The sequence below is a fragment of the Bacillus sp. HSf4 genome (assembly GCF_029537375.1).
Taxonomy (GTDB): domain Bacteria; phylum Bacillota; class Bacilli; order Bacillales; family Bacillaceae; genus Bacillus; species Bacillus sonorensis_A.
In genome coordinates this window covers 4,126,372-4,241,714 of record NZ_CP120679.1, presented here as the reverse complement: position 1 = coordinate 4,241,714, position 115,343 = coordinate 4,126,372, and the positions used below count along the sequence as shown (strand labels likewise).

Annotated in this window: 104 protein-coding genes, 2 pseudogenes and 4 riboswitches (2 of these 110 only partly in view); of the genes and pseudogenes, 71 read left to right on the top strand and 35 right to left on the bottom strand. The window is 45.6% G+C overall.

Annotated elements, in window-relative coordinates:
• The 3 genes from P3X63_RS21835 to P3X63_RS21825 form a co-directional block, all read left to right on the top strand.
• Window positions 1-484, top strand: partial view of a hypothetical protein gene (locus tag P3X63_RS21835; protein ID WP_077735943.1) — the 3' end only. 635 nt of this gene lie to the left of the window's left edge; 484 of the gene's 1,119 nt are visible here — the last part of the coding sequence; its start codon lies beyond the left edge, outside the window; its stop codon occupies window positions 482-484.
• 150 nt (window positions 485-634) lie between these two features.
• Complete coding sequence (locus P3X63_RS21830) at window positions 635-1,624, top strand: choloylglycine hydrolase family protein (RefSeq protein WP_077735944.1); 990 nt, start codon at window positions 635-637, stop codon at window positions 1,622-1,624.
• A 17-nt stretch (window positions 1,625-1,641) separates the two neighbouring features.
• The gene (locus P3X63_RS21825; RefSeq protein WP_277692065.1) at window positions 1,642-2,178 is read left to right on the top strand and encodes a hypothetical protein; all 537 of its coding nucleotides are present in this window, start codon (window positions 1,642-1,644) and stop codon (window positions 2,176-2,178) included.
• A gap of 36 nt (window positions 2,179-2,214) precedes the next feature.
• On the opposite strand, the gene P3X63_RS21820 is transcribed toward P3X63_RS21825, so the two are convergent.
• Complete coding sequence (locus P3X63_RS21820) at window positions 2,215-3,471, bottom strand: MFS transporter (RefSeq protein ID WP_077735945.1); 1,257 nt, start codon at window positions 3,469-3,471, stop codon at window positions 2,215-2,217.
• Window positions 3,472-3,500: 29 nt separating this feature from the next.
• Window positions 3,501-4,538: a ThiF family adenylyltransferase gene (locus tag P3X63_RS21815; RefSeq protein WP_277692051.1), complete on the bottom strand. Its 1,038-nt coding sequence runs from the start codon at window positions 4,536-4,538 to the stop codon at window positions 3,501-3,503.
• A gap of 760 nt (window positions 4,539-5,298) precedes the next feature.
• Here P3X63_RS21815 and P3X63_RS21810 point away from each other — a divergent pair.
• The 6 genes and pseudogenes from P3X63_RS21810 (at window position 5,299) to P3X63_RS21785 (ending at window position 13,217) form a co-directional block, all read left to right on the top strand.
• Complete coding sequence (locus tag P3X63_RS21810) at window positions 5,299-7,143, top strand: beta-glucoside-specific PTS transporter subunit IIABC (protein WP_277692050.1); 1,845 nt, start codon at window positions 5,299-5,301, stop codon at window positions 7,141-7,143.
• 64 nt (window positions 7,144-7,207) lie between these two features.
• Complete coding sequence (gene bglH, locus P3X63_RS21805) at window positions 7,208-8,614, top strand: aryl-phospho-beta-d-glucosidase (protein ID WP_026589341.1); 1,407 nt, start codon at window positions 7,208-7,210, stop codon at window positions 8,612-8,614.
• 114 nt (window positions 8,615-8,728) lie between these two features.
• The gene (locus tag P3X63_RS21800; protein ID WP_026589340.1) at window positions 8,729-9,418 is read left to right on the top strand and encodes a response regulator transcription factor; all 690 of its coding nucleotides are present in this window, start codon (window positions 8,729-8,731) and stop codon (window positions 9,416-9,418) included.
• The gene (locus P3X63_RS21795; protein ID WP_026589339.1) at window positions 9,418-10,422 is read left to right on the top strand and encodes a sensor histidine kinase; all 1,005 of its coding nucleotides are present in this window, start codon (window positions 9,418-9,420) and stop codon (window positions 10,420-10,422) included. The genes P3X63_RS21800 and P3X63_RS21795 overlap by 1 nt, the downstream gene beginning before the upstream one ends.
• 102 nt (window positions 10,423-10,524) lie before the next feature.
• Window positions 10,525-11,284: pseudogene (locus P3X63_RS21790) on the top strand (ABC transporter ATP-binding protein); the annotation flags it as partial.
• Window positions 11,277-13,217 carry an FtsX-like permease family protein gene (locus P3X63_RS21785; RefSeq protein WP_026589337.1) on the top strand — a complete coding sequence of 647 codons (1,941 nt, stop codon included), beginning with the start codon at window positions 11,277-11,279 and terminating at the stop codon, window positions 13,215-13,217. The pseudogene P3X63_RS21790 and the gene P3X63_RS21785, both read left to right, overlap by 8 nt.
• A 44-nt stretch (window positions 13,218-13,261) precedes the next feature.
• On the opposite strand, the gene P3X63_RS21780 is transcribed toward P3X63_RS21785, so the two are convergent.
• Window positions 13,262-15,361, bottom strand: a complete 2,100-nt coding sequence (locus P3X63_RS21780; RefSeq protein WP_026589336.1) for an ArnT family glycosyltransferase — start codon at window positions 15,359-15,361, stop codon at window positions 13,262-13,264.
• A gap of 193 nt (window positions 15,362-15,554) precedes the next feature.
• On the opposite strand from P3X63_RS21780, the gene yhfH reads away from it, so the two are divergent.
• Genes yhfH through aceA form a run of 3 tightly spaced genes read left to right on the top strand, consistent with a single transcriptional unit; the run spans window position 15,555 to window position 18,624 of the window.
• Window positions 15,555-15,692: a protein YhfH gene (gene yhfH, locus P3X63_RS21775; RefSeq protein ID WP_077735948.1), complete on the top strand. Its 138-nt coding sequence runs from the start codon at window positions 15,555-15,557 to the stop codon at window positions 15,690-15,692.
• Between the two features lie 46 nt (window positions 15,693-15,738).
• Window positions 15,739-17,328, top strand: a complete 1,590-nt coding sequence (gene aceB, locus P3X63_RS21770; protein WP_077735949.1) for a malate synthase A — start codon at window positions 15,739-15,741, stop codon at window positions 17,326-17,328.
• A gap of 18 nt (window positions 17,329-17,346) precedes the next feature.
• Window positions 17,347-18,624, top strand: coding sequence for an isocitrate lyase (gene aceA, locus P3X63_RS21765; RefSeq protein ID WP_277692045.1), 1,278 nt, complete (start codon window positions 17,347-17,349; stop codon window positions 18,622-18,624).
• Between the two features lie 51 nt (window positions 18,625-18,675).
• Here aceA and P3X63_RS21760 read toward each other — a convergent pair whose 3' ends face one another.
• Window positions 18,676-18,837 (bottom strand): hypothetical protein, encoded by a 162-nt coding sequence (locus P3X63_RS21760; RefSeq protein ID WP_201278487.1) that lies wholly within the window; start codon window positions 18,835-18,837, stop codon window positions 18,676-18,678.
• Between the two features lie 181 nt (window positions 18,838-19,018).
• Window positions 19,019-19,123, top strand: a riboswitch (TPP riboswitch).
• 113 nt (window positions 19,124-19,236) lie between these two features.
• On the opposite strand from P3X63_RS21760, the gene tenA reads away from it, so the two are divergent.
• The 9 genes from tenA to P3X63_RS21715 all read left to right on the top strand — a co-directional run bounded on the left by tenA (window position 19,237) and on the right by P3X63_RS21715 (window position 30,272).
• A complete protein-coding gene (gene tenA, locus P3X63_RS21755) occupies window positions 19,237-19,923 on the top strand; it encodes a thiaminase II (protein WP_026589332.1) in 687 nt (228 codons plus the stop codon).
• Window positions 19,920-20,519, top strand: coding sequence for an ECF transporter S component (locus P3X63_RS21750; protein WP_026589331.1), 600 nt, complete (start codon window positions 19,920-19,922; stop codon window positions 20,517-20,519). The genes tenA and P3X63_RS21750 overlap by 4 nt, the downstream gene beginning before the upstream one ends.
• Window positions 20,494-22,083: an ABC transporter ATP-binding protein gene (locus tag P3X63_RS21745; protein WP_277692041.1), complete on the top strand. Its 1,590-nt coding sequence runs from the start codon at window positions 20,494-20,496 to the stop codon at window positions 22,081-22,083. Before P3X63_RS21750 ends, P3X63_RS21745 begins: the two co-directional genes overlap by 26 nt.
• A complete protein-coding gene (locus P3X63_RS21740) occupies window positions 22,080-22,814 on the top strand; it encodes an energy-coupling factor transporter transmembrane component T family protein (RefSeq protein WP_077735952.1) in 735 nt (244 codons plus the stop codon). The genes P3X63_RS21745 and P3X63_RS21740 overlap by 4 nt, the downstream gene beginning before the upstream one ends.
• Before the next feature lie 194 nt (window positions 22,815-23,008).
• Window positions 23,009-23,842, top strand: a complete 834-nt coding sequence (licT, locus tag P3X63_RS21735) for a BglG family transcription antiterminator LicT (RefSeq protein ID WP_026589328.1) — start codon at window positions 23,009-23,011, stop codon at window positions 23,840-23,842.
• 299 nt (window positions 23,843-24,141) lie between these two features.
• A complete protein-coding gene (locus tag P3X63_RS21730; protein ID WP_026589327.1) occupies window positions 24,142-25,950 on the top strand; it encodes a beta-glucoside-specific PTS transporter subunit IIABC in 1,809 nt (602 codons plus the stop codon).
• 18 nt (window positions 25,951-25,968) lie between these two features.
• Window positions 25,969-27,387, top strand: coding sequence for a glycoside hydrolase family 1 protein (locus P3X63_RS21725; protein ID WP_277692034.1), 1,419 nt, complete (start codon window positions 25,969-25,971; stop codon window positions 27,385-27,387).
• 148 nt (window positions 27,388-27,535) lie between these two features.
• Entirely contained in the window at window positions 27,536-27,988 is a 453-nt protein-coding gene (locus P3X63_RS21720) for an AraC family transcriptional regulator (protein ID WP_077735954.1), read from the top strand.
• Window positions 27,989-28,187: 199 nt separating this feature from the next.
• On the top strand, window positions 28,188-30,272 hold the full coding sequence (locus P3X63_RS21715) for a catalase (protein ID WP_277692031.1): 2,085 nt from the start codon (window positions 28,188-28,190) through the stop codon (window positions 30,270-30,272).
• A gap of 34 nt (window positions 30,273-30,306) precedes the next feature.
• On the opposite strand, the gene P3X63_RS21710 is transcribed toward P3X63_RS21715, so the two are convergent.
• The 3 genes from P3X63_RS21710 to P3X63_RS21700 form a co-directional block, all read right to left on the bottom strand.
• Window positions 30,307-30,681, bottom strand: coding sequence for a hypothetical protein (locus P3X63_RS21710; protein WP_277692029.1), 375 nt, complete (start codon window positions 30,679-30,681; stop codon window positions 30,307-30,309).
• A 20-nt stretch (window positions 30,682-30,701) separates the two neighbouring features.
• Window positions 30,702-30,899, bottom strand: coding sequence for a helix-turn-helix transcriptional regulator (locus tag P3X63_RS21705; protein WP_026589322.1), 198 nt, complete (start codon window positions 30,897-30,899; stop codon window positions 30,702-30,704).
• 116 nt (window positions 30,900-31,015) lie between these two features.
• A complete protein-coding gene (locus P3X63_RS21700; protein ID WP_026589321.1) occupies window positions 31,016-32,209 on the bottom strand; it encodes a NupC/NupG family nucleoside CNT transporter in 1,194 nt (397 codons plus the stop codon).
• Between the two features lie 134 nt (window positions 32,210-32,343).
• Window positions 32,344-32,445, bottom strand: a riboswitch (purine riboswitch).
• Window positions 32,446-32,967: 522 nt separating this feature from the next.
• Between P3X63_RS21700 and P3X63_RS21695 the strand changes: the two genes are divergently transcribed.
• The 4 genes from P3X63_RS21695 (at window position 32,968) to P3X63_RS21680 (ending at window position 35,826) form a co-directional block, all read left to right on the top strand.
• Entirely contained in the window at window positions 32,968-33,126 is a 159-nt protein-coding gene (locus tag P3X63_RS21695; RefSeq protein WP_277692026.1) for a DUF4176 domain-containing protein, read from the top strand.
• Entirely contained in the window at window positions 33,074-33,490 is a 417-nt protein-coding gene (locus tag P3X63_RS21690; RefSeq protein WP_256860267.1) for a hypothetical protein, read from the top strand. The genes P3X63_RS21695 and P3X63_RS21690 overlap by 53 nt, the downstream gene beginning before the upstream one ends.
• A 10-nt stretch (window positions 33,491-33,500) precedes the next feature.
• Window positions 33,501-34,619, top strand: coding sequence for a hypothetical protein (locus P3X63_RS21685; RefSeq protein ID WP_026589320.1), 1,119 nt, complete (start codon window positions 33,501-33,503; stop codon window positions 34,617-34,619).
• Between the two features lie 109 nt (window positions 34,620-34,728).
• Window positions 34,729-35,826 carry a hypothetical protein gene (locus P3X63_RS21680; protein WP_026589319.1) on the top strand — a complete coding sequence of 366 codons (1,098 nt, stop codon included), beginning with the start codon at window positions 34,729-34,731 and terminating at the stop codon, window positions 35,824-35,826.
• 105 nt (window positions 35,827-35,931) lie between these two features.
• Here P3X63_RS21680 and galE read toward each other — a convergent pair whose 3' ends face one another.
• The 4 genes from galE to P3X63_RS21660 all read right to left on the bottom strand — a co-directional run bounded on the left by galE (window position 35,932) and on the right by P3X63_RS21660 (window position 41,460).
• The gene (galE, locus tag P3X63_RS21675) at window positions 35,932-36,912 is read right to left on the bottom strand and encodes a UDP-glucose 4-epimerase GalE (RefSeq protein ID WP_277692024.1); all 981 of its coding nucleotides are present in this window, start codon (window positions 36,910-36,912) and stop codon (window positions 35,932-35,934) included.
• Between the two features lie 29 nt (window positions 36,913-36,941).
• Window positions 36,942-37,940 (bottom strand): glycosyltransferase family 2 protein, encoded by a 999-nt coding sequence (locus P3X63_RS21670; protein ID WP_481748566.1) that lies wholly within the window; start codon window positions 37,938-37,940, stop codon window positions 36,942-36,944.
• Window positions 37,940-40,159: a glycosyltransferase family 39 protein gene (locus P3X63_RS21665; protein WP_277692023.1), complete on the bottom strand. Its 2,220-nt coding sequence runs from the start codon at window positions 40,157-40,159 to the stop codon at window positions 37,940-37,942. The genes P3X63_RS21670 and P3X63_RS21665 overlap by 1 nt, the downstream gene beginning before the upstream one ends.
• 140 nt (window positions 40,160-40,299) lie before the next feature.
• Complete coding sequence (locus P3X63_RS21660; RefSeq protein WP_481748565.1) at window positions 40,300-41,460, bottom strand: 5-methyltetrahydropteroyltriglutamate--homocysteine S-methyltransferase; 1,161 nt, start codon at window positions 41,458-41,460, stop codon at window positions 40,300-40,302.
• 44 nt (window positions 41,461-41,504) lie between these two features.
• A riboswitch (SAM riboswitch) is annotated at window positions 41,505-41,614 on the bottom strand.
• Window positions 41,615-42,194: 580 nt separating this feature from the next.
• Between P3X63_RS21660 and P3X63_RS21655 the strand changes: the two genes are divergently transcribed.
• The 8 genes from P3X63_RS21655 to P3X63_RS21620 all read left to right on the top strand — a co-directional run bounded on the left by P3X63_RS21655 (window position 42,195) and on the right by P3X63_RS21620 (window position 48,962).
• Window positions 42,195-44,249: a BglG family transcription antiterminator gene (locus tag P3X63_RS21655; RefSeq protein WP_051290444.1), complete on the top strand. Its 2,055-nt coding sequence runs from the start codon at window positions 42,195-42,197 to the stop codon at window positions 44,247-44,249.
• Window positions 44,246-44,713 carry a PTS sugar transporter subunit IIA gene (locus P3X63_RS21650; protein ID WP_051290443.1) on the top strand — a complete coding sequence of 156 codons (468 nt, stop codon included), beginning with the start codon at window positions 44,246-44,248 and terminating at the stop codon, window positions 44,711-44,713. Before P3X63_RS21655 ends, P3X63_RS21650 begins: the two co-directional genes overlap by 4 nt.
• A gap of 5 nt (window positions 44,714-44,718) precedes the next feature.
• Window positions 44,719-44,994 carry a PTS sugar transporter subunit IIB gene (locus P3X63_RS21645; RefSeq protein WP_026589314.1) on the top strand — a complete coding sequence of 92 codons (276 nt, stop codon included), beginning with the start codon at window positions 44,719-44,721 and terminating at the stop codon, window positions 44,992-44,994.
• Window positions 44,995-45,009: 15 nt separating this feature from the next.
• Entirely contained in the window at window positions 45,010-46,371 is a 1,362-nt protein-coding gene (locus P3X63_RS21640; protein WP_277692017.1) for a PTS galactitol transporter subunit IIC, read from the top strand.
• 13 nt (window positions 46,372-46,384) lie between these two features.
• A complete protein-coding gene (locus P3X63_RS21635) occupies window positions 46,385-47,332 on the top strand; it encodes a 1-phosphofructokinase family hexose kinase (RefSeq protein ID WP_277692015.1) in 948 nt (315 codons plus the stop codon).
• Entirely contained in the window at window positions 47,319-47,966 is a 648-nt protein-coding gene (locus tag P3X63_RS21630) for a class II aldolase/adducin family protein (protein WP_026589311.1), read from the top strand. Before P3X63_RS21635 ends, P3X63_RS21630 begins: the two co-directional genes overlap by 14 nt.
• 1 nt (window position 47,967) lies before the next feature.
• Window positions 47,968-48,141 carry a hypothetical protein gene (locus P3X63_RS21625; protein ID WP_163170542.1) on the top strand — a complete coding sequence of 58 codons (174 nt, stop codon included), beginning with the start codon at window positions 47,968-47,970 and terminating at the stop codon, window positions 48,139-48,141.
• A 137-nt stretch (window positions 48,142-48,278) separates the two neighbouring features.
• Window positions 48,279-48,962: a DUF3298 and DUF4163 domain-containing protein gene (locus P3X63_RS21620; RefSeq protein ID WP_026589310.1), complete on the top strand. Its 684-nt coding sequence runs from the start codon at window positions 48,279-48,281 to the stop codon at window positions 48,960-48,962.
• A 78-nt stretch (window positions 48,963-49,040) separates the two neighbouring features.
• On the opposite strand, the gene P3X63_RS21615 is transcribed toward P3X63_RS21620, so the two are convergent.
• Window positions 49,041-49,571 (bottom strand): chorismate--pyruvate lyase family protein, encoded by a 531-nt coding sequence (locus P3X63_RS21615; protein ID WP_026589309.1) that lies wholly within the window; start codon window positions 49,569-49,571, stop codon window positions 49,041-49,043.
• A 196-nt stretch (window positions 49,572-49,767) separates the two neighbouring features.
• Window positions 49,768-50,742, bottom strand: a complete 975-nt coding sequence (locus tag P3X63_RS21610; RefSeq protein ID WP_026589308.1) for a LacI family DNA-binding transcriptional regulator — start codon at window positions 50,740-50,742, stop codon at window positions 49,768-49,770.
• A gap of 230 nt (window positions 50,743-50,972) precedes the next feature.
• Between P3X63_RS21610 and P3X63_RS21605 the strand changes: the two genes are divergently transcribed.
• The 5 genes from P3X63_RS21605 to P3X63_RS21585 are packed head-to-tail and all read left to right on the top strand — an operon-like array spanning window position 50,973 to window position 56,829.
• Window positions 50,973-52,271, top strand: coding sequence for an ABC transporter substrate-binding protein (locus P3X63_RS21605; protein WP_026589307.1), 1,299 nt, complete (start codon window positions 50,973-50,975; stop codon window positions 52,269-52,271).
• Window positions 52,272-52,282: 11 nt separating this feature from the next.
• Window positions 52,283-53,221, top strand: a complete 939-nt coding sequence (locus tag P3X63_RS21600) for a carbohydrate ABC transporter permease (RefSeq protein WP_035428566.1) — start codon at window positions 52,283-52,285, stop codon at window positions 53,219-53,221.
• On the top strand, window positions 53,218-54,066 hold the full coding sequence (locus P3X63_RS21595) for a carbohydrate ABC transporter permease (RefSeq protein WP_026589305.1): 849 nt from the start codon (window positions 53,218-53,220) through the stop codon (window positions 54,064-54,066). The genes P3X63_RS21600 and P3X63_RS21595 overlap by 4 nt, the downstream gene beginning before the upstream one ends.
• Before the next feature lie 34 nt (window positions 54,067-54,100).
• Window positions 54,101-55,336 carry an MFS transporter gene (locus tag P3X63_RS21590; RefSeq protein WP_277692009.1) on the top strand — a complete coding sequence of 412 codons (1,236 nt, stop codon included), beginning with the start codon at window positions 54,101-54,103 and terminating at the stop codon, window positions 55,334-55,336.
• A 14-nt stretch (window positions 55,337-55,350) separates the two neighbouring features.
• A complete protein-coding gene (locus P3X63_RS21585; RefSeq protein ID WP_277692007.1) occupies window positions 55,351-56,829 on the top strand; it encodes a glycoside hydrolase family 32 protein in 1,479 nt (492 codons plus the stop codon).
• 138 nt (window positions 56,830-56,967) lie between these two features.
• Here the strand turns inward: P3X63_RS21585 and pepT are convergent, their stop codons facing one another.
• Window positions 56,968-58,200 (bottom strand): peptidase T, encoded by a 1,233-nt coding sequence (pepT, locus tag P3X63_RS21580; RefSeq protein ID WP_277692006.1) that lies wholly within the window; start codon window positions 58,198-58,200, stop codon window positions 56,968-56,970.
• Between the two features lie 139 nt (window positions 58,201-58,339).
• Between pepT and P3X63_RS21575 the strand changes: the two genes are divergently transcribed.
• A complete protein-coding gene (locus P3X63_RS21575) occupies window positions 58,340-58,753 on the top strand; it encodes a hypothetical protein (RefSeq protein WP_277692004.1) in 414 nt (137 codons plus the stop codon).
• Window positions 58,754-58,884: 131 nt separating this feature from the next.
• Here P3X63_RS21575 and P3X63_RS21570 read toward each other — a convergent pair whose 3' ends face one another.
• The 4 genes from P3X63_RS21570 to P3X63_RS21555 form a co-directional block, all read right to left on the bottom strand.
• A complete protein-coding gene (locus tag P3X63_RS21570; protein WP_277692002.1) occupies window positions 58,885-59,109 on the bottom strand; it encodes a hypothetical protein in 225 nt (74 codons plus the stop codon).
• A 335-nt stretch (window positions 59,110-59,444) separates the two neighbouring features.
• Window positions 59,445-60,551, bottom strand: coding sequence for a nuclear transport factor 2 family protein (locus P3X63_RS21565; RefSeq protein WP_026589296.1), 1,107 nt, complete (start codon window positions 60,549-60,551; stop codon window positions 59,445-59,447).
• A 779-nt stretch (window positions 60,552-61,330) separates the two neighbouring features.
• A complete protein-coding gene (locus P3X63_RS21560; protein ID WP_277691999.1) occupies window positions 61,331-62,740 on the bottom strand; it encodes a sensor histidine kinase in 1,410 nt (469 codons plus the stop codon).
• On the bottom strand, window positions 62,737-63,459 hold the full coding sequence (locus P3X63_RS21555; protein ID WP_026589295.1) for a response regulator transcription factor: 723 nt from the start codon (window positions 63,457-63,459) through the stop codon (window positions 62,737-62,739). The genes P3X63_RS21560 and P3X63_RS21555 overlap by 4 nt, the downstream gene beginning before the upstream one ends.
• 367 nt (window positions 63,460-63,826) lie before the next feature.
• Between P3X63_RS21555 and P3X63_RS21550 the strand changes: the two genes are divergently transcribed.
• From P3X63_RS21550 to P3X63_RS21540, 3 genes are read left to right on the top strand one after another with little or no spacing between them, the layout of a single operon-like run.
• Window positions 63,827-64,741: an ABC transporter ATP-binding protein gene (locus P3X63_RS21550; protein WP_077735967.1), complete on the top strand. Its 915-nt coding sequence runs from the start codon at window positions 63,827-63,829 to the stop codon at window positions 64,739-64,741.
• Window positions 64,738-65,490 (top strand): ABC transporter permease, encoded by a 753-nt coding sequence (locus P3X63_RS21545; RefSeq protein ID WP_277691996.1) that lies wholly within the window; start codon window positions 64,738-64,740, stop codon window positions 65,488-65,490. Before P3X63_RS21550 ends, P3X63_RS21545 begins: the two co-directional genes overlap by 4 nt.
• Before the next feature lie 11 nt (window positions 65,491-65,501).
• Window positions 65,502-66,239, top strand: a complete 738-nt coding sequence (locus tag P3X63_RS21540; RefSeq protein WP_026589292.1) for an ABC transporter permease — start codon at window positions 65,502-65,504, stop codon at window positions 66,237-66,239.
• A 124-nt stretch (window positions 66,240-66,363) separates the two neighbouring features.
• Here P3X63_RS21540 and P3X63_RS21535 read toward each other — a convergent pair whose 3' ends face one another.
• From P3X63_RS21535 to argR, 6 genes are all read right to left on the bottom strand, one after another.
• Window positions 66,364-67,041: a Crp/Fnr family transcriptional regulator gene (locus tag P3X63_RS21535; RefSeq protein WP_026589291.1), complete on the bottom strand. Its 678-nt coding sequence runs from the start codon at window positions 67,039-67,041 to the stop codon at window positions 66,364-66,366.
• 117 nt (window positions 67,042-67,158) lie between these two features.
• The gene (arcC, locus tag P3X63_RS21530; protein ID WP_026589290.1) at window positions 67,159-68,109 is read right to left on the bottom strand and encodes a carbamate kinase; all 951 of its coding nucleotides are present in this window, start codon (window positions 68,107-68,109) and stop codon (window positions 67,159-67,161) included.
• Between the two features lie 18 nt (window positions 68,110-68,127).
• Entirely contained in the window at window positions 68,128-69,534 is a 1,407-nt protein-coding gene (gene arcD, locus P3X63_RS21525) for an arginine-ornithine antiporter (protein ID WP_277691993.1), read from the bottom strand.
• Between the two features lie 56 nt (window positions 69,535-69,590).
• The gene (argF, locus tag P3X63_RS21520; protein ID WP_026589288.1) at window positions 69,591-70,598 is read right to left on the bottom strand and encodes an ornithine carbamoyltransferase; all 1,008 of its coding nucleotides are present in this window, start codon (window positions 70,596-70,598) and stop codon (window positions 69,591-69,593) included.
• Between the two features lie 31 nt (window positions 70,599-70,629).
• Window positions 70,630-71,865 (bottom strand): arginine deiminase, encoded by a 1,236-nt coding sequence (gene arcA / locus P3X63_RS21515; protein ID WP_026589287.1) that lies wholly within the window; start codon window positions 71,863-71,865, stop codon window positions 70,630-70,632.
• Between the two features lie 286 nt (window positions 71,866-72,151).
• Window positions 72,152-72,592 carry an arginine repressor gene (argR, locus tag P3X63_RS21510; protein WP_277691988.1) on the bottom strand — a complete coding sequence of 147 codons (441 nt, stop codon included), beginning with the start codon at window positions 72,590-72,592 and terminating at the stop codon, window positions 72,152-72,154.
• A 173-nt stretch (window positions 72,593-72,765) separates the two neighbouring features.
• Window positions 72,766-72,871: riboswitch (guanidine-I (ykkC/yxkD leader) on the top strand.
• 90 nt (window positions 72,872-72,961) lie between these two features.
• On the opposite strand from argR, the gene P3X63_RS21505 reads away from it, so the two are divergent.
• From P3X63_RS21505 to P3X63_RS21445, 13 genes and pseudogenes are all read left to right on the top strand, one after another.
• Entirely contained in the window at window positions 72,962-73,798 is an 837-nt protein-coding gene (locus P3X63_RS21505; RefSeq protein ID WP_026589285.1) for a YitT family protein, read from the top strand.
• Between the two features lie 276 nt (window positions 73,799-74,074).
• Window positions 74,075-74,377, top strand: a complete 303-nt coding sequence (locus tag P3X63_RS21500; protein ID WP_026589284.1) for a WXG100 family type VII secretion target — start codon at window positions 74,075-74,077, stop codon at window positions 74,375-74,377.
• Between the two features lie 21 nt (window positions 74,378-74,398).
• On the top strand, window positions 74,399-75,622 hold the full coding sequence (locus tag P3X63_RS21495) for a tape measure protein (RefSeq protein WP_026589283.1): 1,224 nt from the start codon (window positions 74,399-74,401) through the stop codon (window positions 75,620-75,622).
• A gap of 11 nt (window positions 75,623-75,633) precedes the next feature.
• The gene (locus P3X63_RS21490; RefSeq protein WP_277691985.1) at window positions 75,634-76,416 is read left to right on the top strand and encodes a hypothetical protein; all 783 of its coding nucleotides are present in this window, start codon (window positions 75,634-75,636) and stop codon (window positions 76,414-76,416) included.
• A 43-nt stretch (window positions 76,417-76,459) separates the two neighbouring features.
• Window positions 76,460-76,974: pseudogene (locus P3X63_RS21485) on the top strand (YfjD family protein).
• Between the two features lie 15 nt (window positions 76,975-76,989).
• Entirely contained in the window at window positions 76,990-77,547 is a 558-nt protein-coding gene (locus P3X63_RS21480) for a YfjD family protein (RefSeq protein ID WP_035428559.1), read from the top strand.
• A gap of 329 nt (window positions 77,548-77,876) precedes the next feature.
• Window positions 77,877-79,796, top strand: coding sequence for a lipoteichoic acid synthase (gene ltaS, locus P3X63_RS21475; RefSeq protein ID WP_026589280.1), 1,920 nt, complete (start codon window positions 77,877-77,879; stop codon window positions 79,794-79,796).
• Between the two features lie 186 nt (window positions 79,797-79,982).
• Window positions 79,983-80,411 (top strand): YwqH-like family protein, encoded by a 429-nt coding sequence (locus P3X63_RS21470; protein ID WP_026589279.1) that lies wholly within the window; start codon window positions 79,983-79,985, stop codon window positions 80,409-80,411.
• A 50-nt stretch (window positions 80,412-80,461) separates the two neighbouring features.
• Window positions 80,462-82,318 carry a ribonuclease YeeF family protein gene (locus P3X63_RS21465; protein ID WP_277691982.1) on the top strand — a complete coding sequence of 619 codons (1,857 nt, stop codon included), beginning with the start codon at window positions 80,462-80,464 and terminating at the stop codon, window positions 82,316-82,318.
• A gap of 20 nt (window positions 82,319-82,338) precedes the next feature.
• Complete coding sequence (locus tag P3X63_RS21460; protein WP_077735972.1) at window positions 82,339-83,124, top strand: hypothetical protein; 786 nt, start codon at window positions 82,339-82,341, stop codon at window positions 83,122-83,124.
• Between the two features lie 106 nt (window positions 83,125-83,230).
• The gene (locus P3X63_RS21455) at window positions 83,231-83,878 is read left to right on the top strand and encodes a hypothetical protein (protein ID WP_256860320.1); all 648 of its coding nucleotides are present in this window, start codon (window positions 83,231-83,233) and stop codon (window positions 83,876-83,878) included.
• A 111-nt stretch (window positions 83,879-83,989) separates the two neighbouring features.
• A complete protein-coding gene (locus P3X63_RS21450) occupies window positions 83,990-84,259 on the top strand; it encodes an excalibur calcium-binding domain-containing protein (protein WP_026589275.1) in 270 nt (89 codons plus the stop codon).
• Window positions 84,260-84,386: 127 nt separating this feature from the next.
• Window positions 84,387-85,250 carry a glycerophosphodiester phosphodiesterase gene (locus P3X63_RS21445; RefSeq protein WP_077735974.1) on the top strand — a complete coding sequence of 288 codons (864 nt, stop codon included), beginning with the start codon at window positions 84,387-84,389 and terminating at the stop codon, window positions 85,248-85,250.
• 38 nt (window positions 85,251-85,288) lie between these two features.
• Here the strand turns inward: P3X63_RS21445 and cimH are convergent, their stop codons facing one another.
• Entirely contained in the window at window positions 85,289-86,641 is a 1,353-nt protein-coding gene (gene cimH / locus P3X63_RS21440) for a citrate/malate transporter CimH (protein ID WP_481748583.1), read from the bottom strand.
• Between the two features lie 650 nt (window positions 86,642-87,291).
• Between cimH and P3X63_RS21435 the strand changes: the two genes are divergently transcribed.
• Both P3X63_RS21435 and P3X63_RS21430 read left to right on the top strand, forming a co-directional pair.
• Window positions 87,292-89,226 (top strand): glycosyltransferase, encoded by a 1,935-nt coding sequence (locus P3X63_RS21435; RefSeq protein ID WP_277691975.1) that lies wholly within the window; start codon window positions 87,292-87,294, stop codon window positions 89,224-89,226.
• A complete protein-coding gene (locus P3X63_RS21430; protein WP_277691974.1) occupies window positions 89,226-89,516 on the top strand; it encodes a PilZ domain-containing protein in 291 nt (96 codons plus the stop codon). Before P3X63_RS21435 ends, P3X63_RS21430 begins: the two co-directional genes overlap by 1 nt.
• A gap of 71 nt (window positions 89,517-89,587) precedes the next feature.
• On the opposite strand, the gene P3X63_RS21425 is transcribed toward P3X63_RS21430, so the two are convergent.
• Window positions 89,588-90,136, bottom strand: a complete 549-nt coding sequence (locus tag P3X63_RS21425; RefSeq protein ID WP_026589271.1) for a pyridoxamine 5'-phosphate oxidase family protein — start codon at window positions 90,134-90,136, stop codon at window positions 89,588-89,590.
• A 94-nt stretch (window positions 90,137-90,230) separates the two neighbouring features.
• On the opposite strand from P3X63_RS21425, the gene pdxR reads away from it, so the two are divergent.
• Both pdxR and P3X63_RS21415 read left to right on the top strand, forming a co-directional pair.
• On the top strand, window positions 90,231-91,631 hold the full coding sequence (gene pdxR / locus P3X63_RS21420) for a MocR-like pyridoxine biosynthesis transcription factor PdxR (protein ID WP_347176584.1): 1,401 nt from the start codon (window positions 90,231-90,233) through the stop codon (window positions 91,629-91,631).
• A gap of 97 nt (window positions 91,632-91,728) precedes the next feature.
• Complete coding sequence (locus tag P3X63_RS21415; RefSeq protein WP_051290463.1) at window positions 91,729-92,556, top strand: polysaccharide deacetylase family protein; 828 nt, start codon at window positions 91,729-91,731, stop codon at window positions 92,554-92,556.
• Window positions 92,557-92,584: 28 nt separating this feature from the next.
• On the opposite strand, the gene P3X63_RS21410 is transcribed toward P3X63_RS21415, so the two are convergent.
• The gene (locus P3X63_RS21410) at window positions 92,585-92,836 is read right to left on the bottom strand and encodes a hypothetical protein (protein WP_026589268.1); all 252 of its coding nucleotides are present in this window, start codon (window positions 92,834-92,836) and stop codon (window positions 92,585-92,587) included.
• A 298-nt stretch (window positions 92,837-93,134) separates the two neighbouring features.
• On the bottom strand, window positions 93,135-93,308 hold the full coding sequence (locus tag P3X63_RS21405) for a hypothetical protein (protein WP_179115679.1): 174 nt from the start codon (window positions 93,306-93,308) through the stop codon (window positions 93,135-93,137).
• Between the two features lie 397 nt (window positions 93,309-93,705).
• On the opposite strand from P3X63_RS21405, the gene P3X63_RS21400 reads away from it, so the two are divergent.
• Entirely contained in the window at window positions 93,706-94,752 is a 1,047-nt protein-coding gene (locus tag P3X63_RS21400) for a lactonase family protein (protein ID WP_026589266.1), read from the top strand.
• Between the two features lie 53 nt (window positions 94,753-94,805).
• On the opposite strand, the gene P3X63_RS21395 is transcribed toward P3X63_RS21400, so the two are convergent.
• Window positions 94,806-95,162, bottom strand: coding sequence for a helix-turn-helix domain-containing protein (locus tag P3X63_RS21395; protein WP_026589265.1), 357 nt, complete (start codon window positions 95,160-95,162; stop codon window positions 94,806-94,808).
• Window positions 95,163-95,375: 213 nt separating this feature from the next.
• On the opposite strand from P3X63_RS21395, the gene P3X63_RS21390 reads away from it, so the two are divergent.
• The 4 genes from P3X63_RS21390 to P3X63_RS21375 all read left to right on the top strand — a co-directional run bounded on the left by P3X63_RS21390 (window position 95,376) and on the right by P3X63_RS21375 (window position 100,804).
• Complete coding sequence (locus tag P3X63_RS21390; RefSeq protein WP_026589264.1) at window positions 95,376-96,365, top strand: asparaginase; 990 nt, start codon at window positions 95,376-95,378, stop codon at window positions 96,363-96,365.
• 21 nt (window positions 96,366-96,386) lie between these two features.
• Window positions 96,387-97,814 carry an aspartate ammonia-lyase gene (gene aspA, locus P3X63_RS21385; protein ID WP_026589263.1) on the top strand — a complete coding sequence of 476 codons (1,428 nt, stop codon included), beginning with the start codon at window positions 96,387-96,389 and terminating at the stop codon, window positions 97,812-97,814.
• A gap of 225 nt (window positions 97,815-98,039) precedes the next feature.
• A complete protein-coding gene (gene nhaC, locus P3X63_RS21380) occupies window positions 98,040-99,437 on the top strand; it encodes a Na+/H+ antiporter NhaC (protein WP_026589262.1) in 1,398 nt (465 codons plus the stop codon).
• Window positions 99,438-99,472: 35 nt separating this feature from the next.
• A complete protein-coding gene (locus tag P3X63_RS21375) occupies window positions 99,473-100,804 on the top strand; it encodes an NAD-dependent malic enzyme (protein WP_026589261.1) in 1,332 nt (443 codons plus the stop codon).
• Window positions 100,805-100,825: 21 nt separating this feature from the next.
• On the opposite strand, the gene P3X63_RS21370 is transcribed toward P3X63_RS21375, so the two are convergent.
• Both P3X63_RS21370 and P3X63_RS21365 read right to left on the bottom strand, forming a co-directional pair.
• The gene (locus P3X63_RS21370) at window positions 100,826-101,215 is read right to left on the bottom strand and encodes a DUF1259 domain-containing protein (RefSeq protein WP_026589260.1); all 390 of its coding nucleotides are present in this window, start codon (window positions 101,213-101,215) and stop codon (window positions 100,826-100,828) included.
• 67 nt (window positions 101,216-101,282) lie between these two features.
• Window positions 101,283-102,086: a formate/nitrite transporter family protein gene (locus P3X63_RS21365; protein WP_026589259.1), complete on the bottom strand. Its 804-nt coding sequence runs from the start codon at window positions 102,084-102,086 to the stop codon at window positions 101,283-101,285.
• Between the two features lie 203 nt (window positions 102,087-102,289).
• On the opposite strand from P3X63_RS21365, the gene P3X63_RS21360 reads away from it, so the two are divergent.
• The 7 genes from P3X63_RS21360 (at window position 102,290) to P3X63_RS21330 (ending at window position 111,656) form a co-directional block, all read left to right on the top strand.
• On the top strand, window positions 102,290-103,159 hold the full coding sequence (locus P3X63_RS21360; protein ID WP_026589258.1) for a fructosamine kinase family protein: 870 nt from the start codon (window positions 102,290-102,292) through the stop codon (window positions 103,157-103,159).
• 380 nt (window positions 103,160-103,539) lie between these two features.
• Window positions 103,540-104,946, top strand: coding sequence for a cytochrome ubiquinol oxidase subunit I (locus P3X63_RS21355; RefSeq protein ID WP_026589257.1), 1,407 nt, complete (start codon window positions 103,540-103,542; stop codon window positions 104,944-104,946).
• On the top strand, window positions 104,933-105,949 hold the full coding sequence (gene cydB, locus P3X63_RS21350) for a cytochrome d ubiquinol oxidase subunit II (RefSeq protein WP_277691962.1): 1,017 nt from the start codon (window positions 104,933-104,935) through the stop codon (window positions 105,947-105,949). The genes P3X63_RS21355 and cydB overlap by 14 nt, the downstream gene beginning before the upstream one ends.
• Window positions 105,949-107,673, top strand: coding sequence for a thiol reductant ABC exporter subunit CydD (gene cydD, locus P3X63_RS21345; protein WP_277692957.1), 1,725 nt, complete (start codon window positions 105,949-105,951; stop codon window positions 107,671-107,673). Before cydB ends, cydD begins: the two co-directional genes overlap by 1 nt.
• Window positions 107,670-109,436 (top strand): thiol reductant ABC exporter subunit CydC, encoded by a 1,767-nt coding sequence (cydC, locus tag P3X63_RS21340; protein WP_277691961.1) that lies wholly within the window; start codon window positions 107,670-107,672, stop codon window positions 109,434-109,436. Before cydD ends, cydC begins: the two co-directional genes overlap by 4 nt.
• 109 nt (window positions 109,437-109,545) lie before the next feature.
• Window positions 109,546-110,760 (top strand): DUF418 domain-containing protein, encoded by a 1,215-nt coding sequence (locus P3X63_RS21335; protein WP_051290442.1) that lies wholly within the window; start codon window positions 109,546-109,548, stop codon window positions 110,758-110,760.
• A gap of 53 nt (window positions 110,761-110,813) precedes the next feature.
• Window positions 110,814-111,656: an NAD(P)H-hydrate dehydratase gene (locus tag P3X63_RS21330; RefSeq protein WP_277691959.1), complete on the top strand. Its 843-nt coding sequence runs from the start codon at window positions 110,814-110,816 to the stop codon at window positions 111,654-111,656.
• A gap of 44 nt (window positions 111,657-111,700) precedes the next feature.
• Here the strand turns inward: P3X63_RS21330 and P3X63_RS21325 are convergent, their stop codons facing one another.
• The 4 genes from P3X63_RS21325 to katA form a co-directional block, all read right to left on the bottom strand.
• Complete coding sequence (locus tag P3X63_RS21325; RefSeq protein ID WP_026589252.1) at window positions 111,701-112,717, bottom strand: pectate lyase family protein; 1,017 nt, start codon at window positions 112,715-112,717, stop codon at window positions 111,701-111,703.
• 334 nt (window positions 112,718-113,051) lie between these two features.
• On the bottom strand, window positions 113,052-114,002 hold the full coding sequence (gene hemH / locus P3X63_RS21320) for a ferrochelatase (RefSeq protein ID WP_026589251.1): 951 nt from the start codon (window positions 114,000-114,002) through the stop codon (window positions 113,052-113,054).
• Between the two features lie 8 nt (window positions 114,003-114,010).
• Window positions 114,011-114,424: a Fur family transcriptional regulator gene (locus P3X63_RS21315; protein WP_026589250.1), complete on the bottom strand. Its 414-nt coding sequence runs from the start codon at window positions 114,422-114,424 to the stop codon at window positions 114,011-114,013.
• Window positions 114,425-114,509: 85 nt separating this feature from the next.
• Window positions 114,510-115,343: the 3' portion of a catalase KatA gene (katA, locus tag P3X63_RS21310; RefSeq protein ID WP_026589249.1), read on the bottom strand. 630 nt of this gene lie beyond the right edge of the window; 834 of the gene's 1,464 nt are visible here — the last part of the coding sequence; its start codon lies off the right edge, out of view; the stop codon is at window positions 114,510-114,512.

The following is a 115,343-nucleotide window of genomic DNA, read 5'->3' as shown; positions in this document are numbered from 1 at the left end:
GTTACTTATATTTACCTTTCTATCATGTTGTTTGTTATTGATTTATATCCTTATATTCCAATCAACATTGAACTTAAAACAGTATCTCAATTATCTTAATATTGCAAGCTCAATTATAGTGATCTTTAATTTTTTAAACTTAGGGGTAAGTATGCTGAGCCACAATCATTTTATTTCTGGACAAGTATCTATATACATTGCTTTTATAAGCTTTCCTATTATATCAACAATACTGATAGCAAAACTAATATTAGAACATGTAAGCAAAAAGGTTGAAGAAAAGGCGATGAAGTATTTTTTAAAAGTTCAAAATTGTATATATGAAGATAATATGGTAACTGAATATGAAGATGACATTTTATTAAACATTAAAAAATCTTGTTTTTATGGAGGGGACTCTTATCGTATTTTATTTTACAACAATCAAAAAACTTATGACATAATTAGAAAGTTAGAATATAAAAAAGATAATACTTCTTTTTGACAGCTAGAGGAATATATTTAATTAACTAGCCGAGGTTTTTATCTCGGCTTTTTTCTATTACCCTTTCATTTTGACGAATCTTTTCCAATTCGGTAACATGAACATGAATTGTTCACTAAGTGTAATATCAAACAAAAAGGATGGAGCGCAATGTGTACAAGTATGACGCTGGCGACTGCCAGTCAGGAGCATTTGTTGGCCAGAACGATGGATTTTGCTTTTCAGCTAGATGGAGAAGTGCTGCTGCATCCGCGGCATTACAAATGGAAAAGCGAAGCGGACGGCAAGGAGCATGAGGGAGGCTATGCGTTTATCGGCATGGGCAGGAAGCTGAACAATGCTTTATTCGCCGATGGGGTGAATGAAAAAGGCTTGGCTTGTGCAGCACTTTATTTCCCGGGTTATGCCGTCTATGAAAAAGAGGCGCAGGATCAATATCATAACATCGCGCCGCATGAATTTGTGACATGGGTGCTGTCACAGTGCCGTGATGTGGAAGAAGTGAAAAAAGCTGCCGCTTCGCTTGCCATCGTGGAGAGAGAGGTTGCTTTGCTGAAGACGGTCACTCCGCTTCACTGGATATTATCGGACGGTTCCGGCCACAGTATCGTTGTTGAACCGACGGCAGCCGGCATCCAAATTCATGACAATCCGGTTGGCGTGCTGACGAACAGCCCGGAATTCCCATGGCATTTAACCAATTTGCGAAACTACATCGGGCTGCGCCCGGGCCAATTCACTGCGAAAAAAGTGGGAAAGCTGACATTGTCAGCTTTTGGCCAAGGTTCGGGATTAGCGGGTCTGCCGGGAGACTTCACACCGCCATCTCGGTTTGTAAGGGCCGCGTATTTGAAAGAACACATTAAACCGGTTTCCGGCGAGACAGAAGGCGTATCGGCGGCATTTCATATTCTCTCCAATATGAATATCCCGAAAGGAATTGTCATCACAGAGCAGGGTGAAGATGACTATACCCAATACACGGCGGTCATGTGCAGTGAAACGTGCAGCTATTATTATCACCACTACCAAAACAGGCAGATTCAAAAGGTTTGCTTATTAGACGAAGACTTGGATCAGCGCGAATTAAAATCGTTTCCGGCAAACCATGAAGAGGCGGTTCATTCTCTTCAATCATGACAGAAAGAAGGAACGACATGCAAAACAAAGCAGCAAACAGACTCACCTTATTAGGCATCAGCTTACATATCATTTATTGGTTTATCATTTTATTCGCTTTTTTTCATATCAAACATCAGTTTGATTCTTATGCTGTTTGGAATCCAAATGTCACAGACGGATATATGCAGGCTGCGACTTTCGTCGACATGCTGAAAATGATGGTTTACTCGGGCACTTTCTTTAATTTAGTCCTCCTTTTCATTTTGATCATGCTGATTGTGATATTAGCGCAGTCGCTTCTTTTTATTGCCCTGGAAATCACGGCCTATATAAAAATCAGAAACAACCCATTTTCTGGTTGGGGAGCTTTTATTTTAGCCATGGGGATTAAAAATATCTTCACAAATCTTTCAGGCATCCCTTTTTTAGTCGCGGGATTTATTCTTCAAAAGGAGAAGAAGCCGGAAGAGGATGAAACAAACGAGCAGCATTATAAAAAACGCCGGAGAACATTATATGCTCAAAGAGCGGTTGGTGTTCGGAAAAGATGGAAAAGAAGACATTATAGATAATTTTGAATAGGGGGGGACATGTGCCCCCTATTAGATTTAGTTGAAACTGTTTTCATGGTTAGCAGATAATTGAGGATGATCTTCAGAAACATCGCCTGGTGCAGGCAGTGCCCGTAATTTTGAAGTCAGCAGCCAATACGCTGCAATAAATAAGATTGCAAAACTCCCCAATCCATATATTAATTTAACTTCGATTTGAGTTGATAAAAAGCCTCCCAAAAGGGAACCTATCGGTAAAAACAATGCCGACAGGGAACCGACCAACGCAAATACCCTTCCTGTAAGCTCTTCAGGTACCAATGATTGAATCGTAGAAATTAATATAACGTTATGAATTCCAATGGGAATAAAAGCAAGTCCGAAATTGATTAAAATCATGAGAGGATGGCTTGATAAGTATGAGCAAAACCAAAAGAACGCTGAGAGAAAAAAGCAAGAAATGGTCGTATATCCTAAAGGTAATTTAGTTAGAATCTGGGATAATAGCGAACCCAGCAATAAAGAAATAGACATTGTACACAGAAAATAGCCGTAAAATGCTTCTCCTCCTATATGGCTTGAAAACTCAGGCATAATTGCTGTAATCATACCAAAAATGAAGTTTATAATTGTTAAAGGAATCAACATTTTAAGAATAATTGAGTTTTTAACGAAATCTTTTCCTTCTTTTAATTCACTGAAGTAAGATTTCTTGCTCTCTAATGATGAAGGGTTCGTGTCAGTTAGGGGAAATTTCATGAGCCCAAAGATGAGCGCAGCTAAAACAAATGTCAATACATCAATCAGATATATATTGATGACACCTATGTATACAATTAACATACCGGATAATCCAACCAAAACAATATCTGTTCCCTGATAAGCAAAAGTCATCAAAGAGTTGCCGGCTACAAGATCCTCTTTTTTCAATAGCTTCGGTAAAGCTGCTTGCTGTGCCGGATAGACGATTTGTTCAATAGAAGTAGCTATAAGCATGACAAAAATGACAAGCCATACATTTAAAAAACCGAGAAAGTATGAGAGGGGAACGGCCATGACAACAAAAGCCTGAATCCACTGAGTATAAATCAAGATTGATTTTAAACGCCATCTGTCAATTAAGGGCCCAACTAAAAACTCAAATATTCCCGGAAGCATGATCAGCATTCCCGCGAGACCGGTGTAAAAAGAGCTTCCGGTTAATTTAAATACAAGCCACATAGCCGCGACGCTATAGATGCTGTCCCCCAAATTCGTTAACAATCTGCCACTGAATAATAGAAAGAAATTTTTTATCTTTAGTACACTTATCATTCGAATACCCACCTATTTTTTAGGGTTCATTACAAAACAGTTTGATCGGTGAATCTGTGTTCATATTCTTCATGGATTTTGTATTCGTCCTCATTGCCGATAAAGTACCTGTTGTTGAGAAAGTCCGCTTTGGCAATTTGTGGGGAGTTTATGTTTAATACATGATCAAAAATGATTTTTGAAATCGAAATGGCTGAAAATAAGGAATCAAATATAACACCGCTATTTTCTACAATGACTTCATCCAGTTCATTTAGCGTGCTGACATTTTGCTTAATCTCTTTTAAAATGGAAGCGTTTGTTTCTCTATCGATTAAATAACAATGCTGCTGGAAAACTGCATAACCGCTAATAATGATTTTGATGTTGGGGAAATCCAAAAATATATTTTCCAAAACATCTATGATTAAAGTGTTGTTATCTGCGCATAATGCCAGATAATCAATTTCTTCAAGAGCGACTGCATGCTTAAGATCTTCATAGTTGCTCAATTGTCGAATAATTGCCGTAATGTTGCTTGTTTTAAACTCATTTTCGTATTTATGTTTTAGAACTTCGACTTTATATCTTCCGACATCCCGAAAAGAGAAATTCTGGGCATATAAATTATTTTCCTCTACTTTATCAGGATCAATCAAAGTGAATCTATTTAATCCTAGCTTAATTAAGCATTCGGGTATATAACTTCCCGCGGTACCGGTACCAATGATACATATATGCGTCTTTTCGATGGAAAGGCTGTAGTCGTTATATGAAACATTTGGGATGCTGTCTACAAAACTGCGGACTCGATTTTCAACTTTCTGAACGTCTCTTTCTTGAACGGCAATATATCCTTTTGATAATAAATAAGAAAGAGTGGCATCTAAATTTTCTTTTTTTTCAAATGGGGCTGCTTCAACCAATTCAGAGTATGTTTTTGGTTCTGATAATATTGTGAGAAGCTGGAACAGCTTTTCATTATCGGAAGAACGAATCCCTTTTCTTAAACTGGAATTTGTGTAATAAACGATGATTTCATTCTCTTTTTTAGTCCAAAACATTCCTTTTTTTAAGTAGTACTTCATTAATTTGGCTCCTTCTTTTCAATAAAAATGATCGACTACAAGAGCCGTACAAAATGTATGGCTCTTGTATATAGTGTCAGCTCCTTCAATCTTTAAGTATTCTCTCTATTACTTATAAATACTAATGACAACTTTTCCATTTAGCTGGATATTTGAAGCGCTAACTTTATATTCTTCAAAATTCATAGTATCACCGCCTTTCACAATAATAGTTGGAAAGATTTGAATTTGCTGACATTTCCATTGTATTACTGAAGAAACCCATTTTCAAGGATAATTTAATATTTTTTGAATAAATATCCTTATTTAACAAAATATCCGGGACTTTTTGATTCGATTATTCCTGATTCTTTCAATCTACCTTTAAGGAAATGCCAATACTTTGGGAACCCTTGAATCTAAGGGCAGGAAATAAACTGGAGAGCTGCCACACAGTGAGATCAAAGCAGTTAATTACACTTTTTATGAATCATACGTAATGAAAGCGTTGACATAAACAAACCCAGGTGCTAAAGTATAGTTACAAACTAATATCACCAAGTTCCTAAGGATTGTTACTGCTATGCAGGCAAAACCTAAGTTGCGCATCATTTTTGGGATATTGTCCCGAAAATGGCGGCGTAATTTAGGTTTTTTTTGTGCCTGAAATAAGGAGGTGAGGCGAAGCTATTAAAATCTTAAAAAAGAAATGCAATAAAAAAAGCCGGGTGAAGGCGGCCACCTTCAGTCCGGCAGATTCCCCCAAAGAGGAGGTACTCATATGGATTATAATAAAGTATCAAAAGACATTTTACAACTCGTCGGCGGTGAAGAGAACGTCCAGAGCGTGATTCACTGCATGACAAGACTGCGTTTCAACCTTTATGACAACACGAAGGCAGACCGGGCCCAACTGGAAAAAATGCCTGCCGTGATGGGCACGAACATCAGCGGTGAGCAATTTCAGATCATCATTGGAAATGATGTGCCGAACGTGTATAAAGCGATCATTGCCAACAGCGGGCTCAGCGATGAAAAAGCAAGCATGCAGCAAACCGGCAAAAAGAAAAATGTGCTGTCCGCCATCTTTGATGTGATCTCGGGCGTATTTACGCCGATTCTCCCGGCGATCGCCGGAGCGGGTATGATCAAGGGGATCATTGCGATCGCCGTCACGTTCGGCTGGATGAGCGAAAATAGTCAGGTCCACACCATTTTATCTGCCATCGGCGACGGAGCATTTTACTTCCTGCCGATTTTGCTGGCGGTCAGCGCCGCACGAAAATTCGGCAGCAACCCTTATGTTGCGGCCGCGATCGGGGCGGCGATTCTGCATCCCGATCTGACAGCGCTTCTCGGTTCAGGGAAAAGCATTTCCTTTGTCGGATTGCCTGTAACCGCTGCCACTTATTCGTCAACCGTCATTCCGATCCTGCTCGCGATTTGGATTGCATCTTACGTTGAGAAATGGATTGACAAAGTCACCCCGACTTCGTTGAAGATGATTTTTGTACCGACGCTGACGCTGCTGGTTGTCGTGCCTGTCACATTAATTACGGTCGGTCCGCTCGGTGCGATTGCAGGAAACTATCTGTCAATCGGTGTGAACGGTTTATTTGAAAATGCCGGTTTAATCACGATGATTCTTTTAGCCGGAACGTTTTCTTTGATCGTCATGACAGGAATGCACTATGCTTTCATTCCGGTTATGTTCAACAACATTACGCAAAACGGCTACGATTATTTGATACCTGCGATGTTTTTGGCGAATATGGGGCAGGCTGGCGCATCATTTGCCGTCTTCCTGCGGTCCAGAAATAAGAAATTCAAATCATTGTCGCTTACGACAAGCATCACGGCTTTGATGGGAATTACAGAGCCGGCGATGTACGGTGTCAATATGAGGCTGAAAAAGCCGTTTGTTTCCGCGCTTCTTGGCGCCGCTGTCGGTGGTGCTTTCTACGGCGTCACCGGTGTAGCCGCCTATATTATTGGCGGAAACGTCGGTTTGCCGGGAGTTACGACGTTTATCGGCCCGACTTTTATACAGGCGCTGATCGGTATCATCATCGCCTTCTTTGCGGCAACGGCAATCGCTTACTTATTGGGATTTGAAGACGTTCCGTCTGATGAAGCCGACGCTCCGGAAGCCGTTCCATCTGAAGCGGGCGCGGGAGAAATCATTCAAAGCCCGCTGAAAGGAGAAGTCAGAGCGTTAAGCGAAGTAGATGATGCGACATTTTCCGGAGAAGTGATGGGAAAAGGCGTAGCCATCGAGCCTGAAGAAGGCGAAGTCGTATCCCCGGTATCCGGCACGGTTACAACGGTTTTTCAAACAAAGCATGCGCTCGGTATCACGAGTGATCATGGAGCTGAGATTATTATCCATATCGGGATCGACACAGTGAAATTGAACGGTGAACATTTTACCGTACATGTGAATGCCGGAGATGTTGTCGCACCGGGCGACAGGCTTGCCTCATTTGACATGGAGGCGATCGAGAAAAAGGGCTTCCAGCTGATAACCCCCGTCATTGTCACAAATACGGACCGGTATCAATCAATCAAGCCGGTCAAAACAGCGGAAAGCGTGGATCCTTTGGAAGCGCTTATCGAGCTGTCGTAAATATAAAGATCACCCCTCTCCCCATCGGGAGGGGGACAAAAAAATCATTTTGAGGTGAAATCGTATGAGTGAAAATGCCAAAAGATTTCCTGATGGATTCCTATGGGGCGGTGCGGTTGCCGCAAACCAGGTGGAAGGTGCCTACAATGTCGGCGGGAAGGGGCTTTCTACGGCTGATGTGTCGCCGAACGGGGTGATGTATCCTTTTGATGAATCAATGGAGTCATTGAACTTGTATCACGAAGGCATTGATTTCTACCACCGCTACAAAGAAGACATCGCTTTATTCGCCGAAATGGGCTTTAAAGCGTTTCGGACATCGATTGCCTGGACGCGGATTTTTCCAAACGGTGATGAAAGCGAACCGAATGAGGAAGGTCTCAAATTTTACGATCAATTGTTTGATGAGCTGCTCAAATACAATATCGAGCCTGTCGTCACCATCTCCCACTACGAAATGCCGCTCGGTCTGATTAAAAACTACGGCGGCTGGAAAAACCGGAAAGTCATCGCGTTTTATGAGCGTTATGCGAGAACAGTCTTCAACCGCTACAAAGACAAAGTGAAATACTGGATGACCTTCAATGAAATCAACATGGTCCTGCACGCGCCGTTTACAGGCGGAGGCCTCGTGTTTGAAGAGGGTGAAAACAAATTAAATGCGATGTACCAAGCGGCGCATCATTTATTTGTCGCCAGCGCCCTTGCGGTAAAAGCGGGCAGAGAAATGATTCCGGACGCCAAAATCGGCTGCATGATCGCCGCCACGACGACATATCCGATGACACCGAATCCGGAAGATGTGCTTGCTGCAATGGAGAATGAGAGAAAAGCGCTGTTTTTCTCTGACGTTCAGGCGCGAGGGGCATATCCGGGTTATATGAAGCGCTTCTTGAAGGAAAACGGTATTACGATTGAAATGGCCGAAGGTGATGAAGACATTCTAAAAGAAAACACGGTCGATTACATTGGCTTCAGCTATTACATGTCAATGGTCGCCAGCACGGATGAGGAACTTGCCAAAACAGACGGCAACTTGCTCGGCGGCGTCAAAAATCCATACCTAGAGTCATCTGAATGGGGCTGGCAGATTGACCCCAAAGGGCTGCGGATTACCTTGAACACCCTGTATGACCGTTATCAAAAGCCGCTCTTCATTGTTGAAAATGGACTGGGCGCAGTCGATGTCGTCGAAGAGGATGGCTCGATCCAGGATGATTACAGAATCAATTATTTGCGCGATCATCTAAAAGAAGTAAGGGAAGCGATCGCAGACGGCGTCGACCTCATCGGCTACACATCATGGGGTCCGATCGACCTGGTCAGTGCCTCCACTGCGGAAATGAAAAAACGCTACGGCTATATTTATGTCGACCGGGACAATGAAGGAAAAGGGACGCTGAAGAGAACGAAGAAGAAGAGCTTTTACTGGTATAAGAATGTGATTGAAACGAATGGCGGGAGTTTATAAGATTGAGCTGTTCCCTTTGGGGGAGCAGCTTTTTTTGATTCTGTCCCTTCTCTGTAGCATGTGAAAACAATTTGCTATACACTTGACATAAAAAAGAAAAGCGCGGTGAGGTCCATGTTTAAACTGTTGCTGATTGAAGATGATGAATCGCTGTTTCAAGAAATAAAAGAACGCTTATCCGGCTGGTCCTATGATGTGTACGGCATCAGCGATTTCAGCGAAGTGACGCAGGAATTTGCGGCGGTCAAACCAGACTGCGTCATCATCGATATTCAGCTCCCTAAATTTGACGGGTTTCATTGGTGCCGGTTGATCCGTTCCCGTTCAAATGTTCCGATTCTTTTTTTATCCTCGCGCGACCATCCTGCTGATATGGTCATGTCCATGAAGCTGGGAGCGGATGATTTTATACAAAAACCGTTTCATTTTGATGTCCTGATCGCCAAAATCCAAGCGATTTTCCGTCGCGTGTATGACTATAATACAGAGCCTCACATCCTGAAAACGTGGTGTGGAGCGACCATTGACGTTGAACAAAATCGCGTCAGCAATGAAAAAGGAGCGATAGAACTGACGAAGAATGAAATGTTTATATTGAAGCAGCTGATAGACCAAAAAAATAAAATTGTCAGCCGGGAAGAGCTGATCAGAAGCTTGTGGAACGATGAGCGTTTTGTCAGCGATAATACGCTGACGGTCAATGTGAACCGGCTGAGAAAAAAACTGGATGCCTTGAACCTGGGACAATCTATCGAGACGAAAGTCGGCCAAGGCTATATGGCGAAAGAAGAAGGATCACGATGATGCTCAAAGCATTTTTAACTGAAAGGCGAAGCTGGATCGCCATATTTTTATGTCAGCAGCTTCTGATTGTGTTGATCGCTTTTGTCGATACGTCCATCCCATTGACGCCGATCCTTTACATCGTCTATTTATCGCTTTTGATATTGATGATTTTTATCTTTGTCCGCTTTCGGAAGGAAAGCAAATTTTACAAAAGCCTTGATGCATGGGAAAACAATCTTGATGTGACAAATATTCATGAAGCGGAAACACCGTTTGAAATGCTTGTTGAAAGAAATATTACCGGACAGACGGAGAAATTGAAGCAAGAGGCGAAGCGTCACCGCTTGGCGCTTGACAATGAAAAGGATGAACTGATGGCGTGGATCCACGAGGTCAAAACGCCGCTTTCCGCGATGCATTTGATCATTGAGACAATTGAAGACGAACCGCTAAAGTCGAGGCTCTCGTATGAATGGCTGCGCGTTCACCTGCTTCTCGACCGGCAGCTTCATCAAAAAAGGATATCCTTTATCGAAAATGACTTTTCACCGGAAGTCCTTGAACTGAAATCATTGATATTTAAAGAAATAAAAGATTTACAATCCTGGTGCATTCAAAAAGGGATCGGGTTTGAGATACAGCTTGAGGCGGGGGAAGTGCTCAGCGATTCGAAATGGCTGGCTTTTATCATTCGGCAGCTATTGACCAACGCAGTGAAATACAGTGAAGCGTCCGATATTATCGTGAAAAGCTATGAAGTGGACGGACGTGTGCATCTCGAAGTAAAAGACTTTGGGCGGGGCATTGATCCTAAAGATATACCGCGCGTGTTTGACAAAGGGTTTACATCAACAATGGAGCACCATGATCAAGCATCTACCGGAATGGGGCTTTATTTAGCAAAAAAAGCGGCCAAGTCGCTGCTGATCGATATTGAAATCGACTCAAAACCAGGAGCGGGTGCAACCTTTACATTAATTTTTCCGAAACGAAATGAATTTGTGCGTGTCATAGGCATGTGACAATAATGTCACATGCTTTTCTTTTTTGTTAGGTAAATCGAAGGAAAACGGCTGTCCGCCTTTTTATAATGAAAATGATCCAACAAAAAGGAGTTTTGCGACATGATGATATTAGAAGCGAATAAAATTCGAAAAAGCTACGGAAATAAATTCAATAAACAAGAAGTATTAAAGGGAATCGACCTCAATATCGAAAAGGGTGAATTTGTCGGCATTATGGGGCCTTCTGGTTCGGGTAAAACAACATTGCTGAATGTGCTGTCTTCCATTGATCAGGTAAGCGACGGAACGATTGCGATCAACCAGGTTGAGATGACCGGTATGAAGGAAAAACAGCTCGCTGAATTCCGGAAGCAGCATCTCGGATTTATCTTTCAAGAATACAACTTATTAGACACGCTGACGGTGAAAGAAAATATTCTGCTGCCGTTGTCGATTACGAAGATGTCTAAAAAAGAAGCCAATCAAAAGTTTGAGGAAGTGGCGAATGAACTGGGCATCTACGAGCTGAAAAATAAATATCCGAATGAAATTTCCGGCGGCCAAAAACAGCGGACTTCAGCCGCGAGGGCATTTATTCATGAACCGGACATTATTTTCGCAGATGAACCGACAGGTGCGCTTGATTCAAAATCCGCATCAGACTTATTAAACAAGCTGAGCCGATTAAATCAAAAGCGTCATGCTACGATCGTTATGGTCACCCACGACCCCGTCGCCGCCAGCTTCTGCAGCAGGGTTGTTTTTATAAAGGACGGCCAAATGTATTCGCAGCTCAATAAAGGCGGCCAGGACAGGCAGATGTTCTTCGAGGATATCATGAAGACGCAGGGTGTGTTAGGCGGGGTTTTAGCATGAGCATTCATCAGCTGATCTTTCGAAACTTAAGAAAAAACATCAGGAACTATTACCTCTATGTGTTTGCGCTAGTCTTCAGCGTGGCGCTTTATTTCTCATTTGTCACGCTTCAGTATGATCCTTCAATCAATGAAGTGAAATCTTCGATCAAAGGCGCGGCTGCATTAAAAACAGCCTCTATTTTGCTCGTGGCCGTTGTAGCGGTTTTTATTCTCTACGCCAATACGATTTTTATCAAGAGGCGGAGCCAAGAAATCGGCCTGTTTCAATTAATCGGCATGAGGAAGCAAAAAATCTTCCGCATCCTGAGCGCGGAAAATGTCATGCTGTATTTTGGCTCTTTAGTCATCGGTGTATTTGCCGGGTTTTCGATATCAAAACTCGTGCTGATGATTTTGTTCAAAATTGTCGATGTTCAAGCGAAAGCTAAACTGAATTTTTCCTGGGAAGCATTAATCCAAACCATCATTGTCTTCTGCGGAATCTACCTTTTGGTGATGATGATGAACTACGCGTTTATCAAAAAGCAAAGCATTTTATCTTTGTTTAAGGCAGCTTCATCTACAGAGGATCAAGTCAAACGAATATCCGTTTTCCAAATGATCATCGGTTTAATGGGGATCGTGTTCATTTTGTCGGGGTATTACATTTCCACCGAGCTGTTTGGCGGAAAATTCAAGACCATAAACGAATTGTTCTATGCGATGAGCTTGATTCTCGGGTCTGTCATGATCGGCACGTACCTGTTTTATAAAGGTTCAGTCAGCTTTGTCTCCAACATCATTCGCAAAAGCAAGGGAGGCTACTTAAATGTTTACGAAGTGTTATCCTTGTCGTCGATTATGTTTCGAATGAAATCAAACGCGCTGTTATTAACGATTATCACAGCTGTTTCGGCGCTGGCGATCAGTTTATTGTCCCTATGCTATATTGCGTACTATTCCGTAGAGAAAGTGGCTGAACAAAGTGTGGCGGCTGATTTTGCCATGACCAGTCAGAAGGATGCCAAGCGGTTTGCGGGGCTCTTAGACGAAAATGGCATTTCTTATAGCAAAGAAGAAATCCATGTTCTGCAAGCGTCCTTCAATCTGGAACAGGTTTTAGAGGGAGATCCTGAAGATATGGCTGGGGACCCGCGTAACCTCTCCCTTCCTGTTGTCAGCGATCAAGAGATTAACGGGATTGATATACCGAAGGGAGACGTGATTTTATCCGGATATAATGATCTTTTGCAAACCATGATGGTTTTTAAAGATTCCGGCACCATTCAAGTCAAGAGCAGACAGGAGACGGCATCGTTAAACTTTGTAGGGATAAGGAAGGAATTTCTCTTATCCTATGAGTTCACCAGTGGAGGATTGCCTGCTGTGGTTGTCGATGATGCGCTGTTTCAACGTCTAAACGATAATAAAGATCCAAACTTACAGCAAGAACCGAGTTTATTTATCGGGATCAATCTGAAAAATGAAGATCAGCTGCAGCAGGCAAATAAGCTGTTTGCAAAAGTGAATCAAAGCGATCGGCATTTGTCGCTCCTCGATGAACGCACGTCTCAAAAAGCGATTTACGGCCTTTTCATGTTTATCGTCGGCTTTTTAGGACTGACGTTCTTGATCACATCTGGATGCATCCTTTATTTTAAACAAATGGATGAAAGCGAAGATGAGAAACCGAATTACACGATACTGAGAAAACTCGGTTTTACAAGGGGGGACTTGCTGAAGGGCATACAGATCAAGCAAATCTACAACTTCGGCATTCCGTTGGTCATTGGTCTTTTTCACAGCTACTTTGCCGTCAAGTCCGGATGGTTCTTGTTCGGGGCAGAGCTGTGGACGCCGATGATTATCGTGATGGTGTTGTATACCGCTTTGTATTCTATTTTCGGTCTGTTGTCGGTACTTTATTATCGAAAGGTTATTAAGTCGGCGCTGTAGGATGTAAAACAAAAGCCCGCCGGATTCATCCGGCGGGCATTTTGTTATGTCGACAGCTCCACCTTATAGAGCGTCTGCTGCTGTCCGCCGCCCGGGCCGCCCCTCATGCCCTGTTGTGCGGTGCTGTCCGTGTTTGCGGTGCTGCTGTATTCGTCAGATGAAATGTTCGTGCCGTTTTCTTTGATCCAGGAGACAAGCTCACTGTTTCCTGAGTTGTCGCTTGTGATCAGGAAGTATTTCACTTTTCCTTCTTGGACGAGTTTTTTCAGCTCGCTGACCGAAAGGATCGGATCTGTGCCGTTGAAGCCGCCGAGCGCCATCACGTTTTCGTCGGCATTGATGATATACGGCGCTGCGGTCACTGTCGTCAAGGTAGCGAATAAATACTCTTCGCCCGTGTTATGTTCCCGAAGATATGAGAGCAGCCCTTCATCCACTTCTGAGCTGAACATTCCGCTTCCGCCCATTGAGCTTTGCAGCTGCGGTCCTGATTCAGGAAGGACGCTGTTGCCGCTGTATAGAAGCGGTGTCGCTGACCAATAGACAGGTGTCAGAAGAAGGATCAGCAAACTGATGATCGTCAGCTGCTTGCCGAATGGATGGCTTCGCTTGAGGATGAGAAGGGCGATGGTAAGGCCCAGTCCCAAGATCCCCAGGACATACATCCAGAGGGTGCCGATTTGCTCAGTATAGCCGCTTAAAATATAGACTTGGAATGCGGCCGTCGTCAGAACGGCTGCCGGCAGCAGATAGCTTGCCCAGTCCTTTTGACTTTTGTACAACCCGTACATCGCGTACCATCCGATTCCGGACAGTGCGGCGATCGGCGGTGCCAGCATGATCAAGTAGTAATGGTGGAAGAATCCTGCGATACTGAAAAATCCGGCGACAGGGAAGAGCCATGCTGCCCAGAAAAGGGTTTCCTTCATTTCACCCGCTTTTTCGCGGCGGTCGCGGAACCAGCTGATGAACGCTCCGAGCAGGCCGAACAGTGCGAATGGAAGCATCCAGCTGATCTGCCCGGATAGCGCCGACTGGAACAGTCTGAATGGGCCGGCTGATCCGATGCCGAACATGTTCATGCTCTGTCCTCCGCCATTGCCCCCTCCGGGACCTCCGTTTCCACCGCCAGGCCCGCCTTGTCCTCCGCCGTCGGGCTGCTGCCCGCCGCCCGGCATGTTGCCGTTTTGGCCATTAGAGCTGCCGTTTGCCGTATTTCCATCCTGTGCTTGGGAATTGTCGTCAGAAAAGCTTTTGCCGCCCGGCGGCTGCATGCCGCCATTTGGCCCGCCGTCAGATGAGTTATTTCCATTCTGTGTCGGCTGCTGCAAGCCGTTCATGTCTCCGCGCGCATTACCTGTCGTTTGCCCGAGCAGGCGCTCCGTACCGTTGTAGCCGAATGCCAGTTCAAGAACGGAATTGGTTTGGCTGCTTCCGACATACGGACGGCTGTCAGACGATGTGTAGTCGACGACAAGCGCCCATGAAAGCGAAATGCCTGTGAGCACAATGAGCGACAGTACAGCCGATACCATTTTTTTCTTCCATTTGGCCTTTGCCGCGATGAGATAAAACAATAGAAAGGCCGGGAGCACCATTAAGGCCTGAAGCATTTTCATATTGAATCCGAGACCGATGATTCCGAATGCGGTGAGAAGCCAGATGAGCTTCCCTTGTTTGACCGCCTTCATCAGGCAGCATGTGCCGAGAAGCAATGTGAATACAAGCATGCTGTCGATGTTGTTCGTCCGGCTGACCGCCACGGCGATCGGCGTCAGCGCCATCACAAGAGCTGAGATGCGGGCCGCGCCCTTGCCGAATCTCGGCTTGATGAGCCTGTAAAGCAGATAGACGGAGCCGGCCCCGGCCAGTGCCTGAGGAAGGATGACGCTCCAGGTGTGCACACCGAAAACTTTTGCAAAGATGGTCTGAATCCATAATACTACGGGCGGCTTATCAACTGATACAAAGCCGGAAGAGTCAAATGAAGCAAAGAAGAAATTGTGGAAGCTTTGCGTCATGCTTTTCACCGCCGCCAGGTAATACTGATTGGCGGCATCATCCTGCCAAATGTTATATGTATTCAGAATAAGTGCTGCAAGCAAAATGACTGTAAGTATCCAATCGGGTTTTTTCATTTTCATCATCATGTCACCTCTTTATGATCCCTATTCTAAAAGATAAATATGAACAAGTTATGAATAAAAAGAGAACATTCTTTTTTTATTTAGGCAAAAAAATTTTGGAAAAAGTGTGTACATTTTCATCTTTGCACTGTATACTGTACTACAACAGAAAATAAAAACATAAAACTGTTTTATAAAAGGAGGGAGGCAAATGAGTATGAAAAGTCCGCTGGAATTTTTCCGGACGCTTCCGAAAAAAACGTGTCCTGAATGCGGAGAGCAGGTAGAGGAGCAGGCTGAATCTTATTTCATGGAATGTGAACGCTGTCTTGCCAAAAAGGGCGAATAAACCGCGGCTGTTTTATAACAAATGGGGAAAGGGGTAGGATCAACAAATGAAAACCGAAGAGATCGGGCTTAAAGTGACGGGAACGATGAATCAGCAATACGAAGAATTGTTAACAAAGGAAGCGCTTCAATTTATCGGGCGGCTTGAACGCCATTTTGGCGGGAGAAGGCGGGATTTACTGCATTTGCGGAAAATCGTTCAGGCGGAAATTGATCAAGGAAAGAATCCCGATTTTTTAAAAGAGACGAAATACATCAGGGAAAAAAACTGGACGGTCGCACCGCTGCCGCCGGATTTGGAAGACCGTCGGGTTGAAATCACCGGGCCAGTCGATAGAAAAATGGTGATCAATGCCTTGAATTCCGGAGCTAAGGTGTTTATGGCCGATTTTGAAGATGCCAATTCACCGACTTGGAAAAATTGTATTGAAGGCCAAATCAATTTGAGAGACGCGGTCAGGGGGACGATTTCGTTTACGAATGATGCCGGAAAACACTATCGGCTGAAGGAGAATCCGGCTGTGATCATGGTCAGGCCGCGGGGGTGGCATTTGGAGGAGAAACACGTGTTGGCCGACGGCAAGCCTGTGTCAGCGAGCCTGTTCGATTTTGGCCTTTATTTCTTTCATAACGCCAAAGCTTTGATCAAAAAAGGAAGCGGCCCTTATTTCTACCTCCCGAAAATCGAAAACCATCTGGAAGCAAGGCTTTGGAACGACGTGTTTGTCTATGCGCAAAACGACTTGCGCATTCCGCAGGGGACGATTAAAGCGACGGTCTTAATCGAAACGATTTTGGCGGCTTTTGAAATGGATGAAATATTGTACGAATTAAAGGAACACTCGGCAGGTCTCAACTGCGGCCGCTGGGATTACATCTTCAGCTTCATTAAGAAATTCAAGAACCGTGATGAGGTCATTCTTCCGGATCGTTCGGCGGTGACGATGACCGTTCCCAACATGAGAGCCTACTCGCTGCTCGCCATCAAAACGTGCCATAAACGGCGGGTCCACGCCATCGGAGGGATGGCCGCACAGATTCCCGCGAAAGACCAGCCGGAAATCAATGAGGCCGCTTTCGCCAAAATCCGCGAAGACAAGGAGCGTGAAGCAAAAGACGGCCATGACGGTACATGGATCGCACACCCCGGCATGATTCAAACAGCCCTTGATGTATTTAATGAGCATATGCCGACAGCCAACCAGATTCATAGAGAACGGGATGATATCAAGATTAAAGCGACGGATTTGCTTGAAGTGCCGAAGGGTCGGATTACAGAGGAAGGTGTCCGCACCAATATCAGCGCCGGCATCCGCTACATCGCTTCCTGGCTGTCGGGAAGAGGCGCTGCACCGATTGACCACTTAATGGAGGATGCGGCAACAGCGGAAATCTCAAGAGCGCAGCTATGGCAATGGATTCGCCATCCAAAGGGGATTCTTGATGACGGCAGGAAAGTGACGGCTGAGATGGTGAAAGCGATGAAAGAGGAAGAAATGCAGAAAATCATCGGTGAAGTCGGGAAGGAACAATATCAGCGCGACCGCTTCGAAGAGGCCGGACAGGTGTTTGAACAACTGATTTTGGATGATGAATTTGCGGAATTTCTCACGATTCCCGCTTATGAAAAAATATAAATGGGGAGGAATATGAAGATGATGTCAGAAAAGGCAAGGCAAATGGAGGAAAGCTGGGAGAAGGATAAACGCTGGGACGGAATCAATAGGCCGTATAAGGCATCAGACGTAATCCGCCTGAGGGGCTCGCTTGAGGTGGAATATACAATCGCAAGGCGGGGCGCGGAAAAGCTGTGGAAGCTATTGCATACAGAAGACTTCGTCCCGGCGCTCGGGGCTCTAACCGGAAATCAGGCGATGCAGCAAGTAAGGGCTGGGTTGAAAGCGGTTTATTTAAGCGGCTGGCAGGTGGCCGCCGATGCCAATCTCTCTGGAAGCATGTATCCCGATCAAAGCCTGTACCCGGCCAACAGTGTTCCGGATGTCGTGAAAAGAATCAATCGCGCTCTTCAGCGTGCCGACCAGATTCATTATATGGAAGGGAAAGAAGATATCGATTGGTATGCGCCGATCGTAGCCGATGCCGAAGCCGGCTTCGGCGGACAGCTCAATGTGTTCGAACTGATGAAAAGCATGATTGAGGCGGGCGCCGCAGGGGTTCATTTTGAAGACCAGCTTTCCTCCGAAAAAAAATGCGGCCATTTGGGGGGCAAAGTTTTGCTGCCGACACAGACGGCGGTTCGCAATCTGATTGCCGCGCGCTTTGCCGCAGACGTCATGGGCGTGCCGACCATTCTGATCGCACGGACGGACGCCAATGCGGCCGATCTCATCACAAGTGATATTGATCCGTATGATGCGCCGTTTTTAACGGGTGAACGCACCTCAGAAGGGTTTTATAAGACGAAATCGGGCCTTGACCAGGCGATTGCCAGAGGCCTGGCCTATGCGCCATACGCCGACTTGATCTGGTGTGAGACATCTGAACCGAACATTGAGGAAGCGCGCAGGTTTAGGCAGGCGATTCATGAAAAATTCCCGGGGAAACTTCTCGCATATAACTGCTCTCCTTCGTTCAACTGGAAGGCCAAACTGGATGATGCCAGCATCTTGAATTTCCAAAAAGAACTCGGTGAAATGGGGTATAAGTTCCAATTTGTAACACTTGCCGGTTTCCATGCATTGAACCACGGCATGTTTGAGCTGGCCCGCCAGTATAAGAACCGCGGAATGGCGGCGTATTCCGAGCTGCAGCAGGCTGAGTTCGCCAGTGAAAAATACGGCTATACTGCGACACGGCACCAGCGTGAGGTCGGAACAAGCTATTTTGATGAGGTGGCACAGGTCGTCTCAGGCGGCACATCCTCTACAACAGCGCTGAAAGGGTCAACCGAAGCGGAGCAGTTTCAGCCGTAACACAACGAAACAGCCGCCTTGCGGGCGGCTGTTTTGATTATTCATGTTCAATTAACAGTTGGCATCATTGGAAGGGGCTGTCAAAGGACGTTCCCGAAGCACAGTCAGTTTAGGCTGCCGAGGTTTTTGTCTTCTTTTGGCCGGCCGGTTGTCTTTGCTGAAAGAGTAAAACAAATATCCGGTCATCGTCAAAATCAAGATCAACATCATCATCAATATCCCCTCCAAATGGTTTTGACTTCTATATATTAGACGGATGACCGCAAGAAAAAGTTTCAGAAAATTAATATTTTTCTATAAATGTTTTAAAATGGTGTTCATCATCTTTACAATTGACGCGGCGCAGGTTGACATCAAGGCCATTGATGTGTAGAGTAAAAGTTAATGTTAATAGGAAGTCCACTAGGGGAGCCACATGCTGGCTGAGACAAGAAGTGATCTTGGACCCTTTGAACCTGATCTAGTTCATACTAGCGTAGGGAAGTGGAGTCGGTTTCTTTTTGATGTGATTATGTCAAAGCCGCTCCATGTCGGGGCGGCTTTTTTGCATAACAGCCGCTCTTACATCCCCCTGTGCCTTCCTTTTAAAATCGATGAAGGAGGCTTTCTGTCATGAGTTTTTCAGCACAACTTCGCCGAGAGGCAGACCCCATTTTTGAAGCGATTTTTCAGCACCCGTTTGTTCAGGGACTGGCTGCAGGCCGCCTGGAAAAGGAACAGCTGATCCATTATGTGAAACAAGATGTCGAGTATTTGAATTCCTTTATCCAAATCTATGGAATCGCCATTTCCAAGTGTGATAACCGCCAAGATATGGAGATGTTTCATCAGCAGATTTCCTTTGTTTTAAACAGCGAAGTACACCCGCATCATAATCTGTGCCGGGCTGCGGGCGCAGACTATGAATCTCTGCAGGGCTATCCATTGGCCCCGTCCGCCCATCATTATATCCGCCACATGCTGACGGCGGCGCACGAAGGGACGCTTGGAGAGATTTTAGCTGTCTTGCTGCCTTGTCCATGGACATATTGGGAAATCGGCAAAAAGCTCCTTGAAGAAGTACAGCCTGATTCGTCACATCCGTTCTATGACTGGATCCATTTTTACGGGGGCAGAACCGTCTCCATCACCACGAAGTTCTGCGCCCGTTTGGATGAATGGGCGAAAGAAGCGGGCGCAGCAGAGAAGAAGAAAATGAAAGAGCTCTTTTTGCAAAGCTGCCAGCTGGAATACGGTTTTTGGGAAATGGCCTATACAGTGGAAGACTGGCCGGTTGAAATGGAGGCGGTGACTCGATGAATTGGAATATAAAAGAAGTCGTGATGATGGTGATTTTGTCCGTTGCGTGCGGTGTCATTTATTTGGGCTGGTCAACGCTGTGGCTGCCGATCTCGGCCATTGTCGGACCTGTCGGCGCCAACTTTATGTTCGGCATTTGGGTGATTGCAAGCCCGATTGTTGCCTATATCATCCGCAAGCCCGGGGCGGCGCTGATTGCCGAAACGGCCGCGGCCTCGGTTGAGCTGTTGACAGGCAGTCATTTCGGCTTGTCCGCATTGCTGATCGGCGTTTTTCAAGGGGCCGGTGCGGAAATCGCGTTTGCGATATTTCGCTATAAGCGCTACAACCTGTTTACCCTGATGCTGTCCGGTGCACTTGCAGCTGTCGGCAGCATGACCTACAGCCTGATCGCGAACGGATTTGCCTACTATACGACAGAAACCCTGATTCTGACTTTTGTCATTCAAGTCATAAGCGGCATGATTCTGGGCGGCTGGCTGGCCAAAGCCGTTGTCGGCGCCCTCGCGAAAACCGGCGTCCTTGACCAGTATGACATCATGAAGGAACACCGGAAAAAGGATGAATCAAATGACTTCATTTCTAGGCTGCAATAATCTTTCCGTGCGCTTTTACAACCGGTCTGACACGATTTTGGACCGTGTGACCTTATCGATTCACAGGGGTGAGAAGGTGTTGATCCTCGGTCCGAGCGGAAGCGGGAAATCGACGCTGATTTCCGCTCTTTCCGGCATCATCCCTCAACATATTGAAGCCGAAATCACAGGCGAGATCGACCGCAGAAGAAGCGCAGGGGTTATGTTTCAAGACCCTGATACACAATTTTGTATGCTTCGTGTTGATGAAGAGATCGCGTTCAGCCTTGAAAATCGCTCCGTTCCCCCGGAGCAGATGAATGAGATCATCGACAATGTCATGGAGCAAGTCGGACTGAATATTGACAGAAAGACGCCGATCGAAGCCCTGTCAGGCGGAATGAAGCAGCGTCTCGCATTAGCGTGTCTTTTGGCACTGGAGCCGGAAATGCTGTTTTTTGATGAACCGACGGCACAGCTTGATCCGGCGAGCAGGAAGGAAATATTTGCTTTACTGAAAGACCTTTCCGCAAAAAACGGCCAGACGATGGTGTTTGTCGAACATGTCTTGGATGGCTGCATCGAATGGATGGACCGCGTCGTCCTGTTGGACAATAACGGGCGGATTATAGCCGACGGGAAGCCGGAAGACATTCTCGTCCGCTATCGACAGCAAATGAAAGCTGCTGGGATTTGGCAGCCAAAGCTGTATCCGGCGGCATGGCATGAAGTCGTCGAAGACGAACAGCACCCGCTTGCCGTCAAGCTTTCCGCCAGGCTGAAAAGGAAGGAGCTTGCTGAAAAAAGCGACCCGAAGAAGAGCGATGCTTTGATCAGGATCGAAGATGCGGCGATCGGCTACCTGAAAAAAACGGTGGCCGACGGTATCAACCTCCGGATTCCAAAAGGAGGATGGGTATCGGTTATCGGTGCAAACGGCAGCGGAAAAAGCACCTTTTTAAAAAGTTTGATCAGGCTGGAAGCAGTCAAGAAAGGCCGGATTTATCTGGAGGATTGCGAGCTGAAAAAATGGCCTGACCGTCTATTGTACGAAAAAACCGGCTTTGTCTTTCAAAACCCGGAGCTCCAATTTATTCAGGATACGGTATTTGAGGAAATCGCTTTTGGCGCAAGACAGAGAGGTTGGTCAGAAGAACTTGTTCAGCGGAAGACGGCAGAATTGCTGGAGGAATTCGGACTCGTCTCACATGCGCAGGCCCATCCCTTTACACTGAGTCTGGGGCAGAAACGGCGCTTGAGCGTGGCGACGATGCTTTTGTTCGATCAGGATCTGCTGCTGCTTGATGAACCGACATTCGGCCAGGACGAAAAAACGGCGGGGGAACTGATCAGACGGTTAAAAGAGCGGCAGGAACGGGGAACGACGATCGTCATGGTAACTCATGACATGGATATCGTTGATGAGCATTCGGATCAAGTCATCGTCTTCCATCAAGGAAAAGCCGCTTTTCAAGGAACCCCGTCCCGGTTATTCTCCGATCAACGGTTGGTGCGGACATTTTCATTGCTGCCGCCGCTTCACTACCAGCTGCTGCACGCCAGAAAGGAGCAGGTGCCGGTATGAAAAGCAATCAATCGCTTCTGTCAACACTGAACCCCAGTGCAAAGCTCTTTTCCAATCTGCTTGTGATGTGCATCTTAATGGCTGTAACAAATCCGAAAGCAACATTTTTGATTTGGCTGCTCGCGTTATTGATCGGCATCTTTCTCGGCGGCTGGACATTGGCTTATTTGCTGAAACGTTTTTTGCCTTATCTCATGTTTTTCATTCTCGTCTTTTGGATGATGGCCGCTTTCGGAAAAGGCGAAGAAACGCTGTGGCAATGGGCCTGGTTTCATGTGACCAAGGAAAGCGCCAGCCATGGCCTGACGATTGCACTAAGGATGCTCGGGTTTGTTACATACGGCCTGCTGTTTACGTCGACAACCGATTTAACGCGGTTTATCATGAGCTTGATCCATCAATGCAGAATGCCGCCAAAATGGGCGTACGGTCTGTTGGCTGGTTTCCGGTTCATTCCGTTGTTTCAATCAGAGCTGGCGCAGATGAAAGCGGCCCATAAAATCAGGGGCTATAAGCAAAAAAACAGCTGGAAAGCTTTTATCCGCTATGCGCTGCCGCTGTTCTCGCAAGGTATCCGCAAATCTGAAAGAATCGCGGTGGCCATGGAAGCGCGCGGTTTTACGGGTACGAAAAACAGGACATATTATCAAACGACACGGCTTTACGCAAAAGATGCTGTTTATTTGGCAGGGCTGCTCTTGGCCGTGGCGGTCATTTTACGGATAACATAATGGGATAAAATAACATTTTCATGATGTCAGAGCCGAAAACGGCTCTTTTTTTATTAGAAATCAGAAACTTTCAGGGGACGATTGACTGAAAATCATTGACCCAATTTAAAAAGGTTGTACAATCAATGTGTAAAGATAAGAAAAAAGCAACATAAAAAATCCCCTTAGTTTATATGAGATGGGAGTGGCGCGATGTGAAAATTGCCAAAGTGATCAATAATAATGTGATCAGCGTTTGGAATGAACAAGGTCAGGAATTAGTGGTCATGGGCAGGGGAATCGCTTTTCAAAAAAAGCCCGGCGAGCCGGTCGATGAAACGAGGATCGAAAAGATTTTCAGGCTTGACAATAAAGATGTATCAGAACGGTTTAAGACGCTGTTGGACGAAATTCCGATCGAATTTATGGAAATATCGGAAGAGATCATCAGCTATGCGAAAATGAAGCTCGGCAAAAAACTGAATGACAGCATCTATGTATCGCTGACAGACCATATTCATTTTGCGGTCGAAAGGCAGCAAAAGGGTCTTGAGATTAAAAACGCCTTGCTCTGGGAGACAAAGCGGCTTTATAAAGACGAGTTTGCCATTGGCAGAGAGGCCTTGCAGATCATTGAAGATAAGACGGGGATCGCTCTTCCTGAAGACGAAGCCGCTTTTATCGCGCTCCATATTGTGAACGCCGAGCTGAATGAAGAAATGCCGAACATTGTCAACATCACAAAAGTGATGCAGGAAATATTAAGCATCGTCAAATATCATTTTCATATCGATTTTGATGAAGAATCGCTCCATTATTACCGATTCATCACCCATTTAAAGTTTTTTGCGCAGCGGCTGTTCAGCGGCACCTATATGAAAAGCAAAGACGACTTTTTGTTTGATACTGTGAAAAATAAATACCGTGATGCTTATGTATGCACCGAAAAAATCAGGCAGTACATTCAAAAGGAATACGGTCATGAACTAACAAGCGAAGAACTGTTGTATTTAACGATTCACATCGAGAGAGTCGTTCATCAAGGATAGAGGGATTATACGAAAAATGAAAGCGTTGACAACCTGTTGCAGGTATGCTAATTTGGACTTAAATCAAAAAATATCAATCTATTATTTAGGATTGTTACTGGTCATGCAGGCAAAACCTAAATTACTGTGATGCGGGACGTGTGCGCCTGTTTATCATGAGTAATTTAGGTTTTTTTATGTTTATCATACTTCAGCATAAGGATTGTTACTGTTCGGCAGGCAAAACCTAAGCAAAGCCTTTTTTGACGGGCTTTGTTTAGGTTTTTTATTTTTTAAAGATGCGGGAGGGATGGTCACGGATGGATGTGCAAACTTTAGCCAAGAATATTTTAAGACTTGTAGGGGGAGAAAAAAATGTCGCTTCTTTAGTTCATTGTGCAACAAGGCTGCGTTTTACATTAAAGGATCGCTCAAGGGCGGATCAAAAAGCGCTTGAAGAGACCGACGGAGTTGTGACGGTGGTGGAGAGCGGGGGCCAGTTTCAGGTCGTCATCGGCAACCATGTTCCCGAGGTCTACAAAGAGATCGGCCGGATATCGAATATCTTGGCAGAGCCGGCGGCTGATTCCGGTGAAAAAGGGAATCTTGCTGGAAGATTAGTAGATATCGTATCCAGCATCTTCACGCCCCTGCTTGGCGTCATGGCGGGAGCCGGGATTTTAAAAGGGCTGCTTTTGATTTGCACAAACGCCGGCTGGCTGACGGCCGAGGAGACGACTTACACGATTCTGTACGCGGCAGCCGACAGTTTATTTTACTTTCTGCCTCTTCTATTGGCCGTCACGGCAGCCAGAAAATTCGGCGCGAACATTTTTGTGGCGCTGACGATTGCGGGAGCTTTAATTTATCCATCCATCCTTGAATTGAAAAACAGCGGGGCAGATCCGGTGTTTTTCGGAATTCCCGTCGTTTTGATGAATTACACTTCGACGGTGATCCCGATCATTCTTGCCGTCTATGTGATGAGCTGGCTTGAAAAGTACTGCATGCATGTCATTCATGAAAGCGTTAAAAATTTTATCACCCCTTTAATCTGTCTGGTGGTGATGGTGCCGCTGACCTTAATCATTTTCGGACCGCTTGGCGTATATGCGGGAAATGGTATCGCAGCTGCGATTTTATCCGTTTTTGATGTCAGTCCGGTTCTGGCCGGGGCGATCATTGCGGCGCTGTGGCAAATCCTTGTCATCTTCGGGATTCACTGGGGCATCGTTCCGGTGATTCTCAATAACATTGCCGTCCATGGAAAGGATTATATCAAGCCTGCGACGGCCGCCGCCGTGTTTGCCCAAACAGGGGCGGCATTCGGGGTCATGCTCAAGACGAAAAACAAGAAGCTGAAGGCTTTGGCAGGATCAACCGCCATAACGGGGATGTTCGGCATCACTGAGCCGGCTGTCTACGGTGTCACTCTGAGGCTGAAAAAGCCGTTTGTATGCGGTGTCATCAGCGCCGCTGTCGGCGGAGCGATCATCGGCTATTCCCACAGCATTGCCATCGCTTCGGGTGCGCCGGGGTTGCTGACGATTCCGATTTTTTACGGACCGGGGTTTCTCGGCTTTATCACCGGAATATCAGTCTCTTTTGTTTTATCGATTGCACTCACATATATTGTCGGCTTTGATGATCCTGCAGAAGAGAAAAAGCAGCGGCATTCCGGTGAACAGATTTTCAGCCCTTTGCAGGGAGATGTGCTGCCGCTGGCGGAAGTATCCGACAACGTTTTTTCATCGGGAGCGATCGGGGAAGGCATTGCTGTGCTGCCGGCAAAGGGGATCGCTGCTGCCCCGGCGGACGGGGTTGTGACAACCGTTTTTCCGTCAGGGCATGCATACGGCATCACAACCGAACATCAAGCCGAAATCCTCATTCATATCGGTATCGATACTGTCAAACTGGAAGGGAAGCATTTTGATCCAAAAGTCGTTCAAGGGCAAAAAGTGAAACGGGGTGATATTCTCGCGGAATTCGATTTGGAAGCGCTAAAACAGGAGGGCTTTGATGTCACAACACCGGTTGTGGTGACAAATCCGCACCAATACAGTGATATTGAGAAAACCGGCCAAAACCGGGTCGAAACAGGAAAATGGATCATCACATTAAGGTAATCAGGGGAGGAACATAAGATGAAATACAGCAAATTAGCCAAATTTCCAGATCAATTTTTATGGGGAGCTTCAACATCGGCCTATCAGGTGGAAGGCGCTTGGAATGAAGACGGAAAAGGACCTTCTGTCATTGATACGCGCGACAGCTATCCTGAAGGCACGACCGATTTTAAAGTGGGCAGTGACCACTATCACCGCTATCAAGAAGATATCGCACTGTTTGCGGAAATGGGATTTAAAGCTTACCGTTTCTCAATCGCCTGGACGCGGATCATTCCCGACGGCGATGGAAGCGTCAATCCAAAAGGGATCGAGTTTTACAGCCGTTTGATCGACGAACTGCTGAAATATCAGATTGAACCGATTGTGACGATGTATCACTTTGACCTGCCGAACGCTTTGCAGGAAAAGGGGGGCTGGTCGAACAGAGCGACGATCGACGCCTTTGAAAAGTATGCGAACATCCTTTTTGAAAACTACGGAGACCGGGTCAAATACTGGCTGACCATCAATGAACAAAACATGATGATTCTCCACGGATCTGCCTTGGGGACCCTTGACCCGAATTTGGAAAACCCGAAAAAAGAGTTGTACCAGCAAAACCATCACATGCTTGTCGCACAGGCGAAAGCGATTCGCCTTTGCCATGATATGCTGCCGGAAGCAAAAATCGGGCCCGCACCAAATATCGCGCTCATCTATCCGGCTTCATCCAAACCCGAGGATGTCGTAGCGGCCTTTAACTATAACGCGATCAGAAACTGGCTTTACTTGGATATGGCCGTATACGGACGGTACAATACAACGGCATGGGCGTACATGAAAGAAAAAGGCTGCACACCTGCCATTGCTGAAGGGGATATGGACATTTTGAAGTCTGCCAAACCGGACTTCATCGCATTCAACTATTATACGTCGCAAACGGCCGAAGCAAGCAAAGATGACGGCAGCGATACATCCGCACGAGGCGGCGATCAGCATTTGCAAACAGGGGAGGAAGGCGTGTACAGAGGAAGCGGCAATCCTTATTTGCAGAAAAATGATTTCGGCTGGGAAATCGATCCTGTCGGCTTCCGTTCGACACTCCGTGAGATTTATGACCGCTACCAGCTGCCGCTTATCATTACGGAAAACGGCCTCGGGGCCTTTGATGAGCTTGAGGACGGAGATGTCGTCAATGATGATTACCGCATCGAGTATTTAAAACAGCATATCAAGCAAATTCAGCTGGCGATTACAGATGGCGTCGATGTGTACGGCTACTCGCCATGGTCAGCGATCGATTTGATTTCGACCCACCAAGGCTGTTCAAAACGCTACGGATTTATTTATGTGAATCGCGATGAATTTGACTTGAAAGACTTGCGCCGCATTCGCAAAAAAAGCTTTTACTGGTATAAAGACTTGATTGCTTCAAACGGCGAAACACTAGATTAAACAAAGAAAGAGGATGTTCAGATGATCTCTGAATATCCTCTTTTTTAAATAAATGACAGAAAATTTTAAAAATATAAATGTATATATTTTTAAACCGTGTTACATTCGAAACGGAACGAACAACAATGAGGAAAGGAAGAAAGAACCTATGACATTCAAAATCGAAACACTTCCAAACTATCGCATTGCTTATATGCGAAGAGTTGGTCCCTACGGTCCTGCCAATATTGATGTCATGGAGGCGTTAAAAAAATGGGCTAAGAAAAAAGGTCTTCTTGAGTCTGCCATTCTGTTTGCGATTCCACAGGATAACCCGGAAACAACACCTCCTGATCAGTGTAGATTTGATGCTTGTATCGTGATACCGCATGATTATCAAGTCGATGATTCAGTACTTGAAGGGGACATTTCTGGCGGAAAATACCTGATGTACGATGTTAAACATACAGCAGAGGATATTCAAAAAGCATATTCTGATATTTTTTCATCTCTGCAAAACAATGAATTTCAACCGGACAATAGACCAATGATGGAAAAATACATGGGTGATATGGTGAGCAACCCGTATTGCGAAATATGTGTACCTTTAAAATCGGTTTAATTCGTTTTCTTGTGTAGGTGTCACAGGGAGGAGAGGACAAGAAGTTATCAGCAGATCGCTTCTTGTCCAAACTTTGAATGTATTAAAATGACAATTCCCTTTAACGAGCGTTGCGTTTAACTCGCTGGCAGACAGGGTAAATCATAAAATAGCAATCCAGATCAACTACATAGGAAATAAGAATGGGGAGGGATGACAAGTGAATCACAATGATGGCCGCCGTAAAGTCAATGAACACAGCAAGGATCAACAACTTGAACAGTACCGGTCTGACAACCGGGGCAAAAAAATGACGACGAACCAAGGATTGCGCGTGTCTGAAGACGAACACTCCTTAAAAGCAGGCGTGCGCGGTCCGACGCTGATGGAGGATTTTCATTTCCGCGAAAAAATGACCCATTTTGACCATGAACGGATACCGGAACGCGTCGTCCATGCCCGGGGATTCGGCGCGCATGGCTACTTCCAGGTTTACGAACCGATGACAGAGTATACGAAAGCGAAGTTTCTTCAAGATCCGTCGGTGAAAACACCGGTGTTTGTCAGGTTTTCGACTGTAGCCGGTTCGAGGGGATCGGGTGATACGGTCCGGGATGTCAGAGGGTTTGCCACAAAGTTTTACACAGAGGAAGGGAACTATGATCTCGTCGGGAACAACATGCCTGTTTTCTTTATTCAGGATGCCATCAAGTTCCCCGATTTGGTGCACGCGTTTAAACCTGAGCCTCATCACGAGATGCCGCAAGCTTCCACGGCTCACGATACGTTCTGGGACTTTGTTGCCAATAACGAAGAAACAGCCCACATGATCATGTGGATTATGTCAGACAGGGCGATTCCGCGCAGCTACCGGATGATGGAAGGCTTCGGCGTGCATACGTTCAGGTTTGTTAATGAAGAAGGCAAGGCGCGTTTTGTTAAATTTCACTGGAAGCCCGTCCTCGGTGTCCATTCGCTCGTCTGGGACGAAGCGCAGACAATCGCCGGGAAAGACCCCGATTATCACCGCCGCGATCTCTGGGAAGCGATCGAAAGAGGCGATGAAGTGGAGTATGAGCTCGGCGTGCAAATGATTGAGGAAGAAGATGAGTTCAAATTTGATTTCGATATCCTCGACCCGACAAAGCTCTGGCCGGAAGAGGCGGTTCCTGTCAAAATTATCGGCAAAATGACGCTGAATCGAAACCAGGACAACGTGTTTGCGGAGACGGAACAGGCGGCCTTCCATCCGGGCAATGTCGTTCCGGGAATCGACTTTACGAACGATCCGCTACTCCAGGGACGTCTCTTTTCATATACGGATACACAGCTGATCCGGTTAGGCGGTCCGAACTTTCATGAAATTCCGATCAACCGGCCGGTCTGCCCGTTCCATAACAACCAGTATGACGGCTACCACCGGATGACGATCAATCAGGGGCCTGTCGCCTATCATCAAAACTCGCTGCAAAACAACGATCCGGCTCCCGCGTCAGCGGAAGAAGGCGGATATGTCCATTATCAGGAAAAAGTCGAGGGCAAAAAAATCCGCCAGCGCAGCGACAGCTTTCAAGACTTTTACTCACAGGCGAAGCTGTTTTGGAACAGCATGTCCCCGGTCGAAAAAGAACATATCATTGCCGCGTTTCACTTTGAAGTCGGGAAGGTGAAAAGCAAAGACGTCCGCCGCCAGGTCGTTGAAATGTTCAACCGTGTCGACGGTGATTTGGCCAAGCAAATCGCCGCCGGAGTAGGTGTTGAGCCGCCGGAAAAAGACGAAGGTTCTGACGTCACGCTCAAGTCGCCGGCCTTAAACCAGGAAAATACGGTGAAAACACCGCTGACAAGAACGGTCGCCATTATAGCCGAAGCCGGTTTCGATGAGTCCGAAGTCAGCCGGGCGGTAAAAGCCTTCAGAAAAGCGGGTGTCATCCCGGACATCATCAGCACCGCTTTAGGAGCGGTCAAAGGGGCCGGCGGCCGAGAATTAGAAGCGGTTCACTCATTGCGGACGGTTGATTCGGTTCTGTATGACGCCGTCTATATTCCAAGCGGACAAGAAAGCGTTGAGCGGTTGAAAAAGGAAAAAGCCGCTTTGGATTTTATTCGTGAAGCCTTCGGACATTATAAAACGATCGGAGCTTCAGGTGAGGCAGTCGATCTGCTATTGTCAGCCGCCGGAACAGATGCCGCTCAAGAGCCGGGCATTATCACGGCGTGCGGCGGCAAAACAATCGATGCATTCACGAAAGAGCTGCTTGAAGCAATCGCCCTGGACCGCCATTGGGATCGGACCGTTAAATAGCACCCTGTCTCAAGGGTGCTAATTTAATTGACCACTATAATTTCTTTGATAATACAATCCATGATGAAAATACTGTAATCACCTGTAAAGAAACCAAAATCCGAACAACATCAACTCCCGCTAATGTAATATAGCCGAGCTGCATTCCGAAAATGAGCACAAGCAAGTAAACGGATAAAGCGATCATGGAATACTGCATTCCTTTTTGTCTGATGTGCTGTGACCTTTCATCTTTTTGTTTGAATTGCGGATAGAGGTAGCCTGCTGCAAAACTTAAAAAAGCCAGACCGCCCCACATGAAAAGTTCGATTAAAGATAAAGAATCACTGGCTATGCCGAAGATCATTTTCACAAGAAATATAAAGACAAACAGTCCGCCAATGATATAGTATGCTTTTCGCAATGCCATAAAATCTCCTCCTTGCCAATCTATTCATCATCTAAAAAGAAGATGTTTTCCACCTGTGTATGAAATGTACGGGCAATTTGAAGCGCCAGGGGAAGAGACGGATTATACTTCCCTTTTTCGATTGAGATAATTGTCTGCCGGCTGACGCCAAGAATTTCGGCCAATTTATCCTGTGAATACTTCTTCTGTTTTCGAAATTCAGCTAATTTGTTTTTCAAGGATTCAAATCTCCTTCGCTGTTATTCATATCCATTATAAAGTAAAGTGAGCTTTACGTAAAGCTTACTTTACAAAATAAATAAAAAAGAGCTTGCCATTAATATGGCAAGCCGATTTACCAGACAAACAGTCCGACAATCCCCGCGCTCAGCAGTGAAACAGCCATACCGCTGACAAGGAGCTTCCAGACGTTTTTGCCGATGATCGCTGACTTTTCTCCATTGAATAAGGAGTTGTACGTTCCATAGATCATGCCGATCGTGCTGAAGTTTGCAAACGATGTTAAAAACGTCGTTGCAACGGCGGCAGTGTGGGGCGAAATCGTTTTTAACTGTGTTTTCAAATCCATCATCGCGACGAACTCATTTGTGGCGAGTTTCATACCCATCAGCTGTGCGACATACATCGTATCATGCGCGGGCAGTCCGAGCAGAAAGGCAAACGGACTGAAGATGTAAGAAAAGATTTTTTGGATGGTCAGCCCGTCCATGATCAGCCCCAGAAGGCCGTTTAAGCATGACGTTAGGGCAACATAGCCGATCACCATGGCCAGAATGACAATCACCATGTTCATTCCGACCAGCATGCTGTTGGAAATCGTTGAGAAAAAATCTTTCTTTTCTTCTTTGGGCGGTACATAAATGATGTCTTCGTCTTTTTTGACATCCACCGGATTTAAGATGCTTGCTAAAATGAGCGCGTTCAAGCAGTTTAACGGGATCGCTGTAAAGACATAGGTTGCGGGAACCATAGTTAAATAGGAGCCGAGGATCGAGCCGCTGATGCTGCTCATGCTCATGATGCCGAATGTCAGCAGGCGGTTGTCCTTTAAAACGGCCAGCTGCTGGCGAATGACAGCGAGCGCTTCTGTATTGCCCAAAAACATCATTTGAATGGAGAAGAAGCTTTCTAATTTGGGCAGACGCGACACTTTTGAAATCACCCAGCCGATCTTATCGATCAACCACGTTAAAATCCCAAAATAAGCAAGAATGTCAAAAAATGTGACGACAAAGATGATCGGCAATAGAGCGCTGAAGAAAAAGTCTACGGTCTCATTGCTCATAACGGAAGGAAATGCAAAGGCGATTCCATCGCTTGCACAGGCGATCAGCCAAGAAAAGAAAGCAGCGATCTGGTTGATGACCCATCCGCCTACTTTCGTGCCAAGCATGAACCATGTCACCAAAAGCTCAACGACAAAAAGCGAAAGAATCGGCCGCCATTTGATTGATTTCTTTTGCGGGGAACAGAGAAAAACGACGGCCATGACAATGAACAGGCCTAAAATATTAATGAGAAAATACATGATTTCAACTCCCGAATGTTTTTTGAAAATAAAAAAGCTCTTATTTTTCATGGGTTCCGATAAAGAAAGCATGAAAAATAAGAGCAAATGAAAAATAGATATATTGTTTGCGCAATACACTTTTTACATGATCAAATCTATTCAAACTTCCTTGTAGTCTGGCGATTTACGGTTGCCAGGTAGAAACAATCAGACCCTATTACTGATTATATACAAGAAGTGAGCTTCTATTATTTTGACTGTATTTTATCTCGAGATTGTTTAAAATTCAAGCTAAAAATATATTTTCACAATAATTTTTCATATGAAATCATGTCTAGGGAAGGGGCAGGGCGCTTGTTTCTTAGTCTTTGAAAGCCGGCTTTCAAGCGGGAAAAATGATAGAAGTGACGCTCCAGAACAAAAGACGAAAAGTGGAAGTTGAATCTGTAAGGTGGCGAAAATGGAGATTACTTCTTCAACTTGATCAAAGGTAAATCTTAAGTTGATTGCGCTTTATATCTTTTTCGAAATCCAAAGCAGCCTATATGGTGGTTTTTTGTCCCCGTAAGGTTGATGAATCTCTCCAGTGACAAACAACATACTAATGACACCGACAAACCCTTTGCAAAGAGCAAACATTAAATCAAAAGTCTCTGGGTATAATTTCACGGTACTTTAGTTTGTTGAATGAAATGAAACTTTTTTGCTATGATTTTCCTATGTTTTTACAACTTGTATATACGTCCAATTTCAGAGAAAAAGAGGGATAATGAATTATGCTGTTAAAAAAGAACTATCTTCCTGTCGGCAGTGTTGTCGGCTTACATAATGATTCAAGACGTGTGCTTGTCATTGGACGGCAAATGTTTTCTGAGACGAACCATGTCATCAGAGATTATGCAGCTGTCGACTATCCAAACTACGGACACGAGTGACTATTTAGATTTTAATGAAGAGAACAGAAACAATGATAATGGAAAAGATTACAGCAATGCTTACACAGATATGGACAGTGAGGCGATGACTGAAGACATTAATCATTTAAAATCCGCCAATCCTGAAGTCTATGAAAAGCTTCAGAAAATGGATATTACCGCTGCGGCAGGAGCAGGCCCTTACACTAAATATAGTGATGATATCGTTTCGGTAGAGAGTCAGAATGGAGAAATACTGGATGATCTCATTGATAATAAGCCTCAGTTTGAAATAGAGGAGTCTGGCCTTAAACATCTTTATGAAGCTGAAGATTCTGATTTTGTGGATTTGATACAAGATGTTAACAAAAAAGAAGCGGAATAGGAGCAGTTCAATGATGAAATATAGACTTTTAAGTTTAAGTGTATTAATAGTGCTTTTAGTTGTGATCACCGGATGCGGAAAAGATGATTATCAAGAAGTCGTCTATAAAAAAGGCTTACCAAAAGAAAACAGCCCTGCATTTAAAGAATTTATGAGACATGAACTTGATTTAGTGAGTGATGCGACATTGAATTATCAAAATCATACTTATACGATTATGCGCAGTGATGTAGATGGACTACGCTATTATCAATATACGAGTAAAGAGCTTGAGGACTTTTACAATCCTTTATTTTCTGAAAAATATCCCGGAGCAAAACTGTATGATTTACAAACAACTAACTTTCTAACGAAAGAAAAGCTTATTCGCAATAAAATAGAACATCATCTGCCGGAAATGACTTTAGATAAAAAGAATGTTCTCAAGGTGAAAACAAAATTCGGAGAAAAAAAGTATGAGTTACCATCAGCCAGAGGCAAGAAAGTAATTCTGGCTCTTGAAGCTGTTAGCGAAGACAACATGCAGATAAAAGTGGTGGTAAATGGAAAAAAGGGAGACGGACAAACATATTATTTGTTTTTAAAACAAGATCTTTCAAAACATCAGCTAGTGAAAGAAGAAGCATTACATACAACAGTTGAGTCTGGAAAGTTAAATGATTACCTTTCAGTATTTCAAAAAGTAACAGAGGATGGATCATATCTTAAGTTATTCGACAACTATATTTTCGAAAAAAAGACGAACAAAGTCAGAAAAATCAAAGACACTGATATTCTAAGCGAAGATGGTAAGTATGTCTATATTAACGGAGCAAAAGAAGAAGAAAACTTTGTAATTTCCGATGGTGTTCAACAGATACAAACAGTGGACAACTATTTAAAAGGAAATGAAAAATATGAAGCTCAATTTAAGATTGACTTCAAACAAATTGCAAAAGAGATGGATTTTAACGCGGGCGATGCAAGGATAGCCAATATTCATTATTTTAATAAAGATTATGTAGTTTTGTATATTTCCTATCATGGGAAGACAATTGGCACAGCAGGCTCTGTTAATGTACTGATTGACTTACAAAAAAACAAAAAACAGCCAACTGCTTACTTAGTTGATTTAGGAATTGAATCATAGAGGGACTGAAGAGTTTTTATTCATTTGACACAGGTCACAAAGCTGGGATAATCATATAGAATTTTTTGGAAGTTAAATAAATAGGAACATAAAGGATAGAAATATTTCAATGAAAAAAAGATGGTTTATATACTTAGGTATTTTCACAATATGTTTGTTGGCGATCACCAACTGTGGAAAAGACGATGATGCATTCACATATCAAAAAGGATATCCAAAAGAAGACAGTCCGGCATTTAAAGAGTATATACGAATTGAAAGTGGATTAGCGGGCGATGCGACGTTAAGGCATGAAAATCATAAGTATACGATTATGCGCGGTGATAAGGGTGGTCTTCGTTATTATCAATATACAGATAAAGAGCTTCAGGATTCATATGCGTCAATTTTTTCACCTGATCAAATGTTTTACTCTCACCACATAAACAATAGCAAGTTTTTGGATGCCAAAGGCCCCCTTAGCTATATAATAGAACGTCAGCTGCCTGAATTGCGGTTGGATCATAAAAATATGCTGCAAGTGAAAACGGAATTAGGTGAAAAGAAGATAAAACTGCCCATAAAGGCAACAGCTGATTCTGAAGATATTTATCTCTATCTTTATGCTATTGATAAAAAAAACATGCTGATCGGAGTAGAGGATTATACAGGCGATGGAGATACGAAGACATATTATATATTTTTAAAACAAAATCTTTTAAAATACCAGATTGTCAATAAAGATGAATTGCCCGCAACAATCGAGTCAGGAAAACTAAATGATTACCTGTCTGTTTTTCCAAAGGTGACGGAGGATGGATCCTATCTGCACTTATTTGACAAATACATTTTTGAAAAAAAGACAAACCTAGTCAGAAAAATCAGTGACGATGATTATTTAAGCGAAGACGGCAAATATGTATATCTCAACGGGGCTGAAGACAAGGATATCATATCTGAAGGTGTCCAGCGCATTCAAACTGTGGAAAATTATCTAAAAAGAAATCATAAGGATGAAGTGCAATTTAATTTGGATTTTGAAAAGGCTTTTGACGGAGCAGGTTTGAAAGTGAAAAAAGTCAATTCAGCTGAAATTAAATATTTTAATAAAAATTTTGTGGCTATCCAATTTTCATATGATTTCATCTGGTATGGCTCGGGATATATTGATATGCTGATTGATTTGCAGGACAAAAAACACCCGACTGCTTACTTGATAGATTATTAGGATGATTGGGTAGTCGACTAGATTTACAGTAGATATTCATCACGGAGAAAAAAACTGCACCTCCACCGTTAGACACTATCTAACTATAGGGGTGCAGTTCATTTTTCACCCTTCCCCCACCTTCTCCGATGCATATCCATTCGGATTCGCAGAATGCCAGTTCCAGGCGTCGCGGATGATGGCGATCAGGCTGTTGTGTTTCGGGATCCAGCCTAATTCCTTTCTGGCGCGGGAAGAGGAAGCGATCAAGGCATCCGGGGTGTCTGTACTGTCACCGGGTGTGACGGGAATGAGGCCGATGCCTGTGACATATTGGGCGGCCTGGATGACTTGTTCGGCTGAATAGCCTTCGCCATAGCCGAGATTGAATGTCCGGCTCCCCTTGCCTTGCCGTAAATGGTTGATGGCGAGAACGTGGGCTTCGGCGAGATCCTGTACGTGGACATAATCGCGAATTCCTGCTGTGCATGCGGTCCTGTCATGTTTCGTTCCGATAGCAGCACGCAAAACATTTGAAATCAGATGCGCATCATCCGTACGGTCTTCGCCGATCGCTGCGGATGGGTGGGCCCCGCCGACATTGAAGGAGCGGAGAATCACATAGTTGAGACCGCAGGCTTTTTCCGCTTCCATCAGCATATTCTCCATCAGCCATTTGACTTTTCCGTGGGGATGGACAGGCTGCGGTTTTGATTCCTCTGTAATCGGCACATCTTTTGTGCTGCCGTAGACGGCCGCGCTTGAGGCGAAGACGATCTGCTTAACGGCGAATTCTTTCATGACGTCAAGCAGTGTTTCCAATCCTGAGATGTTTTCATTGAAAGAAGAAAACACGCGATTTGACTCGGTTGAAATAGGAGAAGCTGCGAAATGCATCACCGTTTCGATGTCCTCGTTTTCGAATACCTGCCTGAGAAAATGCCGGTCCCGGATGTCTCCTTTGTAAAAAACGGCTTCAGGGTGAACGGCTTCAGCATGTCCGGTTGCCAGGGAGTCGACAACGACGGCTTTTTCATTTTTCTCAATTAATGTGTAAACGGCATGGGAACCGATATAACCGGCTCCCCCGACAACGAGTATACTCATCGAAATCTCTCCTTTTTGGTTCATTTTGGCTACATGATATGACGCTGCGGTGCGACAGCCCGCCTTTGTTCTTCAAATCCGTATTTTTCATCTACAATGTAGAGCGGCCGGTCCTTCACTTCATCATAAATGCGGCCGATATATTCGCCGATGGCTCCGAGGATGATCAGGATGAAGCCGCTGAACAGACATTGCAGAATAATCATCGATGACCAGCCGGTAATGGTGCTTGTCGTAAACAGCTTCAGGCAGACGACGATGAAAGCGTATATAAAGCCGATCGCTGACAGCGTGATTCCTGAGTAGCTTGCCAGCTTCAAAGGCTGAAAGGAAAATGAAGTGATGCCGTCGAGCGACAGCTTCAGCATTTTTTTGAGCGGATACTTCGTTTCCCCTGCAAGCCGTTCGTGGCGCTCGTAATAGACGGCCGTCTGCTTGAAGCCGAGCCAGCTGACAAGCCCGCGGACAAACGGGTTTTTCTCTTTCAGCTTGTTCATTTCATTGACGACTTTGCGGTCCATGAGCCGGAAATCTCCAGTATCGACCGGAATGTCGACATCTGTGAGACGTCTTAGCATGCGGTAAAACATGGAGGCCGTCTGCTTTTTGAAAAATGTCTCTCCCTCGCGCTTCGTTCGGACGGCGTAGACCACGTCAAAGCCTTGGCGCCATTTTTCAGCCATTTCCAAAATCAGTTCAGGAGGATCCTGAAGATCGGCGTCGATGACGACGATCGCCTTGCCGGCAGCATAGTCCGTGCCGGCGGTGATCGCAATCTGGTGGCCGAAGTTTCTTGAGAAATTGATGCATTTGACAGCCGGATCGGCCTGAGCCAGCGACTTCAGCATATGGATGCTGTTATCGCTGGAGCCGTCATTTACAAAAATCAGCTCATATGGTTCTCCGGTTGAATCCATGACGCTTTTCAGTCTTTCATAGGTGCTGTCGAGGACTTCCGCCTCGTTAAAGACGGGAACAACAATTGAAAATGTGACGGGTTCGTTCATATTGATCACCTTTCCTTTCATCAATCCAGCTCCACTTTATAGAGCGTCTGATTTCCACCAGGTCCGCCCGACTGAGAACTGTTATCTGAAGAAGAGCTGCTGTATTCGCTTTTGGAAACCTTCGTGCCGTTTTCTTTAATCCAGTTGGTGAGTTCCGAATGATCTCGGCCTCTGCCATCGCCAATCATGAAGTATTTGACTTCACCGTTTTTGACAAGCTTTTCGAGTTTTTCAACGGTCAAAATCGGGTCGCTTCCTGAGAATCCGCCCATCGCCATCACAGCTTTGCCTGTTTTGATGATGTAAGATTGAGCTGAAGTTGCGCTGGAGACTGCAAATAAATATTTTTCTCCAGTGTTGTTCTTTTCCAGGTAGCTCAACAGTTCTTCATCGACTGATTCGCCGCTTCCAGGTCCGCCGCTGCCCCGTCTGCCTTGCTGAAACTGGCCGGAGCTGTCAGGGCTCATGCCTGCTGGAGCTTCATTGGCGTTTTGGCTGTTTTGCTTGGAGTCGGAATCTGTTGACCCGTTATTATCGTTGTTTTCATTATTGTCTGTTTGGCCATTTTGGCTGCCGAATCCAGGAGGTCCGCCGCTGTTGTTCATCTTGCCGCCTCCCCCGCCGCCAAATGATTGTGCGGATGTAGGTCCGGCTTGCGGGATCATCCCGTTCACCCCGTCAGCGAGGGTCGCGGCAGTCCAGTAGAAAGGACCGATCAGCATGCCGAGAAGCGCTGCAACTGAAACGTAGTAGCTGAACGACTTTCCTTTTTTGACAAAGATGAGCAGACAGCTTGTGACGACTCCGAAAGCGCCGATCGCGATGCTCCAGCCGATTCCGATCTCGCTGAGATAAGGGCTGAAGATATACAATTCAAACGCGGTTGTCAGCAGAACACCGCTCGGAAGAAGCCATTTTTTCCAGCCGTTTTCATCCTGATAGAGGCGGACTAATTCCGTCCATCCCGCACCTGACAAGGCGGCAATCGGTGCTGCCAGCATGATCAGATAGTAGTGGTGGAAGAATCCGGCGACACTGAAGAATCCAGCGACCGGCAACAGCCACATTGTCCAGAAAATCGTTTCATTCGTTGTCTCATTGAATTTTCGTTGACCGCGAAGGCCTGTAATTAGTAAACCGATGATGCCGAAGAAGACGAACGGAATCAGCCAGCTTGCCTGTCCGGAAAGCTCAGATTGGAACAATCTCAGTGGCCCGGGTGTTCCTGTGCCGAAAGAACCTGCACCGTTTCCGCCGCCTCCGGGACCGCCGCCGTTTTGGACATCGCCCATTTGGCCGCCAGGTCCGCCTGAAGGCATCTCGCTTCCGCTTGGCGGAGTCATTTGTTCAGTTTCTGAGTCCGAACTGTTATCGGAACTATCGTTTTGTTGCTGTGGTGTTTCCTGCTGCTGGTTCTTTTGCTCTTGATCAGAAGCAGCTCCTCCGCCTGAACCGTTTTGTCCGGTAAGACGCTGGATTCCGTTGTAGCCAAAAGCGAGCTCCAGTACCGAGTTGGTTTGGCTGCTTCCGATATAAGGCCGCGAACTTTCCGGCTGGCTGTCGACGATGACCGCCCAGGAAACGGAAACACCTGCCAGAACGATAACTGCTGTGATAAGGGAAACGATTTTTTTGCGAATCGTCGTCTTTGCTGCCATCAGGTAAAATAGCATGAATGCAGGCAATACCATATAAGCTTGCAGCATTTTGACGTTAAAGCCGACGCCGACCATACAGAAGGCTCCGAGCAGCCATCCGATTTTTCCTTTGCGGACGGCTTTAAACAACATCCATGTTGCGATCATCAAACAAAGGACGAGAATGCTGTCAACGTTGTTTGTATGGCTGACGGCAACGGCAATCGGTGTACATGCCATCACGAGAGCCGCTATTCTTGCCGCCGTTTTTCCGAAGGTCGGTTTTACAATAAAGTACAAGAGTGATACAGAGATCACTTCAGCAATCGCTTCGGGCAGAACGACGCTCCAGCCGTGCACGCCGAATACGAGAGCGAACAGTGTTTGAATCCATAATGCGACAGGCGGTTTATCAACCGTTACAAAGCCTGCCGGGTCAAAAGATGCGTAAAAGAAATTATGAAAGCTTTGGGTCATACTCTCAACGGCCGCCGTATAGTAGGCGTTGTCTGTGTCGTTATTCCAGATGCCGTAAAGGTTTAAACATGCAGATAATGCGAGAATCAATACAAGAAAGATATCAATTTTCCTTTTCTTTTCCATTATTCGGTCACCTCACTTACATGCATTATAGAAGCCAAATATGATCAAACTATGAACAAATCAAGAAGGATTTTTAAATTGTAAAAACGCGGGCAAAAAAAAGAGACATACCGATTACGGTATGTCTCAAACGCGTGTTTTTATTTCCACACATCTTCTGCAATGTCAATTACATGGCGCAGTTTTTCCCACTGCTGTTCTTCCGTTAAAAGGTTTCCCTCTTCCGTTGAAGCGAAGCCGCACTGCGGACTCAGGCAGAGCTGGCTCAGATCAACATAGCGGGAAGCTTCTTCAATACGGCGCTTGACGGCTGCAGGGTCTTCAAGCTCTCCAAACTTAGAAGTAATTAAGCCGAGGACGATCTGTAAATCTTTCCGTTTGACGTAACGAAGCGGTTCAAACCCGCCGGAGCGTTCATCGTCAAATTCCAGGAAGAGTCCGTCAAGGTTCAGTCCGTCGAAAATCGTTTCCGCGGCCGCGTCGTAGCCGCCTGAGGCCACATATGTCGAACGGAAGTTTCCGCGGCAAATATGCATGGTGACGGTCAAATCATCAGGGCGTCCGTCAAGCGCTTCATTGATCGTTTTGGCGAAGGATTCACGCAGTTCATCAGGCTGGCGTCCGAACGCTTTGATTTGTTCGTGTCCCTTTTCAGAGAAAAATACGGACCAAGCTGTGTCGTCAAGCTGCAGATAGCGGCAGCCTGCATCATAAAACGCGTCGATCGCTTTTTTGTAAGCTTGGGCCACATCATGATGGAACTCATCCAGATCCGCGTACGGGCTTTCATCAAGCTTTCCTCTGAAAAACAGCATATTCGGGCTCGGAATTGTCATTTTCGCCGTATGGTCTCCGGCAATACGATGAAGAAAACGATAATCGTCAAGCATTGGATGATTCGTAAAATCGACTTTGCCGGTCACTTTTATGCCGCGCGGTTTTGTTACTACATTGTGAAATTGAATTCCCTTGTCCGCTGTATAACCCTCTACACCGTCAAGGCCCTCCAGAAAGTCGAAGTGCCACCATGAGCGGCGGAATTCGCCGTCTGTCACGGCTTGAAGCCCAATCTCTTTTTGTTTTTCAACGATGCGCTTGATCTCTTCGTTCTCGACTTCGCGCAATTGTTCAGTGGTGATTTCACCGGACGCTTTTTGAAGGCGCGCTCTTTTCACAGGTTCTGACCGCAAAAGGCTGCCCACTTGATCAGCCCGGTACGGCCCCTTTTTTTGATTTGGCGTTTGTGACAGTTCAGCTGCTGGATTTGTCATGATTGATCCCTCTTTCTGTTTTGGTAACATAAAAAAGCTCTTCCTGATAAGGAAGAGCTTGATAGACAATCTCCTCCTTATCTTCAAGAACGCGAATACGCTCTTAAGGATTTAGCACCATTCTGTCATAGACAGCGGTTGCCGGGTTTCACAGGGCCAGTCCCTCCACCACTCTTGATAAGGAAAACCTTTTTTATGCGATTTTTATAATAATTTTAATATTAATACTTTTTATGAAAATGTCAATGGTATTTGGCAAAAATCTCTCTGTTTAGGTATTTTTCCATACCGTTTGATATTTTTCATTTTCCTCTGCAGCCATTCGTTCCATTCGAGGTTTGCTTGATGTCTTCGGATTGGACAGCATCGTATAAATGTCTATGGCCTTGAATGATATTAAATCGACTCAAGGTGTGATTTTTTCTGAAAAGCAGTTGTGAGAACGTTCAACAAGGTGATGCATCAAAGGCTTCATATTGAAGTGTGTTATCTTTCAATTCCAGGTTTGCAAAATACGTATGAATCAAATGGTCCATTTTAAACATCTTTGATTTATAGATTGTGGGAAAAACACCGGATCAATGGGTTTTCGACAAACTGCCTTCAGGCGGTATTTCTTCAGATATTTATCATATCCCGGAAACAGAAAAAGATGATCACAATCGATATTTGAAAGCGTTTTCTAAATTGTGTTCAACTACCATATTTCCGGTCGCTTTAAAAATATAATAGAACTAAGGTCTCGGGATAGAAGGGGGGATTAGATGAAAAATAAATTAAAAGACGTTGTTCAGCATTTAGTGATGAATCGTTCTTCTACGGTCGATTGGATCGAAAAAGAGATCAGCCAAAATAAAAGTGCAATTTGCAGCCATATTAGACAGCTGAATGACTACATTGGCAAGCAGAAGCTGGATTTGATTCAAATTACCCGAGAAGACGGCCGCATTTTGATCTCTGACAAAACGCGGGAATACCTTTATATCATGCTGAAAAAGGCAACATTTGTTGAACTGGACTACATTCCGCCGGAACTGAGAACGGGCCTGATCGTCATTAAACTCTCCACAAATCCGGCCCGTGATTCTTTAAAAGAGCTGGCTGACTTTGCAGCGGTCAGCAAAAATACGATGCTCCATGATATGAAGGCCGTCAAGGAATCTTTGCGAAACGAATCGCTGGATTTGCAATATTCGAGAAAAGACGGTTATCAGTTGATCGGCTCTGAGTATCGCATTCGCAAAAAGCTGGTCATTGAGACGAAAAAACTGCTGACTCGCGATGCCGGCGCCGCCTTATTGGAGCGGAAAGGGCTGATCGATCAAAATGAGCTGTTCCTTTTAAAAGAACGCTTAATGAAAGCGGAAAAAGAATTGAAGATTTCGCTGACTGACGAACAAATTGAAGATTTACCGATCGTCCTCTACTTGCTGATCAGGCGGATCAAGGAATGCAGGCGGGAGTGGACGCTTGAATTTGAAGAGGCGGACCTCATCCATACAAAGGAATATCAGTGTCTTAAAAATATATTTTGGGGTATGACCGAGCTGAGTGAAAACGATAAATTGTATTTGTCTCTTCAGGTGCTGTCATCCAACAAGCTTGAATCTGCACTTGATCTTTCAAGCGGCGGGGATCTGGTGAATTGCGTCCATGAATTCCTCGATGTGCTTGAAGGACAGCTGGCGACAGATTTAATGAAGAAAGAAGAGCTTAAACATAGGCTGCTTCTCCATTTGCGGCCTGCGGTTTACAGAATAAAGATGGGGCTGAACATCGACAATCCATTAAAGGATCAATTTATCGGCGAATTTCCATCCGTCTATTCCATCGTCAGCAATTCCGTTTTTCCGATCGAAAAGGTTATCGGGCTGCCGCTCTCGCAGGAAGAGGTCGCTTATCTTGCGATGATTGTACAGGCCTGGATTCATCAGACAGAAGGAGAAGCGGATTTTGTCTTTAAAGCTTTGGTTGTATGCCGGAACGGAATTTCTGTATCAAAGCTTCTCCTTGAAACATTAAAAGGAATGTTTCCCCATTTTCAGTTCATTGGCGCATATGCGGAGCGGAATTTTAAAGAACACGAACAAAAGGTGGATTTTATTTTTTCAACCGTCCCTTTAAATACTGTGAAAAAAACGTTTTTAGTCGATCCGATTTTAAATGAGAAAGATCGCTTCTTATTAAAAAAAGAGATTCAAAAATATATAGAACAAGATAGTGAAAAAAAGGCGCGCGAATTATTATTTCATTTGAAAGATTATATCGATCAAAAGGATTATCCGGCTGTGCAAGAGAAACTCATGTCTTTCTTTAATCAATCATCTTCTTCTGCATGTGCAAACGACGATCGCATTAAAGGTGAAAAGCTGTTCCCATTTTCAGAAGACCATATCGGTTTTACTGAAAGGGACATGAGTTGGGAAGAAGCGCTTGAACAAGCGATTAAGCCCATGAAGTTAAGGGGGTCCATCAATGAAAATTATAAGCGGCGGCTGACGGAACTGTTTGCGGAGGAAAGCCGCAGAATGATGATTGGCCCGTTCATCTATCTCCCGCACGCGAAGCCGGACGATGGGGTGGTGCATGAGGATTTCAGCATTTTGATATGCAGGCACCGTGTGGTCATGCCTGACGGAAATGCTGCAAAAGCGATTGTCGTGCTGGCTCCCGAAGATGAACATCATCATGTACCTACTCTTCTGCATTTGAACGATTTGTTTTTGAATGACTCAGCGAAGATATGGAAGGCACAGACAAAAAGAGATGTCCTCGATCGTATCTGCCTGTCTTCTGAGGGAAGGGGGTGGAGAAGGTGAATGAAGCTGATTTATTCAAGGAAGAACTCATTTTTACCGATATCCATGCACAAACGCCGTCTGAACTGCTAACAGAAATCGGTTGTGCATTAGAGCAATTGGGATATGTCGAAAAGTCGTTTACAGGCGCGATCATAGAGAGGGAACGGCAATATCCGACAGGGCTGGCGCTTCCGGAATTTAGCATCGGTCTTCCCCATACCGATGCCAGGCACGTGAAGCAGGCCTTTATCGCGGTTGTGAAAAATGACCAAAAATTGCCGTTCATCCATATGGGGACAGAAGATCAGGAAGTGGATATCGATTGTTTTTTTGTACTGGGGGTGAAAGATCCCTGCAAACAGGTCAAAGTGCTGCAACTTCTGATCGAAAAGTTGAATGACAGCCGCTTTGTCAGACGTTTGAAGACGATGGATGAGAAAAAACAATTGTTCACCTTTCTAAAACAAACTGTGCAGGAGTGATGAAAATGAAAAAAGTGATCGTAGCGTGCGGGTCGGGAGTGGCGACAAGCCAGACTGTTGCTTCAAAAGTAAAAAGGATATTGGAGGAAAACGGCATCCGTGCAAGCGTGGACGCGGTCGATATTAAATCATTGGAGCAGTACATCGGCTCAAGCGATGTTTATATCGCCATTACAAAAACCAAAAAAGAATATGCCATTCCGACATTAAATGGTATCGCTTTTTTAACGGGGATGGGGCTTCAGGAAGAAACGGATAGGCTGATTCAATTATTAACATAAGCGGAGGTGGCCCGGATGGAGCTATTGCAAAGCATTATTCAGTATGTATTGGATCTCGGGGCAGCTGTATTTGTGCCGCTTCTTATGTTTCTTGTCGGCATCGCTTCCAGAATGAAATGGAAGGATGCCGTCAATGCAGCGGTCATACTCGGCGTTGCCTTTGTCGGAATGAACATTGTCATCGGATTTATGCTGGATGCACTGACACCCGCTGCTCAAGCTCTCGTCAAAAGAACGGGTATACAGCTCAATACGATCGATGGGGGCTGGACATCGCTGGCCACCCTGGCCTGGGCATGGCCGCTCGCGTTTCTGATGTTTCCGCTGCAAATGCTGATTAATGCCATCATGCTTTTTTTCAATCAAACGAAGACATTAAACGTTGATTTATGGAATGTGTGGGGGAAGATCTTAACAGCCGTCCTTGTGATCGGTGTCACCGGGAATCTTTATATCGCCTTTTTGGTCGCTGCCGTTCAAATGGTAATTGAGCTGATCCTGGCCGATGTGAACCAAAAACAAATTGAAAGGATAACGGGAATCCCCGGCGTCACCGTCTCGCACAGTATGATGCTGTTTGCTGTGTTTTTGCTTCCGTTCAACTGGGTCATCAGCAAGATACCGTTGTTTGACCGGCATGTTGACGCCGATACATTAAAAGAAAAAATGGGTGTTTTTGCGGAGAATCATGTGATGGGCTTCATCATCGGCCTGCTGCTTGGGATGACAGCCGGCTATTCCGTCCCCGACATGCTGCTGCTCGCCGTACAGGCTGCTGCTGCCTTAACATTGTTTCCGATGGTTGCCAAGCTCTTCATGCAAGCGCTCTCTCCATTGTCGGATGCCATTTCTGAGTTTATGAAAAACAAATTTAAAAACCGGAAGCTGTTCATCGGTCTCGATTGGCCGATTTTGGCGGGAAGCAGTGAAGCATGGGTAGCGATGATCTTGATGGTTCCCGTTACGTTAATCTATGCCGTCCTTTTGCCCGGCAATGCGATTTTGCCGTTCGCCGGGATCATTAATATTTCATTAGCCGTGCCGGCACTGATCATTACCGGAGGCAACCTCCTGCGCATGCTGCTTTTGGGCATCATTACGACACCTGTATTTCTGTATATTGCCACCGGTTTTGCACCATCCATCACACAGCTGGCAAAGGATACAAACGCGGTGAAGATCGGTGAAGGCCAGATGCTGTCTTGGAGTACGCTGGAATACCCGGTGTTTCGCTATATTTTTGCAAAAGCGGGTGAATTGTTGCAAGGCCATGTCGCCGGCTTTATTCTCGCCGCCGTATGGCTCCTTTTCTTCGCCTTGTATTGCCGGATGATGAAGAAGCGGACGAAAGAACTGGAAAAGGAAGAAACGGTATAAGGAGGCAACCGCTATGATATATACGATTACACTGAATCCTGCCATTGACCGGCTGATAAAGACAACTGGACGTTTGACTAGGAAAAAAACGAACCGGGTGGCCGAAACGGAATACGACTTGGGAGGCAAAGGGCTCCACGTTTCACATGCCTTATCCAAGTTCGGTGTCGCCAATCAAGCGCTCGGCTTTATCGGATCAGAAAACCGCACATTAATGGAAGCGATTCTGACCGACAAAAAGGTCAGTCACCATCTTTTTGTTGAAGAGGGGGCGTCGACCCGGGAGTGTATCGTTTTGCTTGATGAAACGGATGAAGGCAGTTTGATGATCACCGGAGACGGCTTTCCCGTTTCAGAGGAGAATCACCAAAGGCTCATTCGTTTTATCGATCGGCATGTCACCCCCAACGATTCCGTTGTGATGGCCGGATCTCTGCCTCCCGGCTATACGAATGCAAAGCTGAAGGAAATTCTCGCTGCATTGAAAAGGAAAGGCTGCTTTATTGCCTGTGATCTCTCAGGGGAGGCGCTATGTTTGGCTGTTGAGCTGGGAGTGGATTTTATAAAGCCGAATCAGCATGAGGCTGAGGAATTGTTTAGCGGACAGCGGCTGTCTTTATTGGAGAAGCTGCGCCTTCTGGCCGACAAAATCGATTATGTCGTCATATCGCTCGGACGCGACGGGTGCTATGCCTCCCGCAACGGCCGGATATACCGCGTGACATCGGCGGCCGTTCATGAGCGGAATGATACAGGTGCCGGAGATGTGTTTGTCGGGGCATTCATGGCTCAATTGGTGCAAAAAGCCGATTTCCAAACGATGCTGCGCTATGCTGTGGCTTGTGCAGCATCCAAAGCGGCAAAGCAAAATTGCACAGATTTTGATATGTCTGAAGCCGAAAGCTTGTTTTCGCAAATCATCATTACAGAATTGGGAGATGATCATCGTGTTATATCGTAAAGAACGAGAGGACCTGTGCAAAGTTGTCAAGCTGATGTTTACCCGTTTTGAAACGAACGTCGCAGGCGGAAATGTGAGCGTCAGAATGAACGAGCATCATATCATCATGACACCGACCTTAATGTCCCAGCAAAAGTTTTGCGATCTCAAACCATTTGAAATCCTTGTCGTTGATATGGATGAGCAGAAAATCGAAGGAGAAGGAAACATCACAAGGGAAATCAATATGCACATGGCCTGTTATCAAGAAAGGGAAGACATCGGCTGTGTTCTCCATGCGCATCCGAAGGAATCTTTGGTGTTCGCTTCATTGGGCATGGATCTCCCGAACATCACTGAGGCTACGCAAAAGCTTGGCCGCATTAGGTCGCTCACCTTTGCCCCGGCCACTTCAAAGGAGCTGGCGGAAACGGTCAGAGCCGATGTTAACAGCAAAAAAGAACAGCCTTTGCCCCAGGCCATGCTGCTGAACAAACACGGGATTCTCGTGCTTGACCGAACATTGCACAAGGCGTACGACATGCTGGAGAGAATTGAATACAATGCGTATGCCGCCGCGAAAGCGCTCGTGTTTGATGCGTTAAATATAAGGAAAATGCGAGATGAGAAATTAAGTTTTAATCTGGAGGAATAACATGAAGGCGTCCGTTCAAGCATGGATTTTCATCAGCGCGCTCTGTTTAATGATCGGCCTGCTCAAGGCTTCCTTGTTGATGTCCGCGGCTTCCCTGGTATTTGCCGTTTTCGCCAACAGGCAATATCAAAAAGAGAAAGGAAACGGCAGTCAACCGGCTTCATTAAAAAAATGAAGCCGGTTTTTAATTGGGATATTTTAAAAATATTTAACTTAAAATAGAAACTTTTTTTCGTGATCCTCAGTCTTAAAATGTGTACCTGTTTTAAAAACGGGTAATATAAAAAATGACACTTTTAAGGAGGCTAAATGATGAACAAAAAATCATTTTTTAAAGCGGCAGCCATTCTGCTCACAGGGCTTTTGGTATTGCTGGTGTACGGCGGGTCTGCGATTCCTTCGGCTTATGCTGTGAATGGGCAAAAACCGACGGTGACAAGCCATACATATAAAAATGTCAAGGAGCTTGTCTATCCCCAGGTTCAGAATATAAGCAGCAAATCTCTGCAAAACAAGATCAACAATGACTTTAAGCGTTACATTGAACAGTCTTACAAAGACTATTTGAAAAATAAACAAGACGGTGAACAGCACGGTTATCAAACCGCTTATCAAACGGCGTTCAGCGTGAAATATCTGAACGACAAAAAGCTGAGCATCTTAACGGAGAACTATGTATATTCAGGGGGAGCACACGGCAATACAGCTGTCCGCTCGTTCAACTATGATCTGAAAGCGAAAAAGCGCGTCTATTTGACAGATATTTTGAATACGAAAAAAAAGGTTGATAAAGCAAAAGACCATATCCTCAGCTACATTCGTAAACATCAGGATGTTTTCTTCCCGGACGTGAAGAAGAAAGATATCGTCCTTGATAAACAGACAGCCTTCTATTTTACAAAAGACGGCATTACTATTGTATTCCAACAGTATGACGTTGCACCGTATGTCGCCGGAAACCCTGTCGTACATGTGCCGAAGTCGGTTTACCAATAAAAGTTTGCAAGCCCCTGTCCTCAGGGGTTTTTTGTTGGAAAAAGGCGGGAAAAGCGCTTGGGAAGGGCGGGCAAAAGATCAGCCCGGCGTCAGTTCGCAGATTTTTTCTAGATCGAACAGCTCGCAGACATAGAACATGCACTGCCGGCCGCTGATGATCTGATATTTTTTAAAAGCATATGTCCGATCTGCCGAAACAGGTACAAGGTGTGTGAAATGTTTTCCCAGGCAGTCGCCCGTGCTGAAAATTTCACGCCTTGACTCCAGTTCTGCAATGATTTTCCCGATGGGAAGCCTTTCTTCCTGCAAATCTTGTTTGATGGCGGGCGGCAGTAAATTTGTTTTGACATAGACATAATTATAGGATAAGTAATCATTGCCTGTTTTCAAAGAGGAGGTCCTAAACAAGATTTCATCATCGCGTTGAAACAGTCTCGCTTCTTCAGGTGACAGCTTGTCATAATCAATATCATTTTGCTGAAAAACTTCGATTTCGACTTTGCCGCCGATCAGCGTTTCAATCGCTTTGGTTGTTGAACCATCGGTTTTGGTTAACATGTCTTTTACAAGAGAAACAAGAGTTTCAGGAAAAAAGTGGCTTACATTCAACTAAAGGCACCTCCATACAAAATTAGAATTTTTTGAAAACTTGTCTTTAAATCTATCATGTGGAGGTGAGTTTGTCTAGAAATATAAGTTAAATTTTAGGTTTGTAATGTAAATTTTATCTTTTTTACAATTGGATAGATAAGGATATGTCATGAAGAAAGGAGACATCCATTGTCTCCTTTTTTGTGCCGTGATTTTAAGTCGTCTCGCCTTCTAAAAGCTGTACGGGCAAATAGGTTTCCAGCGGCAAATCATCGAATTCACCTTCAATGGCTTTGGACAAAATCTCGATGGCCGTCTTGGAAATGAGTTCGATCGGCTGCTGGATGGTTGTCAATTCCGGAAGGATGGACTGAACCGCTTCCGTTCCGTCGTAGCCGATCACCTTTAATTGCCCCGGGATGTCTTTTCCGCGTTTTTTCGCTTCGGTGATGACTGTAGCGGCCATGAGATCATCGCTGGCAAAAATGCCGTCAGCTGCAGGCTGTTCATCAAACAGCTTTGAGATGATTTCCCGGTAATTTTGATGAAAGGGAACTTCATATGTAATCGGCTGTCTCCCGTGTTGTTGCATCACATCTTCATATGCTTTTCTTCTAAGATTTGCCGGTGTTTTCAGCTCAATTGGTCCGTTGATATGGATGATGTGCCGGCAGCCTTTTGCAATTAACAGTTCCGTCGCTTTTTTTCCTCCGTTATAGTTGTCGGAGCCGATGACGGGAATCGTTTCCGATAAGTAATGGTCGATGGCGACAATCGGCAGGTTTTGCCGATGATAATTTAAAATGCCCCTGTTGTAAGTCACGGCGATGACGCCGTCCACTTGATTTCGCATCAGCATTTCCAAGTATTTTTCTTCTTTGTCTTTGCGATTTAAGCTGTTGCAAAGCAGCAGTTTGTAGCCCATGGAAGCGCAGATGCTCTCAATATGAAAGGCCAGTTCGCCGAAAAACGGGTTGCTGGAGTTTGGGATGATGAGCCCTATTAAATTGGTTCGTTTACGAAATAAAGAGCGGGCCAAATCGTTTGGAAAGTAATTGATTTCTTCCATCGCTCTGTAGACTTTTTCTTTTGTTTTTTCGCTAATATAGCCGCGGTTATTTAATACCCGCGAAACGGTTGTTGATGAAACTCCCGCTTTTTTTGCAACGTCGTGAATGCTAGGCTTCATTCCCTTGTCCCCCTGCTTTTTACTGAAATGGCTTACAATTCTCGTCACGCACTTATTTTAGAGAATCGGGCCGATATGTGCAAGAAAATACCATGATTCTGAGAAATGTACCGAGAAGAATAAATTGAAAAATATATGTCAACCGGTTGACATATGAAACCGGTTGACATAAAATTCATTTGAAAGCGCTTTTATTTATTGATTGATGATAAATGGGGGGAGTGACAAAGATGAAAAGGTGGCTCTTCGGAGTTTTATCGTTGTTGTTGATGTTTGCGATGTGGGGCTGCAGCAATAGCAAAAATGCAAATAGCCATGATGGGAAAACGCTTACGGTGTGGGTGCACGTATCTGATGATAGTGAAGAAGGAAAGGTCTATCAAAAGCGGGTGGACGCTTTCAACAAAAAGTATGCTTCTGAAAATGTCGAGGCTAAAATTGATTTCATCCCCAGAAGCGGAAACGGCGGCGGATATGAAGACAAAGTGAACGCGGCGCTGACGACGAACACGCTGCCGGATGTGATCACTTTGGACGGACCGAATACGGCGGCTTATGCGAAATCGGGTGTTATTGCGCCATTGGATGAGTATATCAAAGGACAGGATGATTTATTGCCGAGCATTAAGCAGCAGGGAACTTACCAGGGAAAACTGTATGCGATCGGCGTCAGCGAATCGTCGGTCGGCATTTACTATAACAAAAAAATGCTGAAGGACGCCGGCGTTGATTTGAAAACGCTGCCAACGGTTGAGAATCCATGGACATGGGACGAATTTCTTGAGCTTTGCAAAAAGCTGAAAAATCAATATGACAAACCGGCCATCGATATGCAATTACAGTCAAAAGACGAAATGCTGACGTATGCGCTTTTGCCGTTTGTTTGGTCGGCTGGCGGCGATATCCTTTCAAAAGACGGCAAGAAAGCGGAGGGTGTTTTTAACGATAAACCGACCGTTGAAGCGATGACATTTATTCAAACAATGCTGAAGGAGGGCTATACGACCCGGACTCCGGTTAAGCAGGCGTTTGAAACGGAAAAATATCCGCTGAAAATGAGCGGTGTCTGGACGGTAACCGACATGGAAACAAATTTTCCTAATGTCGATTATGGTGTGATGCCGTATCCTGTTTCGCCAAAAACAAAAAAGCTTGTCTCCCCTTCAGGAAGCTGGCAGTTCGCCATGACACAGACGTCTGAAAACAAGGAGTGGGCGGCAAAATTGGTCGATTGGATGACAAACAAAGAATCCAACCTGGAATTGAGCCGTTCAATCGCCGCGCTGCCTGTGCGCTATTCATCAGAGAAAGTGCTGACAAAAGAATTCTCGGATGAAATGAATGTCTTCATGCAGCAGCTGAAAGAAACGGGGCACGCACGACCGGTAACACCGGCTTATCCACAGGTGACACGCGCATTTCAGCAAGCGATCGATGACATCAGCTTCTTTGATCAGAATCAGGATATTCAACAAGTGCTGGATACGCGTGCAAAAGAAATGCAATCAGCCATCGATAAGGCAAATTAGAAGGTGGAGCCATGAATAAAATTCCGTTGAAAGAAGCAAGGCCGGCCTTTCCGCTGAAAAAAGCCGCGGGCAATAAAATAGGGTGGCGGGAGAATGCGTTGGCTTATACATTTTTAGGTCCGGCCTTGCTGATTTTGTCAGTGTTTCTCGTGATTCCTTCGATTATGGCTGTGTACTACGCATTTACAGATTATTATTTGTTAACACCTGACCTGCGCAAGTTTGTCGGTTTTGACAACTTTATTAAATTGTTCAAAGACCCTATTTTCTTGAAAAGTTTGAGCAACACATTGAAATTTGTTGTCCTTGTGATTCCGTTACAGATCGGGGCCGCTCTCGGGCTGGCCCTTTTGTTGAATAAAAAGCGTAAGGCCAATACGTTTTTCAAAGTCGCATACTTTAGCCCCGTCGTCATGTCGCTTGTTGTCATCTCCGTTTTGTGGCTGTACTTGCTGAATCCGAATGAAGGAATGATCAATAACGTTCTGACACATGTCGGTCTGCCGCCACAGCCGTTTTTGACAAGTCCTAAGCAGGCGATCTTTACAATTGTTGTCGTTTCCGCCTGGCAGGGAGCCGGATTTCAGATGCTGATTTTTTTAGCGGGTCTGCAAAACATCCCCGGAGATGTCTACGAGGCGGCGCAATTGGATGGTATGAATAAATGGCAGCGGTTTATTTATATTACATTGCCATTGTTGAAGCCAACGTCGGTTTTTATCTTTATTACGACGCTGATCAGTGCGTTTAAGCTCCTTGTGCAACCCATGGTGATGACCCAGGGGGGACCGGTCAATTCAACGATGACGGTTGTCTATTATATTTATCAAACGGGATTTACCGATCGGATGGTCGGCTATGCAAGTTCGATTGCGCTCTTGTTTGGCACGATGATTGGATTGGTGACGCTGGCACAGCGCAAGTTGGTGAAGGAGGATGAAGGCGAATGAGACGGAAATTCGGACCTTTGACGATACTGGAATATATATGCCTTGTTTTGCTGGCGGTTCTGTTTATATTTCCGCTGATTTGGATGGTCGCTTCATCGATGAAACCGGAAGCCGATATTTACAACAATATCAGCAGCATTAAAGCGTTTCTCCCGTCTTTTCATCCGTCGGAATGGTTTCAATCCTACAGGGAAGTGCTGTCACGGTTTGATTTGCTGATGTATATCGGTAACAGTCTGTTTTACGGTTTGTGTGTGGCAGCGGGAGCTGTCGTCATCAACGGAATGGCGGGCTTCGCATTCGCCAAGCTGCGATTCACAGGCAAAAAAGTGCTGTTTGCCATATTGCTGGCGCTTTTAATCGTGCCGCTGGAAACGATTTTAATCTCTCAGTTTACTATCGTTCATAAGCTCGGACTTGTTGATACGCGCCTTGCCGTGATTTTGCCGGCGCTTGCCGGGGCCTTCAATATTTATTTGTTCCGGAACTTTTTCATGGCGATTCCGGGGGAGATGATTGAGTCGGCTAAGCTAGACGGCGCCAATACATGGCAGATTTTCTGGCGGGTGATGCTGCCGATGTCCAAGCCGGCCGTTGCTACGGTGGGGACATTGGCCTTTATCGGCAGCTGGAATGACTATATTTGGCCGCTGATGGTTTTGACGGATAAGTCGAAATTTCCGATCCAGGTGGCGATTACAGCCATCAACAGCACCGAGCCGGTTTATACGAATCAGGTCATGGCTGTCTTGACGATTTCGACGATTCCGCTGATTCTGATCTACATTGTCGCCCAGCGCTACATTTTAGAAGGCATTGGCGGTTCAGGGACAGGCATCAAATAGATACATCCAAATCGGGTTAAAGGAGCAAATGAAAATGAAAAGCTCAAACAGTTTGTATTGGAAACTAAGCGCTTATTTTTTCTTTTTCTTTTTTACGTGGTCTTCCAGCTACTCTTTATTTGCGATTTGGTTGGGGCAAGAAATCAATTTGAACGGGTCTGCGACGGGCATTATCTTTTCTGTCAATGCGATCTTTACTTTGTGCATGCAGCCTTTGTACGGTTTTATCTCTGATAAGCTCGGGCTGAAGAAAAACATTTTATTTATGATCAGTTTGCTTCTCGTATTTACAGGTCCCTTTTATATTTTCGTTTACGGACCGCTTTTGCAATACAATGTCTTTCTTGGGGCTATCGTCGGGGGAATTTATTTGGGAACTGCTTTTCTCGCTGGAATCGGCGCGATTGAAACTTTTATTGAAAAGGTCAGCCGTAAATATCAATTTGAATATGGGAGAACAAGGATGTGGGGTTCCCTCGGCTGGGCTGCGGCGACATTTTTTGCAGGTCAGCTGTTCAATATCGATCCGAATATCAACTTCTGGGTTGCGTCCGTTTCAGCAGTCATATTGGTGGCCATTATTGTTTCCGTAAAAATTGAGATGACAGATGATGAAAAGGAAAGAGCAGACTCGGTCGGATTAAAAGACGTAGGAGGGCTTTTTCTCTTAAAAGATTTCTGGTTTTTGATGTTGTACGTGATCGGCGTAACTTGCGTATACGGCGTCTATGACCAGCAGTTTCCGCTTTACTACGCTTCATTATTTCCGACTCCGGCCTTGGGGAACCAAATATTTGGATACCTTAATTCATTCCAAGTATTTATTGAAGCGGGCATGATGTTTCTTGCGCCTTTCATCGTCAATAAGCTCGGTCCTAAAAAAAGTTTGATTTTAGCGGGGCTATTAATGGCTTTCCGCATTATCGGTTCCGGACTTGTCAACGGACCGGTCGGAATTTCATCGATGAAACTCATTCATGCTTTAGAATTGCCGATAATGCTGATTGCGGTGTTTAAATATTTGGCGATTAACTTTGATAATCGTCTTTCATCCGTACTTTATCTTGTCGGCTTTCAATTCGCATCCCAGGTAGGCACGTCGATTTTTTCGCCGCTTGCGGGAGGTTTATACGACAGCATCGGATTTCGCCAGACTTATCTCATCATGGGAGCAATGGTCCTTTGTTTCACCCTTATTTCGATTTTTACCTTGCTAGACTCAAAGAAAGACGTTGAATTTGCTCAAAGTCTACAAAGAAAGCATATATAGAGAGGATGTCACAGATGAATAGAATTCAGCAGGCAGAAGAAGCATTGAAAAAAGCCGGGAAAAAAGTGAATCACCGATACCGAATGGGCTATCACATGATGCCTCGGGCAAACTGGATAAATGATCCAAACGGGCTTATTCAATATAAAGGGGAGTATCATGTCTTTTATCAGCACCATCCGTATGATGAGAATTGGGGGCCGATGCATTGGGGCCATTTGAAGAGCAAGGATCTCATTCACTGGGAGCACTTGCCGATCGCTTTAGCGCCTGGCGATGCATTTGATGAGAGCGGCTGTTTCTCAGGAAGCGCAGTCGAATATAACGGCGACCTCGCTTTAATCTATACAGGGCATAATATGATAGATGAAGAGAAAGACGATTTCTACCAAAATCAGAATATAGCAGTCAGCAAAGACGGTATCGTCTTTGAAAAACTGAAAGAAAACCCTGTCATTGCAGAGCCGCCGGAAGACAGCGCACGTCACTTTCGCGATCCGAAAGTATGGAAGCATCGTGAGAACTGGTATATGGTGGTCGGAAACTCCTCAAAAGAGAACATCGGGCGGGTCATTTTATACCGCTCGCCTAACTTTGTAGATTGGGAGTACGCAGGCGTTCTCGCCCAAAGCGACGGAAATCTCGGCTTTATGTGGGAATGTCCGGATTTCTTTGAACTGGACGGCAAACACATTTTGCTGATTTCCCCTCAGGGTATAGAGGCGGATGGTGATTCATATCAAAATCTGTATCAAACAGGCTATTTGATTGGAGACTATGATGAAGAAACGAATGAGTTTGTACATGGCTCCTTTAAAGAGTTGGATCACGGCCATGACTTTTATGCCGTGCAAACTTTATTGGATGACAAAGGGCGCAGAATTGCGATTGGCTGGATGGATATGTGGGAATCAGAGATGCCGACGAAAGCAGACGGATGGTGCGGGGCATTAACTTTGCCGCGGGAATTGACGTTGAAGGATGATCACAAAATTTTAATGAATCCCGTCGAGGAGACTCAATTACTTCGTGAATCGGAACATCATGAATGTGACAATCAATCGATTTCTAGCAGCTATTTTATAAACACAACTGAAAAGCTTCTTGAAGTGATGGTCGTTTTTGATTTGACAATTTGCAGTGCCGAAACGGTTGGCTTAAAGATCCGGGGAATTGAACAGGAAGAGACAATCATCCAGTACAGCTTGGTTGATCAAAAGCTGACGCTCGACTGTTCAAAGTCCGGCAAAGCGCGGGACGGTGTGAGAAACGTACGGCTTGAAGCGGAGGAGAAGCTCACTTTGCATCTGTTTCTTGACAGATCGTCTATTGAAGTATTTGCAAACCATGGTGAAGCGACAATGACCAGCCGCATATATCCCAAAGAAGAAAGAGCAGGGATTGAGCTGTTTTCTGAGAAAGGCAATGTACGAGTTGACGAGTTCACTTACTGGACGTTGAAAGATATTTGGAAAGGCGATGAAGCGAAATGAGCGGAATTTTTTGCATCGGTGAGACGTTAATCGGCTTTATGCCGAAACATGTTCTTATTTCGGCAAAGCGCGGATAAAAATTGATCTGGCAAAAAAGCGGCTGTCGTGCCTTGCAGCCGCTTTCCGCTTTTTTTCGTATTACGCCCTATCTTCAAACAGCTTCACAATTTCCACGATGACATTCGCGGCTTTTACCATATTGTCGGCGGAAATATACTCGTATTTTCCGTGAAAGTTTTCCCCGCCTGTAAAAATGTTTGGACAAGGAAGCCCCATGTATGAGAGCTGGGAGCCGTCTGTACCGCCGCGAATCGGTTTCACAACCGGCTCGATATCCAGGTTTTTCATCGCTTCATAGGCAATGTCGACAATCTCTTTAACCGGTTCGATTTTTTCCCTCATGTTGTAATATTGATCATTCATGTCCACTGTGATGCTGTTTTCGCCGTATTTGGCTTTAAGGTCGTTTGCAATTTTTTGGACGGTGGCTTTTCTCTCGTTAAATCGGTCTCTGTCAAAATCCCTGATGATATAGGAGAGATTGGTTTCCGAGACATCGCCATTGATCGAAAGCAGATGATAGAAGCCTTCATAACCTTCAGTAAATTCAGGGGCTTCGTTTTCCGGAAGTCCGGCGTGAAACTGCATCGCGATTTTGGCGGCATTGACCATTTTTCCTTTTGCTGTGCCGGGGTGGACGTTCGTTCCTTTACAAGTGATTTTCGCGGCTGCGGCATTGAAGCTTTCGTACTGCAGTTCGCCGAGCGGCCCGCCGTCAACCGTATACGCGAATGCGGCGTTGAACGCCTCGACGTCAAACTTGTGCGGCCCTCTGCCGATCTCTTCATCAGGCGTAAAAGCGACTCTGATCTTCCCGTGTTTGATTTCGGGGTGCGCAATTAAATATTCGATTGCCGTCATGATTTCAGAGATTCCCGCTTTATTGTCAGCGCCGAGCAAAGTCGTTCCGTCGGTTGTGATCAACGTGTGTCCCGCGTAATTTGCAAGCTCGGGAAATTCCTTGGGCGACAAGACGACATTGAGGGATTCATTCAGCACAATGTCCTTTCCGTCGTATTGTTCGATAACCTGCGGATTGACGTTCTTTCCGGTAAAATCTGTTGCTGTATCCACATGAGCCAGGAAGCCGATCGTCGGCACCTCTTTTTCCGAATTTGAAGGAAGCGTCGCCATCACATAGCCGTTTTCATCGATTGTGACGTCCTTCATGCCGATTTCTTTCAGCTCTTCAACAAGCATATTGGCAAGCGTCAGCTGCCCGGGAGTGGAAGGCGTCGTCTGACTGTTTTCATTTGACTGCGTATCCACTTTCGCATAAGAAATGAGACGTTCAATCAGTTTGTTCTTCATGTTTCCTTCATCTCCAATTGTTGGTTTTATGTTTATCTTATCATTCATGGCGGGCGAATCGAAAACTTTTATTCCTGTATAGGGAAATTTAGTATAATATAGTTCTAAAGGATCATCACAATTGTAAGGGAGTATCACAATGGCTAAAGGTTATACAAATGAAGGAACAAAATGGGAGTTTGTACATTCTTTCTGGCTTGTGTTCACATGGGTTCCTTTTGGATTTTTAAGCTGGTTTGCATTTATTTATATCGCAGCGCGAACGAAACAAGGAAAATGGTTATTTGCCGGAATCGGATACGCAGCGGCGGTTTTATTGGCTGCCTTTACAGCCAGAACGTTTCTCTTCGATTTGGCAATGAAAGCATTACTCATTGTTTGGATCATCTCAATCATTCATGCTTTCAAAACAAGAGCCGAATATTTGGTGCGGCTTGAAGCCGTATATCGGATCAAACGATCAAGTATGAATAACCTGAGGGAAGAGCTTATACATGAACAGACCCCGCACGGCCCAACCGGAACTTCTAAAGTGACGCTGACAAAGAAATAAATAGAATCCGCTATTTTCAGTGAAATAGCGGATTTTTTTAATGCAGAGAAAAAATTCCATCCTTTTGAAACTTTTCTCATCAATTTCCCTCTCTAATGTTTGAAGGAGGCGCAGCAGTGAACCAAATCAGATTAGTTAAAAAAGCTGTCGCAGGCAATGCCAAAGCTTTTGAAATGCTGAAATACTGCAATCATAATTAAAGCTGCAGCAGCTGTAGATGTTATGGATATGTTATGGAAAGATGAGAAATTAAATGCAATTGATAATCCATACGGCACTTGTAGAGCACGTGTAAATGGTAATTGTCCTCTAGCATCTGAACCACCATGTCTTACTGCAAACGTTACCACTGGCACCAGTAAACATCACTTTCATTAGCTTTTCAATAATATCTGATTCAATTAGGTCGGTGCGATATAGATAATCATAAAAGCTTGCGGTGATGTTCTTTTCACAAGTATATGAACGTATAAATGCGCAAGTAACGTTAGATATTCGCTCTTTGTCGTTCGCCATGTTGTCCCATTCTGGTATTATTTCGAATCTTCATCCACCCCCCTCTTATCTCTAACTTTAATTATTATAAATACTACTACTGCAAAAGTGGAGTATTTTAATATCTGCCCTACCCTAATATAGCGCCTTATAATATTTCGATACGCATTTTCATGACAGTCTACATAGGAAATGCTTATTTTGTCCAGGATTCAACCACTTTCACACCATTTCCATCTTCTACAAAGTGCAGGAACTGCATCACATCACCAGCGGTTTTTTTACCTGTTGTTAAGTCCTGATTCGTGATCCTGTAATGAATGGCCGCCCAATCACCACTGATCAGCATATTATCAAAGTAAATCCGCTTCACATCCGTCGATTCAGCAGCATCCTTTACAGCGTCCTTGTATTTTTCCAATGTCATAGTCCCCGCAGATGTATGGTACTGCATATTGCTATCATAATAGGTGTCCGCCCATGTCGTCCAGGCATCATAGCCTTGGTTCCAGTTATCAAAATCGTTCAAGATAGCGCTTTGAATTTTCTTAGCCATCTCGGTATCAATGGGGGTCGGATAAGCAACAGGGTATTTTTCTTCCAGATTCGAGGTATCCGGTATCGACGTATTGATGATTTTCTCTAATGCGGCCTGCTGCGCCGCCTTTTCCTCTTCGGTTTGGAAGCTAGATAATCCGGCAAAATCGGCTCCCTTTGTTCCAGCCCAGCCTTCCACAACCCGGGTACCCAGTTTGTCCCCATAATCCTTAAAGCGGACGAACTCCATCACACTTCCGTCTACTGCTTCACTGGTCTTCCTGTTAATCGTTGAGATATCATAACGGATCGCAGCCCAGTCCCCGCTGACAATCATATTATTAAAGTTGCCCATCTGAATATCGCTGGCTTTCAGCGTCTCATTCATGGAGTCCTGATATTCCTTCAGAGTCAGTTTCACACCGTGAACATTGTAAAGGGAATCCTCCGTATATAGAATATCTCCCCACGCCTTCCAAGCATCATAACCTCTATTCCAATTTTCAAAGCCATTTAGCAGCCGGTTTTGAATGTCTTTTCCCAGTTCTGTGTCGATGGGAGTAGGATTAATCACTGGAAATTTCCTTATAAGCTCTTTTGTATTTTCATAAGAATTGGAGATCTTGGACGGAGCTTTCTCATCCGTAATTCCCGTGTTCTCCGAGGAAGACTCCGAATCAGAAGAGACATGATCATCGCACCCTACTGCCGATCCTAAAATCAACATTGCCACTCCAGTTGCCATTATTTTTTTCATTTTCATCATAATTGGCCTCCTTACTATTATTTAAAACATTCCTTTAAAAGAACTTTTTTTAAATTAATTGTGCATTTATACCTTGCTGTTGTAGATTTTTAACCACTTGCTCTATTAATGAGCCATTCTTCGTAATAAAACTTATCCGAATTTTACTTTTTTGAACAATCTCATTAATTTTCAAATAAATCCTCCATATGAAAAGAATTGAATCGCTTTCTATCTTGTGATTCACTTTACTTATTTGGTCATGACACGTATACATTGCTCCTTTAACGTTTATTTATTTTCACTAATTTTTCTCCAGCGAATAAGAGCTAAAATTGATACACCACATAAAACTACCTATAGCACCTTATTTTTCATAATATTTAACCTCCTTGATTTTATTTGCTGCTACGAAAGAAGATGTATGACAAACTAATATCTTTAGGATCACTGCCACTAAATGTCCCTTGCATTAAATCTTCAGCTATATGATATTGTCATGTATCTTCTTTCGACAAAGAAGTGTGTCTTATAATTTAGTTTAAACTATTGGCATATTAAAAAACGTACATAAGTACATGTACGTTAGGGCAAATTCTATTCTTAAATCATCTACGATCTAAAATTGAAGCTCACACTGACAAATCATTCTAACTTGACGAAAATCTTACCTTAGTCGTTCAAGTTCCAAAAAAAGGATTGTGCATTTTTGATATGTTTAAAATGTACAATCCTTTTTAATCTAACGTTTTACTAGTCTTACCTAAATATAAAGTTGTCCTTCTTATGATGTGCACCCTTTATTCTCTCTTCGTTGGAAAAATAACCTTAATTTGAGTACCGTGATCAGGTTCGCTGTAAATTTCAATATCACCTTCGTGTGCATAAATGATCTGTCTGGCAATCGTCATGCCCAATCCAGTCCCTGAAGTGTTTGAAGAGGCGTTCGTTCCTCTGTAATAGCGATCAAATAAATGCTCCAATGTTTCTTTTTCCATGCCGATTCCGTTGTCTTCTATTAAAATAGTTAAAGAAAGAGATTCATCTTGCTGAATACTGACCTTTACCTCAGTCCCTGAAGGGTTATGTTTAATACTGTTGGCGATCAGGTTTTCCAAGGCGCGCTGCATGTATTTTTCATCCATATAAAAAGCAATTGCGTCTCGGTCCGTCTGAAATTCGAAATGTTTATCTTTCGATTCCGGCAAGCTTTGTAATGCGGATAAAGTTTCCCTTAACAAGCCTACAATGTCTTTTTCTTCTTTTTGAATCGGAAGGGCATCATTTTTTAAGCGGAAAGTGAGGTTGAATTCTTCTATCAATTCTTCCATATACTCTACCCGCTCGTTCAAGATGTTTGCAAAATCCCGTACTTTTTCCTGGTTCCATTCATGTTTTTCAGATGATAAAAGAATTGTGTATCCTTTAATCACTGACAACGGCGTCTTTAAGTCGTGGGATACGCCTGTCATCCATTCTTCCCGCGTTCTTTCCAGTTTTTCGCTTTCCGCTTTGTTTTTCTGAAGGATCGATGTAAGATTGCTCATTGCATTCATTAGTTCCTGGTACAGCTTATATCCGGGTTTTTTCTTTTTCTTTGGAATGAACGAAGAAAATGCCGGCTCTGCATATTTTCCCTTGGAGAGATTTTCAATCCATGAAACGATATAAAGCAAAGGTGCGCCAAGCTGTTTTCCGAAGTACAGCGCAACAATAATCCCCATCACGATCATGGAAAGGATCCACAGCTGGTTTGTCCAATAGAGAAACGGGTTGTCAGCTTTAAATGGTTCACCCAATATCCACGTCAATGTCCGGGTGTCTTTTGTATCATACCATGTTGAAAGATGGTAGCCTTTTTTAGCGGGATAAACATAATCCGAGACAAGTTCGCCGGGAATATATTGGCTGGGAATATGGCTTGGCTTGTTGGATGAATAAAGTTCGTTTCCCTCTTCATCAAGAATCTGAAGCCACATATGATATTCCTTTAAATGGCTGATCGTATCAGCTTCAACGGATATTTTTCCGTCTTTTATGGTTGTTTGGTGAACTACGCTTGATAAAGAAAGCGGTGATTGATGCGTCTCTCGATCATTGAGAAAAAAAGTAAAAAAAAGTGTGCTGATCACAAATAAAGCGATACAAATAACGATCAGGAGAATGATTCGGGATATAAAGTGAAATGCAATGCGGTCTCTTAGCTTCATTGCTTTCCACCTGTCGGCTGAACTTCAAAAATATAGCCAAGCCCCCTTGCCGTCTTAATCCATTTTGGGCGGCTCGGGTCTTTTTCAATTTTTTCTCTAAGCCGGCGAACATGTACCATGACCGTACTGTCGCCATTATAAAACTCTCCCCAAACATCTCTGTAAATCTTTTGTTTGCTTAATATTTGATTGGGGTGGTTGCAAAAATACAGTAGAAGCTTAAACTCTTGAGCCGGACACTCGATTCTTGTTCCATCAACAACCAGTTTCCCCGATGTCTCATCAACTTGAAAATCCCCGAAATCATAAACCGGCTTGGACGATGAAGGAGTGAAATCTTTATATCGTTTTAACTGGGCTTTAACACGGGCAACGATTTCAAGAGGGTTAAAAGGTTTGGTAATGTAGTCGTCTCCCCCAAAACTAAAGCCTTGCAGTTTATCCAAATCAGATGTTTTAGCTGTAAGAAAAAGAACGGGGATATTTGTAAATTGGCGGAATTGATTGCAAAGAGTGAATCCATCTGAATCCGGAAGCATCACATCAAGCAGGACGATATCCGGCTCTTGATGTTTTAAAAGATGGAGCGTTTCCTCTCCGTTCTTGGCGTTTAAGACATCAGAGAACCCTTCGTTTTCAAACACCACGTTTAATAAATCTAAAATATGCTGGTCATCATCAACGATTAACACTTTGCATTGTCCGAAAGAATGATCCATTTTATGACCTCCATTAATATACGCTTTCATTTTCACATGAAATAGCAGGCAAAGAAAGTTATGGCGGCTGAAATTTAAGTGATGTTCAATTTTCTTAAAATTCTAACTTTTATATTCCTTAACATTGCCTGGCGGAGGCGGTGTATGGACAATCATTTCTGAGTGCATTTGCTCATTTCATCATCATTCATATTGCAAGAGGCTGTTTCTTAACAAGAAAAACAGCCTCTTATTTTATATAGCATATATTTGTCGGGTTCCTTTTTTGGCGATGCAGCAGCTGTTTTCCCGTGTTTAGGCAATGTTCAGGAAGAGTTTAAGGCGCATTAATACAAATGAGTCTATGATGAAGGTGAGGTGAGGAACAGTGGAACAAAATATCGTGTTAACAAAAAATTTAACAAAAAAATTCGGAAAACAAACATCGGTCAGCGGGTTGGAGATGAAAATAGAAAAAGGACAAATATACGGGTTCTTAGGGCCGAACGGTGCCGGAAAAACCACAACGATCAGGATGCTGTTAGGCTTGATTAAGCCTGCAAATGGAAATATTCAGCTATTTGGCCAGGATATCCGCCAAAACCGTCTGCAAATCTTGCAGAGAATCGGTTCTCTAGTTGAATCGCCATCTTATTACGGAAATTTAACCGGAAGAGAAAATCTCGAGGTGATTCGCAGTGTTCGTGATTTGCCAGAGGGACGGATTGGGGAAGTGCTTGAGATCGTTCGTCTGACAAAAGTGGCGGATCGATTAACGAAAGAGTACTCGCTGGGAATGAAGCAAAGATTAGGGATTGCGGCTGCTTTAATGAGCAAGCCTGATCTCCTGGTGCTGGATGAACCGACGAATGGACTGGACCCTGCCGGTATTCACGAAATCAGAGAATTGATAAAGGAGTTGCCGGATAGATACGGCATGACCGTGCTGGTATCCAGTCATTTATTAAGCGAGATTGATCAGATGGCGACACAAGTGGGCATTATTTTGAATGGGAAGCTGATTTTCCAAGATGATATCGAAGCATTACGGAAAAAACAAAAACCGCTTCTGAAGATTGGAGCGAATAATATTCATGAAGCCCAATCCATTATACAAAACAGGGGGCTGCATGCAAAACTTCAGGAAGGAAACTTGTGGATCAGCGAAACATCGCCAGAATTTGTTTCCGAAATCAACGGAATTCTGGTACAGTCGGGAGTCTCTGTTTACAGACTGGAAGAAGTAAAACGGTCTTTGGAAGATATATTCCTGGAGCTGACTGGTACGGAGGGAAGTTTATGAGGCTGCGGGGTGATCTCCTGAAACTGAAGCGGTCCTCTTTGTTTATCGTCGTCTTCTTGGTTCCCCTTGTTGTTCTGGCATATGAGCTGTTGAATTTAACTTACCGTGGAGAGTATGCCCAAAAGCAAGCTGAAATGTTTAAGGCGTCCTCCATGTGGCAGTATATGCTTTTCGACAACAGCATGCTGTTTGGGCTGGGTTTTCCTTTAGCCGTAACGATTATTGCCTCCATTATTGCAAATATAGAGCATCAGACAAATTCGTGGAAGCAAACGCTGTCTCTGCCGGTATCAAGAGTAGGAATTTACTTAAGCAAATATATTTGGCTATTTAACAGCCTGCTCTTAACTGCAACGATATTTGCAATAGGGATGGTTGTACTGGGCAAGGCTTTGGGATTTGAAGGGCCGATACCGTGGGGGCTTTTGTTTGGGGACAGTTATGTCATGCTGCTGACGGCTTTGCCGATCATGTCTTTTCAATTATGGTTGTCCATCACATTTAAAAACCAGGCGTTTGCTATTCTCATTGGTACGGTAAGTTCAATTCTCGGTCTCTTTTTAGCTGCCGGAATGACGACGCGGTGGTTTCCGCTCGCTTATCCGAGCCAGTCTTCAACCATTATCCTGCAATATGAGGGTCTTGTGATCAATCCGGATCTATCGGCTTTTGTCATCATTAATGTTTTTGTCGGAATGCTGCTTTTGTTCATTGGGGCCTTTCATTTTAAAAAGCGAGATGTGCTGTAGGAGGGTGTATCATGTTAAAAAATATAATAGCTGCTGAAAGATTGAAATTAAAACGTTCGAAAATGTGGGTGTTGTATGTATTGGCCCCTTTTATCAGCGTCCTATTGGCTTACACTAACTTTCGCAATAACTATAAACTATTTGTGCAGCCTGGTGATAACGAGTGGATGGAAGCCTGGACACAGGTGGCCGTTTTTATGGGATCCTTTGTGCTGCCGATTCTTGTAGGTATATATGCTGCATTTGTGTGCAGAGAAGAACATGTGGGCGGAGGGTGGAAGCAATTGTTGGCTCTGCCGGTTTTAAGGTCCCGGGTTTTCTTTTCGAAAAGTGTTATGGTTGTGATGATGGTTGCTGCGACGATGGGCCTCTTATTCATACTTTTTATTCTATTCGGGTTCCTTAATGGTTTAAAAGGAGGTCTGCCGTTTCTCGCAATTTTAGGATATGTCGTCCAAGGGTCCATTGCCTGCCTTCCGCTTATCGTGTTGCAGCTGATCATCTCCATCAGGTATAAGACATTCGGTATACCGCTGGCTGTCAGCATCGGGTTTACATTGCCTTCCATCCTTGCCGCCAATACTCCATTGGGGCAAATCTATCCCTGGACGCTTCCGATGCTGGGGATGTCCCCTCCCGATGAGTCGCCGATTGATTCATATCCCTTGTTTTATGGTGTGTTAATCGTTTTGTTTGTCCTATTAACGGCGCTCGGGGTGAGGGATTTTTCACGGCGGGATATGATGTAGACTTTACATGATACAGTGTTTGAAAGAAACGGAGTATCGAGCGGGTCGACTGTGCTGCTGAAGAATCAGGTTATACATCGAAATCATCCCGTCTATAACCGGGATGATTTGAGGAGCAAAACAATCACATAAAATATTCGGGTCGGTTGATCATAATCTGTTTGTTCATTTGGCTGATAATGCCTTCACAGCGGAGTTTTTTCAGGACGGCGCTTACGGTTTCGCGCGATGTGCCGGAGATTTTCGCGATTTCCGAGGCGGTGATCGGACAGTTGATCACGGTTGAATCGCTTTCTTTTTGGCCGAGGCTTTCGGTCAAATAATAGATGGCCTGTGTCACCCTGTCGTGCGCATGGGAGAGAGTGATTCGTTTGAGCCTTTCTTCGTGAAGGGCAAGGATATCGGATAATTGATTCAGAACATCAAAGAGAAGGTTTTTGTTTTCCCTGACAAGATCTTCAAAAATGTTCATGGGAATATAGTAGAGTTCAATATCGGTTAAGGCTTCAGCGGCATAATGATAACATTCATCGCGAAACAGGCCGCCGAACGGAAAGAGTGTGTGAGGACGTACGTAGTCGGTATAAAACATGGATCCCGTTTCATTGGATTTTTCGAGTTTAATAAAACCGTCGAGAAGAAGATACATGCGTTCCCTGGGGTCTTCCTCCATGAATAAAATCTGGCCTTTATGGTAAGTGCGCCAATAGATAAACTGTTTCATACTTTCAAGCTCTTTTTTATTCAGGGAGGCGAATAGGGAAAACTTTTTCAGCTGATGTACAATGTCTTTGTTCTTCATATGAACGGATCACCCTTTTCGATTTTGTTAAGACTTGAGGTAATATATCTTAAATTTTACTTGTTTTTGACGATCGGCAAAAGGAAGAACTCTTATAGAGCGCTTCCTTTGCCGCGCTTAGGCTTGTTCGACAATGGTCCCTGCATGGCCTTTGAGCGCTTCTTTCGCCAGTTTCAGGGAGGTAATCACCGTCTTGTTTCCTTTTTTGGCTTCGGCAAACTGAATGGCTGCTTTTACTTTTGGCAGCATGCTGCCCTCTGCAAATTGCTTTTCTTTGATATACCCTTTTAATTCCTCAGCAGTCACATGCCCGAGCGCCCGTTCCGTCGGTTTTAAGTAGTTGACGGCGACATGGTCGACACCTGTTAAGATGATCAGTTCATCCGCATGAACAAGCTCCGCTAACTTACAGGCGGCGAAATCTTTGTCAATGACGGCGTCGATTCCGCGGATGGACTGGCTTTGTTCAAGCACGGGAACACCGCCGCCGCCAGCCGCGATGACGATATGCCCTTTTTCAACCAACTCGTTGATGACGTCATGCTCAAGGATCGACACCGGTGCAGGCGACGGGACGACGCGGCGCCAGCCTCTTCCGGCGTCTTCTTTAAATACGAGGTCACCGTTTTGGTTCATCAGCTTTTTCGCTTCCTCTTCGCTGTAAAACGGTCCGATCGGCTTTGTAGGGTTGCGAAAAGCTTCATCATCACTGCGGACGGCAACACGGGTAATCACAGTTGCCGCATGTCCGTCTTTACCTTTTGCACGCAGCGCTTGGTCGATGGCATTTTGCAGCCAGCAGCCGATCATTCCCTGTGTCATCGATACACACGTCTCAAGCGGCATAGCCGGTGTTTTCGGAGAGTCCGCCTGCTTTTGCTGAATCATCAGATTCCCGACTTGCGGCCCGTTTCCGTGCGTGATGATCAGTTCAGTTCCATTGTCGAGCATATCCGCCAAATACACAGCCGTTTCTTCCAATGCCCGTTTTTGTGCTGCTGCGCTGGCGTCATCTCCCGTTTGAATGGCATTACCGCCAAGCGCGACGACAATTTTTCTTTTTTTCATATGAAACACCTCTGTTTGTTAAATTGAAATGCTGCCCGACATTAATTCCGCGATGGCTACAATCGCCAATATTAGAATGATGACGGCGACGACAAGCTCGGCCTTATTGAATACAGGTTCTTTTTTGCTTTTCCGGACCGCCCGGAATACGAGAATGCCGGGTGCGTATAAAATCATCGTCAACAGCAGGTAGTCAAGGCCTGCCGCATAAATGAGCCAGATGCCGTAAATGCTAGCGATCAGCCCGATTGCGATGTTCTTGATACGGTCGGGTTCCTTGTGCAGCCAGCTGTATTTGAGCTGATAAAACCCGGAAAATAAATACGGGATTAAGATAGCTGAGGAAGCCAAGGAAAAAGCGAACTGATATGCCGTATCCGAAATGATAAATGTCAGCAAAAACAGCTGGATGATAGCGTTTGTCAATGTCAGCGCATTTGTGGGTGCGCCGTTTTTGTTTTCTTTTCCGAACCATTTTGGAAAAACGCCTTCACGTGCGGCGATCAGCGGCAGCTCTCCGGCGAACAATGTCCAGGCCAACCAGGCGCCCAACACTGAAATAATCAGTCCAAAGTTGATCAGAACAGCTCCCCATTTGCCGACGATATGCTCCATGATGGCTGCCATTGAAGGGTTGGGAAGACCGGCCAGGTTTTCCTGGTTTATGACGCCAAACGACAGCATGGTGATCATGATGTAAATCGCCAGCACGCTGATCAGGCCGATGACGGTCGCCTTGCCGACATCGCTCGATTTCTTGGCCCGGCTTGAAAAAAGAACGGCTCCTTCAATTCCGGTAAACACCCAGACGGTGACGAGCATCGTGCTTTTCACTTGCGAACCGATTGATCCAAGCGACAGTCCTTGTCCCCAAAAATCCTGAGTAAATAAATCAAGATGAAAAACAAAGATGACGGCGATGATAAAAGCAAAAATCGGCACCAGTTTTGAAATCGTTGTAATCAAATTAATCATGGCAGCGGACTGGACACCGCGCAGAATCAAAAAGTGTACGCTCCATAAAATCACGCTTGCACCGATAACGGATGCGATGTTTTGGCCGTCTCCAAATACGGGGATAAAATAGCCGACAGCGCTAAACAGCAGGGTTCCATATGCGACATTGCCGAGAAGGGCCGCGAACCAGTATCCCCAGCCGCTGTTAAAGCCCATAAAATGGCCGAATCCCTCCCGTGCATAAGTAAAAATGCCGCCGTCTAAATCAGGTCTTTTCGTCGTCAGATTTTGGAAAGAGAAGGCCAAGGCAATCATACCGACACCGGTAATGACCCAGCCGATTAAGATGGCGCCGGCCCCTGCCCCGGAAGCCATATCGCTGGCCAGATTGAAGGCTCCGCCGCCGATCATTGAACCGATCACAAGCGCGATGAGCGCAAACAGCCCCAGTTTTTTTTCTTCCGCCATTGTTGGTCACCTCATTCGGTTTAGAATGGAAAAGGGGATCTTTCACCCTTTTCCTATCAGTCAAGATCGCCCAATGTAGCCGCCATGACAGCTTTGATCGTATGCATCCGGTTTTCCGCTTCATCAAATACTTTAGAGTGCTTGCTGCGGAACACTTCATCTGTCACTTCCATTTCTTTGATGCCGTGTTTTTCGTAGACGCTTTGTCCATATGTTGTATGAAGGTCATGGAAGGCAGGCAGACAGTGCAGGAAGATGACATGGTCATTTCCGGTTTTCCTCACGAGCTCCATGTTCACTTGATAAGGTTTTAAAAGCTGAATCCGTTCGGCAAACTTGTCTTCTTCCCCCATGGACACCCAAACATCGGTATACAGCACGTCCGCTCCGGAGACTCCTTTGTCTGTATCGCTTGTGACGGTCACTTTTCCTCCTGATTCTTTTGCGAAAGCTTCCGCCATTTCGACGATTTCCCGATCAGGGAAAAGGTCTTCCGGTGAGCAGATTCTGACGTCCATTCCGACTTTGGCTCCGCCGATGAGCAGGCTGTTGGCGACATTGTTCCGTCCATCGCCGATATAGGTGAGCTTGACCCCCTTCACGCGTCCGATATGTTCTTTTACCGTCATAAAGTCGGCCAGCATTTGTGTCGGATGCCACAAGTCTGTTAAGCCGTTCCAGACCGGCACACCTGAATGCTCGGCAAGCGCCATGACTTTTTCGTGTTCAAAGCCGCGGAACTCGATGCCGTCAAACATGCGGCCGAGGACTTTTGCCGTGTCTTCAATCGATTCCTTTTTGCCGAGCTGAATGTCGTCTTTGCCGAGATATTCCGGATGTGCCCCAAGATCGATGCAAGCCGTAGTGAAAGCACAGCGCGTTCTTGTTGACGGTTTTTCAAACAGTAAAGCGATGTTTTTGCCTTCCAAATAGCGGTGTCTGATTCCCTGTGCTTTTTTGTCTTTTAAATCTTGGGCAAGGTCGAGCAAATATAGGATTTCTTCTTCAGAAAAATCCTTTTCAGCCAAGTAGCTTCTTCCTTTTAAGTCAATTGTTTTTGCCATGTTCTCTCTCTCCTTTTTCTGTTGAATTCGCCTATTTTACATCCTCACGGTAGAGCGGCATGCTCATGCAGCGCGGGCCTCCGCGGCCTCGGGAAAGCTCTCCGCTTGGGATTTCAATGACTTTGATACCCTGCTCTCTCAGGCAGGCGTTGGAAATATAGTTTCGATCATAAGTCACCACTACGCCGGGAGCGATGGCCAGCGTATTGGAGCCGTCGTTCCATTGCTCGCGTGCTGAAGCGATTTCATCTCCGCCTCCGCAGAAAATCAAGTTGACGTCTGAAAGGCCGAGCGTTTTCTTCAGCACTTCCAGCAAGTTGTGCTCTTCTGTAATATGAATGTCGTCTTCCGTTTCTCCCCGCTCAAGAATGAAGATCCGCATTTGTCCTTCAGGTCCCTGGATGGCGGGATGAATCGTGAATTGGTCGCGGTCGACCATCGTAAAGACGGTATCCAGGTGCATAAACGCCCTGCTTTTCGGTATTTCCACGGCAAGGACCCGCCGAATCCGTTTCTGTTGTTTAAACAAATTGCGAACAAGCCGTTCGATCGCCTGTGCGGTTGAACGTTCTGACACACCGATCGCAACCGTTTCTTCATTCAACACAAGCTCATCGCCGCCTTCGATATTGAAGTTGAAATCCCGGTCAAGCCAGACGGGGATGTCGTGTCCTTTAAACCGCGGATGGTGCTGAATGATGTAGCGCATAAACAAGGATTCTCTCCGGCGCGCGGGTTCCTTCATTTTATTGATGGTGAGTCCGCTGCCGATCGCTGCCGCCGGATCTCTTGTGAAATAAAGGTTTGGCATCGGGTCAAGATAAAATGGATAGTGGTCTTCCATCAGCTCGTGCAGGTGAGAGCGAAGCCCCAGTTCGATTTCATTTTTGCGGACGCCGCTCATCACACGTTCGACCATTGCTTCCGCTTCAAAGGAGAGCAAGTATTCTTTCAGTCTGTGATAAGCCCCGTTGATATCGGCTTTGCTCTCAGATAAAAGCTCGCTGATAAATCGTTCACGGACTGAATCGTCTTCCAAAGCTTCAGCGGTCAGCTTCTCTAAATAAAGAACCTCTGCGCCTTGATTTCTAAGGGTCTCTGCGAATTGGTCATGTTCGTTTTGCACGGCCGGTAAAAAAGGAATGTCGTCAAAGAGAAGCTTTCCCAGGTACTCGGGGGTGAGATTTTCCAGTTCCCGCCCGGGCCGCTTCAGCATGACTGTTTGTAAATGGCCGATTTCTGAGTAAACGTTGATCGGTGCTGTCATGTTCATCCCGCCTCCTACACTCTTTTTGTTACATGTAAAGCTTAAAACAGCGGGAGATCACGCGATGTGAAAGCGATAACAGCAAAAATGTGATCTATTTCACGTGTTTTTTGATGACACAAAAACAAAAATGAATAAATATGACATATCGAAAAACATCTCTTGTCAGGGCAAAGTGAAGAACGTATAAAATGTGTATATTTTACAAGGATCATTTTTTAAAATTTTTTTAGGGAAATATAAAAAGCCGATCCGCATGATGGGATCAGCTTGTTCAAACAGGCAATCAGCAAAAATGTTCACAGAATGATTGCGCGTTTTTCGATGATGGGGTAACCACAAGGCAGGTGTCATTTCCGCATATACAGCCCAACATTTCCGGGCGTCCGAGCTTGTCAAGAAGAACGCCGATAGCATGGGCATTTCCAGGCATTGTTTTAATGATGACCAAGTTTTCCGCGCGACTCACCTGCAGGACAACGTCCGATAATTTATCCTTCAAAATTTTTGATGGGTTGACGGATAATGATGCGTTCGTGGTATAGACAAGCTTTCCGTTTTCATTTAGCTGTTTGACGAGGTACATCTCTTTAATATCCCGGGAAATGGTCGATTGGGACGCTGCTGCTCCACGGCTTTTCAGCAAGGCCGCCAATTGTTCCTGGGTTTCCACCGGATGTTCAAGAATGATTTGTTTAATAAGCCAGTGCCGTTTCTGTTTCTCCATATGAGGGCCTCCCTATGGCGAGCACGTATATCTACTATTATAGGATGTTTTGTTGGCTGTGCATGGAAGCTATTTTACAAAAAAACAACTATTTTATACTGGAAAAAGGGCTTGCTTGGCACTGAAAATTCACTTATAATGCTTGAAGATGACAAAATGATAGAACTGTAGAAAAAGTGGTTTTCTAGGGTTCCGCAGGTGCACCGCACTTGGTCTGGTCCGAGAGAAAACACATAACGAACAATCGTTATGACACGGTGGGATAAAAGCCCAGGAGTTTTGGCTCTTTCTTCATAAGAAGAGCGTTCTCCTGGGTTTTTATTGTGTTTTAACATACATCACTTCATTTTCGAAAAAGGAGTTGACGATATGAAAAAGAAAGCAATGGACATGATCATGATTACGATAGGAGCCTTTTTCTTTGCTCTGGCCGTGAATCTATTTGCGATTCCGAACGATTTGGGAGAGGGGGGCGTCACGGGGATCACGCTTATTTTATACTACGTGTTTGCATGGTCGCCGGGCATTACTAATTTTATCCTGAACGGGATTCTCCTCATCATCGGATATCGCTTTTTAGATAAAAAAACGACGATTTACACGATCATTGCGGTCGTCGCCAATTCATTCTTTCTGCATGTCACAGAAGACTGGGTGATACCGGCTGATGAAGTGATCATCAGCACGATTTTTGCCGGTGTATTTGCCGGCGTCGGCATCGGCATGATCATCCGCGTCGGCGGAACCACCGCCGGGTCCGCGATTCTCGCCCGGATCGCCAATAAATATTTTGACTGGAACATCAGCTACGCCTTATTGATGATTGACTTGGTGGTCGTATTCAGCTCCTACTTTATCATCGGGGCGGAGAAATTGATGTTTACGGTTGTCATGCTTTACATCGCAACAAAGGTCATGGACTTCATTATTGAAGGGCTTAACACGAAAAAAGCGATCACGATTATTTCCGAGCACAAGCATGAAATTGCCGCACAAGTCAACACGCTGATGGACCGCGGGGTCACGGTACTGTCAGGGAAGGGCCATTACACAGGCCATTCAAAAGAAATTTTATATATTGTGATCAATAAACAGGAGCTGTCCATGCTGAAAAAAATCATCAAAAGCACGGATAAGAAAGCATTTGTCATCATCCATGATGTCAGAGATGTATTTGGTGAAGGATTTGTTGATATCTCGAAATAAAAAAGGGCTGCCGAACAAGATCGGCAGCTTTTTTTCGTTCTTTTGACCTGTTATGAATCATGATTCAAAATGCCTATTATGAATTTCAACCACAAACTTTTCCGCTTTTGTGAATTCCCTTCAAACCGCTTCGTTTAGGCAAGTTGTTCCATACATTTCATGTTTAAGCAAAAATTAAGATAAAAGGAATCCTAAACAATACTTTAGTATGATTTGGCAGATGTGCAAGTTTATTATAATTAAATAAAAAGACCTGGTTTTAAGGAGTGAAAATAGTTGGATTCAAGCAGGGTAATAGCGCTGGCGGAAAAGTATAAATCGGCCGCTGATGAAGTGAAAAAGTCGGAATTGCACCTGAAGACCCGACTGTCCGCCAATTCCGCTTCATGGAAGGGAAAGACCCGGGAACAGTTTGACAGTGAATTTGAGCAGACAACGGCGGCTTATCAGCAATTTGAAGCTGATTTAATCGAAATCAGCCGCGAGTTAATGACCGCGGCGGCAAAAATTGAACAGACGAAAGCGGAAATATTGAGAATGGAAGAGCTTGAAAGAAAAAAGAGAGAGAAATTGAAATAACAGCGGGAGAGGAGCGAGCGTATGGGGAAGGAAATCTTGGTCGATCCGGATAAGCTTGAAGGCTTGGCAAATGATTTTGTTAAAGAGCTGACTGACATGGAGAGATTATACAAAGACCTTCATCTAGAATTAACGACGATGATTTTAGGGTGTGACCCGCGCTACAGCCATTGCTTTTCAGGAGTAGGTGATGCCTGGTCGAGCGGCAATGACCTTGTCGGCAAGCTTGATGCCAATGAGCGATACATACGAAAAACGGCTGATAAGTTCGCCGAGCAGGACGACATTTTAAGAAAGCTGTATAACCTATATGATCAATACGGGACACTCACGGCGATGGCCGGCGTCACCATGAATCAATTTAAATATTACGGACTCGGGATTACAAAGTTTGTTAAGGATGGTTCAGGGCTGTATTCCGTCAGGCATACGAAGCTGCTGATGGACCTTTCGGGTATCATCGATGAGTCAAAATACAGCAGAGCCGCGAGAATTTTGCTGAGTCCAAAATATTTGTTCAAGAATCCTAATCTGCCATTTGCCGATTTGGTGCATAAGAAATTCACGAAATTTTATCCGCAGGATACGGTCGATTTTACCAATAAAATCAAAAGCTTTACGGCCGGTATGATCGATGAAGCGGGAAATAAGACAGCATTTAAAGATGTGTTGAAAGCCGGCGGCAAGTTTGCCAAGGGAAATGCGATTACAGCCGCTTTGATCACAGGCGCCACAGAGACTGTGGGAATGGGTTTGAAAATTTCGGAGAACTACAGTAAATACGGCAATAACCGCGAAGTATTAAAACGGGAAAATGCGAAAGCGGTCGGAAACGCCGTCAATAATACGGCCTGGATTACAGGCGGGTCTGTGGCCGGTGCGGTCATCGGCGGAGCGCTGGGCAGTGCTTTGGGTCCTGTTGGTACTGTTGTTGGAGGTGCAGCCGGTTCGTTTATCGGAGGAATTGTAGGAGAGCAAGCTGCTAAACTTACAGCGGGCATTGCCGAGAAAACAGCCCTTTTGCTGAAAAATCCGATCCAAGCCGGAATCGATAAAGCCAAAAAAGGATTCGAGCTGGCGGGTAAAGGCGTTCAAGCTTTTAACAAAGGCGTCGACACCGTCAATGAAGGCATTAAAAAAGGCGCCGAAACAGTCGGGAAAGGTTTTCAAAAAGCGAAAGAAACAGCCGGTTCTTTAATCAATGGCGCAAAACAATTCTTTGCGGGCAAGCTGTCGTTCGGTTAAGGGGGATATCAATGAAAAATTTGCAATTAAGCATTGAAGAGCTGATCTTCTGTTTTTACAGTGAAGGATTATTCGAGCAGGGCATGTCATTGAAACAAGCGTACTTTCCTGAAATGACAGAGGAGCAGCTTGAATTGATGTTTGAATTCTCATGCCGGTCTCTTCTGGCGAAAGACGTACTGGAATACAAAGAGCATCAATATAAATTAAAAGAACCTTGCAAACCGTTTATTCAAGCGTTGAATGATGCCGCTTTTACAATTAAAGTTGCAAAATTCGCCGGAGATGCAGAAGCAAGCGTTTCTTACCATGCTGCAGCCGATGGATTTTTTGCCCATGAGCTGAAACATGAGCAGCAGGTTCATCAAATCCGTTCTCTCGCTTCGAAAGAAGAAGTTCTCGAGCAAGCCGTTCAGTTTTTGAATATAAAGGAGAAGCAGGGGGAAAAAGGAACAGCCCTCACTTTACAAAATGATGAATTTGAACAATTATTAAAGGGAGCCAGTGAAGAAAGGTCATTGGCCGATGAATATCTGGACAAATACGCCAATCATCCTCAGGCCGCAAGCTTTATGAAAGACTTGGTGATCCGGCAAGGAAAAATGGACAGTGTCATGTATATAGAATACGATCTGCACAATGCTCCTGATGTGAAAGACCTGATGTTTGTTATTCCCGGTACGGAGCATACATGGTTTGCCGCGGGGAGCGCAAGAAATGAATTCTCCGTTATGGCGGCCGAAAAAGAGATGATCCGCGACATGATATTTGGGGAGAGTCGTTTGCTGAAATAAAGGAGGTCCATGGTTTTTGGAACAGGTCGAAGTGGAAAGCCGGATGTTCTTCAGAATATGGGCGTTTGCAGGAACTGCGGGTATCGGTATAGTCGGAATATGGCTCGTTTTTGAGGCGATAAAATTCGAATCGACATATTCATTATTATATTTAGGCGCCGGCCTGCTCGGGATGATTTATGGTTTGCTCACGTTTTCCATGATTTTTCCCGCCTTCACGAAAAAGGCAGCGTCATCTTCAGCATTGTCAAAGGAGAAGACGGGCGGCTGTTTTCCGGAAAAACATCCGTCCATATCAAGGATATCAAAAGCATGAAAATGGGACGGCACCGCTACAGCCCGAAAGGCATTTTCTTCATGGACATCCTGATTCAGACGGGGAAGAATGGCATGGTGCGAATTCCAACTCACAACATTCTGCCCGAGCCGGAGTTCTACAAAGCGGTGGAGCTGCACATCCTGCCGTATATGACGGAGGAAGCGCGCGCGGACTGGATCGGCCAGTTTACAGAAGCGCAAAGAAAAGCATTTTTAAATGAGTTTCATAAGGATATTTAGTTTTTGGGGGGACTTATGATCACAAATCAAAAATCGCCGATAAACGTAAAAAGTAAAATGTTTTTCAGATGTTGGCTTTTTCTAGGCTCCTTTGGTTTAGGCGCCGCGAGTTTGTGGGTGTTTTATATGGGGGCCACTTTTCAAACCAAGTTCTATCTATTGGCTATACCGGCCGGAATATTATTTAGCTTCTTTTTCTTTACTTTATTCGCTATCGCTTTTCCCGCCTTCACGAAAAAAGGCGGCGTTATCTTCAGCATTATCGAAGGAGAAGACGGGCGGCTGTTTTCCGGAAAAACATCTGTCAATATCAAGGATATCAAAAGCATGAAAATGGGGCGGCACCGCTACAGCCCGAAAGGTATTTTCTTCATGGACATCCTGATTCAGACGGGAAATCATGGTATGGTGCGGATCCCGACCTACAACACGCTGCCCGAGCCGGAGTTTTACAAAGCGGTGGAGCTGCACATCCTGCCGTATATGACGGAGGAAGCGCGCGCGGACTGGATCGGTCAGTTTACAGAAGCGCAAAGAAAAGCATACTTGAATCAATTTCATAAAGATATTTAACAGATTCTGAGAATCAGCGCCATCAGGCTATTTTAGTCTATGGCGCTTTGTTTCATTCCCTAGTCTGAGAGATTTCCTCTTTTCATTCGGGAATCCCCGATGCAGCAGGGCCTGTGCCCGCATCTGCCCTCCTTATGATAAGCGAATTGGAAAAGGTGTGAAACCTTTGGGACGGAATATCCGTCATAATTTAGAGGCAATGCAATTGGTTTGACAGGCTGGTAGCTGTAGTTAAGATTTAGAGAAAAGCGTTTTCGTTTTTCCTATTTTATGTTATTGTTAAATTTGTTTATTTTGAATCAGAAAAACTTTAAAAGGTAGAGGTTATCATGAAGAAAATATTTTCTCATAAGCTAAGCTTTTTTCTGTTAGCTGTTATTTTTGTATGGGCTAAAACCTATGCTTCTTACTTTTTAGAATTTAATCTAGGTGTGAAAGGGACCACTCAGCAGGCTCTCTTATTTATTAATCCATTCAGCTTTACGATCGTTGCGCTCGGTTTGGCTTTATTTGCAAAAGGCCGGCGGGCGGCGGTTTGGATCATTATCATTGATGCTGTGATGACGTTCGCTTTATATGCGAATATCATGTTTTACCGTTTCTTTGATGACTTTTTGACTTTTGCAAACTTGAAACAAGCCGGAAACCTCGGCAATATGTCAGACGGAATTTTTGGTGTCATGGCTGCTCATGACGCGATCTATTTCATTGACCTCGTCATTCTGATTGCATTGTGTGTCCGCAGGCCTGAACTCAAGGCTTCCAAGCTGAAAAAAAGATGGGCTGCGGCCATCGTGTTGAGCGGTGTGGCGTTGTTCTTCATCAATCTCTCGATTGCCGAAGAAGACCGTCCCGAGCTTTTGACAAGAACATTTGACCGAAATTATATCGTCAAATATTTGGGGCCGTACAATTACATGATTTATGATGGCGTACAGGCCGCTCAGACCGCAAGCCAAAAAGCGTATGCAAGCAGCGATGATTTGACGAGCGTTGTCAATTATACAAGCTCGCATTATGCGAAGCCGAATGATGAGTACTTCGGCGCTGCAAAAGGAAAGAACATCATCAAAATTCATCTGGAAAGCTTCCAGACGTTTTTGATCGATTACAAACTGAACGGAAAAGAAGTAACACCGTTTCTGAATAAGCTGGCTCACGGCCAGGAGAACACGATCTATTTTGATAACTTTTTCCATCAGACTGGGCAGGGGAAAACCGCGGATGCCGAATTGATGATGGACAATAGCCTTTACGGACTGCCTGAAGGCAGTGCGTTTGTGACAAAAGGACAAAATACGTATCAATCCCTTCCGGCGATTTTAAACCAAAAAGAAGGGTATACAAGTGCCGTCATGCACGGGGACTACAAGTCATTCTGGAACCGCGACCAGGTATACAAACAGATTGGCTATGACAAATTCTTTGATGCCAGCACATACGACATGTCTGAAGACAACCTTGTCAACCTTGGCTTGAAGGATAAGCCGTTTTTTGAAGAGTCGATTCCGAAGCTGAAATCGCTCAAACAGCCGTTTTACGCCCATTTGCTGACACTGACAAACCATTATCCATTCATCCTCGATGATAAGGATGCGACCCTTGAGAAGGGAACGACAGGCGACAAAACGGTAGACGGATACTTCCAGACGGCCCGTTATCTTGATGAAGCCCTCGAACAGTTCTTTAAGGATCTGAAAAAATCGGGATTATATGATGATTCCGTGATCATCATCTACGGAGATCACAACGGAATTTCAGAAAATCATAACCGGGCGATGAAAGAGGTATTAGGCAAAGAGATTACACCGTATCAAAACGCGATGAATCAGCGCGTACCGCTGATGATCCGCATTCCGGGCAAAGAAGGCGGAGTCAACCATACGTATGGCGGGGAAATGGATGTCATGCCGACGATTCTTCATCTCGAAGGAATCGACAGCAATAAATATATCAATTTCGGGACAGATCTCTTCTCGAAAGAACATGACCAAACCGTCCCTTTCCGAAACGGCAACTTTGTCACACCAAAATACACGGTGATCGACACGACGGTTTATGATACAAAGACCGGAAAAGAGATCAAATCGAATAAAGAAGTCGAAAATATTAAATCACAGGTGTCAGAAGAGCTTGAACTGTCTGACCAGGTCCTTTATAAAGACCTGCTGAGATTCCATGAACTTCCTGACTTTACCCCTGTTGATCCGTCAAAATATCATTACGGGAAAGAAAAAGACGGTGAATAAAACAAAAAACCGCTTGGCGCGCCTTAGCCGCCAGGCGGTTTTTTTCTGCAAAAAAGAGCCGATTTTCCTATTCATCTCTGCTACTTTCAGCCTTATAATTTAAATTATGGAAAAAGACCTACAAACACATTTTTGCCAAAATTCAAAAATATGAGTCTCTCATTTTAATACAGAGGTGACGATTTAATGAGCTATTCGGATATGCTGGATCGCATCCATGCGGCGATCTCCAGCCAATCAGCCGATCTTGAAGAAAAAATATCGAGACTGAAACGGGCTAAAAGCAAAATAGAAGCAGAACAAAATACGTCTTTAAAAGAAATCAAAAAGATCCAAAGTCCCAATCTGGGCTCATCGTGGAATGGCAGCCGTTCAGAAAAATTTTCGGAGGCAAGAGATGAAGCGTACAATGAAATGCAAAACATCACCATGAATGATTATGAAAGCTATAAGGCAAGGATCCAATCCAAGATCGTGTTGCTGGAAATCGAGCAGGGTGCTTTATCCGCTGCAAGGGGGCTGGCTCATACGGCAGATGAGCTTCTTTCAAAAGGGGAGGAAGCCCTCGAAGAACTGGGCAGCACCATCGGTGATTTAACAAGGCGTCTGTTCTAGGACCGAAGAGGTTTCAAATCGAAAATAATTAAAGAAAGGGCTTAAGGCCGATGAAAATCTACGAAGCAAAAACCTTAATCTCTGCGATGAAAGAACGCTCGCAGCAATACCGGGATTTAAGAGAGCAAATCGCTTCTTTGAAAAAGCAGTTTCATAATGTCGTAAACCTTGGGGATGATTTTCAGGGAGAAGGTGCTGAAGCCATCAAAGATTTTTATCAGGCACAGGCAGATGTTGCAGATGCATGGCTCGGCCTGATCGATAAACAGGTTGCCTTTTTCGACGGCATCGCCGGCGCTGCCGAAGACCTCGACCTTTCCGGGGATACGGTCGTCAAGCTTGACTTTTTAGAAAATGAGCTGGCAAATGCTCACGCCACATCAAAGTCCATCGTTTCCGAACAAAAAAAAGAGCTGAAAAAAATCTTTGCTGAAATCGATGATGTGCTCACACTGGAAACGTTTTCGAGCGAAACCTTTGAATCCCATCTGAACAAAGCGAAAAAAGAACGTGAGGAAACGGTAACAAAAGTAAACGAATTTGATGCAGACTTAAAGTCAGAGTATGCCTTATCAGAAACAGAAGAAAGTTTTGTCCTGGGCTTGTACGGTGCGCTTGTTCATGCGACACAAAAGGGCAAGGAAGCCTCGCCCTTATACTTTAACGCCAATGCCTACCACAATAGCGAAGTCTACGGGCTGAAGGACGAAGTCGAAAAGGGAATATCCGAATACCTTTCAATCAAAAAAGAGCAGGAAGAAGCAAGACGGATCGCGAAAGAGCAAGAGGAGCTGGCAAACAGGCCATGGTATGAAAAAGCCTGGGATACAGTTTGCACCTTTACCGGGGAAGTGACAGGCTATTATGATTATAAAAGAGCGACGGAAGGAATCGATCCCGTTACAGGCGAAAAGCTCAGCGCTGCTCAACGGGTCACAGCCGGAGCTATGGCTGCTGCAGGCTTCATCCCGGTGGTCGGTTGGGCCGGTCGCGCTTTTAAAGGCGGCAAAGCGATCTATAAAACAGCCAAAGGTGTCAATGCTGCTGAACATGCCCTTGACGCTTACAAGTCGGCAAAATCGCTGGACTACTTGAAAAAAGCAGAATACGGGATTTACGGTTTAACAGCGGCGAACGGTTTCGGAGAAGCGGCGACCGGACGGGATATGTTCGGCAACAAATTATCAGACGAACAGCGGAAGCAAAGCCTGTTCAATGCGCTGGCTATTACAGGCGTGGGAGCGGCGGCGCGTTATGCCGACAAACTTCCGGTGAAAAAGCTTCCATACAAGGCCCACAGCAGCAAGTGGATCAATGATAAGCTGAACCGGGCCAAGCAAGCTGTCGACACAGTCAAAAAGAATGTAGGAAAGATCGAAGTCCCGGTCGGCATTCGCGTCGAACAGCTGGCGACACACGCCGGACCAGCGGTGGCCCGCATCGGTGTTGAGAAAAAATCGCTGCAGGATTTGCTGGCATTTTCTGCGAAGGACGGCCCAAGGCGAGCAAAACCGATATGGGATCCGAAACCGGAAGGCATGTCACAGAAAGACTATGTCGCTCATAACGGCAATCACTACAGCAAGGAAAAAAGAAGGGAATTATACGAGAAGCTTAATAAGAACAACAGGGCTTATGTCAAGGAAAAAAGAGTGCCGCAGGACCACGAAACGTTCCTCAGCGGCGAGGAATTTAAACGAACAAAAATCCGTGTAAAGGGCGCTCAAGTATATGAAAAAGACGGTCTGTATTACTACCGTGATACGCTTCATGTAGGAGAAGCCTCCCATATCGAGGTGTTTGACCGCACAGGGAGAAAACATCTGGGGGAAGCGGATCCGATCAGCGGTGTATTGGACCCGAGCAAAGCGGATCCAAACAAATCGATTTCAAAATTCATCAAATAGCGTGCTGAAAGGAAAATACCATGAAATTACTTGAACTTCATCAAACAGAATCTGAAAAAGACATTTATTTTATGGAAGTGCTGTCTGATAAAGTAGTCGTCAATGACGACTATGAAGGCATCACCGTGTTCAACGGCCATTTAAATGTGCTCAAGGAGTTCAATGTAGAGGACATCGTCATTGATGCTTCTTTTAAAAACGCCTCAGGGGAAGAATTGGTTGTTTTCTTCCAGAATGAACGGCGGCTGTTTTATTTCAACCTGAAAAACATGAATCAGCAAATATGCGATGTGAAAGACGATCTTCCCGTTTTGTCCAAATATTATGTATGGGGCAAGGATGAGATTGTATTTGTCACATATGATGACGAGTTTTACCGATACAGCATCAAGGAAAATACCTTCGCCAAGATTGGCGGTGCTGAGGTAAAAGACGCATATGAGACGTTCTATTCTTTTTGGTCGGAAACAAAGGGTTCGCCTGTGGTAGGCTATGACATGGATGAGCCGCACATTATAGTGAATACGAGAAATAACAGATACTATGTTTATCCTTCCAACAGGGACAAAATATTTTTGACATCCAGTTATAAGCCTCATGAAGTCCATTATTCCGGTGAAACGGCAATGTTTGTGCAGGAGAACATCATCGAATTATCGACTCAGACTGAGCGCGTCACATTGCAGCCTGAGAACAATATGACATTTTTAAGAGGAAGGTTTTTGGGACAGGATAAAATCGCTGTTTTAAGCAGCCACAACTCAGACCTCCTCAGCCAAATCAAGATATACCATATAGCAGACTGACTTGAAGATTTGATCTTCAAGTTTTTTTGTGCTTCGGTTCTAAAACAAAAGCCCCTGCATAGGCTGGTATTTAAGAGGACGGACTAGTCTATTTATGATATGGGAAGTGAGACGATTGACGAGATTCCATTACTTTTTTAAATTGCATCCATTGAAAATCCAAGAGGGCTGGAAGGTTATCGAAAATCATTTATATCAAAAGCCCATTCGCGACCGCCGTCAAAAATTGCTGCTCCTTGAACAGGAAGAAAGCCGTGAAATCGTACAAGTCGATCATGACGGAGGGAAGCGATATGCCATCAGGCTGATCGACGCCTGCGGAAAGCGGGCAGGCGAGATTTTAGATATTCCGTACGACGAGCTGGTCGAACGATTGGAGAAGGTCATTTTGAAAGAGGATGGCGATCAGGGGAATCCAGGCGATTTGCTGAGGCTGCGCATCCCGACCGGCTGGGCGGTTTTGCGCCATGGCTTAACAGATATCAATCCGGATGAATTAGCTTCTGACAGCAAGCTGTGGCAGTCCCATTTCAAGCAGGATCTGCTCCAGCTAAAATGTCGTGAAAAAAATCTGTTATTAGATGTAGAATGGTTTCCGGAAACCGATCCGGCAGGCCATTATGCGCTTAAACTGATTAAAGATGACGATTGGAAGCATCCAATTGAAGACAAATGGTGCATCCATCCGAAAGAGCTTGCTTATGAAATCGGCTCTGTTTTAAAAAAAACCTGTGAGCTCGAATATAAAACTTGAACCGGCGGGCGCCGGTTTTTTGATTTGAACAAGATGTCATATTTTTCTTGCCGAAAGGAATGAAATGGCATATGATGAAAAAGATTTCATAAACATGAGGGGGTATATAAAATGAAAAAATGGTTTGCTGTTTTCCTTTCCATCGGTCTCGCCATCGGTTTTTCCTGCAGTACCGGGGACACCGCGGAAGCGAAAACAAAAGTGAAAACATATAAAAATTGCAAGGCGCTGAATAAGGCGTATAAAGGCGGTGTTGCCCGCGCTAAATCGGTAAAAAACAAAGGCGGTAAAACGAAGTACAAGCCTTATGTATCCAAAGCGCTGTATGACGCGAATAAAAGGCTTGACCGCGACAAGGATAAAATCGCCTGTGAACGCTGATTCCCTCAAATGAGGGAATCTTTTTTGATTTTATGAAAATTCAAGACTGTTGAAACATAATGTTTACAGTCAGAAGCTATACTTTTATAGCGAACGGCAAGTCAACAGAAAAAGGGGAGTGGGTCATATGTCAGCAGGTCTAAAAAAATCGGTGTTGTCTTCATTGATTGGAGCGTCCTTCGGTTTACTGCTGTTTGCGCCAAATGCGGCCGCGGCAGAGCAGGAGGGGAAACCTCACAAAGTGGATGTCATTGCGCACAGGGGGGCTTCCGGATATGCGCCTGAAAACACGGTGGCCGCTTTTGATTTAGCGTACAAAATGAAATCCGATTATATCGAATTGGATGTGCAGATGTCAAAGGACGGGGAGCTTGTCGTCATCCATGATACGACGGTAAACCGCACGACAGACATTGATTCAGAGGAGCCGGTCGCTGTAAAGGATCTGACGCTTGCCGAGCTGCGCAAGCTTGATGCGGGGAGCTATTTCGGACCGCAGTTCACCGGTGAACGCATTCCGACGTTTGAAGAAGTCCTTGACCGGTATAAAGGAAAAATCGGCATGCTCATTGAATTAAAGGAGCCTGCCCTCTATCCGGGCATAGAGGAAAAAATCGCCGCAGCTCTAAAAGAACGGCGCATGGATAAGCCGAAACACGATCAAGTGATCGTTCAATCATTTAACTTCAATTCCGTACGGAAAATGCATGAACTGCTTCCGGCCGTCCCGACAGGTGTTTTGACTTCAAAGGTCACAGACCTGACAAATGAAAAGCTGAAGGACTTTTCCGGGTATGCCGACTATGTCAATGCCAATTTAATCAATGTGGCCGTTGATCCGACCCTTGTTTCACGGATTCATGCGCTCGGCATGAAGATTACGCCTTGGACCATCCGTTCCCGCCACGAAGTTCCCCCGCTTATCAAGGCTGGAGTGGATGGAATCGTAACAGATTACCCGGACTATGTTCCGAAAAAAATACGCAGGTAAGAAAAAACAGCCTGCAGTATATCTGCAGGCTTGGTTATTCAATAAAACTGGGCCAATAACAGCAATGTAAGCGTGACGGTGATCGCTCCGCCGATCCTTGTGGATACTTGGGCAAACGGCATCAGCTCAAGGCGCTCAGCCGCACTGAGAATGGCGATGTCGCCGGTGCCTCCCTGGCCGGAATGGCAGGCGTTGATGATGGCGGTTTCGATCGGGTACATGTTGAGCCATTTTCCGGTCAAAAAGCCGACGGCCATCATTGTGACGACAACAGAGACGATCGTGATGATGTTGGCAATGTTGAACGCGGCGATCAGCTTGTCCCAAGGTGTCATGGAGACACCGATGGCAAACAGCAGCGGATAGGTGACAGCAGTTGAAAAAAAGCGTGACACACTGTAGGCTCCGTTTTCTAAATGTGCCGGTGCCAGACGGAACAGTTTAACGGCTACGGCCAATAAAAGCATCATCACAGGAGCAGGGAATCCGAATAAATCATGGGAAAGCATGCCGACCAAATACAGTGAAACAGCCAATATCCCGCCGGAAGCAAAATGAGACAGGTTAAACACGCTTTCTTTTTCCTTATCCCGGCTCTCAAGCGGGAGCGTATCATCGGTTTCCGAGCGGTCCACCTTACCATTGCCCGTCCATTCCGGTCTTTTCTTTCCGACAACATTTAAAACGCCTGATAAAATAACAGCACTTAAGCTCCCAAACATAATGGAAGGGATGACCAATGCAAAGGCTTCTCCCTGGGACATCGGCATAATCTCAGAATAGCCGATGGACAGCGGGATCGCCCCTTCGCCGACACCTCCGGCCATGATTGGAATCACAATATAAAGCAATGTGTGCTGAAACCCCAGGCCGAGCAATGTGCCGACCAATAAACCGACTGCCCCCGCAGCGATCGACCCGGCAATCAGCGGGATGAATATTTTAAGAAATGCTTTGATCAAGGTTTCTCTTTTCATTCCTAAAATACTGCCGACAACAATCGCTGCAATGAATAGATAAAGGAAGTTTGAGTTTTCTGTAAATTCAGTTGTTGATTTAATGATATCCTCTGGAATCAAGTGATAATAGACGATCGCCGAAGGTATAAATGTGGCGAGAATCGCGGCCCCGCCAACAGAACGGATGAACGGAATCGACTTGCCGATTTGTGCGAATGTAAAGCCGAAAAACCCCGTAACAGCAATCGCAGTCAAAATGTCGCTTTTAAGGTCATGCATATAAACGAAGGTGACGATCAGAGCGAGTAGCAGTAGATAGACAGGCAGCGGAATAATGCCGATTTTCAGATGCATCGCTTTGGCAAAAAAGTTTTCATCTTTTTCTTTTGGCTGTTGAATCGGAATATGTTGAACTTCTGATTTTGCTTCCATCATTCTTTCCCCCATTCTTAAAAAATCCCTTTGCTGTGTTATTTAACTAAATTAAGTATACTAAAAAAGTCAAAATTCAGACAACCATGCAAGAAGACCTACCGGTTGCCTGTTGATTTTAAAGTGTCCGCCTTTGCTTGTCTTGATCATACAAAAGGCAGCTTTTCGGTAGCCGAGAGCTGATTTAAATAGGCTCGGATCCTCAAAACCCTGATTTTGGAAGGGGAATGGACACAAAACGGCTGTTATTTCGTCAAAAATAAATCAAACATTTAGGCGGGAAGACCTTTTCACCTTGAAGAAGACCGTTTCAACAGACGGCTGGCCATCCCCGATTAGCAGAGGCTTCTGCGACCAATGGTTCAGATGCGGCTGAAAACGTAGCAAGGGATGCTGTTGTTTTAATTGAAATGGAATATACATCAAATAAATGAAAAAGCAATACGATAGAATCGTTTGTAAAAGGGTCTATAGTTTCATAAAATATTGTGTTATCATCACAAAGAATTAAAAAAATAGTATTTTATAAGGAAATTGAGATTGAAAAGTGGTAATATATTCGAGTGTGAAAAAATTATGGATATGTTGGTAAAAGACCCTGCCTCAACGGGGTTTTTTCTCTGCCATAAAAATTGTCATAGGAGAAAAACATGGAATACATATTACACTACTACCCTCTGGTAACGGTTGTCTTGCTCTTGGTCGGCTTTTTAGGCTGCCTGGCAAGTCCGCGTTTTAAAAAGCCGCTGATTATCATGTGTCTGATCACAAACGCCGTTTATATTGTTTGGCGGTTCGGTTTTACCCTTCCAAGTTCCGGCCCGCTCGATGTGGCCATGGGTGTGATCCTCGTTGCAACCGAATGCATCGGCTTTGTGCAGCTATTGATCTTTTATACGCTCATGTGGAAGGAAAAAAAGCGGGCGCCAGAACCGCTTGATGATCAGGAGCAATGGCCGACCGTTGATATTTTAATTGCGACGTATAACGAAGAGCGGCATGTTTTGAAAAAATCGGTGGCAGGATGTCTGAATCTCGATTATCCTCAAGAGCTTGTCAATATTTATCTTTGCGACGACGGCAAGCGAGCGGATATTCGCAAGCTCGCTGAAGAGTTCGGCGTTCATTATTTGACGAGAAAAAACAATGAGCATGCCAAGGCGGGAAATCTGAATCACGCCATGAGCTGTTCAAATGGCGAACTGATTGTGACAATGGATGCCGATATGGTGCCGCTGCCTGCGTTTTTGCAAAAGACCGTCGGCTATTTTAAAAAGAAAAAGGTCGCTTTTGTACAAACACCCCAAGCCTTCTATAATGAAGATCCATATCAATACAACCTGTTTTCAGGCGCGAATATTCCAAATGAGCAGGACTTTTTCATGAGAAGGCTCCAGGCCGGAAAGGACCGTTTTAATGCTGTTATGTATGTCGGCAGCAACACCGTGTTCCGAAGAAGTGCTTTAGAGGAGATCGGCGGTTTTGCAACCGGAGTGATTACGGAAGATATGGCGACGGGAATGCTGTTGCAAACGAAATACAAGTCTGTGTTTGTCAAAGAAGTGCTGGCGGTCGGTCTTGCACCCGAAACCTGGACCGATCTTCTGAAACAGCGCGACCGCTGGTGCAGAGGAAATATTCAGTGCGGAAAGAAGTGGAATCCTTTATTTTTAAAAGGCCTCACACCGATGCAGCGGATTCTGTATTTTGACGGCATCCTCTTTTGGTTTTTCGGTGTCTTTAAAATGGTGTATATTTTAGCGCCTTTATTGTTTTTGCTGTTTGGGATTCATAGCTTAAAGACAGATCTCTGGGCGATCACTACGTTTTGGCTGCCGGCGTTTTTGGGGTCTTATCTTTCATTTAAGGTCATTTCCGACAGGCAGCGCAGCATGAGCTGGAGCCATATTTATGATACATCGATGGCGCCGCATATGGCGATGTCGGCTTTGTCCGAATTTATCTTCAAAAAACGGTTTGATTTTAAAGTGACGCCTAAGGGAGTCAATACCGACCGGCGCAAATTTAAATATATGACAGCCTATCCGTGCGCCGTGCTGCTTGGCATGACGTTGGCGGCTCTCGGCAAAACGCTTTACGATTATGTCGTCCTTCATACATTTGACATCAATGTGACATCATACAATTTATTTTGGGTTCTTTATAATATGGCGGGGCTCGTTCTCGCTTTGCTCGTCGCTTTTGACAGGCCGAGGTTCCGCAGCTCTGAGCGTTTCAGCATCAACCAAACGGAATCCTTTTCAACAACCGCTTCAGAGCAAATCCATCAATGTGAATTGAAGGATATCAGCGACACGGGTGCCCGTATCAGCCTGCCTTATTCAGCAGATGCGGATATGTATTATCAAGTGGACGGCCTTATGATTGACGGTGTCGGGAAATTGCCGGTACAGGTGATCTGGACGACGAAGATAGGAAACGAAATCGAAATTGGACTGAGGTTCAAAGAGATGGAGCGCGACCTGTATGTCAAGCTGATCGGCTATATGTTTCAGGCGGAAAATGCGAAAAAAGCCGACCGGGAAAACGGGCTGACACATTGTCAACGGCTGTGCGCTTTTTGATGAAAACGGAAAAGAGCCCGGAATCATTCAAAAGAAAGTATGTCCGCGAAGCTTTTCAAGGAATGGGGACGCTCCTTTATCCCGCGGCCTCAGAGCAAAATCCGCATCAAATTGTGATCAAGGATATCAGTGTGTCAGGCTGTCAAATCGAAGCCGACGTCCCGCTTGAAATCGACGGGAATGTTTTGATTTCAATTGATGAGAAGCATCCGGAGGAAAGACTGGCGCTCGTTTGCTGGACAAAAAAGAAGCGAAAGCGATATACGGCGGGATTGAAATTTCTCGGGTGAAAAATCAGGCGGGGTTTCTGCCTGACAATTTTAAAAAGACCCTTCAGCATAAGCCTTTAGGGTCTTTTTTGTCATCGATCTTCTTTTACGGTCCGCCCCTGTTCAAATGTCATGTTTTGCTTCAGCGCGTTTTCTTTTGCGGTGATCGTATCCGGCGCGATTTTGAAAACAACGGTTTTGCTGCCTAGAGACGACCGGTACTTTTCTACATGGACTTTTTGCAGCGAAGAACTGTAGTATCCCGGTACATATTTGTCAAGAAGAGTCTGCATGGCAGATGTTGCTTCATCTAAATCAGTGATGATTGACGCTGTGCCAAAAAGTATGACGCTCATATATGCGGTATCTGTTTTTGCGGGAACCGGGTGAACCATTGTTCCATATTGTTCACTGACCGTGAAGCATACGTTTGGATTTTCGTGCAGCATCTCAATCTTTCGCCCTTCTGATGCTCCGTGAAAGTAAATCTGTCCGTTTTTCCAAACGAAGTTCAAAGGGATGACATAGGGTGTCCCTTGAGCGGCCAAGCCGAGGTATCCGGTTTGGGCTTCGCTTAAAAACCGGCCGATTTTTTCTGAATCTGTGCAGGCCCGCTGCTGCTGGCGGATGGAATGGTGCATAGCGGTCACGCTCCTTTTTAGGTGTTATGATATGATTGTAGGTTGTTATTGTCCCTTTAAAAAGAGACAATAGAAGAAAACTTGATGAGGTCAGATGATGATAGAATTAACGCCTTTACTAGACAAAACAGTGAGGACACCGCTTTATATTCAGCTCTATCAATATATTAAAAAGGAGATTGAAGAGGGCGGGATCCCTCCCGGCACGGTTCTGCCGTCTATCCGCTATTTATCCCGGCATTTACATATCAGCAAAAATACCGTTGAGAGCGCCTATCAGCAGCTGACTGCAGAAGGGTATACAGAGAGCAGGCCAAGAAGCGGCATCAAAGTGCTCCCGCTGGAAAAACCGCTTTTTCCGACTCGCCGCTTTACATATCCTGTACGGCAAAAACGCGAGGAAGAACCTTCTGTGCAATATGATTTTCAGTATGGCGATATCGATTTGGACCATTTTCCGCTCAAAACATGGAAGAAGTGTCTGCAAGATGCGATGAACAGTGAGAGTCCGGATTTGTTTCTGTACGGTGATCGTCAAGGCGACAAAGGTCTCCGGGCAGAATTGGCCAAGCATTTATTTCAAGCAAGAGGCGTCCGCTGTTCCTCTGAGCAAATCGTGGTCTGTTCAGGGACGCAGTCCGCGGTCAGCCTGCTTTGTCAGCTGCTCTCCTCCAACGGGCGGATGGTTGCGGTTGAAAATCCCGGGTATGACGGTGTCCGCTCCGTTTTTCTGAACCATGGATACGCCACCCATCCAATCGGGCTTGAAGCGGATGGAATCGATTTGTCGCAGCTCAAGAAGAGCAGGGCGAAGCTCGCCTACATTACGCCATCCCATCAGTTTCCATATGGGATGGTGCTGCCGATTCAAAAACGATTGAGATTGCTGAAGTGGGCTGACCAAAATGATGCCTACATTATTGAAGATGACTATGACAGTGAATTTCGCTATCGGGGTCAGCCTATTCCATCTTTAAAAGCGCTTGATACAAAAGATCATGTCATTTATCTAGGGACATTTTCCAAATGCTTTTTACCGGCGGCCAGATTAAGTTATATCGTTCTGCCGCAGAAGCTGACAGAGCGATTCCGCGAAAGATTAGGCCGCTACAGTCAATCTTCCTCACCGATGATTCAAAAAGCGATGTATTTGTTTATGAAAGAAGGGTTTTTTGAAAGGCACATTCGCAAAATGAAAAAAGTGTACCAGGAGAAGCATCAAACATTGATTTCAGCGATCGAAAAGCATTTCGGCAATGAGGTCAACATCATCGGAGAAAAAGCGGGACTCCATATTTTAATGGAAATCAGACGGGATATAAAGGACCTCATTGGTAAAGCGGAAAAGCATGATGTAAAAGTTTATCCCGTCTCAGACTTTTGGATCGATCCACGTGAGAGCCCCTCTTCCATCGTGATGGCGGGATTTGGAGGACTTTCTGAACAAGACATCGAGGAAGGGATCGAGAGACTCTATCAGGCATGGTTTGCGTGAATGCTCAAAACACCCTGGCGTCCGGCCGATATTAAGAAAGCAAAAAAAGTTAAACCGAAAGCAGGAAAGAAGAGTGAAAAAAACGAAGCTGATCCTCATGTTGTTTATGTTGACGGGAGCGCTTTACGGGTGTTCCAGCCATGAAGCAAAAGGGGAAGAAAAGGCAATATCAAAAGCGGCGCAGCAGGCGCCGGAGCGATCTGAAAAGGATTCTCAGCAAAACCCAGCGTCCATTGATACAGCCGATTGGATCAAAGTAGACGGACCGGCCCGCATTCCGATTCTCATGTATCACAGCATCTCATCGGGAAACAGCCTGCGGGTGCCGGAGACGGAATTTCGCGGACATATGAAATGGCTCAAGGATAACGGCTATTACACGCTGACGCCCGAAGAAGCCTATATTGTCTTAACACAGGATAAAATGCCGAGTGAAAAATGCGTGCTGATTACGTTCGACGACGGCTATACAGATAACTTTGAAAAAGCATACCCGATTCTAAAAGAATATGAGATGAAGGCGACGGTTTTTATGATCGGCAAATCGATCGGCAGAAAGAATCATTTGACCGAAGCCCAAATGAAAGAAATGGCCGGGCACGGTATTGCCATCGAAAGCCACACGATCAATCATGTCGAACTGAACGGACTGGCGCCGGAGCAGCAGCTGAGCGAAATGACGCGTTCCAAAACATTGTTTGACGGTATGCTCAAGCAAAACACAATTATGCTGAGTTATCCGGTCGGCCGCTATAACGCCGAGACGCTCAAACAGGCTGAAAAAGCGGGCTATCAAATGGCGGTGACGACAGAGCCGGGTGCGGCTCGAAGGGATCAGGGGATGTATGCGCTGCACAGGGTCCGCATCGCGCCGGGCATGTCGCCGGAAGCGTTTGGAAGAATGATAGAACACAGCAGACAATAGGAAAGGGCATTCACCAATGCCGCTTTCCTTATTTTTTATCGCTTTGGTGCGTCGGGTTGATGATAAGCCGCAGATTCGGGCGCATACCTTCAGAGGTTCGGCGGTTTTCCGTCTGCCCTGGTGCGGTTTCGATTACCCTCAAACATCCGGTCGGCGCTGCTGGCTGGCGGACCAATGTTTCGCTTTTCACGGCCGCTTTGTTATACGGTCTTTTGTTGCTCTTGTCAAAAAAGAATGAATACAAAATAAACAGAGCGAATAAAACCAGTAAAAAAATCATCTGGAAAAACCCCTCCTTGTCATGAATGTCTTCTTTTAATATCGAACAAGCGGGTGCAAAGTTTTATATATTTTGTATCGGAATCGAATTTTTATGACTTTTGTATCGGTTGAAGAGTGGGGAGCTGTTGTCCTAACATCATTCCCAATCGGAAGTCGGGTTAAACAACTGAATTGACTAGAATGTTTTTGGAGTAGATGGTGAACAAATTATGAAGGGAATTGGCCGCTGATTGCAGCAAGAGCTGCATCCAGCCTAAGAATCCGAGCAGGAGCAGGAGAAAGGCGGCCGGCAGGTTTTAACAGCCGCCGCCACCATCGCCGCCGCCACCGCAATCACCGCCGCCGTCTCCGGATGAATCAGGACCCCCGACAAAGAAAGTTGAAGAGCCGCTGTTGTTTCCGTCGGACGGCGCCATGGCGGCGTAGAGGAAGAATATCACCAAGATAAAACCAATTATTCCAACTAGCATATAAAAACCCCCTTCATAATATATAACTTTTGTTTTTATACGATTAGCAGGCTGGAAAGTTTCGCAATTTTGTAAAAAATAGTCTTACATAGATAATATGACTTTATCCATTTTACCCCGCAAGTCTTTTAGAGAGGGAATTTTCATGGAGATACATTTCAAGTACAGTGGCAAAATGAGTCGTTACAACGTTTTCAAATCGGTATTTTTCACTTCTCCGCTGCCGGACGAGAGCGATTCCATGATATAAGCGGATGTCAAAGCCTTTTATGTTAAGAATATCATAAAAAGGTTTTTTCATATGAGCGTCTAAGGTTTTTATATACCAGATCATGATTATTCAGCTTCAGTAAGTTAAAATAGGAATGGACGACTGTATAAAAAGGAGAGGATCAAGATGCCGAAGTACAGAGGTTATATCGGAACGTATACAAAAGCAGACAGCGAAGGGATTTATACATTCGAGCTTGATACGGAGAACAAAGCGTTAACGACGCCGAAGCTCGCTGCAAAGTTAGGCAGTCCGACATATTTGAATATCGCCAAAGACAATGAAATGCTGTATGCGGTTGCGAAAGACGGAGACAAGGGCGGAGTTGCCGCGTATCGGATTGATGGCTCCACCGGTGAGCTGACCTTCATCAACGGGCAAACGGAAGAAGGGCCGTCACCTTGTCATGTCAGTGTCGATCAGGACAATCGCTATGTTCTTTCCGCCAATTACCACAGCGGGACGATCATCTCTTATCCTTTAAATGAGAACCGCGGTCTGCTTGCACCTTCATCAGAGGTGCATCATGAGGGATCAGGACCGCATGAGAGACAGGAAAAAGCACACACCCATTATTCCGGATTTACGCCTGATCAGAAATATGCAGTGGCGGTCGATCTCGGAACGGACCTTATCATCACGTATCAATTGAAAGAGGGCCGGCTTGAAGAAGTGAAAAAACACGCTGCTGCACCGGGCTCAGGGCCGAGACATATCGAGTTCCACCCGCAGGAAAAGTATGCATATGTATTAACGGAGCTGAGCAATGAAGTCATCGTGTTGGAATACAACCCTGATTTGGGTGAATTCAGGGAGATTCAAGTGATTTCGGCATTGCCGGAAGGCTTTGACGGTGCGAGCCAGGGCGGCGCCATCCACGTCACAAAGGACGGCAAATTTGTATACGCTTCAAATCGCGGACACGACAGTGTTGCCGTCTTCAGCGTCAACGAACATTCGGGCGAGCTTACCCTTGTTGAACACGTCTCAACTGAAGGGGAATGGCCGCGGGACTTTGCGCTTGATCCATCCGAACAGTTTTTGATCGCTGCCAATCAGGAAACAGGAACACTGACATTGTTTGCAAGAGATGAAAAAACGGGGAGACTGACGCTTTTGCAATCTAATGTCCCGGCTCCGGAAGCGGTTTGTGTAAAATTTTTATATGTCTAGTCATAAAAAAACTTGATTGGCCTCCCTGCCAGTCAAGTTTTTTCGTTCTATATTTAACTTTTAGAATTGCTGTCAAATTGTTTTTTAACCTTGATAAACGCCGCCATCTGTTTGATGTCTTCTTCAGAAAGAAGCGTCCCGTCGATCGCAAGCTTGTGCTTGCCCCATTCGGTCAACTCAATGGCATCACTTTTATCCTTCCCATTCCGCGGATCGTCAACTCTGCCAAGCAAATAATCGGTTGAGGTGTTGAATAAATCAGCGATTTCGATCAGCGCCTCTAAAGAAGGGCGGCGATAGCCTGATTCATAGCCCGCATAAGTGCTTTTTGCAATCCCGAGAAGGTCGGCAGTATATTGCAATGACCATTTTTTACTTTTTCTCAGTGTTGTTAATCGATCTAAATTCATATTTTACGCTCCTTTTGATTCAAAGTGATTATAGCATAATATCAGGAAAAGTGTACGCGTAATGAATAAACTTTCTTGATTATTTCACATTTGAAGACTATAATTGCATTAAAGGTACGCAAAAAGCGTATACAGCGCTTACATGCAGACCGCCATTGATTTTCTGATCGTGCTTTAGACTGAATAAATTGACTTCTTAAAGAGGTGTTGCACATGAAAAAGTTACTGCTCTTGACCACCGGCGGGACCATTGCTTCAGTAGAAGGAGAAAATGGACTGGCACCGGGGGTTAAAGCGGAAGAGCTTCTCAGCTATTTATCTGATGACTACTCAAATTATACGATAGATTGCCAATCTTTAATGGATATAGACAGTACAAATATGCAGCCTGAACACTGGGTGCAAATGGCGGAAGCGGTTTATGAAAATTACAGCCGCTATGACGGGTTTGTGATCACCCATGGCACAGATACGATGGCCTATACATCGGCAGCGCTTTCATACATGCTGCAGAATGTTGACAAGCCTGTTGTGATTACGGGTTCCCAGGTTCCGATTACATTTAAGAAGACGGACGCAAAGAAAAATATTAAAGACGCGGTCCGCTTTGCCTGCGACGGGATCGGCGGAGTGTACGTCGTCTTTGATGGACGTGTCATTTTGGGAACGAGAGCGATCAAATTGAGAACGAAAAGCTATGATGCTTTTGAAAGTATCAACTATCCTTATATCGCTTTCATCCATGACAAGGAAATCGAGTACAACAAGCGGGCGCCTGAGGCAAAGCCTGGCACATTGAAGATTGATACTTCCTTAAATACTGATGTGTGTCTTTTAAAATTGCACCCCGGCTTAAAGCCCGAGTTTTTGGATTGTCTGAAAGATTCATATAAAGGTATTGTGATTGAAAGCTACGGCAGCGGCGGTATTCCATTTGAAAAAAGAAACATTCTGGAAAAAGTGAACGAGCTGATCGATTCCGGAATCGTCGTCGCCATTACGACGCAATGCCTTGAAGAAGGAGAAGATATGAGCATTTACGAGGTTGGCCGAAAGGTAAACCAGGATGCCATTATCCGTTCAAGAAACATGAACACCGAAGCAATCGTGCCGAAACTCATGTGGGCCTTAGGGCAAACCGGGGATCCCGGTGAAGTGAAGAAAATCATGGAGACACCGATTTCAGACGATATCATCATTTAAAAAAGAAAGCAGGGTTAGCAAATGAAAGCTGAAATGACATACCGGACGGAAAAAGATTTTCTCGGAGAAAAAAGCATTCCGGCCGATGTCTACTACGGTATTCAAACATTGCGGGCAGCGGAGAATTTCCCGATCACAGGCTACAAAATTCACGAAGAAATGATCAAAGCATTGGCTGTTGTGAAAAAAGCGGCCGCGCTCGCGAACATGGAAACAAAGCGCCTTTATAAAGGCCTCGGTGAAGCGATTGTTCAAGCGGCAGACGAGATTATCGACGGCAAGCTGCATGATCAATTTATCGTCGACCCAATCCAGGGCGGCGCCGGAACTTCAATGAACATGAATGCGAATGAAGTCATCGGCAACCGCGCGCTTGAACTGCTCGGCCACGGGAAAGGGGAATATATTCACTTAAGTCCGAATACGCACGTCAACATGTCGCAATCGACAAACGACGTATTCCCGACGGCCATTCACATTTCGACGCTCAAGCTTCTGGAAAAGCTGCTCGATACGATGGATTACATGCTTGACGCCTTTAAGAAAAAAGCGCGCGACTTTGACCATGTCATCAAAATGGGGCGCACCCATCTCCAAGATGCGGTTCCGATTCGCCTCGGCCAGGAATTCGAAGCGTACTGCCGCGTGATCGAACGCGACATCAAGCGGATTAAACAGTCGCGCCAGCATCTGTACGAGGTTAATATGGGCGCTACCGCAGTGGGAACCGGGCTGAATGCAGATCCCCGCTATATTGAACATGTCGTCAAATATTTGGCGGACATCAGCGGACTTCCGCTTGTCGGCGCTGACCACCTTGTCGATGCGACGCAAAATACGGACGCATATACGGAAGTATCAGCGGCATTGAAAGTCTGCATGATGAATATGTCCAAAATCGCCAATGACCTGAGATTAATGGCATCTGGTCCGCGCGCAGGACTGGCTGAGATTTCCCTTCCGGCAAGACAGCCGGGCTCGTCGATTATGCCGGGAAAAGTCAATCCTGTCATGGCTGAGCTGATTAACCAAATCGCCTTCCAAGTCATTGGGAACGACCATACGATCTGCCTCGCTTCTGAAGCAGGCCAGCTCGAACTGAATGTGATGGAGCCTGTGCTCGTGTTTAACCTTCTTCAATCGATCAGCATCATGAACAACGGATTCCGTTCCTTTACGGATCATTGTGTGACAGGCATTGAAGCGAATGAAAAACGGTTGAAAGCCTATGTTGAAAAAAGCGCCGGCGTTATTACGGCCGTCAACCCGCACCTCGGATATGAAGCGGCCGCCAGAATTGCGAGAGAAGCGATTCTGACAGGTCAATCGGTCCGCGATTTATGCCTGCAAAATGATGTATTGACAGAGGAAGAGCTCGATTTGATTTTAAATCCTTTTGAAATGACAAAACCGGGTATTGCCGGTGCGGAACTTTTGAATCGTGATTAACTAACGACAGGCGAAAACACTCTAAAGCTTATACCGGGATAGAAATACAGAGTGTTTTCGCTTTTCTTGTAAAACGAATGAGAGCAGTGTAAAGGGTTACGGTCCTGGCCTTTTTCATGGTATACTGGGCTGTGTTAGTTAAATTTTTATGTAAAACTTGAACTAAATCGCTATTTTTATGTATTTTTCTTTGAAAGCGTTTCAATTGATAAGGGGGATCTCAGGATGAAAAATACACGGTTGCCGTCTATGCTGGAAATTATTTGTGTATTAGGCGCGTTTTTAGCCATAGTATGTTCGTTTACAGTTAAGTTTGATTTGCCTATTCAGCTGGCATTATTCATTTCATGGTTTTTAGTGATTTTGCTCGGATTTCGCCTCGGGCACCGTTATGAGGATTTGCAAAAATCGATTACAACCGGGATATCCAATGGACTTGAAGCGATACTCATCCTGATAGCCGTCGGCGCTCTGATCGGCACATGGATAGCCGGAGGGGTTGTGCCGACGTTGATTTATTACGGACTTGAATTTATCCACCCGAGCATTTTCCTGCTCGCCACGCTCATCATTTGTTCGATTACGTCTGTTGCAACAGGGACATCCTGGGGAACCGTCGGTACGGCCGGAATCGCCATGATGGCGATCGGGGAAGGACTGGGACTGCCGCTTCCGCTTGTTGCCGGCGCTGTTTTGTCCGGCGCTTATTTTGGAGATAAATTATCGCCTCTTTCCGACAGCACAGTGCTTGCTTCGTCTTTATCAAAGGTCGAGGTCATCAGACATGTCAGAGCGATGCTGTTTTTATCCATTCCCGCCTATATCATCACGGCGGTGCTGTTTACGATTACCGGATTTATTTACGGAACGAAAAATGTCGACTTGGCTAAAGTAGAATATTTGAAAGCATCACTGCAGAACACATTTGATATTCACATTTGGATGCTCATTCCGGCCATCGTTGTCATTGTTCTATTGGCGATGAAAAAGCCGTCGGTGCCGACGATTGCGATCGGTGCTCTATTAGGCGCCATCTGGGCCGCGGTATTCCAAGACATGAATTTTTCCGCTGCGATCGGCACAGCTTACAGCGGGTTTTCAATCGATACCGGCATCGACTTTTTGGACAAGCTTTTAAACCGCGGCGGAATCGAAGGGATGCTCGGCTCTGTCGTTGTCATTATTCTTGGACTCGGTTTTGGCGGTTTGCTTGAACATTTAGGCGTTTTACAAGTGATTGTGTCGAAGTTCCAGAAAAAGCTGACATCAGCCGGAAATGTGACATTTTCAACGATCATTGTCGCTTTCCTGGCAAATGTATTTGGCTGTGCGATGTACGTTTCCCTCATCTTGACACCGAAAATCATGGAAAAAAGTTATGACAAGCTGCATATCGACCGCAGGGTGCTGTCAAGAAACGCGGAGGTCGGGGGGACCATGACATCGGGAATGGTGCCGTGGTCAGATAACGGAATTTATATGGCCGGGATTCTCGGCGTATCGACGTTCTCCTATCTGCCGTTTATGTGGCTGAGCTTCGTTTCCATCGGACTTGCGATTCTGTACGGCTATACAGGGAAATTCATTTGGTATACGGACAAAAAAGATTCACCTGCGGGGTAGCTGATCTTTAATCAATCATTGGAGGTATTTCAGTTATGAATGGCAATAACATTATTCGGAATTTGATGCTGGAGATCCCTTCGGCACCCGGAAACCTTGGAAAGGTGACAACGGCCATCGGCCTTGCCGGCGGCGATATTGGAGAAGTTGAAACGATCAAGGTCGGGCCGAATTATACGATGCGCAACATCACCGTTCAGGTTGAGCATGAAGAGCAGCTGACGGAGATTCTTGACGTAATTCGCAATTTAAAAGAAGGCATCCATCTTCATACCGTTTCAGATGATGTCCTTGCCGCACACGAAGGCGGGAAAATCGGCATGAAGAGCAAGATGCCGATTCACTCATTGGCGGACTTGAGAAGGGTCTACACTCCAGGGGTGGCAAACGTCTGCGAGCTTATAAAGGAAGAGCCGCAAAAAGCAAACATCTATACAGGAATCGGCAATTCGGTGGCGATCGTGACGGACGGAACGGCCATCCTCGGCCTCGGCGATATCGGCCCGGTTGCCGGAATGCCTGTTATGGAAGGGAAAGCCGCTCTATTTGACCAGCTGGCGGGCATTAGCGGTGTACCGATTTTGCTCGATACGAAAGATCCTGACGACATTGTGCGGACAGTTCAAAACATTTCGCCCGGATTTAGCGGGATTCTCCTTGAAGACATCGGTTCTCCGCATTGTTTTGAAATCGAAGAGCGCTTGAAAAACAATTTGAACATCCCGGTGATGCATGACGACCAGCACGGCACCGCTGTGGTCACGCTGGCGGCGGCGATTTCAGCCGCTAAAAGCGCCGGCGTCGACTTAAAGCAGGCGCATGTCGGCCAAATCGGGCTCGGAGCAGCTGGGGTTGCCATCTGTCGGATGTTCATGGCTTACGGTGTCAAACGGGTTGTCGGAACGGATAAATCATTGGAAGCGATGGCCCGTTTGGAAAATTACGGGGGACACGCGGCTGAAAGCATTGAAGAGCTGATGGAAAGCTGTGACATCGTCATCGCCACTACCGGTGTTCCAGGTTTGATCAAGAAACAATGGGTTCGTGAAGGCCAGGTGATTTTGGCTCTTTCCAATCCGAAACCGGAGATTGAGCCTGAAGATGCGCTTGAGGCGGGTGCAGCCTACGCCGCTGACGGCCGGTCCGTCAACAATGTCCTTGGATTCCCGGGCATTTTCAGAGGCGTGTTGAACGCAGGGGCGGAATCGATCAGCCATCCGATGCTGGTCGCAGCAGCAGAGGCGATTGCATCCTGTACAAAACAAGGCGACCTTGTGCCAGATCCGCTGAATCCCGACGTTCATGAAATCGTCGCTGAAGCGGTGGAGAGAGTCGCGCTTTCTGCGATGGGAAAAATGAATGAATAAAGAAAACAAACAGCTGCCGTTTTATTGTAAAACAGATAAAGCGGCAGCTGTTTTTCTTGCAAATGTTAACGGCGATTCCACTGACTGAAAATGGATGTATAACAGATTCGGTTCAGTGAACAGCCAATGGTTATGCAACGCGCTGATGATCAGGCCCTGATCGGTCAGCTTTTTTGTGAAAACCGGGATTTCTTTCGGCAAAATCGCGATTTCCGCCATGTTGAGGGCGATGCCGTTTTGATCAAGCGCTTCGAACATGACTTCCTCCATCCCGACTCCCCTGCTCGGCCTCCCCTGAACTCTGATATTTAAGTGCCGGTTGATACTGACGGAGCAAACGCCGTTTTCGACGTGCGGTTCTCCATTTAAAATTTGTCCGAACTGCCGGCAAATCGTTTGAAAATGCTGCATGTCCGCGAACCTCCCATTTTAATGTCACCTGATTTTATGAATGAAGGCTCGGTTTCATGATCATTTATCAGTGCGGTTTTTTGATGATTTCTTCGCCGTTTGCTTCCGGTTTGTTCGCATAGTTATACATGAACCCCATCATAAATGCTCCGCCGACCAAATTTCCCAATGTAACCGGAATGATATTGTGGACGGCACCGGCCAGGGAAATCGTTTCAGGATGGTCTGTCACCAAGGCGACGGCAAAAGTGGCCATGTTGGCAATGCTGTGTTCGTATCCGGAAATAAAGAAAGTAAAAACAAACAGCATCATGGAGAACATTTTCGCCCCGTCGCCCTTTTGTGACATCGGCACAAAGAACGCCAGACAGACGAGCCAGTTGCAAAGAATCGCTTTAAAAAACAATTCGATGGCTGGCGTATTCATTTTATGCTCGGCAACGCTCAGCAAGAAGCCGGTGGAAGACGAATCTTTCAATAGGCCGCTTGCAAAGATGATGGTTGCGAATAGGACGGCGCCCATTAAGTTTCCCGCATAGCTGAAGATCCACATCTTGATGACATCAGTCCAGCGCATTTTTTTGCGAAGCGCTGCAAATGTATAATAAAACGTGTTTCCCGTGAATAAATCTCCCCCGCCATAGACAATCAATATAATGGCTCCCCCGAATGTGACCGCTGCAATTGGATATGTGAACGGAGACCCCTCAAGATAAAAAAGGTTCCCTGTTTTAAATGCTACGATCACGCCGAATCCGATGAACATGCTTGCCAGTATAGAACGAAGAAGATAATGAAGACGGCTTTGTTCGAATATTCCGTATTTTTTCAAAGCAAGCTCTTCTACGCGAATCAGCGATTTAGTTTCCATGTTTACCACCACCAAGTATTTACTAAGAAGTCTTTTGAGTACGACTTAAGTATAGCAGGATATTGTGAAATATTTCACAAATATAAATGACTTTTATGTGAACAACAATCTATAAAACATGTAAACATCTCAGAAACCCTTCACCTGCCGAACTCTTTTCATTTCCGCATAAGGTTTGTTATAAAGTGAGTGGGGGTGACAGTATGGATGTCAAAACAACCATTGAAAAAGCAGTCACATCAGCCGGAGTGGGCCGCTTCATCAAACAGGTGAAGGAAGCGGGAGGAGGCGACATCAACCGGGCGTTTCTCGTAGAAACAGACGAAGCTCATCTGTTTATCAAGTTAAACGAAGGAGTGCCTGCCGACTTTTTCGAAAAAGAAGCCATGGGGCTGCATGAACTTGGCAAAACAGAGGCGGTGTTGGTGCCGGAGGTTCTGGCTTATAACAGCCAGAAGGATTTGGAGCGTTTTCTCGTACTATCATATATCAAAAGCGTTCGGTCGGACAAAACGGAAGAAGAGTTGGGAAGACGGCTCGCGGCCATGCATCATGCGGAAAAACCTTATTACGGGCTGTCGTATGACAATTATATCGGCACATTCAAGCAGGAAAACGGCAAGTATGCGAGCTGGCATGATTACTATCGGGACAAAAGGCTGCTGCCGCAGATTGCGGTTGCGCAGGACAAAGGGTTTTTAAGCGGCCGGCAGGCCAAACGTCATATCCGTCTCGCTGAATCGATCGGCCGCTGGCTCCCGGATCGCCCCCGCGCATCTGTTCTGCACGGTGATCTGTGGGGAGGCAACTGGATAGCGGGGGAAGGCGGCTCTCCATATCTCATCGATCCGGCTGTTCTGTATGGCGACTGCCGGATGGATCTGGCGATGACCGCTTTATTCGGCGGTTTTACGGATCGGTTTTACCGCGCTTATGAAGAAGCTTCAGGCGAGCCGCTGGACCGGGAAATATGGCCGCTTTATCAGCTTTTTTACGTCTATTTGCATTTGAATTCGTTTGGCTGCAGCTATCTGCCCCATGCTGAGAACATAGTAGAGCGGTATATTGGGTGAAAAATGGATATAGGCAAAAGATACCGATTTTGTGACAGGTATTGGACACCCTTCAAAGGGTGTTTTTTTATTGATCGGCGTGCTTTCTCCATGGGTCATGGTAAATAAATCCTATTAGCTGTCAAAAAAAGTTTAAAGTTTAGTCAATGTTTGGACACAAAATAAACCATTTTTTAGGTAATTAGATCTTTTTTTCTATGAATAAACGGTGTAAATTACTTATATAAGAAGTCGATAGATTGATTTATAAGTCTATTGGATTAATTTTCGGCCAATCACTTCAAAGGGCGTTTAACAGCGTCACCTTTCATCAATCTATTGTGAAATGTTGAACAAACTTCATGATCTGTGATCAACTTTGGAAATGGAGGAAGCAGGGGATGAACGAATTAATCTTAGCCAGATTTCAATTTGCTTCAACAACGATTTTTCACTTTATTTTTGTGCCGATGTCGATCGGGCTTGTCTTTATGGTTGCATTGATGGAAACCCTTTATGTGACCAAGAAAAAAGACATTTACAGGACGATGGCTAAATTTTGGGGGCATTTATTTTTAATTAACTTTGCCGTCGGTGTAGTGACAGGTATTCTGCAGGAATTTCAGTTCGGAATGAACTGGTCGGAGTACTCCCGCTTTGTCGGGGATGTGTTTGGCGCTCCGCTTGCTGTGGAGGCGCTCTTGGCATTCTTTATGGAATCCACTTTTATCGGCCTGTGGATATTCGGCTGGGATCGCCTGCCGAAAAAGGTTCATTTGCTGTCGATTTGGCTTGTTTCGCTGGGCACTATGCTGTCGGCGTTTTGGATTTTGGCGGCCAATTCATTTATGCAGGAGCCTGTTGGTTTCGCGATCAAAAACGGCCGTGCGGAAATGACCGATTTCTTCGCCATCATCAAGAATCCGCAGCTTTGGGTGGAATTTCCCCATGTCATTTTCGGCGCGCTTGCAACCGGTTCATTTTTTATTGCCGGTGTGAGTGCATATAAAATGCTGAAAAAACAGGAAATGCTGTTTTTCAGAAAGTCTTTTCAAATCGCGCTGGTTGTGGCGCTGGTTTCCGGCCTCGGCGTGGCTTTCAGCGGGCATGAACAGGCACAGCATCTGATGAAAAGCCAGCCGATGAAAATGGCGGCAAGTGAAGCGCTTTGGGATGACAGCGGCGATCCGGCGGCATGGACGGTTTTGGCCAATATTGATTCGGACAAGCAGGAAAACAAATCAGAAATCAGCATTCCGTATGCGCTCAGCTACCTGGCGTACAAACAATTCAGCGGTGATGTGCCGGGAATGAAAACATTGCAAAAACAATATGAAGAGAAGTATGGCGAAGGAAACTACATTCCGCCGGTGAAAACGACGTTCTGGAGCTTCAGAATCATGGCCGGCGCCGGGATATTGATGATTTTTGCCGCTTTAACCGGTCTTTTCCTCAGCTTCCGCAAAAAACTTGAGTCAAGCAAGTGGTATTTGCGGGCGATGGTCGCACTGATCGCGTTTCCGTTCATCGCGAACACGGCGGGCTGGATCATGACTGAGATCGGACGCCAGCCGTGGACGGTCTTCGGCATTTTGACGACGGCGCAATCCGTTTCACCGAACGTATCGGCGGGAATGCTTCTGTTCTCGGTTATCGCGTTTACCGCGATTTATCTCGTGCTGGCGATCGTTCTTGTTTACTTGTTTATCCGCGAGATTAAAAAAGGGGCTGAACATCATGAGCATCATCATGATGGCTCTGTATCGACAGACCCGTTTGATCAGGAGGTTTACCATGGTATCTCTTAATGAGCTTTGGTTCATATTGGTCGCTGTGTTGTTCGTGGGATTTTTCTTTCTGGAAGGTTTTGATTTTGGCGTCGGCATGGCCACCCGGTTTCTGGGACGGAATGAGCTTGAACGGAGGGTGATGATCAATACGATCGGACCTTTCTGGGATGCGAACGAGGTCTGGCTGCTGACCGGGGGAGGCGCGATTTTCGCGGCTTTTCCGAATTGGTATGCGACCATGTTCAGCGGATACTATATACCGTTCGTCTTTGTCCTGTTGGCATTGATCGGCCGGGGCGTCGCTTTTGAATTCAGAGGAAAAGTGGAGGCGGCTAAGTGGAAGAAAACATGGGATTGGGTCGTATTTTTCGGCAGCATTCTGCCTCCGTTTTTGTTCGGCGTTTTATTCACAAGCATTCTGCGGGGCATGCCGATCGATGCTGATATGAATCTTCACGCCGGTTTTACGGATTACGTGAATCTTTATTCTGTGACAGGAGGCGTCACCGTCACCCTGCTCTGTCTGTTGCACGGACTGATCTTTATTACGCTTAGAACCGATGCCGATCTCAGAGATCGTGCAAGACGTCTCGCTCAAAAAGTCGTGTTTGCGGCGCTGGCAGCGCTTGTGGTCTTTGTTGGGATGTCGATTTTTCAAACGGATTTATTTACAGGGCGCGGACAAGTCACGATACCGCTTGCCGCCTTAATCGTCGTTTGCTATGTGCTGTCCATTGTGTTTATGAAACAAGAACGCGACGGCTGGACGTTTGCCATGACTGGAGCTGGAATCGCGCTGACGGTGGCGACGATCTTTACGGCGCTGTTCCCGCGCGTGATGATCAGCTCTATCAAAAGCGCCTACGATTTGACGGTGTATAATGCTTCATCAGGCGACTATTCATTGAAAGTCATGACGATCGTCGCGCTCGCACTGCTGCCGTTTGTGCTCGGCTATCAAGTATGGAGCTATTATGTATTCCGGAAACGGGTCAGCAGCAAGGAGCCAATGATTTATTAATGGGAAAAGAGCTTTTTCAATATAAAGGGATCAAACGGATTCTCGCACTGCTTGCCGTTTTGACATGCATTCAGGCTGCTGCTGTGATCATGCAGGCGGAATGGCTCGCACAAGCGGTGACACGCCTGTTCAATGGCGGGCGAGTGGATTCGGTTTATTCATTGGCGGCCTTCTTTTTGGCGGCGTTTCTTCTCCGCCATGCCATCACAGTCGTGAAGCAGCGGGCTGTGTATGACTACGCCGCAAAGACCGGAGCCGACATGCGGAAAAGCTTTCTTGAAAAGCTTTTTCAATCAGGGCCGCGTCTCGCGAGAACCGAAGGAACCGGCCATGTGGTGACGCTTGCGATGGAAGGGATTGCCCAGTTCCGCCGCTATTTGGAGCTGTTTCTTCCGAAAATGATCAGCATGGCTGTTATTCCGGCGGCTGTCGTCTGCTATGTCTTTTTCAAAGACAGAACATCCGCCGTAGTGCTGATTGTGGCGCTGCCGATTTTAATAGCATTTATGATTCTGCTTGGCTATGCCGCGAAAAGAAAGGCAGACCGGCAATGGAAAACATATGAAACGCTGTCCAATCATTTCACAGACTCGCTGCGCGGCTTGGAAACTTTGAAGTTTTTAGGGTTAAGCCGATCACATACAAAAAATATCTTTAAGGTGAGCGAAAGGTACCGGAAGGCGACGATGAGCACGCTTAGAATCGCCTTTCTCTCATCATTTGCCCTCGACTTTTTTACGATGCTGTCTGTCGCGACGGTAGCCGTTTTTCTTGGCCTCGGCCTTGTCGAAGGACATATCGCGCTCGGTCCGGCTCTCGCGATCTTGATGCTTGCTCCCGAATTTTTTCTCCCGGTCCGGGAAGTCGGCAATGACTACCACGCCACATTAAACGGCCAGGAAGCCGGAAAAGCGATAAAAGCGATTCTTAACGCTCCTTCATTTAAAGAAGAGGAACCGCTTCAGCTTGATGAATGGTCAGCTGAGAGTCAAATCAGGCTTAGAGGTGTCTCTGTACAGCACGGTGAAGAGGGAGAGAGTTCATTAACCGATATTTCCCTTTCTTTTAAAGGAAAGAAAAAAATCGGAATCATTGGTGCAAGCGGTGCGGGGAAGTCTACACTCATCGATGTGCTGGGCGGTTTTTTGGAAACAAAAAACGGCGCTATCGAAATCGGAGGTGCAAAACGGTCGCATCTTCAGGCGGAAAGCTGGCAGCGGCAGCTGCTTTATATTCCGCAGCATCCGTTTATTTTTCCGGATACACTTGGCGCTAACATCAGCTTTTATCATCCAGGCGCTTCAGACGAAGAAGTCGAACAGGCGGCAAAGGCTGCGGGACTTTCACAGCTGATTGCGCAGCTTCCTTCAGGACTCGGGGAACAAATCGGCGAAGGCGGAAGGGCATTGAGCGGTGGGCAAGCCCAGCGGATCGCCATCGCCCGGGCCTTTCTCGGAAATCGTCCGGTTCTCTTGCTGGATGAACCGACCGCACACTTGGATGTCGAAACAGAATATGACATGAAGCAAACGATGCTGAAGCTGTTTGAGGATAAGCTCGTCTTGCTGGCGACCCACCGGCTGCACTGGATGCTTGATATGGATGAAATCATCGTGCTGCAGGATGGGAAAGTGGCTGAAACCGGAACACATCAAGAACTGATCGAAAAGCGCGGGGTTTACTACGATCTCGTGCAGGCGCAGTCTTTTGGGGGTGTATCATGAAAAAGGAAGACCGGTGGGTGCTGCCGTATGTGAAAAAGAATATGAAGCTTTTAATCATTGTGGTCTTGCTGGGCGGACTAACGGTGTCCTCTGCCGCATCCCTTATGTTTACGTCCGGTTATTTGATTTCCAAAGCGGCGACTCGTCCGGAAAATGTGTTGATGATTTACGTGCCGATCGTAGCCGTCCGCACCTTTGGGATTTTACGCTCTGTTTCCCGGTATGTAGAGCGGCTGACGGGCCACCATATCATATTGAAAATTCTATCGGACATGCGTGTTCGCCTGTACCGGATGCTTGAACCTCAGGCGCTGAAATTGCGTTCGCGTTTTCGTACAGGCGATATGCTCGGAATTTTGGCTGATGATATCGAGCATTTGCAGGATATGTATTTGAAGACGGTTTTTCCGGGCATTTCCGCCTTGCTTTTGTATACCATCTTCATCGTCGCTCTCGGAAGTTTTTCATGGCCGTTTGCCGGACTCATCGCGATCTATGCGGCAGTATTCGTTTTTCTTGTTCCGCTCGTTTCCCTGCTTGTCACAAGGGCGAAAAACATCGAGCTGAAAAAAGGCCGCAGCCGGCTTTACCGCCGCTTGACCGATGGCGTCATGGGTGTGAGCGACTGGGTTTTCAGCGGTCGGCAAAGCGACTTTATCGATGCATATGAAGAAGAGGAGCACAGGTGGTTGGAGATCGAGAGAAAACGCCAGCGTTTTTCGCGCTGGAGGGACTTTGCCGTCCAGTGTCTTGCAGCCGGACTCGTGCTGCTGATGCTGATGTGGGCAGGCGGTCTAAGTGCGGAAGGCGGATTGCCCCATACGTTCATTGCCGCGTTTGTCCTTGTGGTGTTTCCTCTGACAGAAGCATTCTTTCCGCTTTCTGATGCGGCGGGGGCGATCCCGGCGTACGAGGATTCGCTGCGGCGCATGGAGCAGCTCAGGCCCGCACAAGCGGAAGCGGATGCCGTTTCGCCTGAAACTGCCGAGGCAGTCGGTTTAGACGATGTCACCCTCCGCTTTGACAATGTTTCATTTTCATATGAATCCGGCCATCCGGTGTTGCGCGGTGTTTCTTTTACCGTAAAGCAAGGGGAGAAAATCGCGCTCCTCGGACCGAGCGGTGCGGGTAAATCAACGATTTTGACCATGATCGAGGGGGCGCTTTCTCCAGACGCAGGACGAGTCGCTTTTAACGGAATTGAAGCCGTTGCCCTGCAAGATGACATTTCCCGGATTGTCGGCGTTTTAAATCAAAAGCCGTATCTGTTTGATACGACGATTTTAAATAATATCCGTCTCGGCAATCCTGAAGCGAGCGATGAAGAAGTGTACTGGGCGGCGCGGCAGGTCAAGCTTCATGATCTGATTGAATCGCTTCCTGACGGTTATCATACATCAGTGCAGGAGGCGGGGAGCCGCTTTTCCGGAGGAGAGCGGCAGCGGATCGCACTGGCGCGCATTCTATTGCAGGGTGCACCTGTTATCGTTTTGGATGAACCGACCGTCGGGCTTGATCCAATAACGGAAAAAGAGCTGCTTTTGACGATGTTTGAAGCGCTTGACGGAAAGACCGTTCTTTGGATCACCCACCATTTGGCGGGAGCTGAAGCGGCCGATCGGATTCTTTTTCTCGAAAACGGAAGAATTGAAATGGAAGGAAGACATCAAGATTTACTGCAAGAAAACAAGCGCTATCAGCGGCTATATCAGCTGGATGCGCCGGCGTTGCGGCATGAGGATCGAAAGGGCAGCTTCATTTGAAGCTGCTTTTTCTTTAGCAGTTTTTAGCCATTTTTAAGGAGCAGATTAACTGGGGTTAAGCGGCCATTGATATAATCAATTCATATGACAGGTGAGGGAGAGGAAACGATTGAATATTCAACTGCGGGAAGAGCGGGTGATTTGGTTGGATCAAGCGAGGGGGATTGCGCTTTTCGGGATTCTGCTGGCAAACATGCTGTTGTTTCAATATGGGATGTGGGAGGATTTATCCTTTAAACCGTTGCCATCCTATGACCACTGGGCATATGAATGGACAAGGATTTTTGCTGTCGGCAGCTTTATGCCGCTGTTCGCTTTTTTATTCGGCTACGGTATGGTGTTAATGAAAGACAGATTGGAACAAAAGGGAATCGTGACATATCGTCGCATTTTTATACGGCGCTTTCTGATACTGGCTGCCTTTGGCGGTTTGCACGGCTATTTTCTTTGGGATGGAGACATTTTGCTCAGCTACAGCATCATCGGAATCGGCCTGTTGTTTCTGTTTATCAACCGGAAACCGAAGACCATTTTGATTTGGGCGGTCAGTCTATTCGCGTTCTATGTTCTCATCTGCTATGGAAGCGGAGGGGCGGAGCCTGATCAGGAATTAGCGGCATTTAATGAGCGCACGGCCCTGGTGATGCAAAACGGAGACTATTGGGAGATCGTGTCCTACCGGGCGAATGAGGTCGTTCCTTTATTCGGTGTTGAGGATGAGCTTCCGGAATGGATGGTCATGGTGATGATCCTATTGATCGCTCCTATTTTTACGCTGTCTCCTTTTCTGTTCGGTTTATATGCGGCGAAGAAAAAATGGCTCCATCAGCCCCGGCTTTATTTGAAGGGAATCCGCAAAGTTTTCATTGTGACACTCGCTCTCGGTATTCCTTTGAAAACACTGCCGATTGTTTGGGATAATCCGGCCGTTTATATGCTGAGTGAAGGCGTCGGACCGCTGTCGCTGACATTTTGTTACTTGACGGGAATTGTTTTGATCTCGCAGTCTAAAGGGGGACAGCGCGTTTTAAAACCTTTTGGAGCCGTTGGAAGATTATCGCTGACAAACTACCTCACACAAAGCATCGTTATGACCTTTATTTTTTACGGGTATGGTCTGGGGTTGTTCGGAAAGCTCGGCGTATTGGCCGGCATCGGTATTGCCGCTTTGTTTTTTCTTTGTCAGACGGCAGCCAGCGTTTGGTGGACCAGCCGGTTTCGCATAGGGCCGTTTGAATGGCTGTGGAGATTGGGAACATATTTGAAGCCGCCAGCTTTCATGAAGAGGAACATGACGGGCAAAGGGCATTCTGTGGCAAAATAAGAATAGGGTTCACAGTTTAAACAAACGTTTGATTTAAAAGGATGTGAAGAAGAATGGCTGAAGAAAAACCGCCGATTTGGACAAAAGAACGGGTGAAAGCAACCCTTCCGAAAAGGGGAAAGGACAGCCATAAAGGAACATTCGGAACAGGGCTGCTGCTGGCCGGAAGCGATGATATGCCGGGGGCGGCTCTGCTCGCGGGCTATGGCGCGATGAGAAGCGGCATCGGAAAGCTTGTCATCGGCACATCAGCGGGTGCGGTGCCTTTAATCGTTCCTGTTCTGCCTGAAGCCACCTATTGGCGGGACGGCTTGAAAAGGGTGGGAAATGGGGAATTGGAGATGTGCTTTCGGGCGATTGCCCTCGGCCCCGGGCTCCTTCCGTCTAAAGCAACAGAACGGGCAGTACGTATGGTATTGAAGGAAGAATGCCCGGTTGTACTTGATGCCGGTGCTTTGTCAAAACGAATGTACCCGTCTCGCGAAGCACCGACGATTTTGACGCCGCATCCAGGAGAATTTTCGAGAATCACCGGTCTGTCCATTCAAGAGGTGCAAGCAGAGCGCGTTTTTCTTACGAAAGAATGGGCGGCCAAACTCGGTGTAACGATCATTTTGAAAGGAAATGAAACGGTCATCGCTTTTCCCGATGGAGAGTGCTGGAGAAACCAGACCGGTAACAACGCATTGGCAAAAGGAGGTACGGGTGATACATTAACCGGAATGATTCTCGGCATGCTGTGCTGCCACGAAAACCCGAAAGAAGCGGTGCTGAATGCTGTCCATCTGCACGGCGCCTGTGCCGACGCTTGGACAACATCCCGCTCGCCCCATACATTGCTTGCACATGAACTGTCCCAATGGCTGCCTGAGGTATGGAAAAAGTATGAGGAATAAAAGCGGAAACGTCCGAAGAACCCGGACGTTTCCATCTGGAGGTATTAAGGATTGATTTTACCGATGCCGGCATTTTGCCTGACGATTGATTTCACATTGTCCACGCTGTCGAGTGAATAGCTGTAAGGCGGTTTATAGGATGTTGTCGATGTAGTCGGCATGCTGCCTGTCGAGTTGACAAATTTATTGTTGGACACATCCCAATAGCCAGGTTTATCACTGTACCAGGAGACAATTGGATCTTTGGCATTTTCAAAGAGGTTGTTTTCGATTTTGAGACGGGCGCCCATTCTTGAGTTGATGCCGCTGTCGATAATGTTGCTGTAGTAGTTGTTGTAAAGATGGCCTTCACCGAATCGGAATGCTGGAACGCGGGAATTCAAGTTTGCAAACCAGTTATGGTGAAATGTGATCGTCCGGTTGTAATTATCGCTGTCTGAGCTGCCCATCAGCATGGATTTCCACGCATCATGCACATAGTTCCAAGAGAACGTAATGTATTTTGCATCTTTTTTGACATCAAACAATCCGTCATAATAATCTTTGTCAACATTCAAGCTGTGATACAGTTCATTATGATCGACCCAAATATTGTTGGAAGGCCCTTCAATGCTGATCGCGTCTTTATCGCCTGATGCGACTTCATGGATTTTTAAGTTGCGGATGATGATGTTTTCGGCGCGCCACACTTTAATGCCGATCCCTTTTAATTCACCTTTTGTTCCGGAGCCGACAATCGATACGTCTGATACATCTTTGATGTCAATTTTTGATGCCGATGTATTGGAGGTTGTGATTGTGCCGTTGACATAAATTTTTAAGGGCGTGTTTGAACTTTTATTCTTTAGTGCCGCGAGCAACTGATCTCCCGTCGTGACGGTCACTGTCTGGCCGCCTTCTCCGCCGGTTGTTCCGCCGTTTAAAGAAGCGAAGCCCGTCAAGCTGAAATCGGCAAGCGGGCCTGCCTTGAATGAAGATGACGCTTCTGCGGAAACCGCTGTTGATAACGATCCGATAATCCCCAAAACAAAAATGAACATGATACTGATGATTTTCTTCATCGTATTCCTCCTTTTTTCTTTTTTAAAACCCTTTTAGGAAGCGCTTGCATTTATGGCGGATAGACTAGGTTGGACACGATCAACCCTCCCTTTTATTGGAATTACGGAGATCATAGCACATAAAACTGAATTATCTGAATAATCATGAAGTGAGTTGGAGTCGGCTATAAGCTGGTGATTATGACAAAAGGCATGAATCTGAGGCGAAGCGTATCAAGGTGGGGGAGTATTTGTCATATTTGATTGAAAAAAGGGGACGTTTTGCAGATGGGTGTTATGGTTACTTGTGCCGATGGTGAAGAGGCACACATTTTTATGAAGTACAACAGAGCTGCTAAACCAGCTCTGTTGTAAAATGACCGGCAGTTTTTTTTAATACGACGCGGGCAAGCACATCGATAAAACGGGGGTCGGTATTCGGCATCGGCGGACGGTAATAAGGGGCGCCGAGCTCGTCTGTAATGACTTTGCATTCATAGTCATTATCATAAAGAACCTCCAGATGGTCGGCTACAAAGCCGACTGGAGCGTAGATGAAGGATCTGTAGCCTTCCCGGTAAAGCTTTCGGGTCAGATCCTGTACATCGGGACCGAGCCAAGGGTCAGGTGTATTGCCTTCGCTTTGCCAGCCGGCAGTGACCTGGTCAAAAGGCAGCCGTTCTGCGATCTGTTTTGCGGTTTCTTTAAGCTGATCTGGATATGGATCGCCATGCTCCTTGATCTTTTCCGGCAAGCTGTGGGCTGAGCAAATCACAATGGTTTTTTGCAATTCGTCTTGAGACATCTGTTTAAGAATCCGGTTGATTTCTTCTGTCCAGTAACGGATGAAGCCCTCTTCCTGATGCCACTCATCAATGGACGCGATCCGGGGGCCGCCGATGTTTTCCGCGGCTTTTTGGGCGCGCCGGTTGTAGACTTCGGTACTAAAGGTGGAATAGTGAGGGGCTAAGACGATGGAAACGGCTTCTTCAATGTGGTCCCGCTTCATTTGCTCAACCGCATCCTCGATAAACGGAGAGATGTGTTTTAAGCCGAGATATGAGACATATTCCACTTCATTTTGCCGGGAGTTTAACACATCTTCGAGTTTTTTTGCCTGAGCCTCCGTTATTTTTGCCAAAGGAGAGATCCCGCCGATATGCTTGTAGCGGTTTTTCAGGTCGTCGATCATCTCATCGGTCGGTCTTTTTCCATGGCGGATGTGCGTATAGTAGGGAATGATATCGTCTTCTTGATAAGGAGTTCCATAAGCCATGACGAGCAGGCCGATTTTTTTTCGTTTCATATGTTTTTTCACCTCTGTTGCTCCTGGCATGCCGTACAGACGCCATAAATACCTAAATAATGCGTATTCACTTTGAAATGCGTCAACTGTGCGGCTGCGTGTTCAACCTCTTTGAGCTGTGGATATTCTAAATCTACGATTTTGCCGCATGATTTACAGATGACATGATAATGCTGTGATTCAAACAGTTCATATTTGCTTTTTCCATCTCCATAAGGCAGTTCATTTAAAATGCCGAGCTTCACAAATAATTTCAAATTGCCGTATATCGTCGGCAGGCTCATGTAAGGCAATTCGCGGTGTATATCTTCCGCTGACGGGTGGTCATTTAAAGTAATGATCGTTTTTAAAATCAGCACCCGCTGAGCTGTCACCCGCAAGCCGCGTTTCTTTAATAAAAAAACGAGCTGTTCTTCTTCCACATGTAACATCCCCTGCCATTCTGAATTAAGGACAGGCATCCGCTTGGCTGTGACGGATGCCTGCAAGTTTTAGAAAATGAAAAACTTATGCTTTAGCCTCCTGCGGGACAGATAGGTTCAGCCCTTCTGCGACGCGTGTGCCATATTCCGGATCAGCTTTATAGAAATGCTGAATCTGGCGAAGCTTAATTTCATCTTTTGTTACTTGTTTCATTGAACCTACGATATTGTTGACAAGACGGGTGCGTTCTTCTTCGCTTAAGAGGCGGTATAAATCACCCGCTTGCGTGTAGTGGTCATGATGGTCGTAAGCTACACTGTCAGCCGAACCTGATACCGGATAAGCGGTTGTTTTTTGTTCAGGCGCTTCCGCAGGTCCGCCGAAGCTGTTCGGTTCATAATAGACGGAACCGCCGCCGTTTGAGTCAAAGCGCATTTGGCCGTCGCGCTGATAGTTGCGGACTTCCGCTTTCGGGCGATTGATCGGCAGGCTGTTGTGGTTAGCGCCTACGCGGTAGCGGTGGGCATCCGCATATGCGAACAGGCGTCCCTGCAGCATTTTATCCGGAGACGGTTCAATGCCGGGCACCAATGTTCCAGGAGAGAATGTCGCCTGCTCCACTTCTGCAAAATAGTTTTCCGGATTTCGATTTAGAACCATGCGGCCGACTTCAATCAAAGGATAATCTTTTTGCGACCATACTTTGGTGACATCAAATGGATCAAAACGATACGTATCAGCGTCTTCCAAAGGCATGATCTGAACGTAAAGCCTCCAGGCCGGGAAGTCTCCTTTTTCAATCGCTTCATATAAATCCTGCGTATGATAATCGGGATTTTCGCCCGCAATCTTTGTGCCCACTTCTTCGGTCAAGTTTTTAATGCCCTGCTCTGTCTTGAAGTGGTATTTGACCCAAAC

Bases quoted from the DNA above. Each gene is read 5' to 3' on its own strand.
- P3X63_RS21830 (WP_077735944.1), top strand. From the start codon at position 635: ATGTGTACAAGTATGACGCTGGCGACTGCCAGTCAGGAGCATTTGTTG.
- P3X63_RS21825 (WP_277692065.1), top strand. From the start codon at position 1,642: ATGCAAAACAAAGCAGCAAACAGACTCACCTTATTAGGCATCAGCTTA.
- P3X63_RS21820 (WP_077735945.1), bottom strand. From the start codon at position 3,471: ATGATAAGTGTACTAAAGATAAAAAATTTCTTTCTATTATTCAGTGGC.
- P3X63_RS21815 (WP_277692051.1), bottom strand. From the start codon at position 4,538: ATGAAGTACTACTTAAAAAAAGGAATGTTTTGGACTAAAAAAGAGAAT.
- P3X63_RS21810 (WP_277692050.1), top strand. From the start codon at position 5,299: ATGGATTATAATAAAGTATCAAAAGACATTTTACAACTCGTCGGCGGT.
- bglH (WP_026589341.1), top strand. From the start codon at position 7,208: ATGAGTGAAAATGCCAAAAGATTTCCTGATGGATTCCTATGGGGCGGT.
- P3X63_RS21800 (WP_026589340.1), top strand. From the start codon at position 8,729: ATGTTTAAACTGTTGCTGATTGAAGATGATGAATCGCTGTTTCAAGAA.
- P3X63_RS21795 (WP_026589339.1), top strand. From the start codon at position 9,418: ATGCTCAAAGCATTTTTAACTGAAAGGCGAAGCTGGATCGCCATATTT.
- P3X63_RS21785 (WP_026589337.1), top strand. From the start codon at position 11,277: ATGAGCATTCATCAGCTGATCTTTCGAAACTTAAGAAAAAACATCAGG.
- P3X63_RS21780 (WP_026589336.1), bottom strand. From the start codon at position 15,361: ATGAAAATGAAAAAACCCGATTGGATACTTACAGTCATTTTGCTTGCA.
- yhfH (WP_077735948.1), top strand. From the start codon at position 15,555: ATGAGTATGAAAAGTCCGCTGGAATTTTTCCGGACGCTTCCGAAAAAA.
- aceB (WP_077735949.1), top strand. From the start codon at position 15,739: ATGAAAACCGAAGAGATCGGGCTTAAAGTGACGGGAACGATGAATCAG.
- aceA (WP_277692045.1), top strand. From the start codon at position 17,347: ATGATGTCAGAAAAGGCAAGGCAAATGGAGGAAAGCTGGGAGAAGGAT.
- P3X63_RS21760 (WP_201278487.1), bottom strand. From the start codon at position 18,837: ATGATGATGTTGATCTTGATTTTGACGATGACCGGATATTTGTTTTAC.
- tenA (WP_026589332.1), top strand. From the start codon at position 19,237: ATGAGTTTTTCAGCACAACTTCGCCGAGAGGCAGACCCCATTTTTGAA.
- P3X63_RS21750 (WP_026589331.1), top strand. From the start codon at position 19,920: ATGAATTGGAATATAAAAGAAGTCGTGATGATGGTGATTTTGTCCGTT.
- P3X63_RS21745 (WP_277692041.1), top strand. From the start codon at position 20,494: ATGACTTCATTTCTAGGCTGCAATAATCTTTCCGTGCGCTTTTACAAC.
- P3X63_RS21740 (WP_077735952.1), top strand. From the start codon at position 22,080: ATGAAAAGCAATCAATCGCTTCTGTCAACACTGAACCCCAGTGCAAAG.
- P3X63_RS21730 (WP_026589327.1), top strand. From the start codon at position 24,142: ATGGATGTGCAAACTTTAGCCAAGAATATTTTAAGACTTGTAGGGGGA.
- P3X63_RS21725 (WP_277692034.1), top strand. From the start codon at position 25,969: ATGAAATACAGCAAATTAGCCAAATTTCCAGATCAATTTTTATGGGGA.
- P3X63_RS21720 (WP_077735954.1), top strand. From the start codon at position 27,536: ATGACATTCAAAATCGAAACACTTCCAAACTATCGCATTGCTTATATG.
- P3X63_RS21710 (WP_277692029.1), bottom strand. From the start codon at position 30,681: ATGGCATTGCGAAAAGCATACTATATCATTGGCGGACTGTTTGTCTTT.
- P3X63_RS21700 (WP_026589321.1), bottom strand. From the start codon at position 32,209: ATGTATTTTCTCATTAATATTTTAGGCCTGTTCATTGTCATGGCCGTC.
- P3X63_RS21695 (WP_277692026.1), top strand. From the start codon at position 32,968: ATGCTGTTAAAAAAGAACTATCTTCCTGTCGGCAGTGTTGTCGGCTTA.
- P3X63_RS21690 (WP_256860267.1), top strand. From the start codon at position 33,074: ATGTCATCAGAGATTATGCAGCTGTCGACTATCCAAACTACGGACACG.
- P3X63_RS21685 (WP_026589320.1), top strand. From the start codon at position 33,501: ATGATGAAATATAGACTTTTAAGTTTAAGTGTATTAATAGTGCTTTTA.
- P3X63_RS21680 (WP_026589319.1), top strand. From the start codon at position 34,729: ATGAAAAAAAGATGGTTTATATACTTAGGTATTTTCACAATATGTTTG.
- galE (WP_277692024.1), bottom strand. From the start codon at position 36,912: ATGAGTATACTCGTTGTCGGGGGAGCCGGTTATATCGGTTCCCATGCC.
- P3X63_RS21670 (WP_481748566.1), bottom strand. From the start codon at position 37,940: ATGAAAGGAAAGGTGATCAATATGAACGAACCCGTCACATTTTCAATT.
- P3X63_RS21665 (WP_277692023.1), bottom strand. From the start codon at position 40,159: ATGGAAAAGAAAAGGAAAATTGATATCTTTCTTGTATTGATTCTCGCA.
- P3X63_RS21660 (WP_481748565.1), bottom strand. From the start codon at position 41,460: ATGTTACCAAAACAGAAAGAGGGATCAATCATGACAAATCCAGCAGCT.
- P3X63_RS21655 (WP_051290444.1), top strand. From the start codon at position 42,195: ATGAAAAATAAATTAAAAGACGTTGTTCAGCATTTAGTGATGAATCGT.
- P3X63_RS21645 (WP_026589314.1), top strand. From the start codon at position 44,719: ATGAAAAAAGTGATCGTAGCGTGCGGGTCGGGAGTGGCGACAAGCCAG.
- P3X63_RS21640 (WP_277692017.1), top strand. From the start codon at position 45,010: ATGGAGCTATTGCAAAGCATTATTCAGTATGTATTGGATCTCGGGGCA.
- P3X63_RS21635 (WP_277692015.1), top strand. From the start codon at position 46,385: ATGATATATACGATTACACTGAATCCTGCCATTGACCGGCTGATAAAG.
- P3X63_RS21625 (WP_163170542.1), top strand. From the start codon at position 47,968: ATGAAGGCGTCCGTTCAAGCATGGATTTTCATCAGCGCGCTCTGTTTA.
- P3X63_RS21620 (WP_026589310.1), top strand. From the start codon at position 48,279: ATGAACAAAAAATCATTTTTTAAAGCGGCAGCCATTCTGCTCACAGGG.
- P3X63_RS21610 (WP_026589308.1), bottom strand. From the start codon at position 50,742: ATGAAGCCTAGCATTCACGACGTTGCAAAAAAAGCGGGAGTTTCATCA.
- P3X63_RS21605 (WP_026589307.1), top strand. From the start codon at position 50,973: ATGAAAAGGTGGCTCTTCGGAGTTTTATCGTTGTTGTTGATGTTTGCG.
- P3X63_RS21600 (WP_035428566.1), top strand. From the start codon at position 52,283: ATGAATAAAATTCCGTTGAAAGAAGCAAGGCCGGCCTTTCCGCTGAAA.
- P3X63_RS21595 (WP_026589305.1), top strand. From the start codon at position 53,218: ATGAGACGGAAATTCGGACCTTTGACGATACTGGAATATATATGCCTT.
- P3X63_RS21590 (WP_277692009.1), top strand. From the start codon at position 54,101: ATGAAAAGCTCAAACAGTTTGTATTGGAAACTAAGCGCTTATTTTTTC.
- P3X63_RS21585 (WP_277692007.1), top strand. From the start codon at position 55,351: ATGAATAGAATTCAGCAGGCAGAAGAAGCATTGAAAAAAGCCGGGAAA.
- pepT (WP_277692006.1), bottom strand. From the start codon at position 58,200: ATGAAGAACAAACTGATTGAACGTCTCATTTCTTATGCGAAAGTGGAT.
- P3X63_RS21575 (WP_277692004.1), top strand. From the start codon at position 58,340: ATGGCTAAAGGTTATACAAATGAAGGAACAAAATGGGAGTTTGTACAT.
- P3X63_RS21565 (WP_026589296.1), bottom strand. From the start codon at position 60,551: ATGATGAAAATGAAAAAAATAATGGCAACTGGAGTGGCAATGTTGATT.
- P3X63_RS21560 (WP_277691999.1), bottom strand. From the start codon at position 62,740: ATGAAGCTAAGAGACCGCATTGCATTTCACTTTATATCCCGAATCATT.
- P3X63_RS21555 (WP_026589295.1), bottom strand. From the start codon at position 63,459: ATGGATCATTCTTTCGGACAATGCAAAGTGTTAATCGTTGATGATGAC.
- P3X63_RS21545 (WP_277691996.1), top strand. From the start codon at position 64,738: ATGAGGCTGCGGGGTGATCTCCTGAAACTGAAGCGGTCCTCTTTGTTT.
- P3X63_RS21540 (WP_026589292.1), top strand. From the start codon at position 65,502: ATGTTAAAAAATATAATAGCTGCTGAAAGATTGAAATTAAAACGTTCG.
- P3X63_RS21535 (WP_026589291.1), bottom strand. From the start codon at position 67,041: ATGAAGAACAAAGACATTGTACATCAGCTGAAAAAGTTTTCCCTATTC.
- arcC (WP_026589290.1), bottom strand. From the start codon at position 68,109: ATGAAAAAAAGAAAAATTGTCGTCGCGCTTGGCGGTAATGCCATTCAA.
- arcD (WP_277691993.1), bottom strand. From the start codon at position 69,534: ATGGCGGAAGAAAAAAAACTGGGGCTGTTTGCGCTCATCGCGCTTGTG.
- argF (WP_026589288.1), bottom strand. From the start codon at position 70,598: ATGGCAAAAACAATTGACTTAAAAGGAAGAAGCTACTTGGCTGAAAAG.
- arcA (WP_026589287.1), bottom strand. From the start codon at position 71,865: ATGACAGCACCGATCAACGTTTACTCAGAAATCGGCCATTTACAAACA.
- argR (WP_277691988.1), bottom strand. From the start codon at position 72,592: ATGGAGAAACAGAAACGGCACTGGCTTATTAAACAAATCATTCTTGAA.
- P3X63_RS21505 (WP_026589285.1), top strand. From the start codon at position 72,962: ATGAAAAAGAAAGCAATGGACATGATCATGATTACGATAGGAGCCTTT.
- P3X63_RS21495 (WP_026589283.1), top strand. From the start codon at position 74,399: ATGGGGAAGGAAATCTTGGTCGATCCGGATAAGCTTGAAGGCTTGGCA.
- P3X63_RS21490 (WP_277691985.1), top strand. From the start codon at position 75,634: ATGAAAAATTTGCAATTAAGCATTGAAGAGCTGATCTTCTGTTTTTAC.
- P3X63_RS21480 (WP_035428559.1), top strand. From the start codon at position 76,990: ATGATCACAAATCAAAAATCGCCGATAAACGTAAAAAGTAAAATGTTT.
- ltaS (WP_026589280.1), top strand. From the start codon at position 77,877: ATGAAGAAAATATTTTCTCATAAGCTAAGCTTTTTTCTGTTAGCTGTT.
- P3X63_RS21470 (WP_026589279.1), top strand. From the start codon at position 79,983: ATGAGCTATTCGGATATGCTGGATCGCATCCATGCGGCGATCTCCAGC.
- P3X63_RS21465 (WP_277691982.1), top strand. From the start codon at position 80,462: ATGAAAATCTACGAAGCAAAAACCTTAATCTCTGCGATGAAAGAACGC.
- P3X63_RS21460 (WP_077735972.1), top strand. From the start codon at position 82,339: ATGAAATTACTTGAACTTCATCAAACAGAATCTGAAAAAGACATTTAT.
- P3X63_RS21450 (WP_026589275.1), top strand. From the start codon at position 83,990: ATGAAAAAATGGTTTGCTGTTTTCCTTTCCATCGGTCTCGCCATCGGT.
- P3X63_RS21445 (WP_077735974.1), top strand. From the start codon at position 84,387: ATGTCAGCAGGTCTAAAAAAATCGGTGTTGTCTTCATTGATTGGAGCG.
- cimH (WP_481748583.1), bottom strand. From the start codon at position 86,641: ATGGAAGCAAAATCAGAAGTTCAACATATTCCGATTCAACAGCCAAAA.
- P3X63_RS21435 (WP_277691975.1), top strand. From the start codon at position 87,292: ATGGAATACATATTACACTACTACCCTCTGGTAACGGTTGTCTTGCTC.
- P3X63_RS21430 (WP_277691974.1), top strand. From the start codon at position 89,226: ATGAAAACGGAAAAGAGCCCGGAATCATTCAAAAGAAAGTATGTCCGC.
- P3X63_RS21425 (WP_026589271.1), bottom strand. From the start codon at position 90,136: ATGCACCATTCCATCCGCCAGCAGCAGCGGGCCTGCACAGATTCAGAA.
- pdxR (WP_347176584.1), top strand. From the start codon at position 90,231: ATGATGATAGAATTAACGCCTTTACTAGACAAAACAGTGAGGACACCG.
- P3X63_RS21415 (WP_051290463.1), top strand. From the start codon at position 91,729: ATGTTGTTTATGTTGACGGGAGCGCTTTACGGGTGTTCCAGCCATGAA.
- P3X63_RS21410 (WP_026589268.1), bottom strand. From the start codon at position 92,836: ATGATTTTTTTACTGGTTTTATTCGCTCTGTTTATTTTGTATTCATTC.
- P3X63_RS21405 (WP_179115679.1), bottom strand. From the start codon at position 93,308: ATGCTAGTTGGAATAATTGGTTTTATCTTGGTGATATTCTTCCTCTAC.
- P3X63_RS21400 (WP_026589266.1), top strand. From the start codon at position 93,706: ATGCCGAAGTACAGAGGTTATATCGGAACGTATACAAAAGCAGACAGC.
- P3X63_RS21395 (WP_026589265.1), bottom strand. From the start codon at position 95,162: ATGAATTTAGATCGATTAACAACACTGAGAAAAAGTAAAAAATGGTCA.
- P3X63_RS21390 (WP_026589264.1), top strand. From the start codon at position 95,376: ATGAAAAAGTTACTGCTCTTGACCACCGGCGGGACCATTGCTTCAGTA.
- aspA (WP_026589263.1), top strand. From the start codon at position 96,387: ATGAAAGCTGAAATGACATACCGGACGGAAAAAGATTTTCTCGGAGAA.
- nhaC (WP_026589262.1), top strand. From the start codon at position 98,040: ATGAAAAATACACGGTTGCCGTCTATGCTGGAAATTATTTGTGTATTA.
- P3X63_RS21375 (WP_026589261.1), top strand. From the start codon at position 99,473: ATGAATGGCAATAACATTATTCGGAATTTGATGCTGGAGATCCCTTCG.
- P3X63_RS21370 (WP_026589260.1), bottom strand. From the start codon at position 101,215: ATGCAGCATTTTCAAACGATTTGCCGGCAGTTCGGACAAATTTTAAAT.
- P3X63_RS21365 (WP_026589259.1), bottom strand. From the start codon at position 102,086: ATGGAAACTAAATCGCTGATTCGCGTAGAAGAGCTTGCTTTGAAAAAA.
- P3X63_RS21360 (WP_026589258.1), top strand. From the start codon at position 102,290: ATGGATGTCAAAACAACCATTGAAAAAGCAGTCACATCAGCCGGAGTG.
- P3X63_RS21355 (WP_026589257.1), top strand. From the start codon at position 103,540: ATGAACGAATTAATCTTAGCCAGATTTCAATTTGCTTCAACAACGATT.
- cydB (WP_277691962.1), top strand. From the start codon at position 104,933: ATGGTATCTCTTAATGAGCTTTGGTTCATATTGGTCGCTGTGTTGTTC.
- cydD (WP_277692957.1), top strand. From the start codon at position 105,949: ATGGGAAAAGAGCTTTTTCAATATAAAGGGATCAAACGGATTCTCGCA.
- cydC (WP_277691961.1), top strand. From the start codon at position 107,670: ATGAAAAAGGAAGACCGGTGGGTGCTGCCGTATGTGAAAAAGAATATG.
- P3X63_RS21330 (WP_277691959.1), top strand. From the start codon at position 110,814: ATGGCTGAAGAAAAACCGCCGATTTGGACAAAAGAACGGGTGAAAGCA.
- P3X63_RS21325 (WP_026589252.1), bottom strand. From the start codon at position 112,717: ATGAAGAAAATCATCAGTATCATGTTCATTTTTGTTTTGGGGATTATC.
- hemH (WP_026589251.1), bottom strand. From the start codon at position 114,002: ATGAAACGAAAAAAAATCGGCCTGCTCGTCATGGCTTATGGAACTCCT.